Origin of the sequence: Aeromonas sp. CU5 (assembly GCF_002586745.1) — a bacterium.
Lineage (GTDB): Bacteria > Pseudomonadota > Gammaproteobacteria > Enterobacterales > Aeromonadaceae > Aeromonas > Aeromonas sobria.
In genome coordinates this window covers 1,611,119-1,726,461 of sequence record NZ_CP023817.1, presented here as the reverse complement: position 1 = coordinate 1,726,461, position 115,343 = coordinate 1,611,119, and the positions used below count along the sequence as shown (strand labels likewise).

The window sequence follows — 115,343 nt, the reverse complement described above, 5'->3', positions numbered from 1 at the left end:
AGTCAGGCCAGAACGCAGCATGAGGTGCGTCTGCTCTCGCCGGATGGCTGTCCTCTAGACATGCTCTATTTTCTCTCGGGGATCGAGCTTGCCGAGAGCGAGCGTAGCGGCGCGGTCGGCAGCCTGGTCGACATCACCCCGATCCGTGCCGCCGAGCAGGCCATGCGGGAGGCCCATGACCGGATTGCGGCAGATCGCCAGCGGTTGCATGAGAGCGAACAGCGGATCCAGTCTATGGTGCGCAACGTGCCGGGCATGGTCTATCGCTGCCTGCCTCATCACCCCTGGACCATGTTGTTCGTCAGCGACGAGGCGGAAAAATTGACCGGCTATCTCGCCAGCGATTTTGTCGGCGTTGGCAACAGCCTCGATTTTGGTGACTTGATCCATCCCGACGACCTCGAACTGAGCAACCGCAACACTATCGATGCCATTGCCGGGTACCGGCAATACATCAACGAGTACCGTATCTTCGATCGCTGGGGTCAGATCCGCTGGGTCTACTCCATCGGGCTTGCTACCTATGATGCCCAGGGCAAGGCCGCCTATCTGGACGGGATCATTTTCGACTTCAGCGACCGCAAGCAGGCGGAGGCCGCCATGCTCGAAGCCAGGCAGATCGCCGAAGATGCTACCCGAACCAAGAGCGAATTTTTGGCCAACATGAGCCATGAGATCCGCACACCGATGAATGCCATCATTGGCATGGCCCATCTGGCGCTGCAAACCAGCCTCTCCCCCGAGCAGCACAACTATGTGAGCAAGATAGACAGGGCGGCGAACAACCTGCTCGGGATCCTCAACGATATCCTCGACTTCTCCAAGATGGAGGCGGGCAAGCTGCAACTGGAACAGGCGGATTTCCGGCTCAACGAGGTATTTGAGTGGCTGACTGATCTGACGGCGTTTCGGGCGCGGGAAAAGCGGCTGGCGCTGTTGTTCGATCTGGCCGGTGATCTGCCTGAGCGTTTGCGCGGCGATCCCCTGCGGCTTGGCCAGATCCTGCTCAACCTGACCAGCAATGCCATCAAGTTTACCGAGCAGGGAGAGGTGATTGTCCGGCTGGTGCGAAGTGAGGAGGGGGATGACAAGATCTGGCTGCAGGGCTGTGTGCAGGATAGCGGTATCGGCATGACGGCCGAACAGTGCCAGCGTCTGTTTCACTCCTTTGAGCAGGCTGATAGCTCGACCACTCGCAAATATGGTGGCACCGGTCTTGGTTTGGCAATCACGCACAATCTGGTGCAACTGATGGACGGGGAGATCTGGGTGGAGAGCAAACCGGGACTGGGCAGCGAGTTCCACTTCCGTATCTGTCTCGCCACCGTGGCGGATCAGGGTAATGAGAAAGATCAACGTGTGGCCATGCCGTTGGCAGCGCAGCGTCTGCTGTTGCTGGAGCCGCACCCTGCTTCGCGAGCGGCCATTTTCCACCAGCTGTCGGCGCAGCCCGTTGAGCTTGTCTGCGCGGACTATCTCGCAGCGGCGCTGGCACTGCTGCATCAAGGCATCACGGCGGGCAAACCCTTTGATAGATTGATGCTGGGCTGGCAGGAGGGGGGGGGCTGGTTGTCAGAGGTGCTGCAGGAGGTTGCCACGCTGGCAGCGCCGCCCGCGATCTTGCTGATCACCTCGGGCGATCCCGCACAGCTTGCCAGCCATGCCTCTGTGCAGGGGTTGCCGCCGTGTAATGTGCTTGCCCATCCGTTTACTCCGCAAGCACTGTGCCAGGCGCTGGGGGGCGATGCCGGGGGACAGGAGGCATTATCGGATGCAAGCCTCCATCATCAGGTGGCGCTGCCCGGTCATGGGCTGGCGGGGGCTCGTCTGCTGCTGGTGGATGATAACGACATGAACCGGGAGGTGGCGTTGGCCCTGTTGGGCAAGGAGCAGATCACGCTGGTCTGTGCCTGTGATGGGGCGCAAGCACTCGCTCTGCTGGCGCAAGATCGCGGCTTTGACGGCATCCTGATGGATTGCCAGATGCCGGTGATGGACGGGTATACTGCGACCCGGTTGATCCGCGCCGATCCGGCGCTGGCCGGGATCCCTATTATCGCCATGACCGCCAGCACCATGGCCGGAGATAAAGAGAAGGCGCTGGCGGCAGGCATGAATGACCACATCGCCAAACCCTTGAATATGCCGCTGTTGCTGGCGACCCTCTCGCACTGGATCACACCCGCCAGACCACTGCCTGCCGCCAGCAACTCGCAGGTGCCAGACGATACGACCCCTTGGCAAGGTATGCCTGGCCTTGACGTGCAGCGGGGCATGGCCGTGATGGGGGGCGACAGCGCGCTCTACCGCAATATGTTGCAGCGCTTCTGGCAGGGACAGCAGGGTTTTGCAGCCAGTTTTCACTCGGCATGGGCGTCGGATGACAAGGTCACGGCCCGGCGTCTGGCTCATACCCTCAAGGGCAGTGCCAGCACCATAGGGGCTACCGGTGTGGCGACGCAGGCAACTCTGCTAGAGCGCGCCTGTGAAGCGGGGGATGGTGCCGGGGTTGCAACCCGCTTGCCAGCCCTGATGGCTGAGCTGACGCCCCTGCTGTCTGGTCTGGAAGCCGCGCTGGCATCATCCCCCGTGACGGTGGCTGCCCTCCGGAGCATCGATGCCGAGATGTTGGCGGCGCAACTGCAGCAGTTGGGGGTCTTGTTGGCACAGAGCGATGCCCAGGTGTTGGTGCTCTGTCAGCAGATAGAGGCTGATCTGGCTGGCAGTGCATCGCCGCAGCGGGCTGCGTTTCAAGAGGTGAGCCGTGCGGTTAACGAGTTCGAGTTCGATCAGGCGCTGCAGGTGCTTCAATCGTTGTTACTCAGTTATGTGATTGAATAATAACTATTTCATAAGGTTGTAGTGGTCAACTAAATCCGGACACTTGGTTAGGCCGAGCCTCGGCTTTTGTTGGCGGTATTCCATCATTGTGTTGATGTGGATGCCGCCAGTTGTAGTAATCCATAAGGTAATAACTGATATCCCGCTTCACTTCCCGCAGCCTCATGTATCCCGTTACCGGTAGCCACTCTGACTTCAGGCTTCTGAACAACCGCTCCATCGGGGCGTTATCCCAGCAGTTACCACGACGACTCATGCTTTGGGTCATGCGATAGCGCCACAGTCGTTGCCGAAATGCCCGACTGCCGTATTGGCTGCCCTGGTCGGAGTGAAACAGCACGCCTGATGGGCAGCCCCGCTGCTGATAAGCCATCTCCAGCGCTTTTATTGCCAATTCTGCATCAGGTTTGTCAGACATCGCCCAGCCCACGACCCGTCGGGTATGCAGGTCGAGTACTGCGGCCAGGTAATGCCAACGACCACCTGCCCAGACGTAGGTGATATCGCCACACCACACCTGATTGGGTTGCGGAGCATCAAATTTTCGGGCCAGCAGATTGGGAATGTCCGGTCGTTCAGACCGTGCCACCTTATAACGGTGTGCGCCCGGCTGTTTGGATGCCAGCCCGGCTTCCTTCATCAGGTTACGTACTTTGAATCGGCCAATTTGATACCCCAGCTCCCGCATCATCGACATCAAGGTGCGGCTGCCTGCCGAGCTCCTGCTCTCTTTGAACAACCGGCGCAACTCGCTGTGTTGCTGTATCCGCTCACGGTTAATCGTCCGCTTGCGAGCCAGATAGTCGTAAAAACAGGATGTTGGAACATTGAAAGCGCAGCAGACCAGGGTGATGGGGGCTTGCTCTCTTAATTGGTCTATCAGCGCGTACGTGTGAACTCGTCCGTCATCAAGAGAGCCGTAGCCTTTTTTAGAATGTCCTTTTCGCGTTCGAGCCGATTGATGCGGGCTTCCAGCTCCTGGATTTTTTGCTGCTCCGGAGTCAGCGCTTTACTGGTTGGGGTTGTGCCACTGCGTTCTGACTGAAGCTGCTGAACCCAGCGGCGAAGTACGGTTTCACCGACATCCAGTGAACGGCTGGCTTCGGTGACAGAATATCCCTGGTCGAGCACCAGGGATGCGGCTTCGAGTTTGAACTCGGCAGTAAATGAGCGACGCAATCTTGTCATTGAACACCTCAGGTCATGGTGGCGACTGTACCACCTAAAATGGTGTCCGGGATGATTAGACCACTACAGTCACAGGAGGTAAGGCATGACACTGCCATCCCTGAAAGTTGCCATATCCGATGGCTTTTTAACTTCATTTGCCAAGATCCCCAAAGCACAACAAAAAAAGGTGATGGAGTTTCTTGCCAAGTTTCGTAATGACCCCACCGGCAAGGGGCTTAACTACGAAAAAATTCACGATACCAGCAGCGCCAATGTGCATTCGGTGCGCATCGACCAGAACTACCGCGGCATTGTGCTCAAACCCGAGCAGGGCAATCTCTATATGCTGTTGTGGGTAGATAAGCATGATGATGCTTATTCTTGAGCTAAAAATCATAAGTGTGAAATTCACCCCGCTACAGGCGCGTTGCAGGTGATCGATACCAGCCTGGTTGTGCAGCCACCGCTGGACGATCCTGATCAGCCCATCGCATTCAAGCCAACCCCGTTATTTGCCGACTATTCGACCGAGCAGATCATGGCACTCGGGGTGCCGGCGCTGTTTTTGGATCGGGTGATGGCATTGACCAACTTGAGCGAGCTCTACCAGCTGGAGGGGGTGATGCCGGCCGATGCCTGGGAGCCGCTCTATTGGTTGGCCGAAGGGCTGGAGTATGACGAGGTATTGGCCGAGTTTAATGACGCCGCGGATGTGAAGGTTGATACCGACGATTTCGAACAGGCGATTAAGCGCAGCCAGCGGCACTTTTCCGTGGTGGAGAGCGAGCAGGAGCTGCTGCAAATGCTCAACGCCCCGCTGGAAAAATGGCGGGTATTTTTGCACCCCAGCCAGCGCAAGCTGGTGGAAGCGCACGCCAATGGTCCGGTGCGGGTGCTGGGCGGTGCTGGTACCGGTAAAACCGTGGTCGCCATGCACCGAGCCCGTTGGTTGGCGCAGCGTTTGTTAGCCGCGCCCGGCAAAAAGGTGCTGTTCACTACGTTCACCAAAAACCTAGCGGCCGATATTCGTGCCAACCTGCAGCGGCTATGCAGCCGTGAAGAGCTGGCCAAAATTGAGGTGATCCATATCGATGGCTGGCTGACCGATCAACTAAAGCGCCACGGTTATGATTTTCGGGTGGTGTATGACGGCGATCCGGCGCGCCGCAAATGCTGGGAGTATGCACTGCAGCAGCTGCCCACTGACCTCAATTTGCCAGAGAATTTCTATTTGGAAGAGTGGCATCGTGTGGTGCAGCCCAATGGGGTTCACAGCCGCGAGGATTACTTCAAGGTCAGCCGTTTAGGGCGAGGCACGGCCATTTCGCGCTTGCAGCGAGCCAAGATATGGCCGGTATTTGAAGAGTATCGGGCGCAAATGGCGCGTGCCAAGTTGCGCGAAATGCACGATGCCATGCTTGAGGCTGTGGTGCTGTTTAAAGAGAAACAGGTGCAACTGCCTTATCAATATCTGGTGGTCGATGAGGCGCAGGATATGGGCGCACCCACCTTTGTGTTGTTGCGCCATCTCATCCCCGAAGGCGAAAACGACATCTTCATCGTCGGTGATGGCCATCAGCGCATCTATCGCAACAAGGTGGTGCTCGGTCAGTGTGGTATCAATGTGCGCGGTCGGCGCAGCAAGAAACTCAAGATAAACTACCGCACCACCGAAGAGACCCGTAAATTCGCCGTGGCGCTGTTGAATGGGGTGCCGACCGATAACCTCGATGGCGAGTCTGATACCGATAAAGACTATTTGTCGCTGATGCATGGCGAGGCACCGCTGGTGACCCATCATGCCGACTTTAAGCAAGAGGCAGCCACCATCGCTGAGCAGATCAAAGCGTTGTTGCAAGAGGGCACCCCAGATACCGATATCTGTCTGACAGCCCGTACCAAGTATGCCTATGAGCGATATACCACTGAGCTCAACAACGCCGGCATTACTACCTTTGTGCTGGGCCAGGATAGTGCCGACAGTGTGGCGCACCCCGGGGTGCGCATCGCCACCATGCACCGCATCAAGGGACTAGAGTTTCAGTATGTGTTTCTTGCCGGCATCAACGATGGCGTAGTGCCAGAGCCCAGAGCCATTCAATCCGACGATCCGGTTGAGCAGCGTGATGCCCTGTTTAATGAGCGGGCACTGCTGCATGTGGCTGCCACCCGAGCGATCAAGGGCCTGTTTGTCAGTTCCAATGGTAAGCCCAGCCCACTGCTGTGCAACTGATAGCATTTAAATCATGCCGTGGTGTTAAGTCGCGCAATACTGCGGTGGTTGTTGTTCAACGTTACAGTATGGATTAATGATGAGTGGTTTTGTTTGGCATGATTTTGGGGTGTTGACTCGCTGTGTGATTGATAATGGGTATGTGATCATCACCAATAACGCAGATAAGTCACTAAAAATGAGTATGGGTAGATACAAGGAGAGCGCGATGCATGTTCATGACAAGGCGCTCCGGTTGATAAATTCTCCGGTCAGGGTCAGAACCAGCCAGAATACCAGTAACTGGAGTACCGGTGAGTGGTTTAGCGAAATTGAGAAGCGTTGAGCTGCGAGCCGGGGCGGCAAACTGGCTGATTGGTTTACCCCCAGACCAGAATGGCAATGCTCAGGCTGATCCCGGTAGGCGTCCCGACATAGGCTCTGTGGTGGCCCGGCAGAGGTCCGGTTGGCGTCCCATTGAGGCCGCACTGTCTGACGTCTATCAGGCGCTCTTGCTCAATGCCTGAGCCAGCCTGTTTTGGCTCAATGACTCAGGTCAACTCACAGCAAACACAATGGCGGTCACCTCGGTCGGCCGCCATTTATCTCACCGAGACTCCTGTCTGGTTTACCCCTCACGTTGTAGCAGGGCTACTGAGGGTAGAATTTTGGTCAAGGCGTATCACCTCTGTTGATTGAGATTCTTGCAGGAATCAATCAGCAGGATACGCCACTCATTTTATCCCCCGTACACCAGAAATCACCATAACTCTGAGATTATGAGGTCATCAGGTTTGCCGATAATACCGCCACGACTAAGGCTGATATTTCCTCGATAGGGGTCGTCGGTGGGCACCGGTGTATGATGAGTTGGCCCCTAATTTGGGCACCAGAATGCTGATCCTAGGCACAAGCAAATAAGATGACCCAAACAAGCCCCTTTTTGGGTTTATAAAAAGTAATAGATAGGGAAGGGCATAAAAGCAAAAATCCCGCTCATTTGAGCGAGGTTTTTTAAATTTGGTGCGTCCTAGTGGATTCGAACCACCGACCCCCACCATGTCAAGGTGATGCTCTAACCAACTGAGCTAAGGACGCATAAACAGTGTTCTGTGATGGTGCGTCCTAGTGGATTCGAACCACCGACCCCCACCATGTCAAGGTGGTGCTCTAACCAACTGAGCTAAGGACGCATCACAGATAAAGTGGTGGGTTTAATTGGATTCGAACCAACGACCCCTACCATGTCAAGGTAGTGCTCTAACCAACTGAGCTATAAACCCACTCGATGAACCGAGCAAATGCCCGTTTCATATTACCAGCATTGCTGGTGTGGTCGGCATACTACCCATGCCCCCCAAGGCTGTCAACAAGCCATATGCACAAAGGAGACTGTTTGCCCAGTTCTTGCGCAGCCTGTTGATTTTGCAGGCGAGTTGATGCTTGCCAAGCCCTGTTACTGGGCCCGTGACAGGGTTGTGCAGGCCTCCGGAGTGGCGAAGCGGCCATAGATATGGCGCAATCTCGCCCCCAGCATCAGGGCGGCACTGGTGAGGCCGACGATAAAGCCGATCCAGAAACCTTGTGGTCCCATTCGTGGTACCAGCCAGTCGGTCAGTCCCAGGATCATGCCGGCGGGCAGCCCCAGACCCCAGTAGGCGACGATGGTGACGTAGAAGATCGCCTGGGTATCCTTGTAACCGCGAAGCGCGGCGGCCGCGACCACCTGTACCGAATCGGAGATCTGATAGATGGCGGCGAAGAACAGCAAGATGGCCGCCAGGACGATCACCTGCTGATCATCGGTATAGATGGAGGCGATCTGTTCGCGCAGTAGTATGGTCAGTGCCGCAGTTCCGGTAGCAACAGCCATGCCCAGCATCAGCCCGGTGCGGGCAGCCACTCTGGCGTGATGGGGTTGACCTTCACCTATGCTGTGGCCGACACGGATGGTGACACCCACCCCGATAGAGAGCGGCAGCATAAACACCAGACTGGAGAAGTTCAGGGCAATCTGGTGGCTGGCCACGATTTCAGCGCCGAACGGTGCCAGCATCAGCGCCACCACGGTAAACAGGGTCACCTCGCAGAAGATCGCCATGGCGATGGGAAACCCCAAGCGAAACAGCCGCCAGATCCGGCTGCCATTGGGACGTGCCAGCTGGGAGAAGAGACGGATCTTGCTGAAGTGAGGGGAGAGTTTCACATAGAGGATCATCGCCAGCAGCATGGCCCACAGCACGATGGCCGTCGCCACACCACAACCCACCCCGCCCAGTTTCGGCATGCCGAAGTGGCCGTGAATGAAGATGTAGTTAGCAGGAATATTGACCGCCAACCCGACAAAACCGATCACCATGGTGGGCATGGTGTGGGAGAGCCCCTCGCTAAAGTTGCGCAGCACCTGGAACAGCACAAAGGCAGGCAGACCCCACAAGATGGCGTGCAAGTAGCCGGTGGTCTTGGCGGCCATGACCGGCTCCACATTCATATATTGCAGTGTCATTGGGCTGAAGTAGAGCGCCACCATGGCGATGGGGGTCACCATCAGCGCCAGCCAGAAGCCCTGATGTACAGCTGGGCGGATCTCTTCTCGCTTACGGGCGCCATTGAGCTGGGAGACGATGGGCGTCAGCGCCATGATGATCCCCTGCACCAGCAAGATGATCGGTAACCAGAAGCTGGACGCCACGGAGACGGCTGCCAGATCCACTGCGCTGACCTGACCTGCCATCACGGTGTCGACGAAGTTCATGGCGACCTGAGCCACTTGAGCGACCAGAATGGGGCTGGCTAAACGGACGAGCTGCTTCGCCTCGGACCAATAACGTTGCACTGACACCTCCGAGTGGATCAGATAAGAGTAAAAAAAGAGCGGAAATCGGGAAGATCCTTTGCACGTTCGAACGAAGGTGCAAAGGGGGGGAGGCATTCTAGCCTGAAATTCATCCAGGACGAAATAGTTGCCGCCCCCGAGGGCAGGATCAGGCGTCTTCGTGATCGCTGATCAGCAGGTTGGCAGCGGCATAGGCGGCTTGTTCACGGAGATCTGCGGGCACCCGCTCGTCGGCGGCAACCGCATTGAGGGCGCGGATGGTGGCGGCAATGGCATTAGGAACATAGCCCTGCTCACCGGAGCCAATCTGGTTATAGGCGATGCGGATCGCTTCGCAACATTGATATACCTGCATTTCTTTTTCCTTGTTAACCCTGATTTGAACGGCGTCACTATAACGATCGAGCGCAAGCTTGTCAGCCTGTACCCTTGTCTCACCCTCTGCCCGAGGTTAACCTGCCCTTTTTGCCGTAGCAGGAGACGAGAGATGTTCACTGGCATAGTGCAGGGGACCGCCGAACTGGTGGCCATCGAGGAGCAATCCAACTTCCGTACCCATGTGATCCGCATGCCTAACCCGGCGTGGGGGGAAGGGTTGGCCCTGGGTGCCTCGGTTGCCCACAACGGCTGCTGCTTGACCGTCACCCGGGTCGAGGGGGATCTGGTCAGCTTCGATCTGATGCAGGAGACCCTGCGCCTCACCAACCTTGGCTTGTTGCAGGTGGGGGACAAGGTCAATGTGGAGCGGGCTGCCCGCTTTGGCGACGAGATCGGCGGTCACGCCATGTCTGGCCATATCATCGGCATGGCAGAGGTCACTGGTATGATCGACACCCCCAACAACCGTCAGGTGTGGTATCGCCTTGCCCCCACGCTGATGAAATATGTGCTGACCAAGGGATACATCGGTATTGACGGTATCAGTCTGACTATCGGCGAGGTGCGCGAGGGTGAGTTTTGCGTTCACCTTATTCCCGAGACCCTGGCCCGCACCAACCTCGGTTGGGTCAAGGCTGGCTGGCAGACCAATATCGAGATCGATCCTCAGACCCAGGCCATTGTCGATACGGTAGAACGGGTGTTGGCGGCCCGAGCAGACGCATAACGCTCACTGCGATTGTGGTTATCACGCAAACAACAAGGGCCTGCACCATGCAGGCCCTTGTTGATTTTTAGGCTTGTTCAATTGCCTCTAACAGCCGCTCGGCGGGTTATGCCCACAACTAAACAGTTGCTCGGCTGGTTATGACTCGCAACTAAAACAGTTGCTCGTCGTCGGCATCCACAAACAGTTGCAGGCAGTCGCGGACTTCGTCGCGGTGAAGCCGCAGGTGGATGGGGTTGCAACAGGCCATGCAATCCTCATAGAACTCTTGATCACCCTGGCTGGCATCCAGCTCGACCCGGGTATGGTGGCCGCAGTGGGGGCAGACGATGCGCTTGCTGGTGTACTCGATCATGATAACCTCCTCGGGCCTTGGGGCCGCTTATCTACCCTGATTCTAGTCGGGCTGAAGAGAGTTAACCGCGAGCAAACGCACGTTTATGACAGAGATCAAACCAGAGCGATGGCAAGGCCCAACCGGTTGGGCGGGTCGTTCGCGAGAGGGGCCATCTGGTTGCGGAACTCGGGTGGCAAGAGGGGGATTGCCAACGGTTGCTTGGCAATAGCAGGGGGCTGGATGCCCCCCGCGAGTAGAAGAAAGCGTGCGTAACGGGGCGCCGAGAGGCGTTACTTGGCCCAGCTGGCCAGCATTTCAGCATTGAGTTCGGCAAGCGAGCCTAGCTGGTAGTTGGCGATGGCAAGGCGTGGGTCGCCGACTAAAGCAGGATCCGGCACGATCAGCGCTGTCATTGAGGCCGCCTTGGCCGCCAGCAGGCCGGTAAAGCTGTCTTCGATGGCCAGACAGTGCACCGGCTCAACCCCCAGCTTTTCGGCAGCATGGATATAGACATCCGGATGCGGCTTGCCGAAACGCTCGATTTCAGCGGAGTGGACCGCCATAAAGCGATCGCGGATGCCGAGTTTGCCGAGCACCGCCTCTACCATGGCAAACGGGGAGGAGGTCGCCAGACCCACTTTCAGCCCGCGCGCCTCGATAAGGTCGAGTGCCTCCAACACGCCTGCTTTGGCTTGACCTTCGGAGAGGATCAGGGCGTTGACCCGATCCAGAATGCGCTGCACCACCTCTTCCTGGGTCGGGCCGCTCCACGGGCGCAGCCGATACCAGTGGGCGACCAGCTGATCGATGCGCACGCCTATGGTCGATTCACAGTCCTCGACCGTGTGGGGGTGACCCAGCTCTGAGAAGACGGCGATCTGGGCCTGTTGCCAAAAGGGTTCCGAGTCGATCAGAACACCATCCATATCGAAGATCACGGCAGCTAACATCTTGTACTCCTGACAAATTTGAAGAGGGGATTATAAGCCTGACGGGCAAATGCAAAAGGGGCATTGCCATGCCCCTTGCGCCCGATCACATCGGCAAACGTTTGTTTTGCTGTGGCAAAAAAAGCCCTTAGAAAACAACCTCTACCTTGGCAGCGACCGCTTTGGCTTGTTCCACCGCATCCGGGCAATCCTGCGCGCGGGCCAGTGCCACGCCCAGACGACGGCGACCGGCGATCTCCGGTTTGCCAAACAGCCGCAGCTGGGCACCCGGTACCAGCGCCAATGCCTCGCCAATCCCCTGATAGCGGATATTCTGGCTGTGCCCTTCGCGCAGCACCACGGCAGAGGCACTCGGCCCGTACTGGGTGATGGTGCCGACCGGCAGCCCCAGAATGGCACGCACGTGCAGGGCGAACTCGGAGAGATCCTGGGAAATCAGGGTCACCATGCCGGTATCGTGGGGGCGGGGGGAGACTTCGCTGAACCACACCTCATCGCCCTTGATAAAGAGCTCGACCCCGAACAGGCCGTAACCACCGAGGGCCTCGACCACCTTGGCGGCCACCTCTTTGGATCGGGCCAGCGCCAGCTCGCTCATCACCTGCGGCTGCCAGGATTCGCGGTAGTCGCCATCTTCCTGACGGTGGCCGATCGGCTCGCAGAAGTGAATGCCATCGACGGCGCGTACCGTGAGCAGGGTGATCTCGTACTCGAAGGGGACGAAGCCTTCGACGATCACCTTGCCGCGACCGGCGCGGCCACCCTCTTGGGCGTAGGTCCAGCTGTCATCCAGCTTGGCGAGATCGCGCAACACGCTCTGCCCCTTGCCGGACGAGCTCATCACAGGTTTCACCACGCAGGGCAGGCCGATGGCCCCGACGGCGGCGACAAACTCCTCCTTGCTCTGGGCGAAGCGGTAGGGGGAGGTGGGCAGCCCCAGAGTCTCGGCGGCGAGGCGACGGATCCCTTCCCGGTTCATGGTGAGCTGGGTAGCGCGGGCGTTGGGCACTACCTTGACCCCTTCTTGCTCAAGGGCGGCCAGGGTATCGGTGGCGATCGCTTCAATCTCGGGGATGATAAGGTCGGGTTTGACCTCGGCAACCAGGGCACGTAGGGCGTTGCCATCGAGCATGTCCAGCACATGGGCTTTGTGCGCCACTTGCATGGCGGGGGCATTGGGGTAGCGGTCGGCGGCGATCACTTCGATGCCGAACCGTTGCAACTCGATGGCGACCTCCTTGCCAAGTTCGCCGGAGCCCAGCAGCAGGGCACGGGTGGCGCCGGGGCGGGTTGCGGTTCCAAACATACGATCTCTCCTGATGTCGATGGTCACTGTTGATGGCCGCTATTGCACAGGTGATTGCGGGAATAGCGGGCAAAAAAAGAGGCACGCATGGCGTACCTCAGGAAACGGATTTGTGAGCGCGCTGCTCCAGATGGGTCAGCAAGGTAATGGCGCCAATGATAATGGCGGCGCCCAGCCACAGACGGCCGGGGGGCGCCCAGCCAAATACCAGCCAGCCCGCCAGCACGTTCATTGGCAGCTTGGCAAAATCGAAAGGCTGCACGAAGGAGGCCTCCGCCACGCTGTAAGCGCGCGCGATGGACATCTGGGCCAGCGCCGTCAGCACGCCGGAGGCTGCCACCAGCAGCCATTGGCTCTCGCTCGGCCACTGCCATTCCGGCAGGGCCAGCATGACGTTGAATGGGGTACTGAAGATCAGCAGGTAGACCACTATGGTGTGGGATGATTCATTGGCCGCCTGATAGCGCACCATCAGGGAGTAACCGGCCCAGAACAGCGCCGCCGCTACCGGCAACAGGGAGGCCCAGTTGAACTCGTCGGTCCAGGGGGCGAGGATCACCATGGCGCCGGCAAAGCCCGCCAGAGTGGCCAGAATGCGGGCGCGGCTCACCTGCTCCTTGAGCAGCAGGGCAGAGCCCAAGGTGGCAAACAGCGGTGAGGTCATCAGCAGGGCGATCCCCTGCCAGATGGGGACGGGGAACGCCAGTGCCCAGAGCCAGAGCTGGATGCCGATCACCGCCAGCAGCACCCGCAACAGGTGCAACCGGAACTGATTGGTCATCAGGGATTGGCGCAAGCCATGACGAACCAGCCAGGGCAACAGGCAGATCAGGGCGATCAGGTATTGATGGAAGGCGACCTGGGTAGAGGCAAGGCCGAGTTTGAAGCTGACATACTGGCTCAGACTGTTGACGGCGGCGAAGCAGAGTCCTGCCACCATCATCCAGACTGCACCGGCCAAAGGAGAGTGCCTGCGCGAGGGTATCATGGGATCCTGGTCGCTGGAAAAAGTGCGGCGGATCATAACGGCAATCGTTTGTTCTGCCAAGGGTTGAAGCGCGGTCGCGGGGCTGGCTGGCGAGGAAGTGGCCTTGCATCAAAAATTTTGAACAAGTTGAGCATCTATTTTCGCTATCAGCAAATAAGCACAATGTTTAGAGTGACCTCCATCGACAGCCAAGCTGTTCAACCGACAACCAAATGGAGTTTCACCATGGCCAATATCCTCGTACTCAAATCCAGCATCCTGGGTCAATATTCCCAATCCAACGCCCTGATCGACGGTTTCCTCACCCAGCATCAGAGCGATACCGTGACCGTGCGGGATCTGGCCGCCCTCAACCTGCCGGTGCTGGATGGCGAGCTGGCCTCCGGCCTGCGCGGTGGTGACAACCTTAATGAGCGTCAACTGGCGGTGATCGCCCAGTCCGACGAGCTGATCGCCGAACTGAAAGCGAGCGACCTGGTGGTGATTGCGGCCCCCATGTACAACTTCAACATCCCGACCCAGCTAAAAAACTGGATCGATCTGGTGGCTCGCGCCGGTGTTACCTTCCGTTATACCGAGACGGGCCCAGTCGGCATGGTTGAACACACCCGCGCGCTGGTGATCAGTCCGCGCGGCGGCATGCACGTTGGCAGCGCCACCGATCTGGTGACTCCTTACATGCGTACCGTGTTGGGCTTTATTGGCATCAAAGAGGTGGATTTCATCTACGCCGAAGGGATGGGGATGGGGCCGGATGCCCAGAGCAAGGGGATGGAAGCGGCCAAGGCGCAGCTAGAAACCCTGGCTATCTAAGGGTTCTCTATCGAGCCAGGGGCTTTCTCTTCAGGGTTTGCCCCGCCAGATACCATAACGCAGCCTTCAGGCTGCGTTTGTTTTTTGGCTCGACGTTATTGCGACAGACGTTACTGCTCTAGAGTGTATCGCGGCAAGCAGGATCGTCTAAAAGAGGCTGGCGGAGTCATTACTCCATCATAAAGCGGCGACAACCGCGCAAGAGCAACAGCGCCACCGCGACCAGCAGGCCCAGCATCAGCGTAGTCAACCACTGTTCAGTACTTTGCGGCAAATGTGGCGTGAAGAGGCTGATCATCATCAGGGCGCAGAGCGTGATCAACAGGCTCTGGCGGGTCATCAATATCATGGGGTCATCCTTGCGTTGTTCACCTGAAATCAATCTAGCGCCCTCTTGTGACAGAGTGATGTATCCGTACATCACCTCTTGTTCGGGGCTTGTCAGACCATATCAGTTTTTTACCGCAGAGCCAGCGCCATGGTTGGCGCTGTGATCCCGATCCCGCAACCTACCCTTATCTGAACTGTTTCTGCGTTGGCTGGTAGTGAAAATCGCCGCTGGCGAGCCGCGCTTCCAGCGCAGCCTGATCTATCTCCTGCGCCTTGCAGAGATCATCCAGATCGTCATAGCGATCACGCAGCTGCATATTGACCAAGCTCAGCAGCATGTTGACGTCCATGGTGGCGAATTTTTTCAAATCCATGATTACTTCTCCCGATCCAGCGATTGAAGCTGCTCGATGGCAGCGCTGACGCTGTGCAGATGCTGGCGGATCGCCTCGCGGGATTCGCTCGGCAGATAGTCGGTCAGGGTATGTTGCCAGCTACCGGCTTCGCTCTTGAGCTGCAGGAAGAGGGCGAGACCGGCGTTGGTGAGGGAGACCAGACTGATCCGTTTGTCCTGCGCGCTGCTCTCGGTGAAGATGATCCCTTTTTCGACCAGCCGGCGGATCTCGCGGGAGATCCGCACCTTGTCCATGCCACTCGCCTCGACCAGCTCTTTCTGGCTGATGGGGTAGTTGGGGCCAAGCACCATCATCAGGCGCCACTGCGGTACGGTCAGCTGGTAACGCTGTTCATAAAACTGTTCGAAGGTATCCCGTAGCATCTCGGCGGCATGAACCAACTGATAGGGCGGGTAGTGAGCGAGTAACGCTATGATTTTTGACATATTACACCCTGCTGTGACGGCTGCATCAGATGCAGTTTCTTTTGATACTTTGACATTGATGATACGAAACTCAAGCTGATTTGTCTGACCCGGTTGCGATGAAATGTGCGGTGGCGCACGCCATCAAGGAAAAACCGGGTCTGACCGGCGGGTTTTTAAGCCATCACTGTTCAGCCTTTGCGCAACCAAATCAGGGCACTCTGGGTGAGCCAGGCCTCGCGGGTGTGCAGGGCGTAGAGCGCGGCCTCGTCGCGGCTGCCCGCTTGCCAGCTTTCGGGATCCTGTTTGGGTAGCTTGCGTTGGCCCAGCAGGCAGGCAGGAATGTGTGGATTAGCCTCGATGGCCGCCAGCAGATGGGGCTTGGCGGCCTCGGCTCCTTCGGTTGCAAAGACCATCAGCGCCTTGTTGTAGAGCAGCCAGCTGGAGGCTTCATCGAAGCGTACCAGCAGGGCGGCCAGTGCCAGCCAATCCCCTTGCAATGCGTAAAGGGAGGATAGGTTGTAGCGACAGCCCAGCTCATCGGCCACACAAAGGGCCAGCAGATCCAGATACTCCGCTTTGGCTTCACCCAGCTTGCCAAGGCGCAGCAGGCAGTCGGCGCGTCCGGCGCGGGCGGCCAGCAGAGGGCGCAGCTCGGGGGCACTCCAGCCGTGGCCAGCATTCTGCTGCCAGAAGGCCTGGTCAAACAGCGGTGTGGCATCGGCGATGATCTTCTCGAACCAGCCAAGGCGGGCTTGATGATCGCGGCAACGGTCGGCCAGTTCGAACCATTGCTGCCACTGCTGGGCCTGTTCGCTGCTCATCGCCACACTGGTGCTGGGGGCTGGCTGATACTGGTCGATATTAAGTAACTGATTAAGCGTGGTTTTCATATTCTGACGCTGGCGTTTGCAAAACTCGACAAAGGGGAGCTCGCTGGCGGCAGCGCTATAGAGCATCTGGGCCATGGGTTTATCACGAAACAGACAGAGCTCGGCGGCCAGGCTGAATCGGTATTGGGTAGTCAGGTCGTTCAAATCCTTCGGCTTGGGCCAGGTGGCAAAGCCCTGGCTGAAACCGTAGCACCACTGACCGAGGGGATGGCTCTGTTCGAACACCTGCTCCGGGTTGTCGCTGGGCAGTCGGCACTGGCTGGGCAGGGCCAGCTGGGCGTCATCAGCCTGCGCTTCCAGTTCGGCAATCAGGTGGCGCAGCGCCTCGGCACTTTTTTCATCCAGCTCGGCATCCTGTTCCAGCAAGCCAATCAGCGGATGTTGCCAGTCAGGGCTATGTGGCCCCACCAGACGGGCACAAAGAAAACCGTGCAGGGCCGGGTAGGTCATGTCCTGATCGCTATGGCTCTGGATCCATTGATTAAGCTGGCGGGTGCGAGTGGATGGGGTCATCGACAGTTCCTCTGAATTTGAACAGCCGCGAAGTCTACCTAAAAATGGGGTTATTTACAGTAAATGGGCACCTGGTTGGCGATTTAGTCACCACAAATGGCTGGCGTCGCGACGAAAAGGAGTGGATGCAGTGGCTGGGGGACTAGGCCAGATCACCGCTCTTGAGGTAACATGCGCGCCCATAGGGGCCATGTTCAATTGGTCCATCCGGGTAATGAAAAAAGAGAGCTCCATGATGCAGATTGGCAAGATGAACACCCTCACCGTCGTTGAACTTGAAGACCGTGGTGCCTGGCTGGCAGCCGGTGAGTACGGTGAACTGCTGCTGCCTAAACGCCAATTGCCAGAAGGGATCAAAGCAGAGGATACCGTACAGGTATTTCTCTATCTGGATGCCGATTGTGAACCGGTGATCACCACTGACAAGCCGTTTGCCATGGTGGACGAATTTGCTGGCCTGAAGGTGGTCAATGCCAACAAGATCGGGGCTTTCCTCGACTGGGGCATGAAAAAGGATCTGTTCGTGCCCAGCCGCGAGCAGAACAAACCGATGCAGGTGGGGCATGTCTATCTGGTGCGTCTGCAGCTTGATAACGAAGGGCGCATGGTGGGCACCAGCCGCATCGAGCGTTTCCTGACCCCGGCCGGCAGCAACTTCAAGGTCGGTGACGAAGTGACCGCGCTGCCGGGGGAGCACTCACCCCTTGGTATCAAGGTGATCGTCAACGGTCAATATCCCGGCATGCTGTTCAAGAATGAAGTGTTTGGCCGGGTGATGACAGGTCGCCCGCAAACTGCCTGGGTCAAGCAGGTGCGCGAAGATGGCAAGCTGGATCTGACCCTGCAAAAGCCGGGTCTGGCCCGGTTGGATGATGCTGGCGAGCGTATTCTGATCCGGATGAAAAAGCAGGGCGGCAGTTTGGCGGTGGGTGACAAGAGCGAGCCAGAACTCATCTACAAGCTGCTGGGCATCAGCAAGGGCACCTTCAAGAAGGCGATCGGCGGCCTCTACAAGCAGGGCAAGATTGTCATCGAAGATAATGCCATCACCCTCACCGACGCGGGTGCAGCGCAAGTGCAAGCAGGCGAACAGGCTCAGGACAGCGAATAAGATGCCAAGCCCCTGTGTTGGCCTCTGCAAGGCGAAGGATGGGCTTTGCCTTGGTTGTGGCCGCACCCTGACCGAGATCGGCCACTGGTCGGCAATGGATAGCAAGGCCCAGTTGGCAGTGATGGCCGAGCTGGGTGGCTCGAAAAGCACCCACCGCTGCCCGGGTTGTGGCGAACCGGCCTATTGCGCCGTCTCTGCCGGTCAGAGTATCGAACAGTGCTGGTGCAGTCACTTGTCAGCCCTGCCGATCAACGAAGCCAGCACCTGCTGGTGCCGTCGCTGCCTGGCCAAGGCTATTGCCGCTCAATCCTGAGCGGGAGAGGGCAATCTGAAACGAGAAAGGCGCCCGAGGCGCCTTTCTTATGGTTGCTGCTGGCGATGCCAGCGCACATGCACCTTATCTTCGGTTTGCAGCCGGGGCAGCAGGAAGGTGGCGAAGATCACCTCAAACTCATCCTGATGATCCAGCAAACCAACCCACACTTCGACCCAGCGCTCCATATCGACCGGCTCACCGAGATCTGCTGACCAGTCGGCATTGGGCAGGGTCGCTTCCACGGCGCCACGCTGCTCAAACTCCAGGGTGATATCGACTATTTGCTCAGGGGCCAGCATATCGGCGGCCTGCTCCAGAAACAGATCATAGGCCCATTCGACCAGCTGATCCGGGGTACGTTGTTCCATGAAATCACTCCAGATACATCGGGGTGCGCTACTGTAGCAATTATTGGCGATGGCAGCCAGACCAGTGCGTCAGCCTGTCAAAGTCGCTGTGGTCGGCGTATGGTTACTACTCGGTTCAGCGAAGGGGGCGAGGGGATGAAACAGCGGGTGCGGCGGCAGCAGATCAAACGGCGCAGGGAGACCTGGTGGTGGCACTATCTTCCACTCCATAGAGGGATGGTGGGAGGGCATTTGGGCCCACCAGGACGATCCGATGAGTCTGACGATTAATCGGCCTGATGCACCCGATTGAGGGTGATCTGGCCCAGTTGTCCCATCTGGCGGCGGATCCAGACCGAGCGCTTCTGCACATAGGGTGAAGGGGGCTTGATCCGATAGCGCCACGGATTGGGCAGTACCGCCGCCAGCAGCGATGATTCGTAACGGGTCAACCGGCTGGCCGGTTTGCCAAAGTAGGTGCGGGCGGCGGCTTCGGCGCCATAGATGCCGGGGCCGAACTCCACGATATTGAGATAGACCTCCAGAATACGGGCCTTGTCCCAGCCCAGCTCCATCAACAGGGTAAACCAGGCCTCCAGCCCCTTGCGCAGGAAGCTGCGATCACTCCACATAAAGAGATTTTTTGCCGTTTGCTGGCTGAGGGTGCTGGCACCGCGTACCCGTTCGCTGCGCTGGTTATGTTTGAATGCGGCGCTGATGGCATTCATATCAAAGCCGTTATGGTCGGCAAAACGCTGATCTTCTGCGGCGATCACCGCCAGCTGCAGCTCTTTGGATATGGACGCCAGATCGACCCACTCATGGCGAACCTGGGTGATTTTGGCGGGCGGAAACATTGCCCGCTCGATGCGCCAGCTCCACATCGGTGGATCGATAAAGCGCAGCAAGGCGACCGAACCGACCGAGCAGAGCAGCCCGGTCAGCGCAATTTTGCCTGCCCACCTCAGCACCCGACGGCCGAGCGATGCAGATGCGCGCACGGGGGCCACGGAGTCAGGGGCTGACCCCCACTGATAGTGGCTGGGATCATCGGGATCCGGAATTATTGGGGCAGCCATTCGATGTGGCAGAACTTTTCATCAACACGGCGGGAGAGCAGCATGCGGGCAAACAGGTGCTCGTACTCTTGTTCTTCATTGCCAAGGCCGACCCAGATCTCGGCATAGTCGGTGTCGCTCACCGCAAAACCCACGTCTGCTTCCCAGTCATCTGCCGGGTCTGTTTCAGCCAGCAGGCCGCGGTCGTTGAACTCCTGATTAAAACGGGCGATCTCCTGCTCTGGCAGATTATCGGAGGCCAGCTCCATAAAAAGTTCGAGAGCGGTGTCGAGCAGCTCTTCGACGCTGTGCATTTCGTCATTCAAAGGCATAAACGGTCGGTTCCAAAAAAGAGAAGAAGGTGCCTGCACTGACCCATGCCAGTGGGGGCGGCGCTATTCTAGCGATCACTGGCCACCTTGGCGAGGTGAGGTGAATCGCTGTGGCTGTTTGAGCAAATAAAAAACCGGATCCTGGTTAAGGATCCGGTCTTTATTGGGGAACTGGGTTACGCATAGGGCGTCAGCTTATCCCTTTTTGTCATCAGCGAAGGTGATATTAAGCTCCAGCACTGACAGCTCATCACTCTTCTGATCCAGTTGGACGGTGATCTTCTCCGGATCAATGTTGACGTATTTACGAATGACATCAAGGATGTCCTGCTTGAGCTGGGGCAGGTAATCCGGCCCCCCTCTGGATGAACGCTCGTGAGCAACAATGATCTGCAACCGCTCTTTGGCCATCTGTGCGGTATTCGGTTTCTTGCTGGAACGAAAATAATCCAATAATGACATGATTAACTCCCGAACAGTCGGCTAAAGAAGCCCTTCTTTTCTTCTTCCAGAAAACGAAATTCTTTGGCATCACCCAGCAAACGGGAAACCGCATCTTCGTATGCTTTGCCTGCGTCAGATTCCTTGTCCAGGATGACAGGCTCGCCAGAGTTGGAGGCCCGCAGTACCGCTTGGGACTCGGGGATCACCCCAAGTAACGGGATCGCCAAGATCTCCTGCACATCCTGCACGCTCAGCATATCACCACGGTTAACGCGGGTCGGGCAGTAACGGGTTAGCAGCAGGTGCTCCTTGATGGGATCCTCGCCACGTTCAGCGCGACGGGACTTGGAGGCCAAGATGCCAAGGATGCGGTCCGAGTCACGCACGGAAGAGACTTCCGGGTTGGTGGTCACGATCGCTTCGTCGGCAAAATAGAGCGCCATCAGCGCACCGGCCTCGATCCCTGCCGGGGAGTCACAGACGATGTAATCGAACTTCATCTCGGCCAGTTGATCCAGGATCTTTTCAACCCCTTCACGGGTGAGGGCATCTTTATCGCGGGTCTGGGAGGCGGGCAGGATAAACAGATTTTCCGAGCGTTTATCCTTGATCAGTGCCTGATTGAGGTTTGCTTCCCCGTTGATGACATTGACAAAGTCATACACCACGCGCCGTTCGCAGCCCATGATGAGATCCAGATTTCTCAGACCGATGTCAAAATCAATGACCACAGTCTTGTGACCGCGCTGGGCTAAACCGGTGCTCAGGGCCGCACTGGTTGTGGTCTTGCCAACGCCACCTTTACCCGATGTAACGACTATGATTCGCGCCATTCTCGCTTCCTTGTAACTCTATTTGATACGGTCTATTCGGAGTTGTTCGTTGTCCAGCCGGACGTGTACCGGTTGCTGGATCAGGCCTGCTGGCAGTGCATCGCTCAACTGGAACGTGCCTGCGATGGAAAGCAGCTCGGCCTGTAATTGCTGGCAATAGATCCGGGCCTGGGCGTTGCCCCGGGCACCGGCAATGGCTCTGCCACGCAGGGTGCCATAAATATGAATGCTGTCATCGGCGAGCACTTCCGCGCCCGGACTGACGGAGCCGAGCACCACCAGCGAGCTGCCAGCAGCATAAATCTGCTGGCCGGAACGCACCGGCCCCACATGTACCTTGGTCGGGATAACGGGGGCAGGCTCTGGCTCGGGTATTACCACGGGTGCAGCCGGTGCCAGTGTCGGTTCGGACTCGCTGCTGCGACTTTTTCCCGAGGCCATGACTGCCAGCCCAACCGCCTTGGCGGCGGTCTTCATCTCTTCTGTGCGCGCCCCTGTGATACCGACCAGCACAAACTCCTCAGACTCCACCAGCTCCTTGAGCTGTTCGAAATCGGGGATCTGTTCCAGCCGGGAAACATTGACCACCAGTGGCGCACAATTAAAAAAGTAGGGTGCCTGAGCCACTTTTTCGGCCAACAACTGACGGATCCGCTCAGGCTCGCCATCGCTGATATGCAACACAGAAATAGTGAAGGTGGTCCCTTTCAATTCGTTATCGCGATCAACCATGAATCTTCCCCGAGGCAGAGATGCTAATCCGTTATTGTTATTCAATTCCTGATGTTATAGTTTGCCCCCATCAGAGGCAATAAACTCGTCGGATTATATCAACTTCCATGTTATGTGCAGTCTATAAAAGTCGCAAAAAAGCCGAGACCTACCTTTTTGTTGAAAGAAGAGAGGATTTCTCCCGCGTTCCAGAACCATTATTGACCGCATTCGGGCGTCCCGAGCTGGTCTTGATGAGCAAGTTGGACCCGAGCAAGCCCTTGGGTATGGCCGATGTCAGCAAGGTGATGACCGCACTGACCACTCAGGGGTTCTACCTGCAGGTGCCGCCCCCTCCCGAGAATTTGCTGGAACAGCATAAATCCCATTTGAAAAAGTCATTCTGATAAATTATCTCCACTGCGCAGAGAACAGTGCCGTGGGTTTAATTTTTTAAGGTATGCCAGGCGCTCTTTCAGCAATATTGGGGGGCCTGATAATCAATGTCTGCCAGCCCAGATGAACAATGTTTGCCACTTTGCCGATGCTGTGGCTGTTTTTTAAAACCAGCCTCATTTTATCCTGCTCCGATAACCACTCCCCTTTGTCTCTTTACCCTCTGAGTGAGGGGCGGGATAAGAGCGCGCAAATGGATGGTTAGCGGTCAGGCGTCGCTGGTTGTTTTGACATCACCTTCTTTAATCCACATATAGCGGTTTCGCTTCTCGCCTTTATTATGCCGCAACTCTTTTATGTCGCAACTTTGCCGAGAGCTGGGTAATTGCGAGAGGCCAACTTGGAAGCACTCGGTTAACTGACAACGCTCGGCGAGTCAACTGAGTGGGCATTTTCAAGGAAGTTTGATCCCATCGCCCGTTATCCCCCCATCATTTTTGCCGTCTGGATCACCTCAATCAGCGCTGCACGGTTGCCTCGCTCCTTAGATAGTGCTGGCCAATGTGGTTGTACTGGGAGTGAGCTCGGTGCATCGCGGTTTCAAGGTGGATGAAGCTGTGGCCCACCATGAGCGAAGGGCTGAACGCCGGCATGTGGAGCGTGGGTTTGCCGGTTTCTGGCAACCAGTTTGGCACCACCTTGCCGGAGTTTACCGCTATACGTGAGACCGAGGTCTCAGCCGTGCGCGGTCAGCGGATATCGACCCGCATCAGGGGAGAGGGGGCATTGTCGACAAAATGGTGCCAGATATGGTCGTAGAGCGCCTGCTGGCCGGGGAAGCTCACCAGCGCCTTGGCCTCGGCCAGGGAACACCAGCGATAGTCGGTGTGTTCATCGTTGAGGGTCACCGCCTGATTGGGCGGGCAATAGACCACAAAGACCGGCACCATCTCTATCGTATTCAGGCTCGCCTCGTAAAACTGCTCCAGATACTGGCCGTTGTAGAGTTCGGTGACCCGGATCCCCGTCTCTTCGCCAAACTCCCGAATAATGGTCTGCCAGCCGGTTTCACCCGCCTCCACCGTGCCCGCCACATGACACCAGAAGCTCCCCTTGACCCGTTTCATCACCAGCAATTTTGTTTCGCCATCGACAGTGGTAAGGGCAACGCCCGAGACGGCCTTGCAGCGAATGGGGATCATGATCTTCTCTCCGGATTTGGGCTCTGTAATCGCCACGAAAAGTGTGAAGGCGTATTAATTGAAATATGCCTCGGCGGGTAGGCCCATGACCTCTATTTCATTCAGGCCGCTCTTGGCCAGATAGTTGGCCACCAGATTGAACCCCACCCAGTAACCGGCATATTTGGGAAATGGCCGGTTATCACGGCAGTAGAAAAAGTCTAAATAGTTGAACTGCTTGCTGGATAGATGGGGCGTCATCTCTGCCAGGATCGATTGCCAGTCATGGTGATGAGACGCCTTGAACAGCGAGGGGAGTGTGCCACCATTGAACCTTTGCTCAAAGTAGCAGGCCAGCCCTTCAAAAATCAGGGTTTCGGCCAGAGTATCTGCAGCCACCTTGTTCTTCTTTTGCACAATATGGTGGACTTCGTGGGCCAGCACGGCAGGCAATTCGGTGATGATCACCTCTTTGATATCAGGCCGTTCCAGATCAAGCTGGAGTTCTATTCGATACATGTTGATGGCCCAGCCACCGATACCCGAGTCGGGAGCATCCCCCTCGGCAAAAGGGCTGAAGGTGACATCCAGTTGGGAGAGATCGAACAAGGCATTTAATTTGTTCGCCGTCTCGGCAAAGACGTGCGTAATGGTGTCATCGAGCCCATCGAATTTGCCCGAGTCGTTTAACAGGGTGAGTTGCATCCAGACATCCTTGTCTATTGAAAGAGGGGGCTGAGCCACTTGCGTGGTCGCGGCGCCATATCACCACGATTACCTATTCTCAATCAAGGGGTTACCTACCCATTATGTTTGCCGTCTGGATCGCCTCAATCAGCGCCGCTCGGTTGATGCGAGGGCGCTCGCCATCGAGCAGTTGCTGCCACAGCGCGATGGCCTGGCTGTAACGGCCATGCAGGAAGTGATCGGAAGCGAGCAGCATCAGGGCGCTCACTTCCCCCGCATCCTGCTTGAGGGCGCTCTCCAGCAGGCGTGTTGCTTCGGGAGTAAGTCGCTGGCCCGCCTGATAGTAGATCACGGTGGCTTGCGCGGCCTGGGTTGCCGCGCTGGCGCCACCCTCCAGCAGAGCGAGACGCTGATAGGCGAGCAGGGCGTTGTCGTATTCGTTCCGATAGAGATAGAGCTGACCGAGCGCCGCCCAGCTGTCGAGATCGGCAGGGTTGCGCTGAAGCTTCTGATGCAGACTCCCCAGCTCCTTGTCTTGCAGATCCCGCTGGCTCAGCCCGGCCAGTGGATCGGGACGGTATGCATAAGCCTGCCATGCCTGATAACGGCCGCTGCTTATATACACAGCGGCAACGGCCGCGAATGCCATGATGCCAAGCAGCAACAAGGCGCGGGTGTGCCGGTTATTGCGACCGCGATTGTCATGCTGGTTGGTCAGTTGCGCGCGCAGGGTCAGCTCAGCTGCCGGGATGGCATTAGCCACGCGGGCGGCGCTTAGCTCCCTGTAGAGCGGCTGGTCGGGTGAGAGGCCTGCTTGCTCCCCATGCATGATCAGCAAATTCAATTCGCTGCGCGGATCGGCTGCGGGTTGATGGATTGACTCAACGATGGCCTTAACGACAGGGATGGCCTGCGCCTTTGTGCGTGTCAGGCGGCGAAACAGGGTCAACAGCGCCAGCCCCAACAACAGCAGGGGGCCGATCCACAACAGCAAGGTACTGGCCTTGAAGGGGGGATCGTAGCGGACGAAATCGCCGAAGCGCTCCGTCATGCGGGCGCTCACCTGCTCGTCGCTCTGCCCCTCATCCACCCAGCGATACACCTCGAGCCGCAAATCCCGGGCTATGGGGGAGTTGGACTCCACCAGATTCTGGTTCTGACACTGGGGGCAGCGCAGGGCGCGGGCCACTTCCTGAGCGCGGGTCTGCCGCTCGGGGTGGCGAAACTGGTAGGTATCGACCCCGCTGGCAAATGCCGCTGCACTCAACAGCATGCTGAGGGCCAGCAGGGTGCAGGCAAGAGAACGGCACATCATGGCTGTGTCCCCCGAGCTGATATTGCAATAGTTGGTGCAGTAGTGGCGGCCTTCATTTGCGCGTCCGTTCGCGCCTTGTCGAGCAGAGGGGCAAACTGACGTAGCCAGATCTCGTTGGTGAGCTCGCCGGTGTGGCGGGCAAGCAGGGCGCCATCGGCGGCAAACAGATAGGTCTCCGGCGTGCCGTAGACGCCAAGTTCCAGCGCCAGTTTCCCCTCGGGGTCGGCCAGCACGGCGCGATAGGGGTTGCCCGCCTGGATAAGCCAGGCGCGAGCCGCATCCCCCTTGTCCCGATAGTTGAGGCCGTAGAGGGGTACGGTACCCGCGAGCTCGCTGAGCAGCGGATGTTCGGCGCGGCAGTTGGCGCACCAGCTGGCCCAGACGTTAAGCACAAAGGGCTTACCCTTGAGGCTGGCGGTCTGGATCGGGCTTCCTCCCAACAGATTCTCGCTCTGCCACGCAGGCAGGGTGCGCCCAGCGACGGCCTCATCCTGGCTGTAGGGATTGTTGCCAAGGCCGAGCCAGAGCAGGGCGCCGAGGCCCAGGGTCAGCAGAAGGGGAAGAAAGAGGCGCAGGCGGGATCTCATAACACCTCCTGTTCGAGCCGGGGATGGGAGGCACCAACCGCAACGGGGCGGGAGGCAAGCAAGGGGCGACGGGCGAGCAGGCGCAGGGTGCCGCCCGCGATCATCAGCAGGCCACCGAGCCAGATCCAGCGTACCAGCGGCTTGTAGTGCAGCCGCATGGCATAGGCATCTGGCCCCATCTTCTCACCCAGCACCACGTAGAGATCGCCAAACATTCCCCACGCGATGCCCGGTTCGTTCATGTTCATGGTGCGCACGCTGTAGTGGCGCCGCTCCGGCGTCAGCCGCGCCACCTCTTTACCGTTTTTATGCACGCTAAGTGTGATGCGCTCGGCGGTATAGTTGGGGCCGATCACCGGCTCGCGCCCCTCATAACGAAACTCGAACGCGCCGAGCTGGTAGGGCTGGTTGGCACTTAGCACTGTGCCCCCCTCCTGACTGTGGTGGCTCACTTGGGCAATGCCGAGGGCGCACACCGCCACCCCGAGGTGGGCCAGCAGACTGCCTAGTCGATTTAGGGTCAGCTCGCGCCATGGGGTATTGAGTAGCAGGCTGGCCATCAGCCAGAGGCTCACCATATTGGCGATGATGCCGCTCCAGTTGCCGGAAAAAGATCCCTGTTCCAGATAGGCAAGGCTAAGCAGCCCGCCACCAAGCAGGCCAAACAGTGGCGGCAACAAAGTGTTGAGCTGGGAACCTGCGGCAAGCCGTTGCCAGCGTAGACGGGGCAGCTGGGTCATCAGCCCCATCAGCAGCAGGGCCAGCGGCACGAAGATGGTATTGAAGTAGGGGGCCCCCACCGAGAGCGACCCCAGATGGAGGGACTGGAACACCATGGGGTAGAAGGTGCCGAGCAGCACACTGGCGCAGGCCACGCAAAGCAGCAGGATGGCGCCGCCGAGCAGCCCCTCCTTTGACCAGAAGCCAAAGCGGGCATAGGGTGCGCGAATGTCCGCCCGCAGCGCAAACAGGGTGAGGGCGCAGGTTAACAGCAGCCCGAGCAGCAACAACAGGGTAAGCCCCCGATCGGGATCCACCGCAAAGGCGTGCACCGAGGTGAGCACCCCGGAGCGCACCACAAAGGTGCCGAGCAGGCTCAAGGCAAAGGTAAAGATGGAGAGCAACAGCACGGCGTGGCCGTAAGCGCCGCGCTTCTCGCAGACTACAAGTGCGTGCAGCAGGGCGGTGCCGAGCAGCCAGGGCAGCAGGGAGGCGTTTTCTACCGGATCCCAGAACCACCAGCCACCCCAGCCCAGCTCGTAATAGGCCCACCAGGAGCCGAGCACCATACCGGCGGTGAGAAACACCCAGGAGCCGAGCGCCCAGGGGCTGCTCCAGTGGGCAACGGCGCCATCCAGTCTGCCCGAATGGAGCGCTGCCATGGCGAAGGCGAAGTTGACCGCAAAGCCGACGTAGCCGAGATAGAGCAGGGGCGGGTGGATGATAAGGCCGATGTCCTGCAGCATGGGGTTGAGATCGCGCCCCTCCAGCGGCCCCGGGAACTGGCGGTCAAACGGGCTGGAGAAGATCAGAGTATAGAGGCCGAAGAGCCCGACGATCAGCCCCATGATGGCCAATACCCGGGTTGTAATAAGCGGATCGACCCGCTTGGAGCAAAGGGCCACCAGAGCTCCCCACAGCCCCAGCGCAAAGACGAAAAAGAGCATGGAGCCCTCGTGGCCGCCCCACACGGCCGCCAGCTTGAAGCCCAGCGGCAGGGCACTGTTGGCGTGCTGGGCCACATAGCTGACGGTAAAATCATCCCGGGCAAAGCAGCTGGCGAGCAGCAGCAGGGCCACCCCCAGCAGAATGGCATTGATCAGCGCCAGCGGCTTGGCGCAGCGCAACAGGGGCGGGGAGGCGAGCCGCAATCCCAGCCAGGGCAGGGTGCCCTGCAGCAAGGAGAGTGCCGCCGCCAGCAACAGTGAGAGATAGCCGAGCTCCGCCAGCACAAAACCTCCAGGTTCAATCTTTGATGTCATTCATGTCATGACACACAGGCCGCGTTGTCTCCCTTTGGCAGGGAGCGTCGCCAAGCAGCGTGTGTGGCATCACCAGAAATTTATCGGGCCACCAACAAACAAGCGCCAGTCACCCGAGGGTGGCTGGCGCTGGTGATCATACCTTTAAACTACCGTCATCTGACCGGCATAAAGCACGAAGTAGCGCAGCAGCAGGATCCCCACCAGGGTCAGGCTACAGACCAGCACCAGATGTCTGTTTCGCTCCCGCTGGGCCGCCGGGGTTAACAGGGCGAGCAGTTGGGGCAGCAGCATGCCGATGCCCACCACGCCGACCCAGAACACCTGAGCCCAGAAACCGCTGCCGATGGCGGCCCACATGGCCACCTCCTTCTGGCCGCCACCGAAGTAGAGACCGGTAAAGAAGCAGACCAGCAGCAGCACCTCCATCGCCAGCAGCGGCCGCTCGAAGCGGTGGACAAAGCTCACCCCTTGGCTGTGGTGGTTCTCCTTGAACAGGGTGACCGCCAGCAAGATGGTGGAGGCGATGCCGGAGCTGATGCCGGAGACCAGAAACAGTGCAGGCAGCACCGGGTTGTTCAACAGCGGATAGGTCTTGAGCGCCGAGAGCAGAAAGCCGGTGTAGGCCCCCAGCAGCACGGCGAGCAGCAGCAACAGCGGCGCCAGCAGCCGCTCGATGCGAGCGAGCCAGCCGATCAGGCCATCCACGAAGGCGAACTTCTCCTTGAACAGGTGCCCGCGCAGCCTCTCGAACTCGGTGCGAAATACCGCCGCCAGCCAGGCGAACAGCACCGCCATATAGAGCTGGAACAGCATGACCCCCATCGACATCACGGAGTCGAACTGGTAGTGGAACATCAGCTTCCAGAAGGTCCAGGGGCGGGCCAGATGGAAGATAAGGATGAGCAGCCCCAATATCACGCTTGCCGGCGCCAGAATGGCGGTCGCCTTGATGATGCCGCTTTCGCTGCCAGCCCCCTTGCGGCGCAGCAGCACCGAGAGGCTGGTGGCCCCGGCGGAGATGCCGAGCAGAAAGAGATAGATAGCGATCGGCCAGTCCCAGACAAGTGAAGGGAAGTGAAATGCGTCATGCAACATGATCCATTCCTCCTTCTGTTACTGCGGTAGATGGCGATCGGACAAATCCCCAGACAAGAGAGGGGAAGTGAAATGCCGCTTGTATGGTCATGACGTTATCTCCCCTTTGGGCACGCGGTACATCTTGGGCGAGGTGCCGAGAGCCTGCTTGTAGCGATAGGTGGTCTCCTTCACCAGCCGTTGGGCGATGGGGCTGTCCGGATCATCCAGATTACCGAACACCAGCGCCTTGGTGGGGCAGGATTCCACGCACGCCGGCTCCTTGCCCGCCGCCAGATTGGTCTTGCGGCAAAAATCGCACTTGTCCGCCACCCGGGTGACCGGGTTGATAAAGCGCACCTGATAGGGGCAGGCGGCCAGACAGTACATGCAGCCGACGCAGAGATCCGCGTCCACATCGACGATGCCATCCTCCTTGCGGATATGGGAGGCGCCGGTGGGGCAGACGTGGACGCAGGGGGCGTTGTCGCAGTGCTGGCAGGACTTGCGAAAGAAGTGGTACTCGGCATCGGGGAAGGTGCCTATGGGGCCGGAGCGAATGATCTCGAGCCGCGAGACCCCTTCCGGCACCTGATTCACCTCCCGGCAGGCATCCATGCAGGCGGTACAGCCAATGCAGGCCGTCTCGTCGTGGATCATGCCAAAGCGGACCCCGTCTATGGTCTGGCTGTGGGCGAGAGTGGTGGCAAGGGAGCGGGTGTTGGCACGAGCAGCCCCCGTCATCATGATGAGGGCCCCCGCGCTCATCCCCGCCATGAAGTGACGGCGAGAGCAGCTCATTGTGCCTCCTTGCCCGAGGTGGTGTTCGCCTTGGCCGCCTTGACGGTCTCATGCTGCTTGCTGTGGCAGTCGACGCAGAGCTTGATGCGGGACTTCTCCGGAATTTCCACCATGGGCTCCCTGGCCGGATGCAGCTGGTGACAGCTGGTGCAGGTGAGTCTGGTGGCGTGCACGTCGTGGGCCCAGAGCGCTTCGCGCAGCACTTTGGGCTCGTGGCAGCTCATGCAGACCCCGTTCTGCTCGGCGATGGGGTAGCTCTCGGTGCTCTGTTTGTCACTGAAGCTGTCGCTAAAGCGCATCACGTCCTTGACTCCTTCCCTGTGTTGGGGAGAGGGCTGGCCGTGACAGTTGGTGCAGGTGACCGTTTTAAGGTTGTTGGGATTGGTCGCCTGACCATGCTTGCCGTGCATCCCCTCGCTCTGCTCCTTGTGACAGTCGGTGCAGGCCTTGTCGGGATTGCGTAAAAATTCCACCTCATGTGTAGCTGGAACAGGGGCTGCTGTCGGCTCGGCCGCCTGACCCTGCAGGCTGGTGAGCAGCATGGCTGCCATCAGCATCAGTCGTAAGAAATCCATCGTTAAATCACCCATAGGAAGCCTCCATCCATTGCGGGCTAGGTCTGGCCGGGCCCGCAGGCGCCGTTACTGTGCCAGCCGTCCGGCCGCTTTGGCCTCGGCATCCCAGGCGGGAACCGTGGTCTTGAGGAACTGGGCCTTGTCGCTGTTCATCTGCTTCATGTCCATGCCAAGGGCGGCTTGCGCTTTCTCCTTGGTGGAGATGTCGGGGATGGCGATCTCGTGGCTGATCCCCTTGGCGGCCAACAGGCGCGCCAGCTTGGTGCGGGCGTCAGCGGCTTTGTCCAGCGCGCTGCCAAGTACCTTGAGCGCCACTTCGGGGGCGTGCATCTGTACCCCGTGGGAGGCGATGGCGTAGTCCCAGCGCCACTGGGCGTGACGGATGTCCTGCAGAATATCCTTCATCTCGGCGTCGGTGGCACCGGCATCCCAGGCCGCCTTGGCTTCAAAGTGGGCGTGTACCAGCTGCTTCTCGACCTTCAGCTTGGTTTCGATCACCGCCTCTTTGCGCTGCTTGACGATCCCTTGCAGCATCTCCTTGCTCTGGGTGTGGCAGTTGCGGCAGGTCTGCTCGAAGCGATCAAAGGGGTTGCCCACCTTGTGATCGGTGTAGACCTTGCCCTGCTCGTTCTGCACCTTGGGCATGTGGCAGTCGACGCAGGCGACGTTGTTCTGGCCGTGAATACCGGCGCGCCAGGTTTCGTACTCGGGGTGCTGGGCTTTGAGCATGGGAGTCCTGGAGAGGGCATGGGTCCAGTCGGCGAAGCCAATTTCGTCATAGTAGGCCTCCATCTGCTCAACCGTGGTGCCTTTGTCCCAGGGGAATTTGACCGCCTTGGTGGGACCGCTGAAGTAGTACTCCACGTGGCACTGACCGCACACCTGGGACTGCTGATCGAAGCGTCCCTGTTCCTTGAACGGTTTGCCGATGGCGGTCATGGCCCGATCGGCATAGGGACGGGAGAGGTGCAGGGCCGGCTTGCCCCCCTTGAACTCCTTCGAGGCGGTGTCGTGGCAGTCGGCGCAGCCGATGGTGTTGACTACTTCCGGCCCACCTTTTGCCCACATCCCTTTGAAGTAGCCATCTTCGCCTTTTTCATCGATAACGCGGGCCACATCCGGGCCTTTGCAGCTCCAGCAGGCCATCGGCAGCGGGCCATCTTCGGCAGTTTTCGGGGCGCCGGTGCGCAGGGTTTCCCGCACATCGGTCAGCGCATAAAAGTGACCGCGGGGCTTGTTGTAATCCTTGGCAAAGGGGTAACCGCCCCACAGCACCACCATGTTGGGATCTTCCGCCAGCGCATCGGTGCGCTCGCGGCTCTCGCTGGTGGCTTGCCAGCTGGTGAACTGATCGGCGTGCTCCTTGGCGAACAGCTCGCTGCGCGCCTCTATCTTGCCCTGGGTGGTTGCTTCATCAGCCTGTGCCCAGCCGCTGGCGCCAAGCCAGCTGGTCAGCAGCAGGGCGGCGAGCCCCAGTTTGGTATGCCTGTGTTGTGAACCCACGTGTATCACTCCCAGATAAATGTCTTGAGCTGGCCTGATCCGTGCCATCTCGTTGTGCGGGCTGGGCCTGCGCTGGATGGTTGTCAGGTTGATTAATTGTTATGTGTGCATAAATTTGGTGTTCTATGCGATATGCCAGCCAGATGCTACCAAATTGGTAAAGTAAATGATGATTTATCGTGGTGGTTTTTGCGCCAGATCAATTGACCAGAGCAGCAAAGTGTGGAAATGAGATCCTGGTTAACGTTTCTGATATCTCAGCCTGTTGTCCTGCTATGCAGCCGTTATTGCGTCAATGTGACCGGTTCACATCGTGAGATAGGGGGCAGGGTCTCGAACGGGATAAATAGCATCAAAATAAATGCATATTTTGTGTTGCTTGATCTTTGGCTTGCATAGGTATGCATATTTTGTTTGGTGGTGGCAGGCAGGCCTGGTAATGATGGCTGTTCGTTTAAATAGGTAGGCTAACAGCTCCCACTCTCATTCATGGGTCAATACTTGTCATATAGAGTATGGTTTTTCGGCCATTTCAGGCCATCGATTGGTCTCTTGTGAGGCGCTTTCCGCCTGAAAAAGAGGTCTATGCCGATAGGCCGCAAGGTTCGGGTTGTTTACTGCTGCTCTTGTCGAAAATATCGAACAGACCTGAATTGGCAATCGCTGTAAGATGAACAACATACAAAAGAAGTGCCTCAATTGTGCAGTGACAGGGGCTGGTTAAGTTTTTGCTGGAGGTTGTATGGCTGAGTTGCAAATTGAAAAGTCCACACTGATCACCCAACTCGAGGGCTCCGTGTTTGTTATCAGTGCAGATGGATCTGTCATACGAGCAACGGTGGGGATGGCGCTGCAGCCGGGGGACCGTCTGCAAACCGCTCAAGGGGGCCATTTTCAACTAGCCGAGCCGGGCAGTGATCCTGCAGGCGAGCAAGATATTGCCGCCAAACCTGAGCCCACCGCACCTGCTGCGGATGGACAACCGGCCGATCCGGAACTGGCCTCGTTGCAAGAGGCGATCCGTCAGGGTATCGACCCGACCGAGCTGTTCAAGGAGACCGCCGCCGGTAACGCAGCCGCCGCTGCGGGCAATATCGGTGGTGTTGCCGGTTCCAGCTCGGGTGGTTTTGTAGTGGTCGATCGTATCAATGATGCCACCCTGGCCGAGGCAGGTTTCGATACCGATTATGCCGTGCAACCTGTGGGCGATGAGCTGCTGTTTTCCGAAGAGCGTGATTTCTTTGCCGCCATCACCATCACTGAACCCCAAACCAGCGACAACATCATCAACGCCGATGAAGCGGCGGGCGTCATCATTCGTGGTGTGGTGGATGATGTGGAGGTGGGCCAGCCGGTCACCGTCACCCTTATCGATCAGGCGGGCAATTCACTGACGGTGACGACCGTGGTGCTGCCCGGCCTGGTGTGGGAAGCCAATTTTGGCGATGTGACCGGCAAACTGGTGGATGGCCCGTTGCAGATTGTGGCCAATACCCAGGATCAGGCGGGCAATAATGCCAGCGACACCGGCCAGACTCTGCTAGATACCATTACCACCATTACCCTCGATCTCGCCGATGAGAGCGACACCGGCGCCAGCCAGACCGATGATCTGACCCGCGACAATACCCCGCTGCTGCAAGGGAAGGGGGAGCCCGGTGCCACTGTGACCCTGAGCCTTGGCGGTAGCGTGCTCACCGTCCTGACGGTGGATGCCGCCGGTAACTGGCAATATCAGTTGCCGCAGACCCTGGCCGATGGCCAGTACCAGTTTCAGGTCACTTCAGTGGATATTGCCGGCAACCGTGCCAGCGATACCCTCGTTATCAATGTCGATACCCAAGCCTTCATAGATATCGATGATCTCGATACCGCTGTCCTGTTTGGCAACAGCAGTGCCACCCTGAGCGGCTCCACCAGCAATGTGGAAGCGGGTCAGCGCGTCACTATCGCTCTGGTCGACAGTAATGGCCAGCCGCTGCTGACCACCTCGGCACTGGTGGGGGCCGATGGCCGCTGGCAGGTGAGCGACCTGGATCTCTCCGGCATCAATCAATCTTTTGAAGTGCGTGCCAGCGTTACCGATCTGGCGGGCAACAGCGCCAACGATGGGGCGCCGCTGATCGGTCAGAGCGAGACTGTGACACTCTCCGAAGCCGGATTGGCCGATGGCCCGATCACCGCGACCGGCAGCCTCAATACCGGGGCCGGTCAGGATGGCAATCTGCAAGTCCAGTTCGCCGCTGACCAGAGTGCGTTGGAAGGGCTGGGGCTCGTCAGCCATGGCGCGCCCCTTGGCTACACCATCAACGGTCAGACCCTGACCGCTACCGCCGGTGGGGCGACTGTCTTCACACTGACCCTCAACAATGACGGCAGCTACCGCATCGTCTGGAGTCAAAGCCTGGATCACGGTCAGGACGCGTTGCGCCTGCCGTTCAACCTCGAATATCGCGATAGCGACGGCGATCTGGTGAAGGCGCCGCTGGTGATCAATCTGGTGGACAGCAATCCGCCCAGCTTCGAGATCCCGGCCATTCCCCTGACCGAAGATGCCTTTACCAACGGCGCCGCCGTGGTGGGCGAGAGCAGCTTTGTGGTCAAACACACCGCCGATCCCCTGCTGGTGGATTCGTTGGTGTTCAGTAACCAGAGTCAGACCCTGGCCACCCTCAACGGTGCCGGGCTGGGCAGTGATGGCCATCCGCTGACGTTCGAGTTTGCCGATGATCGCACCTTGGTGGGTTACTACCAGAATGGCAGTGGCCAACGGGTGGAGGTGCTGCGCGCCGAATTGAACGCGCAGCAGCAGGGCAGCGATCTGGCTGGTCGGGTAGTGGTCACCCTCACCGGCCCGCTCGATCATCAGGGCAGTGACAGCCTCTCCCTCGGCTTGCAGGTGATCGCCAAAGAGATCGATGGCGACAGCACCAGCGCCAACCTGACACTGACCGTCAATGATGGCAGTGATCCCGCATTGGGCATCGACAAGGGGGTCGCTCTGCAAGAGGGTGGCAACCAGAGCATCGATGGCCAGTTGCCGGTGACGGTGGGGAGCGATCGTCTGGTCTCCCTCAACTTTGAGGCCAACCAACCGGCGTTGGCGGGGCTTACCAGCCAAGGCAAGGCGACGACCTATGAGGTTCACGACAACCAGCTGATCGTTAAGGATTGGCAGGGCAAGGGGATCCTTACCGTCACCATCGGTCTGGATGGCAAATACAGTGTCTCCCTGACCGGCGTATTTGACGAGCCGGAGGCGACTAACAGCCTCAACCTTGGCTTGAAGGTACAAGGCAGCGATTTTGACGGGGACAAGAGCAACCTCGGTACCCTCAATATCACCATTACTGACGGTGCCTTGCCGCAGGTTAATCCTGTCTCCCTCACCTTGACCGAAGATAGCAATTGGCAAGAGGGTCAGACCCTTAGCGGTGATCTGGCCATCACCGCGGGCAGCGATCCGCTGGCCAGCATCACCTTCGATGCCAATCAGCCGAGGCTGCAAGGGTTCACCTCGGGCAAGCAGGCCGTGACCATCACGGTTGCCGATCACCTGATCGAGGGGCGCACCCCCGATGGCACGCTGGTGTTTGAGCTGACCCTCGGCAACGATGGCAAATACAGCTTCACCCTCCATCAGCCGCTGGATCAGGGCAGTGCCGACAGCCTGCTCAAGGCGGGCTTTACCCTGCTCGACAGCGATGGCGACAAGGTCTCCTCCACCATTACCGTAGCGGTAGGTGATGGTGCCAACCCGACCATCTCCGCCGTGACCGGCACCATGATCACCGAGATGGCGCAAGGGGAAGCGGCCGCCGTCAGCACCATGAGTTTCTCGGTGGCTCACGGCAGCGATGCCCTCGACCCTAACTCCCTTGGCTTTGATATCGCCTCCATTCAGGGCACCCTGACCGGCTTGACCAGTCATGGCAATCCGGTCACTTTCGCTGTTGACCCCGCAACCGGCCAGCTGGTTGGAACCGCCGGTGGGCAGGTGGTGTTGCGTGCCGAGCTGAGTCTGGTCGACAACAACGGCAACTGGAGCGTCACCGCCAAAGTCACCCTGACGGGCGAGCTGGATCACAAGGGCAGTGAATCCCTCAACCTGCCCCTTGCCGTCACCCTTGCCGACAAGGATGGCGATCGCATCGGGACCACGCTGCCGCTCACCATCGCCGATGGCACGGCTCCGAGCTTTATTGCTGGCACTGGGGTGACCCTGGATGAGGGGGACCTCACAGGCAACAACAGCCTGAGCCAAACCGGTCACTTTGATGTGCAAGCAGGATCAGATCGGGTGACCGAGGTGGCGTTTGCCGATGCCAACGAACAGCCTGCGCTGACCGCATTGGGTAAACCGGTGCAGTACGAGCTGGTTGATGGCAATAGCGCCATCCCCGGCAGTCAGTTGCTCAAGGGCTATGTGATGGTGGATGGCCTGCGGGTCGAGGTGTTCGAGGTCAAGCTGGTTGGCAGCCTCGATCAGGCTGGCAAGAACGGCTTTGACTATCAGGTCACCCTCTATCAGGGGCTTCATCAGGGCGGCAACGCCGTGACCGAGCTGCCCATCAAGGTGATCGTCAACGATTACGACAAGGCGGGCGGTAACAACGACAGCACCAGCGGCACCCTCAATATCCAGATTGGGGAAGGGGAGAAACCGACCCTCACCCTGACCGGCGTGACCCTCAATGAAGGGCGCTTCGATGGCGCCAACTCGGCCACCGATGACCAGCAAGCCAGCGGCAAGATCACCATCAAAGCCGACTCGGATCCGGTGACCGATGTGCGACTGACCCTCTCCAGTCTGGTCATGGATGCCAGCGGCAAGCCCATCACCCATAACGGCGAAACCCTGACCTGGAAAGCGGTTGGCACGGATGGTCACACCTTCCAGGCGGTGACCAGTGGTGGTCTGGTGGTGATGACGGTCTCCATCCCTACTGTGCCCGCCACCATCGCTGCTCACACCAGCGCAGAGATCGGTTATCAGGTGACGGTGCATACCAACCTGGATCACGGTGCAGACAACAAACTGGAACTGACCCTGCCGGTAGAAGCTACCGACAGCGATGGCAGCAAAAATCAGGGTGCTGCCACCATCACGGTAAGTGACAGTGCAGATCCTGTGCTCGGTTTGGATAAGGGGGTCGCCCTGCAAGAGGGGGGGAACCAGAGCATCGATGGCCAGTTGCCGGTGACGGTGGGGAGCGATCGTCTGGTCTCCCTCAACTTTGAGGCGAGCCAACCGGCGCTGGCGGGGCTCACCAGCCAGGGCAAGGCGACGACTTACGAGGTTCAGGACAACCAGCTGATCGTCAAGGATTGGCAGGGCAAGGGGATCCTTATCGTTACCATCGGTCTGGATGGCAAATACAGCATCTCCCTGACCGGTGTGTTTGACGAACCGGCGGCGACCAACAGCCTCAACCTTGGTCTGAAGGTACAGGGCTCAGATTTTGACGGCGACAAGAGCAATCTCGGCACCCTCAATATCACCATTACTGACGGTGCCTTGCCGCAGGTTAATCCTGTCTCCCTCACCTTGACCGAAGATAGCAACTGGCAGCAGGGCCAGACTCTTAACGGCGATCTGGCCATCACCGCAGGCAGCGATCCATTAGCCAGCATCACTTTCGATGCCAACCAGCCTGGGCTGCAAGGGTTCACCTCGGGCAAACAGGCCGTGACCATCACGGTGGCCGATCACCTGATCGAGGGGCGCACCCCCGATGGCACGCTGGTGTTTGAGCTGACCCTCGGCAACGATGGCAAATACAGCTTCACCCTTCATCAACCGCTGGATCAGGGCAGTGCCGACAGCCTGCTCAAGGCGGGCTTCACCCTGCTCGACAGCGATGGCGACAAGGTCTCCTCCACCATTACCGTAGCCGTTGGGGATGGTGCCAATCCGACCATCTCCGCCGTGAGCGGCACAATGATCACCGAAATGGCACAAGGGGAGGCGGCCGCCGTCAGCACCATGAGTTTCTCGGTGGCTCACGGCAGCGATGCCCTCGACCCCAACTCCCTTGGCTTTGATATCGCCTCCATTCAGGGCATCCTGACCGGCTTGACCAGTCATGGCAATCCGGTCACTTTCGCCGTTGATCCCACAACCGGCCAGTTGGTCGGGACCGCCGGTGGGCAGGTGGTGCTGCGCGCCGAGCTGAGTCTGGTCGACAACAACGGCAACTGGAGTGTCACCGCCAAGGTCACTTTGAGCGGCGAGCTGGATCACAAGGGCAGTGAATCCCTCAACCTGCCGCTGGCCGTCACCCTTGCCGACAAGGATGGCGACCGCGTGAGTACCACGCTGCCGCTCACCATCGCCGATGGCACGGCTCCGAGCTTTATTGCTGGCACTGGGGTGACCCTGGATGAGGGAAACCTCACCGGCAGCAACAGCCTGAGCCAGAGCGGTCACTTTGACGTGCAAGCCGGGTCGGATCGAGTGACCGAAGTGGCGTTTGCCGATGCCAGCCAGCAACCGGTCCTCACTGCCCTCGGCCAGCCCGTCAAATACGAGCTGGTTGATGGGGATCCCGCCATCCCCGGCAGTCAGTTGCTCAAGGGTTATGTGATGGTGGATGGTCAGCGGGTCGAGGTGTTCGAGGTTAAGCTGGTTGGCAGCCTCGATCAGGCCGGCAAGAACGGGTTTGACTATCAGGTGACCCTCTATCAGGGGCTTCATCAGGGCGGCAACGCCGTGACCGAGCTACCCATCAAGGTGATCGTCAACGACTATGACAAGGCGGGCGGTAACAACGACAGCACCAGCGGCACCCTCAATATCCAGATTGGGGAAGGGGAGAAACCGACCCTCACCCTGACCGGCGTGACCTTAAGCGAAGGGCGCTTCGATGGCGCCAACTCGGCCACCGATGACCAGCAGGCGAGCGGCAAGATCACCATCAAAGCTGACTCGGATCCGGTGACTGATGTACGACTGACCCTCTCCGGTCAGGTCATGGATGCCAGCGGCAAGCCCATCACCCATAACGGCGAAACCCTGACCTGGAAAGCGGTTGGCACGGATGGTCACACCTTCCAGGCGGTGACCAGTGGTGGTCTGGTGGTGATGACGGTCTCCATCCCTACTGTGCCCGCCACCATCGCTGCTCACACCAGCGCAGAGATCGGTTATCAGGTGACGGTGCATACCAACCTGGATCACGGTGCAGACAACAAACTGGAACTGACCCTGCCGGTAGAAGCTACCGACAGCGATGGCAGCAAAAATCAGGGTGCTGCCACCATCACGGTAAGTGACAGTGCAGATCCTGTGCTCGGTTTGGATAAGGGGGTCGCCCTGCAAGAGGGGGGGAACCAGAGCATCGATGGCCAGTTGCCGGTGACGGTGGGGAGCGATCGTCTGGTCTCCCTCAACTTTGAGGCGAGCCAACCGGCGCTGGCGGGGCTCACCAGCCAGGGCAAGGCGACGACTTACGAGGTTCAGGACAACCAGCTGATCGTCAAGGATTGGCTGGGCAAGGCGATCCTCACCGTTACCATCGGGCTGGATGGCAAATACAGTGTCTCCCTGACCGGGGTGTTTGACGAACCGGTGGCGACCAACAGCCTCAACCTTGGCTTGAAGGTACAGGGTTCAGATTTTGACGGGGACAAGAGTAACCTCGGCACCCTCAATATCACCATTATCGATGGTGCCTTGCCGCAGGTTAATCCTGTCTCCCTCACGCTCACCGAAGATAGCAACTGGCAGCAAGGCCAGACCCTTAACGGCGATCTGACTATCACTGCGGGCAGCGATCCGCTGGCCAGCATCACCTTCGATGCCAACCAGCCGGGGCTGCAAGGGTTCACCTCGGGCAAGCAGGCCGTGACCATCGCGGTGGACGATCATCGTATCGAGGGGCGTACCCCAGATGGCAAGCTGGTGTTTGAACTGACCCTCGGTAACGATGGCAAGTACAGTTTTACCCTCCATCAACCGCTGGATCAGGGCAGTGCCGACAGCCTGCTCAAGGCGGGCTTTACACTGCTCGACAGCGATGGCGATAAGGTTGCCTCCACCATTACCGTAGCGGTAGGTGATGGCGCCAATCCGACCATCTCCGCCGTGACCGGCACCACTATCACCGAGATGGCGCAAGGTGAGGCGGCCGCCATCAGCTCCATGAGTTTCTCGGTCGCGCACGGCAGCGATGCCCTCGACCCCAACTCCCTTGGCTTTGATATCGCCACTATTCAGAGCACCCTGACTGGACTCACCAGCCACGGTAACCCGGTCACCTTTGCCCTCGACCCCGCAACCGGCCAGTTGGTCGGGACCGCCGGTGGGCAGGTGGTGCTGCGCGCCGAGCTGACTCTGGTCGACAACAACGGCAACTGGAGCGTCACCGCCAAGGTCACTTTGAGTGGCGAACTGGATCACAAGGGCAGTGAATCCCTCAATCTGCCCCTTGCCATTACTCTCGCCGACAAGGATGGCGACCGCATCGGTACCACGCTGCCGCTCACCATTGCGGACGGCAAGGCGCCGAGCTTTATTGCTGGCACCGAGGTGACCCTAGATGAGGGGGACCTCACCGGCAACAACAGCCTGAGCCAAACCGGCCACTTTGACGTGCAGGCAGGATCAGATCGGGTGACCGAGGTGGCGTTTGCCGATGCCAACGAACAGCCTGCGCTGACCGCATTGGGTAAACCGGTGCAGTACGAGCTGGTTGATGGCAATAGCGCCATCCCCGGCAGTCAGTTGCTCAAGGGCTATGTGATGGTGGATGGCCTGCGGGTCGAGGTGTTCGAGGTCAAGCTGGTTGGCAGCCTCGATCAGGCTGGCAAGAACGGCTTTGACTATCAGGTCACCCTCTATCAGGGGCTTCATCAGGGCGGCAACGCCGTGACCGAGCTGCCCATCAAGGTGATCGTCAACGATTACGACAAGGCGGGCGGTAACAACGACAGCACCAGCGGCACCCTCAATATCCAGATTGGGGAAGGGGAGAAACCGACCCTCACCCTGACCGGCGTGACCCTCAATGAAGGGCGCTTCGATGGCGCCAACTCGGCCACCGATGACCAGCAAGCCAGCGGCAAGATCACCATCAAAGCCGACTCGGATCCGGTGACCGATGTGCGACTGACCCTCTCCAGTCTGGTCATGGATGCCAGCGGCAAGCCCATCACCCATAACGGCGAAACCCTGACCTGGAAAGCGGTTGGCACGGATGGTCACACCTTCCAGGCGGTGACCAGTGGTGGTCTGGTGGTGATGACGGTCTCCATCCCTACTGTGCCCGCCACCATCGCTGCTCACACCAGCGCAGAAATTGGTTATCAGGTGACGGTGCACACCAACCTGGATCACGGCACTGACAACAAGCTGACGCTGACCCTGCCGGTCAAGGTCACTGATAGTGATGGCAGCGTGACCACCGGCAGTACCACTGCGGTGATCAATGATGCGGCCAATTCAGTGATCACCAACGTCGAGGGGGGGGCAGTCAAGGAGTCGGATCTCAATGGTGGCAGTGGCCAGCATGGGGGCACCAGCCCCTCAGGCACGGGAGAAGTTGCAATCGGCCAGGTGACGATTGCCGCCGGGAGTGACCGGGTGGTCTCTCTGCAACTGGATGTGGCCCGTTTCAACGCCCTCAACACCCTAACCTCGGGGGGCAAGGTCGTCACCATTGGCGCCGATAGCCAGCCGGGTGTCTACCTTGGCAAGGACAGTGCAGGCAAGCTCATCTTCAAGCTGACTCTGGATGTCTCCGGTCGTTATACCTTCAAGTTGATCGGCAATCTGGATCACAGCGCCCAAGGCAAGGATCTGCTGGACATTAAGTTGCCGCTACAGGCATTGGACCGTGACGGAGACCTCAGTGCCGAAGTGATTGGCCATGTGAGCGTGCAGGATGATGTGCCCCTTGCGGTTGATGCGAGCCAGGCCCTGGATGAAGGTGCGAACGTGACCGGCGATCTGCTGGCCACTGCCAGCGAGGGAGCGGACGATGCGGCAGTGAAATCGGTGACCATCAATGGCACCGAGCACCCCATCGCCGCCAAGGGCGACACCACCATTGCGGTCACAGACAGCACTGGGCAGACCATAGGCACCCTGGTGATCAATGCTGAGGGTAATTACAGCTTTACTGCCAAACCCGGTATCGATCACAGCAATACTACGCTGGTACAGCAGATAGAGTTTCATCTGGTGGACGGGGACCGAGATACTGATGATGGGGTCCTGACCCTGACCATCCGGGATGAGGCAGGCCAACTTACCGTGATCGCGGCCACCGGCCAAGAGGATGCGGGGGCGACCAATCCCGGCCAGGGGATCCCCATCACCATGAGCCTGGATGTGGGGGATTTCGATCGGGGCGAGCATGTGGAGCAGTTGCTTATCCAGGCGCCTGCCAATGCCCAGGGCACCTTCTATTTCAACGGTGTCGCACTGACCACCATCACCCAGGGTGGCAAGACCTGGTATCAGGTGCCGCCAGAGGCCATGGTGGCGGTGGCCAATACCAACGACAAGTTCCAGCTGACCGGCGTCACCTTCGTACCAAATCACGACTACTCGAGCTACAACAACGGGGGCAGCGCGCTGCGCTTCCCGGTGCAATTACAGGTGGGCGTCACCGAGGGGGACAAGCCACCGGTGTTGACCGGCAATCTGGACATTACGGTAGAGGGCATTGCCGACAAGCCGCTCTGGGATGGGGCGAGCACGAATCAGCACTACAACACCAATGAGGACAGCACTGGCATCGCGCTCAACGTGAAGGCTGCGCTCACCGACACCGATGGCTCCGAAACCCTGAGCTACCAGATTAAGTGGGAGTCGGGCAAGGGCGCGCTCATGCTCAACGGGGTTGAACTCAAGCCAAACGCCAGCGGACTCTACACCGTCTCTGCCAGTGACATTAACAAGGTGACCGTGGTTCCGGGCAAGGATTTCAGTGGTGACATCAAGCTGTCGGTGACCCCGATCAGCACGGAGCAGAACCCGATCGCTCTGGGTCAGGGTACGGCGCAGGGAGACAAGATTGAGCTGGTGATCAACGTCAATCCGGTGGCGGATGACGCCAAGCTGACAGTGCGCGAGATCCAGGGCAAGGAAGATACCCTGCTCGATCTGGGCAACAAGATCTCTCTGGCCCATCTGGGTGACAAACTCGATGGCTCCGAGCAGATGTTTGTCCGCATCAGTGGCCTGCCCGCCGGTGCAACCTTGTTGTTGGGGGGCGTCGCCGTGGCGTGGAACGCGGCGGGTTACTATGAGGTTCCCTACAATCGCATTGGCGAACTCAAGCTGCAGCCGCCGAAAAACAGCAACGTCGATTTTGACCTCACCATCAAAGGGGTGGTGAAAGACACCGCCACCTTGACCGATGCCAATGGTCAACCCCATACCGTGGTCAGCGAGAAAGAGGCAGGTCGTCAGACACTTCATGTGGATCTGGTGGGGGTGGTCGATAGACCGGACTTTATCCTCAATGGTACCCACTGGACCCATGATGGCATTGGTCAAGGCTACAGCATCACAGTGGCCGAAGATGGCAAAGCGCCGCTCAACTTCAAGCTGGTTTCCGGTGAACTGGCGGCGACCCCGTTAGATACCTCGGAAAGCCTTAACCTGGTGCTGAGTGGTCTGCCGGAAGGGGCCAAGGTATTCGATGCCAGCGGTAAGGCGCTGACGCTTACCTTTGCCGGACTCGATGCCCATGGCAAGCCGACCTATCAGGTTAATGTCTCGGATCTTGGTAATCTGGTGATCCAGCCGCCCCATAACAGCACGGCGGATTTGAACCTGATCGCCAAGGTGGTGGTGACCGAGAACGATGGTGATCACAAGAGCTTTGAGGTGCCCCTGCATATCAAGGTTGAGCCGGAGATCGATGCCACCAACTACAGCAATACCAGCCATGGCCTTGAAGATCAGTTTGTGGTGCTGGACTGGCATCCGGTGCTGAGCGATGGCGCCGAGAAGGTGACACACCTCACTCTCTCAGGCATCGAGCCCGGTTACGAAATCTGGATCCGGGGGGGCGGGGTCGAGACCAAGCTCACCGTGAACAGCGGTACGGTGGACTTGAGTGACACAGATCTGCAGCGCCTGTTAAACGGTGGCCAGCTGCTGGTGAAAGCGCCAGAAGATAGCGACCGGGATACCACCATCCAGAGTCATGTCACCGTGACCCAGCAGGACGTGGATTCCAATGTGGTGGTTAACAAGGTGATTGATGGTCAGCTGCATGTGGATATCCAGGCTGTGGTAGAGCCTGATGGCGAATTGCAGATAGACAACCCAATCTTGATTGGTTTCCTCGATCAACCAGTGGATCTGGTGGGTGCATTCAGTTTTGACGACCGCGATCCCAGCAGCAGTGAACGGATCGACTATCTGGTGATCAGCGATTTGCCTCCTGGATTTGTCGTCAATGGCGGTATCAGCGATGGTAAGGGCAACTGGACTGTTCCGGCTGGCAATCTGGGCCATTACAGCTTGCATGCGCCAGATGGCTTTACCGGCCGGGTTAATTTCAAGGTAAGTGCTCGGATTCTGGACTATAGCGATGACGGAGATATCAGTGCCCCCGTGATTCGCGAAATGCCCGTGTCGGCAATCTTCATCTTTGCCAACGCGACCGATGAAAAGGCAGCCCAGATCATATTCCAACCTGCTGCCGTAGTCGGGGTTGAGGATCATGTTGTCGATCTCGGGGCTCAGCTCAAATCGCAGATTGTGATTGCGAGCAAGGATAGTAATCACGATGAAGTGAGCATTGTCATCACAGGGCTCCCACCGGGAGTCACTTTGCAGGGGCTTAATTATGACTTCGTCAATGGCGAATACCTGATCAAACTGCCGACCAGCCTGAGTGGTCTGGAGAATTTGACGCTGGGGTTACCCACTGATTACGCCGGTACACTCAATCTGAACGTGCGAGTCGTTAATACCGATACCACCAGCGGCGATACCAAGATAGTCGAGAAGCAAGTCACTCTCTCCATCATCCCGGAAGTGGATATCAACGGTGGCCAGGATGGTCAGCCGGAGTTGACGCTGCAGGTCAAGGATGTGAATGGGGATGGCCAGCCTGACAATCAGGAAGACACCCACATCCACCTCGATCTGTCGGTCAAACTGGCTGATATCAGCCCGAGCGTGGCTGACGGAGGTCTCGAGAAGGTGAAAGCGGTGACCATTACCGTCGATCCCAAGTTTGGCTATTTCCTGGTCGGCAACCAGCAACTGACCATCCTGGTGGTCAGCGATGTGGCGGCGCTTAAAGATCTGGTGTTTGTGCCCAAAGAGCACTTTAGCGGCAAGGTGCCGCTCGATATCCAGGTCGATATTCTGGATACCGCCACCACCGGCACGGCGCAAGCCAGCTGGAACGGGCATGCAGATTTTGAGATCAAACCGGTCAACGATCCGGCCCAGCTCACGGTGCACAGTGTCACGGGGAGTGAGGATGGCACGGTCAACCTTGCCGGATTTGGCGCATCCCTTATCGACAACGATGGCTCGGAGCAGATCGTCGCGCTGCAGATCAAGGGGGTACCGGATGGTTTCACCCTGTCGGCTCCGGCGGTCAACAATGGCGGCGGCGTCTGGCAGATCCCGGTGGGGACCGATTTCTCCAAGCTGACCCTGATCCCGCCAGCGGACTTCAGCGGCACCGTGGAGCTGTCGCTGAGCGCCTTTACTCTGGACAAGGGTCTCACCATTCCGCTCGAAACCAGTGGCAGCTTTACCGTTACTGTCAATCCGGTGGGGGATGCCATCATCGCCGATATTCAGGGTCAGGCGAGTGGTACCGAGGGGGATGTGATCACCCTGGATCTGGGGCTCGAGACCCGGGATACCCAACCAACCGGCGGCAATGCGGGTAATGTGCATGAGAACAAGCCCGAGCTGGTGCGGGTCACCATCGAAGGGGTCCCTGATGGTGCCCAGATCCGCTTGCCAAACGGCGTAGTGGGGACGGTTGTTGATCTGGGTGGCGGTCGCTGGCAGGTCAACACCGAGGGTGGCAAGCTTGGCGCGGTCGAGTTGGTGACCAATGATGCCAACGGTGCACTGGATCTCAAGATCACCGCCCAGAGCCTCGATAATGGCGCCCTTGGCCCCGAGGTCAATGGCACCATCCATGTGGATGTGAGCCCGGTCAACGATGCGCCAATCAACGTATTACCAACGACCTCTCAAGTCGCGCAGGAAGATCAGCCTTTCGTCATCCAGGGTTTGCAGGTGAAAGATGTGGATGCGGGCAGCAGCCCCATCAAGATCACCCTGTCGGTGGAACATGGCTCCCTGACGCTGCCTGCTGGCAGCGGCGTGACAGTGGTCGGCAACGGCACTGGTTCTTTGGTGCTGACCGGCACGCTGGCCGATCTCAATGCCTTGCTCTCTGGTGGGGTGACCTATCAGGGCAACAGTGATTTCCACGGCAGTGACGCCCTGACCATGGTCACCAACGATCAGGGGAACACAGGTAGCGGCGGGGCACTCAGCGATACCGATGTGCTGCCCATCGAGGTGCAGCCGGTCAACGATGCGCCGGTCAATCAGCTGCCAACTGCGCCGCTGGTGGCGCAGGAAGATCAGCCGTACACCATCCACGGTCTGCAGGTGAAGGATGTGGATGCGGGTAGCAGTCCCATCGAGGTTCGCCTCTCGGTCGAGCATGGCACTCTCAATCTGGTGGCGGGCAGCGGGGTGACGGTGACCGGCAACGGTAGCGGGATGCTGGTGCTCAGCGGGTCGCTGGATGCCATCAATGCGCTGCTGTCCGGTGGGGTGACCTATCAGGGTGAGCAGGACTTCAATGGTCAGGATCAGCTCACCATGGTGACCAATGATCTTGGCAATAGCGGCAGCGGCGGCGCGTTGAGCGATACCGACGTGGTAGCCATCGAAGTGCAGCCGGTCAACGATGCCCCGGTCAATCAGCTGCCTGGCAGCATGACGGTGAAGGAGGATGGCTCCCTGTCACTCTCCGGCGTCAGCGTGAAGGATGTGGATGCAGGCAGTGCGCCTGTCTCCATGGTGCTGCGAGTCGAGCATGGTGTGCTGACCCTGCTGGGGGCGACTGGCGCTGTGGTTGTGCAGGGGGCGGGGACCAGCGAGATCTCCCTGGTGGGGTCGCTGACCGATCTCAACCAGTTGCTGGCAAGCAGCCTTCACTATGAACCGGCCAAAGATTTCTGGGGGCAGGACACGCTCACAGTCACTACCTCTGATCAAGACAACAGCGGCGCAGGCGGGGCGAAGAGTGATACCGATCAGGTGGCCATCACGGTCACGGCCGAGCCAGATATGCCGAGTCTGACGGTGGATCAGCAGGTGTTCCATGCCTTGCAGGGGGCCGTTATCCCCCTTGGCATCAACGCCAGCGTGGTCAATCCGGCAACCGGCGAGCTCTCCATCCGCATCAGTGGGCTGGGTGGGGCGCAGGTGCAGGACGAGCATGGCCAGAGCGTCGGTCATGCCGATGGCAATGGCGACTGGCTGATCCCGGCCGATCACTCGGCTCCGCTCTTCTTCAGCGGTTTTGGCGCGGGTGATCATGTGCTGGGGATTACTGCCGAGTCGAGTGTTGGCGGTTCAACCGTTAGCACGCCCCTTGAGACCATCACGGTGCACGGCCAGAGTGGTCATGAGCTGGTCGGTTCGGATCAGGGGGATTGGTTGTTTGGCTCCGCCGATGATGATCGTCTGCTGGGGGGGCATGGCAACGACATCCTCACCGGCGGGGCTGGCAGCGATCTCTTCGTCTGGCAGCTCGGGGACGAGGGGAGTCAGGGGCAGCCCGCGATCGATACCATCACCGACTTCCACCCGGAGCAGGGGGACAAGATCGATCTGGCCGACATGCTGCAGGGGGGCCCGGGAGCCAGCGTCGAAAGTCTGCTGAATAACCTCTCGGCGTCAGTGACGACCGGCAGCAATGGTCTGAGTGATGTGAGTCTCTCGGTGGCACCGGCAGGGGATGGGCAGGTAACCCAGCAGATCACCCTGAAGGATGTGGACTTGAGCAGCTGGCATCTGGCCACTACCTCGTCTCACGATGTGCTGCAGAGCATGCTGGATAACCACAGTCTGATCATTCAGCATCCCTGATAGTGTGGTGGCCTTTTTGAGGCCGACTTTACGTGGTGTGTTGCATGGGGCGCTTCGGTGCCCCATGCACATACTGTCTGATCGCAAAACCCTTCCGTGAGTTGATGGCTGATTGCCACGGCGCCGCAAACAGGTCGTCGCTGTGTTATCCATAGCGTCAATGAGGGGGATATGAATGCGCCTAAAGCTGCTCAAGGTGGATCAAATGGTGTTCTGCGCTGGCCAATATGGCTTGTTGTTGTGGCTCGGGTTGCCCATCCCAATTGGCATAGGGCAGGGCGAGGCGGGGATTGCTGCCAAGTTTATCCCGATTGCGCCATAAAAAGTGCCAGTAGAGGCTGTTGAACGGGCAACTCCCCTCACCGCTGCGGGCCTTGACCTGATAGTGACACCCTTTGCAGTAGTGGCCCATCCGCTCGAGATAAGCGCCGCTGCTGACGTAGGGTTTGCTGCCCATCAGGCCGCCATCGGCAAACTGGCTCATGCCGCGGGTGTTGGGCAGCTCCACCCACTCGATGGCATCCACATAGATGCCAAGATACCAGGCATCCACCTCGTCAGGATGGATCCCCGCCAGCAGGGCAAAGTTGCCGGTCACCATCAGCCGCTGGATATGGTGGGCGTAACCGTGCTCAAGAGACTGGCGAATGGCGTGGCGCACGCAGGCCATCCTGGTTTCGCCGCTCCAGAAGAAACCGGGCAGCGGCCGGTTGGCCTCGAGAAAATTGGCCTGCTTGTAGTCGGGCATCTTCTCCCAGTAGAGGGCGCGGACAAACTCGCGCCAGCCGAGGATCTGGCGAATAAACCCCTCTACCTGCGCCAATGTGATGGTGGCCTGATTGGCCTGCCAGTGGGATTCGGCGGTCCGAATCACCTCAAGCGGATGAAGCATCTTGCTGTTGAGGGAAAACGACAGACGGCTGTGAAACAAGCTCCAGCCCCGCTCGCTCAGGGCATCCTGATAGCGGCCAAAGTGCGGCAGGCAGTGCGCCAGAAAGTGCTCCAGCAAGTCGCGGCTCTGGCGCCGGCTGATGGGCCACGGCAGTTTGCTGGCATCGGCGCTCCCCAGCGTCTTGACCCCGTGACGGGTCAGCATGGCGTCAATGTCTTGTACCTCGTTGGCAAAAAGCAGGGGGGCGGGAATGGGCTGACGCTCCGGCAGTTTGGCGCGATTCTCATCATCAAAATTCCAGCGCCCGCCAAGGGGTTTGCCGTCCTCATCCAGCAACACCTTGTATTGCTTGCGCAGGGCGCGGTAGAAAAACTCCATCCGGCTGTGGGGGTAGCGCTGCCAACCATCGCGGGGAGTGAGAAAATGTTCGCTCTCCACCTCAGTGGTTGGCATGGCCAGGCCCGCTGCCCAGCTTTTCAACTGGCTGGCAAGACGCCACTCATCTGGGCTCTGCCAGGCAAAGCTGCTGGCCTGATGGGCGATAAGCTGGGCCTCCAGCAAAGTGGGCAAGTCGGGCCAGCGGGCGCTCTCATCAAGGGTCAAGTAACAGACGTTATGGCCCGCCTTGGTGAGGGCGGCGGCGAAGGCGCGCATGGCGGCAAAGAAGGCCAGCACCTTCTGACGATGGTGACGGCAGTAGTCGGTCTCCTGACGCAGCTCCGCCATCACATAGCAGACTGCCGGAACCGGGGTGCTAAACCAGCTGTGACCGGCGTTCAGCTGATCGCCGAGCACAAGGCGCAGCTCCATCAGGCTTGCTCCCCATTATGTTGATGGCTGCGGTGACGAGCGTGGCGACAACGCTCGCTGCAGTAGCGAACCTCCTCCCAGCAGTGTGCCCATTTACTCCGCCAGCTGAAGGGGCGCTGGCAGACGGGGCAGGTCTTCTCGGGCAGATGAGGTTTGCGATGCATGATGGCTTCCGGCCTTGGGTAAGATAACGAACAGGAGGCGCGGGCGGATCAACATCACTGCCGGTTTGCCGCGCAGATGTGTACTTTGTGAGCAGGCGCACAGCTAGCCGGTATGCCCCTTGTGTCGCCGAACCACCACCGTTAACGTGGCGAAGCTGCCAGTTGGCAGCGCAATCATTTTTTTGGTAACCAACTTCTTTTTACAACCGACATGGAGGGGAGTGATGCCAATTATGACAGCTACGCCCCGGGCAGCTTGCCTGCTCGCCCACTGGTATACCCGAGATCCCATTCTCACCTTCGACTTTCCTCACCGCTGAAAGGCGGCATCCGCCACTCGAGAAAACCAGCCGGACGACCCTGATCGCCCCGGTCCCGTTACCTGTCCATTTTTCACGAGCACTGGCCCTGCGCCGGTGAGGAGTCTTATATGCGTCGTATACCCGAGCCGTTTCGTATCAAGATGGTTGAACCCATCAAACAGACTACTGGCGCCGAGCGCCGCGTCGCCCTTGAGGCCGCGGGCTGGAACCCCTTCCTGCTGCTGGCCGAAGATGTCTATATCGATCTGCTGACCGACAGCGGCACCGGTGCCATGTCCGATCGGCAGTGGGCCGGCATCATGATGGGGGATGAGGCCTATGCGGGCAGCCGCAACTTCGTCGAGCTGGAGCGCGCAGTGCGTGAGATTTTCGGCTATCAGCATGTGATGCCCACCCACCAGGGGCGCGGGGCCGAGCAGATCCTCTTCCCCGAGCTGGTCAAGCGCTGCAAGGGCAAGGCGCCGGTCTTTATCTCCAACTACCACTTCGACACCACCAAGGCCCATGTGGAGTTGGCCGGGGCGCGGGCCATCAACCTGCTTACCCCGAAGGCCCTCGATACCACCGCCCCTTATGCCTGGAAGGGGGATTTTGATCTCGGCCGCCTGACCGACACCATCGAGACCCTGGGGGCCGACAACGTGGCCGGTGTCATTATCACGATTACCTGCAACAGCGCCGGTGGCCAGCCGGTCTCCATGGCCAATATGCAGGCGGTCTCCGAGCTGGCTCGTCGCCACCATATTCCGGTGGTGATCGATGCCGCCCGCTTTGCCGAGAACGCCTGGTTTATCAAGGCGCGGGACCTGGCTTATGCCAAGCACAGCATCGGGGAGATAGTGCGCCAAATGTTTGCGCTGGGGGACATCTTCACCATGTCGGCCAAGAAGGATGGGCTGGTCAATATCGGCGGTCTTTGCTGTTTCAAGGAAGATCTCGACCTGTTCCGCGCGGTGCAGGTGCGCTGCGTGGCGATGGAAGGGTTCGTCACCTATGGCGGCCTAGCCGGGCGGGACATGGCGGCGCTCGCCATCGGCCTGCGGGAGGGGATGGACGAGGAGTATCTGACCTATCGCATCAGTCAGGTGGCTTATCTCGGCGAGCGGCTGGCCGAGGCTGGTATCCCCATCCAGACCCCCACTGGCGGCCATGCGGTCTTTGTCGATGCCAAAAAGCTGCTGCCCCATATTCCTGCCGAGCAGTTTCCGGCCCATGCGCTGGCCTGCGAACTCTATCTGGAAGGGGGCGTGCGCGGGGTGGAGATCGGCTCCCTGCTGCTGGGGCGCGATCCCGCCACCGGCAAGCAGGAGGCGGCGGACTTTGAGCTGCTGCGCCTCACCATTCCGCGCCGGGTCTACACCCGGGATCACATGGACTACGTGGCCGACTGCCTGATCGCGGTGAAAGCGCGTGCCAGCGACATTCGCGGGCTTACCTTTGACTACGAGCCGCCGCTACTGCGCCACTTCACCGCACGGCTCAAGCCGGTTTGATCAGCAACTGGTTTGAAGGGGTGATCAACCGCGCCAAGCCGTGAAGATCAAGGGCCGCTCCCGGTTAAACCGCCCAGTAAAAAAGCCCCCGCACCAAGGTGCGGGGGCTTTTTGTTTATCGAGGCGGAGCAGGGGTTAGACCGCCTGATACTCCAGCTCGACGGAGCCCAGCGCCTTGAGGGTGGACTGGGCGGAGTCACGCTGGCTGATCTGGCCGTTTTTGCTCTCCAGCAGCACTGCGCGGTTGATGGTGGCGAGATCTTCACCGCCCAATACCGCGTGGGCACAGGCCATCTGCATCGGCGGCAGGCTGGGGTTGAAGGCGGCGTTCTCGGCGTAGCGACCCGAGAAGATACGGCCATCGGCAAACTGCAGCGCCACAGCGGCATAGTCCTGGCTGTAAGGGGCATAGCTTTGACGGGCGGCAGCCAGCGCGGCTTGCCACAGCGGGTCTTCGCTTTCAAGCGTTAGCTCGACGTGATCCTGCGGGCTCATCAGCGCATCTGTGATGTCGAGATCCGCCGGGCCGAACGAGTGGGGCAGGAAAGAGTGCAGGGTGCTCAAGTCATCGGGCAGAGAAACTTTGAGGATCTTGGCGGTGCTCAGCTCATTCATAAACTGACGGCAGTGGCCACAGGGGGTGTAGTTGACGGTGATCTCACTGATCCCGGTCTCGCCGCCCAGCCAGGCGTTGGAGATGGCAGACTGCTCGGCATGGACCGAGTGGAACAGCCCTTGCCCCGCAAATTCCATGTTGGCGCCGAAGTACCAGCTGCCGCTCAGGCCGCAGGCGATGGCACCGACATAAAATTTGGAGATGGGCGCCACCGAGCAGGCGGCAGCCAGCGGCAACAGGGCGAGGCGCAGAGCGCGCTCATCGAGGCCTGTGGCGGCTTTCAGGGTGGCGACTTGCTCCGGGGTGAAGCGGGCGTTGAAGTCGGCACTATCCAGCATGGGCTGCACGGCTGCTTTGAGCGGAGCAGAGAGGGTATCGAATGGCTTGGCAAAACGGGGATGCATAGTGTGTCCTCAAAGGCCAATTGGGCGGCCATTGTAGGGAGCAAGCTCGGGTAAATATGTGAGCAGGCTCACGCCCTGACGGGCAAACGGAGGCTGATGGTAATGGAAACGTTTGTCTTGTGCAAATTGTGCGGCAGGTCGCACCCCGAGAGGCCTGCAGGCCTCTCGGGGTGGTCAATAGGTGGTCAATGGGTAGTCAGATCAGCCAGTGATAGATGGCAAACAGCAGGGGGGCGACGGCAGCGGTGAGGATCCCGCACACCACCATGGCCAGCGATGCAAAGGCCCCCTGGGTGATCCCCTTCTCGGCGGAGGTGGCGGTGCCGATGGCGTGGGCACAGGCCCCCATGGCGAGCCCTTGGGCTTCCGGATCGGTCACTTTCAGCAGTTTGAGCAGCGGGTAGCCGATCAGGGCACCGACAATCCCCACCACCACCACCACGGCGGCCGCGATGGCGGGAATGCCGCCGATGGACTGGCTGACGCTCATGGCGAGCGGGGTGGTGATGGATTTGGTGGCGAGTGATGCCAGCAGCGCCGGATCTGTGCCCATAAAATGACCGATCAGCAGGGTTGTGCACACCGAGATCAAGACGGAGGCGAGGGTACAGATTAGGATGGGCTTGAGTTTGGCCTGGATCTGGCGTGCCTGCTGATAGAGCGGCAGCGCCAGCGCCACTACGGCGGGCTCCAGCAGCATGGTAATGGGGCTGCTGCCGCGCTCGTACTGCTCAAGGGGCAGAGCAAACCAGAGCAGCAGGCCGATGATCACCGCGGTCGGCACCAGCACCGGATTGATGATGGGCCAGGGCAGGCGGCGATAGAGGGCGCGGGTGGCGAAATAGAGCGCCAGGGTCAGAGGGATCGCTAGCCAGAAGATCATTTGTTCATCCTCTGGTAGAGCCGACCGACGGTGGCGAGGATCAGTACGATCCCGAGCACGATGCAGAGCATGATGACGCCGAAGGATTGGCGCAGGGGCTCAAGCCAGGCCACCAGTCCGACCGCAACCGGAACGAACAAAACGCCCATGTGGCGCAGCAGCAAGCCTGCTCCCTGCTCGACCCAGTGCAGCTTTATCAGTTGCAGCGAGAGCAGCACAAACAGCAGCAGCATGCCGATGATGCTGCCGGGAAAGGCAAACGGCAGGATGGCTGCCACGGTTTTGCCTGCCAGCAGGCAGGCGACGATGACCATAAAGTCACGAAGGAACAGCAAGGCACGTTGCGCGATCACGTGAGCCCCATCGACTGTGAAGAAAAATGCAGTTTACCAGAGAGGCCGGGTCGCGGCATTAAAACAATAACAACTGAAATCAGTTCGTTTGAAGCTGATTTGTATGGCGATGATCTGTTGAACAATCTTTTGAACATTGTCTGATAGCACCCTTTTCGAACTACAAGGAGTAGTAATGACATCCCTCTTGTCCCGAGTTCGCCAGCTGGCGAACGATAATGCGTTGCCATCCCATCTGCTGCAAACCCGTCAGTGGGAAGGGCCTCTGTGCCGGGTGCGGCTCGACAACACCAGCGAAGATGCCACCTCGGTTGACCGCTGGGTGCTGTTTGACGGCAAGCTTGGCCTGCCGGTCGAGAGCGCCATCTATGGCGAAGGATTCCAGATGCTGGCCCAGACCATGGGTAGCTGGCAATCACCGCAACATGTCGGCCGTTGCCCCGATGCCAGCGTCTATCGCATCACCGATGACAATGGCTACCACACCATTCACAACCTGTTGCTGGTGGAGCATGGCAAGGGGTGGCTGCTGCTCGCCTTTGCCAGCTGCCACCGTTTTGGCGGGGAGTTTCGCCTCTACCCCGATGGTCGCTTGCAGATCCTGATGAATTGCGAAGGGCGGGAACTCGCGGCCGGTGAGCACTGGCAGAGCGAGGCGCTGATCTGCCTCGAAGGGGCGGAGCGCGAGGATCTGCTGGCCGAGCTGGCACGGCTGATCGAGGCCGAGCATGGCTCGCTGATCGGTAAGGTGAGTGATCGCCCGAGCGGCTGGTGCTCCTGGTATCACTACTACGCCGAGGTAAGTGCCGCCGATATTCGCGAAAATCTGCAGGTGCGTGCCGAGCGCTTCCCGGCCTTGCACTATGTGCAGATCGACGACGGCTATCAGGCCAAAATGGGCGACTGGCTTACCCCGTCGGCCAAGTTCGAGCAAGGTGTTGCTTCATTGGCTGCGGAGATCAAACAGGCTGGCTGCGAGCCCGCTCTCTGGGTCGCCCCTTTTATTGCCGAACCCGGTTCACAGGTGTTTCAGGAGCACCCCGACTGGTTTGTGAAGGGGGATGACGGACTGCCGCTCCCCTCCGAGCGGGTGACCTATGGCGGCTGGCGCTGTACCCCCTGGTATGTGCTGGACGGTACCCACCCCGAGGTGCAAGCGCACCTCGAGCGGGTGTTCCGTACCCTGCGCGAGCAGTGGGGCATCCACTACTTCAAGCTTGATGCCAACTTCTGGGGCGCCATCCACGGTGGTCGTTTCCACGATCCGGCAGCCACCCGGGTTGAGGCCTATCGACGCGGCATGGCTGCCATCTTGCGCGGCGCAGGGGAGGGCGGTTTCCTGCTCGGTTGCAACGCCCCCATCTGGCCAAGCCTTGGCCTGGTGCACGGCATGCGGGTGAGTGATGATGTGGAGCGCAACGGCCACCGCTATCGCCAGATTGCTCGCGAAGCCTTCTGCCGCGCCTGGCAAAACGACAAGCTCTGGGCCCTCGACCCCGACTGCATCTGCCTGCGGGATCTACCGAGCCAGCAGGCAAGTAAAGCTGAATACAGTTTCCATCTGGCTGCACTGGTGGCGAGCGGTGGCATGATGCTGACCGGTGATCGGCTGCAAGATCTCGATGAGGAGCAGGCGGCGCAACTGCGCAAGTTGCTGGCGCTCTGCGCCGCCCGGGCACCCTCTGCCCGTTTCGAGTCGATGGACTTTGCCTGCGGCGAAGTAAGCCTGCCCGAGGGCGGCACTCTGCTCTGCCTGTTCAACTGGGAGGGGCAACCACAGGAGTTTCTGCTGCCGGAAGGGGGAACCGATTTTTGGCAGGGGCAGGCAGTCGGCACAACCGTGACCCTGCAAGGGGGCGAGGGGCGGGTGATCCGCTACACCTGATCACAGCCTCACCACATACAATTCAGGCTCCATCACGGAGCCTGAATTGTTTCAATTAGCGGTTATCAGTCACGTTTTTCAGTAACGCCACTCAAAACCAACGGCGTATTTGGCAGAGCCATAGCCCGGGATATCACTGCCGGAGGCGATCGCCTTGAGGGTTAGCAACGGGGTGATGGGCACCCCCAGACCAAAACCGATAGCTAGCTGATCATTGGGGTTCCCCATTAGATCGACCCGCATCACCCGATAGAGGGACATATCCTCGCTCAGGTGCATATAGGCTTGCGAAGCGCGGTTATAGACCTGACCAAACACCTCCAGCTGGAAACCTGACTGGGCGCTGATGGCCAGCGGTACCCCGACAAACTTGTAGAGATGGGAGCCGTTGAAGTAGCTGTTGGTGATCAGGGGAGTGAAATCAGTCTGCTGATAAAGGGAATTGAAGTTCTGTTCTACGATGCGATAGGTCTGCTCGGGCAGGCGAGCAAGATAATCCGGCACATCGAACCGGTATGCGGCGTTGGCTGCCAGCGGCAGCAGGGCCAGTAATCCGAGCAGTGCGTGGTGACGAGGCATCAGCAAATGGCTTCCGTTCGGCCAAAGAGATCTCTTGCTTGGGAGACATCCGCTCAGGATGTTGCAAGATATTGGTTTTTGGGGAAATCCCCTTCTTCATTATGACCTGAAGAAGGGGATGGGCGGGAAGGATTTATTGTGAAACTACTCACAACTCATAAATCTTCCAGATAGTGGTAGAGACTCTTTAGAATCGCAAAGTTCCGTTCGTTACTCTGGTTCTGCTCGGCCAGTGCCTCGAGACGGGGCACGTAGTCCGGCAGACGGCGGCTGAAGTAGTCGCTGCAGTGCAGGCGCCAGCGCTTCTGCTCTGCTTCGCTCATGGTGTGTGGCCAGTTGCGGGCGCGGTAGCGGAACAGCATCTCCGGCAGCCGGGCGTCGGTAAAGGCGAACTCCCGTTCACCCAGCAGATCCGCGGGGGTGGCACGCACCAGATCCATGGTGGACTTGTCGCCGTGGCCAAAGAATCCGGCGTAGAGCTGGGTATCGGGGTCGCCGTCATTGCTGCCGGCAAACTCCTGATTGAACACCTCTACCAGTTTTTCCCGCACCTCTGGATGGGCGCGCAGCAGATCCAGGCTCTTACGGCACTGCTCCCTATCGATGCCAAGCTGGTCGGCCCGCTCCGGCGTCAGGGTGGCGGCTGGCGCCAGCACCGGACACTTGTTGATGTGCACCAGTTTGACCGGAATGCCCGCCAGCTCCCCCAGATCCTCTTTTTTGGTATAGAGACGCTCGCGGATCTCCTCGCTGGTGAGCTCGATAAGCGGGGTGGGGTCACGGGTCAGATCCACCATGATCACCGCATTCTGGTTGGTGGGATGCCAGGCGAGCGGCGATACCCAACTCACGCACCCCTGCCACGGGGAGAACATGCCGGAGACGTGTACCAGCGGCTTCATGGTCACCACGTCGATGAGCGCCTTCACCTTGTTTTTGTTGCGCAGATCAAAGAGATAACCAAACAGCTTGGGCTGGGCTTTTTTCACCAGCTTGGCCATTTCGATGGTGGCCAGCACGTCTGAGAGCGCATCGTGGGCATTGGCGTGGGCCACACCGTTGGCGACCGTCAGTTTCTCCAGTCGGAAACTTGGCTTGCCCTCCTCATCAAATGCCCACTCTATTCCTTCCGGGCGCAGGGCGTAGCAGGCTCGCAGCATGTCGAGAATGTCCCAGCGGGAGTTGCCATTCTGCCAGCTGTAAGCATAGGGGTCATAGAAGTTGCGATAGAGGGTATAGCGGGTCACTTCATCATCGAAGCGGATGCTGTTATAGCCCAGCACGCAGGTATTCGCCGTGGCGAACTGCTCGTGGATCTGGCGAATGAAATCCGCCTCGCACAGCCCGTCCTTCATCGCCTTTTGTGGCGTGATGCCGGTAATGAGGCACGCCTCCGGGTCCGGCAGATAGTCCGCTGGCGGCTTGCAATAGACAACTAACGGCTCGCCAATGATGTTGAAATCCGCATCGGTACGAATACCGGCAAACTGCGACGGCCTGTCTTTGGCGGGACTGATGCCGAAGGTTTCGTAATCGTGGAAGAAAAAAGTTGGCTCGCTGCCCGCGTGTGCTGTTTTGCTCATGTTGCTCGAGAGGGGGTCCGATGACGGCGGCACTATGCGCCTGGGTGGGCGGTGCCATGCACCACAATTGTTCGCATGGTAAACCATAGCGCAGGCAGAACGAAGGGCGAGCCGTGCAGGTGGTGGTTTATTGGGCGGAAAGAGTCGTGTGGTGGTGGGCGACAGTCTGGTTTGCGCTGACTTCTGCCTGAAAATGTGACATGTGGTTTTATTGTAGTGGTCAACTAAATCCGGACACTTGGTTAGGCCGTTCTTCGACTTTTGCTGGCGGTATCCCGTCATTGTGTTGATGTGGACGCTGCCAGTTGTAGTAATCCATCAGGTAATAACTGATATCCTGCTTTGCTTCCCGTAGCCTCATGTATCCCGTCGCCGGGAGCCACTCTGACTTCAGGCTTCTGAACACCCGCTCCATCGGGGCGTTATCTCAGCAGTTCCCACGCCGACTCATACTCTGGGTCATGCGATAACGCCACAGTCGTTGCCGAAATGCCCGACTGCCGTATTGGCTGCCCTGGTCGGAGTGAAACAGCACACCGGATGGGCAGCCCCGCTGCTGATAGGCCATATCCAGTGCTTTGATTGCCAATTCTGCATCAGGTTTGTCAGACATCGCCCAGCCCACGACCCGTCGGGTATGCAGGTCGAGTACTGCGGCCAGGTAATGCCAACGACCACCGACCCAGACGTAGGTGATATCGCCACACCACACCTGATTGGGTTGCGGAACATCAAATTCACGGGCTAGCAGATTGGGAATATCCGGTCGTTCAGACCGTGCCACCTTATAACGGTGTGCGCCCGGCTGCTTGGATGCCAGCCCGGCTTCCTTCATCAGGTTACGTACTTTGAATCGGCCAATTTGATACCCCAGCTCCCGCATCATCGACATCAAGGTGCGGCTGCCTGCCGAGCTCCTGCTCTCTTTGAACAACCGGCGCAACTCGCTGTGTTGCTGTATCCGCTCACGGTTAATCGTCCGCTTGCGAGCCAGATAGTCGTAAAAACAGGATGTTGGAACATCGAAAGCGCAGCAGACCAGGGTGATGGGGGCTTGCTCTCTTAATCGGTCTATCAGCGCGTACGTGTGAACTCGTCCGTCATCAAGAGAGCCGTAGCCTTTTTTAGATGTCACCGCCGATTTTTAGATGTCACCGCCGATGTAACAATGACCCACTAACGCCGGAGTAAAGTTGACCCACCTGGGCCAAGATCGTGGCTTTTGAGCCACGCCCATGTTGACCCAGGTGTTATCAGTGGAAATCAGAGTGTTGGCCCGTCAGGGCATGAGCATCCGGGCTATCGCCCAGCAATTGTGGGTGTCCCAGCTCAAGGCCTGGTTATCTCCTCTGCGCCATGACGCCTCTGGCACCGTCGTCCGTTTTGAAACGGCCCCCGGTAAACAGATGCAGGTCGATTTCACCATTATCCGCCGCGGCAATCGGCCTCTAAAGGCCTTTGTTGCTACCCTGGGATTTAGCCGCGCCAGCTATGTCCGTTTCTTCGATCACGAACGTAATGATGCCTGGTTGACCGGACTGCGTGAGGCTTGTCATTTCTTCGGTGGGGTCCCGCAGGAGGTGCTATTTGATAATGCCAGCACCATCATCCGCGAGCGGGATGCCTATGGTGAAGGTGACCATCGTTGGCACCCGGCCCTGCTCGCCTTGGCCGAAGAGTACGGTTTTCGCCCTCGCGTCTGCCGTCCCTACCGGGCCCAGACCAAAGGCCAGGTCGAGCGCTTCAACGGCTACCTCAAGCGCAGTTTTGTCACACCACTGGCAGCCATCCTCAAGCAGGCAGGACTGGCGCTAGATGTGTCAACCGCCAATGCCCATATCGGCCCCTGGTTGCAAGATATCGCCAACCAGCGTAGCCATGGCACTACCGGTGAAGTCCCGGCTATCCGATTGCAACAAGAGCTGCCTCATTTTCTACCCCTGCCACAGGCGCTACCCGTTGGTCCCGGCACCACGGCCACTGCGCGCCCCATGCCGCTGGAGAGCTTGCAGCATCCGCTATCGGTATACCAAGACCTGCTGGAGGTGAACGTATGAACTTGCAGCATGAACGCCTGATAGCCCTGAGTCAGGCGCTGCGCTTGAAAGGGATTGCTGCCCAGTGGTCAGCACTAGCTCAGAAGGCGGCCAACGAGGAGGCGAGCTTCGCCGATTATCTGGAGTGGTTGCTGCACGCAGAGCAGACCTTGAGGACCGAGCGCACCCGCCAGACCTTGCTCAAACTGGCCACTTTACCCGTGGTCAAAACGCTGGAGCAGTACGACTTCGGCTTTGCCAGTGGCGCACCTCGCAGCCAGTTGCAGGAGTTGGCCAGTCTGGCCTTTATCGAGCGTAGCGAAAACATAGTACTGCTGGGCCCAAGCGGAGTGGGCAAGACGCATCTTGCCATCGCACTGGCCTATCGGGCTCTGATGGCTGGCATCAAGACCAGATTTATCAGCGCAGCAGACCTGATGTTGCAGCTGCAAGCAGCTCAACGACAGGAGCGGCTTAATGCCTACTTCAGCCGTGTCGTGATGGGGCCGCGTTTACTGGTGATCGATGAGATAGGCTACTTGCCGTTTGGGCGTGAGGAAGCAAACCTGTTTTTCAATGTGATCGCCAAACGTTATGAGAAAGGGAGCCTGATCTTGACGAGCAATCTGCCCTTTAGCCAGTGGGCCAGCACCTTTGCCGATGATCAGACACTGACGGCAGCTATGCTCGATAGGCTGTTACATCATGCACACATCGTTCAGATCAGCGGTGAAAGCTATCGTTTGAAAGAGAAACGCAAAGCGGGGGCCACACCCAAAACCAATTAATCCCATGTCCGGGTGGATCACTTTTCAATCGGCGAAATTAGCCAGAGTGGATCAGTTTTCGGTCGGCGTTGACAGGTGATATCGCCACACCACACCTGATTGGGTTGCGGAACATCAAATTCGCGGGCCAGCAGATTGAGAATATCCGGTCGTTCAGATTGGACAACCTTATAACGGTGTGCGCCCAGCTGTTTGGATGCCAGCTCGGCTTCCTTCATCAGGTTACGTACTTTGAATCGGCCAATTTGATACTCCAACTCCCGCATCATCGACATCAAGGTGCGGCTGCCTGCCGCGCCGCGGCTCGCTTTGAACAACCGGTGCAACTCACTGCGCTGTTGCATGCGCTCACGGTTAATCACTTGCCTGCGAGCCAGATAATCGTAAAAACAGGAAGTGGGAACATCGGGTGCGCTGGATGTGGCTGGCTTTTACTGGACTTAATTCAGGCGGTCTCCCCTCACCGCCATATTGAAAGTGAAAGCCCCATGAACTTCATGGGGCTTTTTCTTTTTACCGCAAAAAGGCCAGTGCCAGGATGTGGTGTCACCATCATGCCTAGTTCATCATGTCTGGCTCACGGCCCACATCGGTACGATAACGCCCTTTCGCGCGTTGATGTCGACGCCAATATAAGAGCCCCTCTTGTGCAAAGAGGGGCTCTTATATTATCTGTGTCCCGTCCTGAATATGGTTTACACCTTTCCCCCCAATAAATGGAGAACCCGATGGGACAAGGTGTGAAACGGACACTGCGCGATTACTCGCTGACTTTTAAACTGGCACTGGTCGAGCAGATTGAAAAAGGCGAGCTCACCTACAAACAGGCTCAGGTGCGTTATGGCATTCAGGGCCGCTCCACCGTTCTGGCATGGTTGCGTAAACATGGTCGGCAAGATTGGAGCCAGGGGGCTTCTGTACGTGCCGGCAGGAGCATCACCATGCCTGACCCCGACAACCAGACGCCCGAACAGCGCATCAAGGAATTCGAGCAACAGCTGGCGCTGATGAGCCAGAAGGCCCAGTTCTTTGAGGCCGTCGTCGATGTACTGAAGAATGACTACGGCGTCTCCATCGTAAAAAAGCGACCCGGCAAGTCCTCTCGCAGCGGCAAGTCGAGAGGCTGACCATTGTCAGGGCTTGCCTGTTTCTGGGGATAAGCCGGCAGGCTTACTACAAGCGCAATTGGGTCGCCGATGAGCGCCATGCACAGGGATTGCAGGTGGTGCGCTTTGTGCGTCAGGTTCGACTACGACAACCTCGGGTAGGCACTCGCAAGCTGCATTATCTGCTGCAGGGTCAGGATGATGGTGGGCTCAAGGTAGGGCGTGACAGACTGTTTCGGATATTGGCCGAGCACCGCCTGCTGGTGCCGCCCAGACGGGCGTATCACAAGACCACCCACAGTTTTCACCGTTTCTACCGTCATCCGAACTTGCTCAAGGCGGGGCCAGAGCAGGTCACGCCGGTGGCCCCGGAGCAGGTCTGGGTCGCTGATATCACCTATCTGCCAGCCAGGAGCGGGCCGCTGTACCTGAGCCTGGTGACGGATGCCTACTCACGCAAGATAGTAGGCCATCACGTACACGAAGGAATGCATGCCGAGTCGGTGGCGATGGCGTTCAAGAAAGCACTGAAGCAACGGCGTGGCGACGGTGAACTCATCCATCACTCGGACCGCGGCGTGCAGTATTGCTCTGGGCTGTATCAGCCATTACATGAACGGTACGGGGTGAAATGTTCGATGACGGATGGGTATGACTGTTACCAGAATGCGTTGGCGGAGCGGGTGAACGGGATTTTGAAAGGAGAGTTATTGTTGCAAAGCCCGCAGGATTTGACGCAAGCGCGGGAAATGGTGCGTGAAGCGGTGGATATTTACAACGCGGAGCGGCCGCATCATGCGTTGAAATACAGAACCCCCGATGCGGTACATAGGGGGTTCTGAGTAGAGAAATGCTAGTTGAAAATGTGTAAACCTATTTCAGGACTAGACACTGTGCAGGCCATAGGCCACAACGCTGTTATGACGGTGTTTCCTTGCGCCATTGCGCAAGGTACTCATATCTCACGCGAGCGCTTGGGCCAGCAGGTGGATGGGATGTTCGCAGCGAAATGCCGTGCTCATCTCGATCTGCCATTTGCAGGTCTCGCAATCGGTGATCACCAGATCGGGGGAGAGGCGGTTGATTTGATCAAACAGCCCTTCGCCGATGGTCTGGCTGGTTTCGTAGTTTTCGGACTTGAAGCCGTAGGTGCCGGCGATGCCGCAGCACTGGGACTCCAGCACGGTCACCTTGACCCCGGGAATGGCGCGCAGCAATTCGAGGGTGTAGATGACGCCGCCCATCTTCTCCATGTGGCAGGGGGTGTGGTAGGCGATGTGCAGATTGAGCGGTTTCATGGCCGGTTTGTTGCCCTTGTAGAACTCGTTCCACAGGAAGCGGGTCACCAGCGAGATGCGATCCCGCACCTTGTGGTTGTCCTGCTCCAGCAGGTGGGGGTACTCGTCGCGCAGGGTAAAGCCGCAGGTGGAGGAGGTGGCCAGCAGCGGCATCTCGTTGCCGAGTAGGGTGTTCTCCAGCTGCTTGATATTGAACGCCGCCTGCTGTTTGGCCTTGTCCATGAAGCCGTTGGCAATCAGCGGCACGCCGCAGCATTTTTCCCGCTCCAGCAACTGCACGCCGATGTTCATGGCGTTGAGCACCTGTACCAGCTCCTTGCCAAGCAGCGGGTGGTTGTAGTTGACGTAGCAGCCGTGGAAGTAGGCTATTTGGCGCTCATAACTGGCCTGGGTGGCCTTCTGCTTTTTGTACCAGCCGCGGAAGGTGCCCTGGGAGTATTTGGGCAGGTCGCGGTGGGAGGAGACCCCCAGCGCCTTGTCCAGCACCAGCTTCATCGGCTTGAGGCCGGTGGTGAAGTTGACCACCGGGGCCATCAGGGTAGACATGCTGCCCATCAGATCGGTGTGGGATAGCACGAATTCGCGGATCCCCGGTTTGAAGCCGCTGTATTTGTCTTTGGCTTTGGCGATGATGTCGCCGATGCGCACCCCGCTCGGGCAGGCCACTTCACAGCGCTTGCAGTTGGTACAGTGCTTGAGGGCGCTGTCAAACAGCTCCGGGCTCTTGATCCGCAGCCGCTCTCCATCCGGGCCCGCCTGTTTGGGGCCGGGGTAGGCGGGGTTGGCCTTGGCCACCGGGCAGTAGGCGGTACAGACGGTGCATTTGATGCACTGATCGAAAGTTTGGTTGGCGTGATCCAGTAGCATGATTTACTCCTCCCGGGCCGGATTGAAAGCAACAGGGATGCGGCAATGGGATTGTCGAGCGGGCAGCGCTCTGCCCGCAGTCAGAAAACAGAGGGTTGGCATCTCAGACTCCAGCCAGAATATGGCCAGCGGCCTGCCAGCCGGTGGCAACCGCAACACCGGATCCTGAACCCTCTTTGATGGGGTCGTAATGGGCCAAGACACTGCCCGCACCATAGAGGTTGGTCAGCGGCTTGCCGCCGCGCAGTACCCGCAGCTTGTCGTCGGTTTTGACCCCGAAGCCCATGAAGGGGTGGTGGTCGAACAGGCGGCGACCGGCCCAGGCGTCACGCTCCTCCAGACTCAGCACATCGGCATTGAAGATGGGTTCGCGAATGCCACGCAGACGGGATTCCAGCCCGCGACTGAAGAAGCTGCCGGAGGCGAGCACGAAGTTGTCCGCCTCAAACAGCTGGTCGTCGCCATTCTGGCTGTGTACGCCGATGACTTTATCTCCCTCATAGCGGGCGCCCAGCACCCGTTCGCTGGTGAGGAAGGTACCGCCAAGGGCCATGAAACGGCGCTTGAGTGCCTCTTGCATCCGCATGCCGATCAGAGACGGCGGCATGGTTGCCACCTCCTTGATGGTGCAACCGGTGCGTTGCTCCAGCTCCGCCAGACGGGGGCCGACCAGACCCAGCGACAGGCAGGCGGGCAGCACGATATGGCGGCAATCGGGCACGCCGCTCTCTTGCACCATGCGGCTGATCTCGCGGGCCAGTTCGGCCACCAGCGGGTGTTTGCCCCCGCTCTGTTTATCAAACAAACGGGCGATATCGGCGGAGCGAAACTCGTGGGGATTGCGGCTGAACTCTGCCAGCTGTGGCAGGCGTATTTCGCCAGTCAGGACGCGGCAGTGGGCGAAGCGGGGATGGGTCGCCAGATTGGCTGCGGCCAGCGCCGGATGGAAGTCGCGAAAGCCTTCCATGGTGGCGAGCAGCAGGGCATCCGGGATCGGGGCATCGGTGACGCAGGCGCAGGTATCGGGGGAGAGCCAGGTGCGCTTGAGGGTGCCGATGGGGGTCAGGCGCTGGTGGTTGGTCTCGTTGTGCACCAGCGGCAATCCCTGCTCGGCGCAGTGGCGCTGCAGATCGGCGAGGCTCGCCTCGATATTGTCCATCCCTACTTTGCTGTAGGGGTGATCCGGATGTGCTGCCATAAAGGCGGGCAGCATGGTGCGGGGATCTCCCTCGCTTTCGAGCAGATCGACCGAGCCGGAGGAGAAGTGCAGGGCGCTCTGGCCGGAGGCCATCAGCAGGGTCTTCTGGCCCGCCTCCACCAGCCGCAGGGCGGCAGAGAGCCCGGCCATGCCGCCGCCGATAACGATATTGTCGAACTTCATGACGGCTCTCCTTGTGAGTGGTCTCGGCTTGCAGCGGCGCGAGGGGGTTCGGCAACCAGTTGTGGCGCCGTCCACTCCCCCAGGCCAAACAGCCCTTCGTAGATCCAGTAGGTAAACTCGGCCTCGCGCAGGGCATCGCCCCACAGTACCGGGCGGGTCCCCTTGTAACGCTCCTCGAGGAACTGGCGCAGCATGACGCAAGCCTGACGACCGTCAGCCTTGCCATACTCCTGCATCAGACCGGCGGCGCGATAGGCGCACAGCTCCCCCTGACAGGGGCCCATTCCCAGACGGGTGCGGCGGCGCAGGTCGATGAGGTTGTCCACATCCAGCTCGCGCAGGGCATATTCGATTTCGCCTGCGGTGACCATTTCGCATTCGCAGATGAGGGCATTGGCTTTGGGGTTATCGCGGAAGAAGGCGATGACCCGCTCGCCATGGCGGTATTGGGCAGAACCTTCAGCGGGGGCCGAGAGCCCGGGGGCCGAGACTTTCTCCGGGTCCCGCGAGCCGGGCAGGTTCAGTTCGGCGGTCTGGCAGGGTTTGCTGTTGCCGAGTTTCTTGGCCAGCAGATCGGTGGCCCACTCGGCCATCAGGCGGTAGGTCATCAGCTTGCCGCCGGTGATGGTGTTGAAGCCCTTGAGGCCGTCGCGTTCGGCGTGATCCAGCAGCACGATACCGCGACTGATGTTGCGGCCGGTTTCGTCACCGTCTACCGCCACCAGCGGGCGCACCCCGGCGTAGGCACGCAGCAGACGGGTACGGGCCATGATGGGGGCGAGCTTGATCCCCTCGCGCAGCAGCACCTCCACCTCTTCTGGATCGACGGTGAGCTGGTCAATCTTGTTGTAATCAATCCGGCTGGAGGTGGTACCGATGAGGGAGATGGTATCGCCCGGCACCAGAATGTCCGCGTCCGCCGGTTTGCGGGCGCGGTTGAGCACCAGCTGGTTGATGCGGTAATCCATGATGAGCAGGGAGCCCTTGGCCGGGAACATGCGGATGCCGAGATCGGCGTATTCGCAAATTTGCTGGCCCCAGATGCCGGCGGCGTTGATCACCTCCTGACACTCCACCTCGAACGCTTCGCCGGTGCGGGTGTTGATGGCCTTGACCCCGTGTACCCGATCCTGACTGCGCAGCAGCCCCAGCACCTTGCTGTGGGTGAAGATGCGGGCGCCATGTTCTTTCGCATCCAAGACGTTTGCGGCGGCGAGGCGGAACGGATCGACCGTGCCATCCGGCACATGAATGGCACCGATCATCGCCGGGTTGGCGTTGGGTTCGAGCAGCAGCGCTTCGCGGGGATCAAGCTGGCGGGTGTCGATACCGGCCAGGGCGCAGGCATCCATAAAGGTACTTTGGAAATTGATGTCATCTTCCGGCAGGGTGAGGAAGAGGCCGCCGGTATCCTCGACACAGTGGCTGGCAATTCGCTTGAGGATGCGGTTTTCCTGGATGCATTCGCGGGCGGACTCCTGATCCGTCACCGCGTAGCGGGCACCGGAGTGGAGCAGGCCGTGGTTGCGGCCGGTGGTGCCTGCGGCGATATCATCGCGCTCGAGCAGGATGCAGTCGATGCCGCGCAGTGCGCAATCGCGCATGATGCCGGCTCCTGTGGCCCCGCCGCCTATGATGACGACTTGTGTGGTTATTCTTTTCATTGTTGCCCGTCTCATCTCTTCCAGATGAGGCCAGTGTGGCCTACTTCTGAGTGGAAATGTTTGATATGGGCCAAATTTGCGTTCGCAAACGCGCATTTGTTCGCGCGTTAATGAGCATTCTGTGACATTTGTCACGCTGCTATCGCGTCGGTGACTTGGCTGGTGGCGGATGGCAGGCACAAAAAAGGGGCATCGGATGCCCCTGTTCGTTTGTGTTTGACGCGTCAGCCGCAGCACTTCTTGTGCTTTTTGCCGCTGCCACAGGGGCAGGGATCGTTACGACCCGCCTTGAGGGGGGCTGGATCCTGCTCCCCCTCGGTGTAGACCCAGCGCCCCTGATAGCGCGCGAAGCGAGAGCGCTCGTGCAGACAGTGGCGCTCATCCCCTTCCAGAAACCAGGCTTTGAACTCCACCATACCGGTTTCATCCTCCGGGCTGCCCTGGCTGGCGATGATCTCGAGACCATCCCACTGAGTGTCGATGCGAGAGAGCTCTGCGGCGGTGAGGCCGCCGAGGTGGGCCGGATGCCAGCTATGGACCAGATACTCCCCCAAACCGAGCACGAACGCGCTGTAGCGCGAGCGCATCAGCTGCTCCGGGGTGTCAGCCACAGCGCCACTGTGAAGTGAGCCACAGCACAATTCGAGAGAAAGGGTTGAGCCGCAAGGACAAAGATTCATGATTTTCACATTCTGGCCGATTTGTTTAAGGGAATTGTAACGAAAGCTGGCCTCGCCCTGCCAGCACCTATACTGATGAGTAGGCTAGGAATTCCAATAAAAACAGCTGCAAGGATGTGAAAGATGACGCTAAAACAGAAAATCCTGTTACTGGGTGCAGTACCCGTGCTGCTGATGGCCCTGGTGGTCAACCTCAGTAACTACATGGTCTCCAAAAGCGCTCTGGAGTCAGAGCTGGTGGTGGCGAGGGAAGATGCCATCAAGGAGCGCAAGGCGCTGCTCAGCAGTTACATCATGATGGCCAAAACCGCCGTCGATGCCGTATATGCACTGCCGGATTCACCGGAAAATCGTCAGAAGGTCAAAGAGTTGCTCAGGCCGCTGCGTTACAGCAGTGACGGCTACTTCTTTGTCTATGACTTTGAGGGCAACACAGTGCTGCTGCCGACCCGTGCCGAACTGGAGGGAAAAAACCGCTGGAACGACAAGGATGCCAAGGGCAAGTTGCTGATCCAGGACATTCTAAAGGTGGCCCGTCAGGGGGATGGATTCTCCGAGTACTGGACGGCCAAACCTTCCATCGGTCGCGATGCCCCCAAGCTGGCGTTCAACATGGTGCTGGACAAGTATCAGTGGGTGATCGGTACCGGCTTCTATATCGATGATATAGACAACGATCTGGCTACCCTGCGCGCAGAGCGCGAGAGCAACATGCATGCGTCGCTGCAGAGCAGCGTGTTGGTGATCCTGCTGATCCTCGGTATCACCCTGGTAGTGACGGTGATCGTGGGTAACCGGGTTACCAAACCACTGGCGGATGCGGTGCTGGCATTGAACGATATTGCTAACGGTGAGGGGGACCTGACCCAGCGCCTCAAGGTGCAGAGCCAAGATGAAATTGGCCAGCTGGCCAGTGCCTTCAACCGCTTTGTCGAGCGGATCCAGTCGGTGGTGAGTCAGGTAGGAGAGACCAGTAATCACCTGCTTGGCGCTGTCGACAAGCTGCACCATCTGAGCGAACACTACGATCATCAGATGCAGGGTCACAGTCGCGAGACCGATCAGGTGGTCACCGCGGTGACCGAGATGAGCTCTACCGCGCAGGAGGTGGCAGCCAGTGCCTCCAATGCGGCGACAGCGACCAGCGATGCCGCTCGTGAATCTGACGCCGCCCGTGGTGTGGTCAGCGGGGCCATCAACAGTATCAACCGGTTGGTGGGGGAGGTGCATACCGCCTCCGGTGTCATCGAGCAGTTGGCACAAGAGACCGCCAAGATTGGTTCGGTGGTCGAGGTTATTCGTGGCATTGCCGATCAGACCAACCTGCTGGCATTGAACGCGGCCATCGAAGCGGCGCGGGCCGGTGAGCAGGGACGGGGTTTTGCGGTGGTGGCAGACGAAGTGCGTTCGCTCGCCGGTCGTACCCAGCAGAGCACCAAGGAGATCAATCAGATGCTGCAGCGTCTGCAGGGGGGCGTCAAACAGGCGGTGGATGTGATGCAGGCGAGCGAGGAACGCAGCCAGGAGACGGTGCAGGAGGCGAGTCACATTGCCAGCTCCCTCGACAGCATGGTGATGGCGGTCAGTACCATCAACGACATGAATATCCAGATTGCAACGGCTGCCGAGGAGCAACATGCGGTGTCGGAGGAGATCAACAAGAACCTGGTGGCCATTCAGCAGATTGTCAGTGAGCTGACCGATGCCGCGCTGGAGTCCAACAGTACCACCCGCGATCTGGCCAATACCGGTGACAAGTTGCGCAAACTGGTGTCGCAATTCCGTTACTGATCCTGTGATGGTTCGTGACACTAGCCACAAGATGCGGTCTGAATCCTGGTTCAGACCGCTCTTTATTTGGGTATTGACCAATAATGTGTGAAAATTGGCGGCCTCTTTTTTTCAGCCTTTGCCCCATACCCTATGAATGAGATCGTGAAAGGTAGTATCGATTTGATCCGGCAGCTCAACTACGGCCTGGTCTATGCCAGCCTGGAAGAGCACAAGGAGCTGTCGCGCACTGATCTCTCCCGTTTGACCGGCCTCTCGCCTGCCAGCATCACCAAGATCACCCGTGAACTGCTTGATGGCGGTCTGGTGGTGACCTGTGGTGAAAGCTCGGTGGGGCGCGGTCGTCGTCAAACCCTGTTACGTATCAACGAGCGCCGCTTCCAGTTTCTCTCGATGCGCCTTGGTCGCGGTTATGTAGATATGGCACTGTTTGACTTCTCCGGCCGCTCGCTGGCCCGCCAGCGCCACCTATTTACCGAGGAAGAGCGCGCCGATCTGTTGGCTAGTCTGGTGCATGCCATCCAGGTGTTTCTGCCGAAAAAGGCCCTCAGTCTGGCTTGTATTGCCCTCTGTCTGCCCGGCCAGGTGGAACGCCACTCCGGCATGGTCAAGCATTTTCCTTTCTACGATCTGCGCAACTGGCCCCTTGGCCCCACTCTGCAACAAGCGTTCGATGTACCTGTGTTGGTGAGCGGCGATGTGCGGACCTGGATCCAGGCCGAGCGTGAATGGGGGGCGGCCAAAAACTGCGCAGATGCGGTGCTGGTGTTTGTTCACAACGACATCGGGGTGGGCATGGTGGTCAATGGCCAGCTGATTGAGAGCGAGAATTCACTGCTGGGGGATCTTAGCCATCTGCAGCTCGAGCCCTACGGCCAGCGTTGCTACTGCGGTGGCTTTGGCTGTGCCTGCACCCTGGTGACCAATCAGGCGCTGGAGGCGCAATACCGGGATCTGCGTGAGCGGATGCAGGAGCATGATCTGCCACCCAGCGTCACCATCCGCGAGCTGTGCGAGCTGGCGCTGGCGGGTAACAGCCTCTGTCAGGATATTCTCCATCAGGCGGCGGGGCGCCTCTCCAAGGTGCTCTCCAACCTCATCTGCCTGCTCAATCCGGGCAAGTTGCTGCTCGGGGGCGAGATCACCCGCGCCGATCGCTTGCTCTTTCCCATGCTGCACCAGTCGCTGGCCAGCCAGTTGCCTGCCGAATATCTGGTGCGGCTGCAGATCGAATCCACTCACTTCTACGAAGATCCCACCAAGCCCACCTCGGTGCAGGTGCACAAGGCGCTGCGTGATGGCAGCCTGTTGCTGGAGCTGCTGCGCGGCTGTCAGGAGTCGTAAGGCAAGGGTGTGTGGCCCTGTGTCTGACGAAAGGGGCAGGGATTGCTGTTCCGCCAGCGTGTAACTCGGTACAATCTTGCGCTTTTCTGGCGGCACCCCTGTTATTGGGCTCCTTGGAGCCATGGCAGTTGGCATTGTTGCCGTTTTGGCCCCTGTTTTGACTTCAGTTGTGAACCTAGATGAAGCCTGTTCCTGATCACGCCGTCAACCGCCTGCGGGCCTGGCGCAAGAGTATCTCTACCCGACCGTTCCTCGCCCGTGGCGGCACCCTGGCACGCTGTCCTGCCTGTCAGCTGCGGGAGGATTGGTGCGCCTGCGAGTGGCGCCCCGAGCTCAAAGCCGAGGCCGGTTTCTGCCTGCTGATGTATGACAGTGAGCCGATGAAGCCCTCCAACACCGGCCGTCTGATTGCCGATGTGTTGCCGGATACCACCTGGGCCTTTCTCTGGTCGCGCACCCAGCCCCATCCCGAGTTGCTGGCCTTGCTGGCTGACCCGGTCTGGCAGCCTTATGTGGTGTTTCCCGCCTGCGAGAAGGAGCCTACCCGCCTGACTTGCGAGGTGACGCTGGCGCCCGGCAAAAAGCCGCTCTTTATCCTGCTCGACGGCACCTGGCCCGAGGCGCGCAAGATGTTTAACATGAGCCCCTATCTGGATGGCTTCCCGGTGCTTGCCATCAAGCCTGATGCGCTCTCCACCTACGGCATGCGGGTGGCCAACTGTGACGAGCACCTTTGCACTGCCGAAGTGGCTGCCTGCGTGCTGGAAGTGGCGGGGGAGTTGCAGGCCGGACAGGCGTTGCAGCTCTGGTTCAATCTTTTTAGTCGCCGTTATATGGCAGGTCGGGTCAGTCGTAGCCCCGGTGACGATGAACGCCACTTGCAGCAGGCGCTGGCCTTTATCAAACAGGGTGGTCAGGACGATCTGACGGATAGCGCTGATTAATCGTGCTGGCAGTTGGTGCTGGCAGGAACGTTACAGGGTTGATTGATGAGAATGTGGAATCAATTGGCTGCCATTGTTTCGTTAGTCTCATCAACTGTTGCTCAGTAGGATAGCGGTTCTCAGCTGCAGCACCTTGTAAACGCTGTTTTTATGATCCCGGTTGCCTGACCCTTTCGGGCAACTCAATCCCGTGAGGTCTATGGATGGAATTGGAACTGGTTACCCTGTTTGCCCTGTTCGGTGTGGCGCTTGTCGCCGGTTTTATCGATGCCATCGCCGGTGGCGGTGGCCTGCTGACGGTGCCAGCCCTGCTCGCCACCGGCATGCCGCCCGCGCTGGTGCTCGGCACCAACAAGTTGCAGAGCAGTTTCGGCTCCTTCTCCGCCACCTGGTTCTATGCCCGCAAGGGGTTGCTGGAGTGGGCCATGATCTGGCCTGCGGTGATCTGCACCTTTATCGGTGCGGCCATCGGCACGCTGGCGGTACAGACCATCGACGCCGCCATTCTCGAGCGCCTGCTCCCTTTCCTGCTGATGGCCTTTGCCTGCTACTTCTACTTCTCGCCGCGGGTGAGCGATGCCGAGAGCTCTCGCCGTCTTACACCCATGCTGTTTGCGTTGCTGGTGGGGGGCGGGGTCGGCTTTTATGACGGCTTCTTCGGGCCGGGCACAGGATCGTTTTTCGCCATCGGTTTCGTGGCGCTTGCAGGCTTTGGCATGGCGCGTGCCACCGCTCACACCAAGTTGCTCAACTTCACCTCGAATATTGCCTCCCTGCTGTTCTTTGCCCTCGGTGGCAAGGTGGTGTGGAGTGTCGGCTTCTGCATGGCGCTGGGGCAGTTTATCGGCGCCCGTTTCGGCTCCAAGATGGTGCTCAAGCAAGGAGTGAAGCTGATCAAGCCACTGTTGGTGACCGTCTCCTTGCTGATGTCTGCCAAGCTGGTCTGGAGTCAGTACCCCGAGCTGTTTGCCTGGATTTGATGCGCGCTTGTTCGCGACAACGCGGACTTTAACGGGGCCTTTGGGCCCCGTTGTCACCTCTGGCGGGTTTACACAACTAGCGCGGCGTGTCGTTGTAGTGGCGAAAGTGTTGGTGCAGGGCGCTGACCAGCCGGGCGATCCGCTCGCGCTTGAGACTGTTCTGTCGATAAACCAGATAGAGCGGGCGCCCCAATCCAGGCAGCAGGCATGCCATCTCTCCCTGTTCTCCCACCAACGCCAGCAGGCCTGCGGGTAACAGCACGGGTCCCATCCCGGCCTTGGCAAGCTCGATCAACGCCAAGTAGGAGTCGAGCTCCATGGCGGGCTCCAGTCCCCTCTCCGCCAGTGGCTCGCGCAGGTAGCGGTTGGCCGGGTTCTCCAGATCCATGGTGAGGATCTTGCGCATTGCCCCCGCAGTGGTTGGCCGCTTTGGATTCGGTTCGTTACCCACCAGATAGAATGGCTCCTCCAGCAGCAGTTCGGCATCGAGTCCGTGGCCCGGTGGCAGGCGACCGGCACAGATCCCGAGCAGGGCTTCGCCACTGCGCACCTTGGCCAGGATCACCGGCGTGTGGTGGGTGGAGAGGGCCAGATGGGGATCCTGAGCCAGATAGTCGTGCATAAAGCGGGCAAGGTAGCCTGCCAGCAGGGTTTCGGAGCAGGCGATGGGAAGAGGGGTCTGATCGAACAGGGTCTGGCTGTCCGCCAGCACCCCCTTCATCTCGGCAAGGCTGGGCGCGAGCCGTTCCAACAGCTCCTGCGCCTGCGGGGTGAGCCGGATCTGGCGCCCATCCGGTTCGATCAGTTTTTTGCCAAGGCGAAGCTCCAGCTGGGCAATACGCTTGCTCACCGCCGACTGGCTGATATAGAGACGGCTGGCTACCTTGGCCATGGTCCCTTCGCTCGCCAGCAAGCTGAGCGTCTCCAGTCCTTCCAGTAACATAGAGTCCCTTTGCCATCGTTACTTATTGAATGTGCGCTACCTTAGGGGCTGCCTGCCTCAGGAGCAAGGGTCATTTGCTGCCTTGGGCGGGTGAAATCGCCACCGTTTGAGGGGCAACGCCAAGATCACCAAGTTACCGAAAATGCTGATCACCAGCCACACCAAGTGGCTTGCCAGACCGATGGTGCATTAAAGCGCAGGCTATGATGAGCAACCGGCTTGCGCGCGTCATCCCACCTCTTGCTAGCAACCGTTTTCGCGCCGCCGTTGCTATTACGCCGGGACAGTGGTGTTCGCCATTGTCATCTTTCTGTCACAGATAACCCTGAGACTTTGAGCAAAAGAGGTGTACTCTTGACCACTTATATTTTGAAAGGAATGCCCATTGAATTATCGCAAACGTCAAATTCGTACCCGCCATCTCTGGTTTAGCCATTGGAATGCCCCCCAAGATCGCACCGCTGTCGTCACCCCGCCCGAACCTGCAGTGCCTCACAGTTCACGTTGAAAAAGCCCAGCATCCGATAGGATTTTTCCGGTAACTTTGCCACTATTGCCCCATCACAATGATGTGGACATGGCTGGATGTTTCTGGAACGTATTGAAGTAAAAGGTTTTCGCGGGATTAATCGCCTGTCGCTCGGGCTCGATCTGACAACGGTGCTGATTGGTGAAAATACCTGGGGCAAATCAAGCCTGTTGCGCGCCCTCTGGTGCCTGCTGGGGCAAAATGCCGAGCCCTATCAATTTACCGCCGAGGATTTCCATCAGCCGGAAGATCCCGAGCTAGCGCCGACACGCCACTTGCAACTGGTGCTCACCTTCAGTGAGCACAGACCCCAGGTGTGTCAGCACTCCCATCGTTTGGCCCGCCTTCGCCCCTCCTGGGTGCTGCATAAAGATAAATTCCACCGTATTCACTATCGCGCCAGCGCGGAGTTGCAAGCCGATGGCTCCATTCTGACGCTCCATGATTTTCTCGACGGAACAGGTAAAATCCTGCCCATCGCCAATGCGGATGAGCTGGTCACTCTGCTGATCACCATGAACCCGGTCTTTCGTCTGCGCGATGCGCGCAGTACGCGCAACGGAGTGGAGACGGTGGCGTGGGGAGATCTGTCGGAGCAACGGTTAAGCGAGTTGGCCGACAAGCTGATTGACGAGCCCCAGCGGATCGGTGAACCCGAGCTGAAGGAGGCTCTGCAGGCGGTGCGCCAGCTGATGGATCACTACTTTAATGCGCTGGCGCCGATGAAAAATAAGCCACGAAGCCAACGCGATATTGTCAATCGTCCTATGACCCTGCGTAATCCGGGTAACCTGCACACTCTGCTGCGCCATGCAGATAATCGTGCTTTGCAACTGGCCATGGCCGGGATGGCGGCGACCTTGCTGCAGGCGCGGGGCAACCGCGAGCTGGAGGAGGGGGCCCGGCCGATCCTGATCCTGGAAGATCCCGAAAGTCGGCTGCACCCGACCATGCTGGCATTGGCGTGGGGCTTGCTGGATCAATTGCCGGGCCAGAAGCTGCTCACCACCAACTCGGGGGATCTGCTCTCCTCTTTGCCGCTTAATCAGGTACGCCGGCTGGTGCGGCGCCAGCAAGATATTCTCTGCCAGCAACTGGGGGGAGAGCGCTATAGCAGCGATGACTTGCGCAAAATCGCCTTCCATGTACGGATCAATCGCCCTATGTCGCTGTTTGCCCGCTGCTGGCTGCTGGTGGAGGGAGAGACCGAGATCTGGTTGCTCTCGGAGTTGGCCCAGATCTGTGGTTACAGCTTGCGGGCCGAGGGGGTGCGGGTCATCGAGTTTGCCCAGTGTGGCCAGTCGCCACTGATCAAAGTTGCGCGGGATTTTGGTATCGAATGGCATCTTCTGACTGATGGTGATGAAGCCGGGCTCAAGTATGCGGCGTCGGCCCGTTCCTTGTTAAAAGGTGATCGGGAGCGGGACAGACTGACCCAGCTACCGGCGGCAGACATCGAACATTACCTTTATCACAATGGTTTCGAGGCGGTATTTCGCCGTGAGGCGGGGGTGGGGGGGCGCACTATGTGGAGTGCCCGTCACATCATTAACAAGGCGATCCATAAACGCAGCAAGCCGGGTATGGCGCTGGCCGTCGTTGAAGAAGCCGAGCGTCTCGGTGGCGAGCATATTCCACCGGTGATCCGTCAGATGTTTGCCAAGGTGGTTGCGCTGGCGCGAGGCCAGGGCTAAACGGACGTTAGTCCGTGCTGTCTTGTTGTTGCGTCAGGTCACAGTGAAAGTGCGGGTGGCCTGGGCGTTACATGCTTCCAGTATTGCTTGCAGAGATTGGGGATAGCGGCGGGGTTGGGTATACTCCGCCTCTCTTTGGCGCCGCGTTGGCGCATTTCGAAACACTCTGCTGGAGGCGTCATGTTCGTCCAACTCCCTTTTTGGCTTTTCCCCCTGACTGGGCTGATGGCGCTGGGCGCCCTGATCGCCCTCGGTATCGTGTTGTGGCGCGGTGATATTTGCCCGGGACAACGGGCCAGAGTCAACCAGCAACTCTTCTCTGTTTGGGTCATTACTGCCCTGTCGCTGATGCTGGCGATTGAAGCAAAGGCGGCCAGCTGGCTTATCTGGAGTGGCGGCGCCAGTCTGGTGCTCGGGGTGGCATTGTCGCTGCTCCAGTCGCGGTTGGAAGGCAAGCGATCTATCCCTTCGGCCCTGCTCTGGTTACCGGGCATGCCGCTGGCGCTGTATGGTGTGGGGTTGTTGCAGGTGCAGGGCTGGATCAGTGGCTTGCTGCAGATGACCATGCTGGGGGCGGCCTTTGCCCACTTGATGTTGCTGCGAGCCCGGCATCGCCTCACCGCATTTAACACCTTATTGCCTCTGACGGGTTTGGCGGGTGCCATTATCAGCCTGATCTGGTTGGCGGTGTTGGTGGCATGGCAAGGCGGGGCGGCCAACCTTGATGCACTGATCCCGGCGGTACTCACTCAGGCTGGCTTGTTGGTGGCCTCTCTGTTGCTCTGGTTCAGTCCGCTCTATCTGCAGCGGGAGACAGCCCCGGTGGTGGTATCGACCGCTCTGTGCGGTCTGTTAATCGCCCAGATCGCCGCCACCAGTGTGTGGCACCAACTGGTCTGACACCTGCGCTGAAAAGAGAAAGCCCCGAGCCAACACTCGGGGCTTTTGCATATCTGGCTCTCGGTATTGCAGGTATCAATAGAAGTCGTCAGCCCCACAGATAAAGAGGCAACTGCTGCGCGGCTGGGCCAGATACTCCCGGGTCAACCCTTCAAGCGGCATGCCGAAGGTGCAGATGTCCTGTGGCGAGGGCAGGGCGGTATCGAGGATCCGCCGCCAATAGCCACCCACACCTTTGGGTGGGCTGGGCAGGTTGAAGGTCAGGGGCTCCCAGTAAGCGTTAAACAGCACATAGAGTGCCAGCTTGGTTTCGCTCGAGAGAGCCGACATGGCGATAGCATGGGAGTGGGGGCCAAAATCGGGCTGTCCTGCGTTGACCCCGTGCCAGCAGAGCTCGCTATGGCGCAGGATCTCGGTGAGCGATAACGGCATGCTCTCCTGTTCCGGGCGCTGGAACAGATGCTTGCGGTACTGGATCAGCTCTTTCATAAAGCGGAACATCTCCTGACCGCGAGCGTTGGGCTGCCAGTCCATCCAGCAGGTGGCGTTATCCTGACAGTAGCCATTATTGTTGCCGTGCTGGGTTCGCAACAGCTCATCCCCCATCAGCAGCATGGGGGATCCCACCGAGAGCAGGGTCGCCACCATCATGTTTTTGGATTGGCGCATCCGCAGGGCATTGATCTGCGGATCCACGCTCACCCCTTCATGGCCATGATTCCAGCTGAAATTGTGATCGCAACCATCACGGTTATCCTCGCCATTCGCCTCATTGTGCTTACCGTTGTAACTGGCCCAGTCCCACAGGGTAAAGCCGTCGTGGCAGGTGACGAAGTTGATGCTTTTTTCGGGATCTGCGTGGTGATAGTGGTAGATATCGGGGCTGCCGCACAGCCGCTCGACAAAGGTGGTGACACTGTTCTCATCGCCGCGCAAAAAGCAGCGCACATCATCGCGGAACTGCCCATTCCACTCACGCCAGCGGGCGCCGGCGAGCGACCCCACCTGATAGAGCCCCCCTGCATCCCAAGCTTCGGCAATCAGTTTAATGTCAGCGATATTGGGGTCGGTGTCGATGGTGCGCAAAGTGGGCGCATTGGCCTGGGGTTGACCTGATTCATCCCGTGACAAGATCGCGGCCAGATCAAAACGGAAGCCGTCGACGTGCATCTCCTGACGCCAGAAGTGGAGGCTGTCCATGATCATCCGCAGCACCACCGGGTGGGCGCCGTTAAAGGTGTTGCCGCAGCCGGAGTAGTTAGTGTCTTTCTGGTTGTTGTCGAGGATGTAGTAGGCCTCGTTGTCGATACCGCGAAACGAAAAGATAGGGCCATCATCCCCCCCTTCGGCGGTATGGTTATAAACCACATCCAGGATCACCTCGATATTAGCCCGGTGCAGCGCCTTTACCATGTCGCGAAATTCGGTGAGAGGATCATCGCCGCAGGCGTATTGCGCGTGCGGGGCGAAAAAGGACATCGGGCTATAGCCCCAATAGTTGGAGAGTCCCTTGGGCGCATCTTGGGGGTCAAACTGGAAGATGGGGAGTAGCTCAACGGCGGTGATACCCAGCGACTGCAGATAGGGGATCTTCTCGATAAGCCCCAGATAGGTGCCGCGCAGTGCCGGGTCCACTCCCGAGCTTGGTGAATTGGTAAATCCCCCCAGATGAAGCTCATAGATCACCGAGCGGGAGAGTGAGTGGGCGGGTAATTTATCCTCTTCCCAATCGTAATCACGGGTATCGACCACTCGATTTTTGGCACAGCAGCCGATATTGCTGCCTGGGCGTGCCGCAGCCCACCGATCGTAATTGGGGCCAAGTTCAATGCGGCGGGCATAGGGGTCAAGCAGCACTTTCTCCGCATCAAAGCGGGTGCCACAGTAGGGGCGCCACGGTCCCTGGATACGATAGGCGTAACGCTGACCTATCGGCAGCCCCTCAATATAGACATGCCAATAGTAGGCGGTCCGATTGCGGCGGGGGGATAGCAGGATCACCTCGGGGTTACTGTCATCCTCGCTGGCGAACAGCAGTAACTCAACCCGGCTGGCCAACCGGGCCCAGATCGCGAAGTTGACGCCGTGGCTGTCGGGTGTGGCCCCCAACTGACGGCAATGACCGGCGGAGATGCGCATATTTTACCTACCCAGAATGAAGGAGTGATCACCTTACTGAGTGTAGTGCCGGATGCGTCGCGCAGACGCTATTGCCTGAAAAAACAGCATGATGCTGATAATGACCGCACAGTCTGTCCGATTAAGCGGCGATTAAACTTATTTTGATATAATTACTTGCATTCTGTGCGCTGGCGCCTATTATTGGCCACCTCAGACGCGGGGTGGAGCAGCCCGGTAGCTCGTCGGGCTCATAACCCGAAGGTCGTCAGTTCAAATCTGGCCCCCGCAACCATCTGAGTTTCTTACTTTTTTAAACCAGTTAATGGGGATGAGAAAGAGAAAAATCGAACTGGCTACTGCTCGGCCACTTCGAGAAAATTTCGGACGCGGGGTGGAGCAGCTCGGTAGCTCGTCGGGCTCATAACCCGAAGGTCGTCAGTTCAAATCTGGCCCCCGCAACCAACTTTTTAGTCCGCATGTTGTTGTGTAAACAACAGGATGCAGACAAACGCACTCAAGCTACTGCTCGGCTTGAGGGTGACAATTCGGACGCGGGGTGGAGCAGCTCGGTAGCTCGTCGGGCTCATAACCCGAAGGTCGTCAGTTCAAATCTGGCCCCCGCAACCAACTTTTTAGTCAGCATGCGATTGTGTAAACAATCGAAAGCGGACAAACGCACTCAAGCCGCTGCTCAGCTTGAGGGTGACAATTCGGACGCGGGGTGGAGCAGCTCGGTAGCTCGTCGGGCTCATAACCCGAAGGTCGTCAGTTCAAATCTGGCCCCCGCAACCAACTTTTTAGTCCGCATGGTGTTGTGTAAACAACAGGATGCAGACAAATGCACTCAAGCTACTGCTCAGCTTGAGGGTGACAATTCGGACGCGGGGTGGAGCAGCTCGGTAGCTCGTCGGGCTCATAACCCGAAGGTCGTCAGTTCAAATCTGGCCCCCGCAACCAACTTTTTAGTCCGCATGGTGTTGTGTAAACAACAGGATGCAGACAAACGCACTCAAGCTACTGCTCGGCTTGAGGGTGACAATTCGGACGCGGGGTGGAGCAGCTCGGTAGCTCGTCGGGCTCATAACCCGAAGGTCGTCAGTTCAAATCTGGCCCCCGCAACCAACTTTTTAGTCCGCATGGTGTTGTGTAAACAACAGGATGCAGACAAACGCACTCAAGCTACTGCTCGGCTTGAGGGTGACAATTCGGACGCGGGGTGGAGCAGCTCGGTAGCTCGTCGGGCTCATAACCCGAAGGTCGTCAGTTCAAATCTGGCCCCCGCAACCAACTTTTTAGTCCGCATGGTGTTGTGTAAACAACAGGATGCAGACAAACGCACTCAAGCTACTGCTCGGCTTGAGGGTGACAATTCGGACGCGGGGTGGAGCAGCTCGGTAGCTCGTCGGGCTCATAACCCGAAGGTCGTCAGTTCAAATCTGGCCCCCGCAACCAACTTTTTAGTCCGCATGCGATTGTGTAAACAACAGGATGCAGACAAACGCACTCAAGCTACTGCTCAGCTTGAGGGTGACAATTCGGACGCGGGGTGGAGCAGCTCGGTAGCTCGTCGGGCTCATAACCCGAAGGTCGTCAGTTCAAATCTGGCCCCCGCAACCAACTTTTTAGTCCGCATGGTGTTGTGTAAACAACAGGATGCAGACAAACGCACTCAAGCTACTGCTCGGCTTGAGGGTGACAATTCGGACGCGGGGTGGAGCAGCTCGGTAGCTCGTCGGGCTCATAACCCGAAGGTCGTCAGTTCAAATCTGGCCCCCGCAACCAACTTTCAGATAATTCCCTCCTTGTATTGCCACTCCCCTGTTATTGAACAATCATCCGCAAGCCTTTCGCTCTGTGGTGATTACTGCTATTTCTGACGCTTTTTCAAGACCAAAACTGGTCGTATCGGCCATTTGTTGGGTATCATCAGGTATCTCTTCATGGATGAGGCGCGCTCCTGTGATCACACCTTTCACCTATCTTCCTCCTGCTATTGAAAGCCAGGATGCCACGCTGGCCGAAGCCCTTGCCCAGGGGCTACCGTTGCAGTTGTTGCTGATCGCCGAAGAGCAAAAAGAGGCATTATTGACGCTGCCGGTGTTTGCCGGTGTCAAAATCCAGCTTGCCCTCGGGCAAAAGGCACCCTTTTCCCTGATGCACGGCGCCACGCTGTTGCTGGTGGTATTTGTGGCAGGCAGCGTGACGCGAGACCACCGTCTCTACAAACAGGTCAAAAGCTGGATAGCTCCTCTGTCAGGGCTCAATGTGGAGCGGCTCGGGCTGCATCTGGAAGGTTTTCCCCCTTCTGAACGGGTGATACTGGCCGAATTGCTGTTGTCTGCCTTGCTGGCCGCCAATATTCCGTTGCCGACCAGCAAGCGTCGTAGCGAAAGCAGCTGGAGCTATCAGCAGATCCGGGTCTCCCCGGCGGTGGTGCTGGATCTGGCGCGCCTCTACAGTGAAGCCGGGGGCAATGGCTTGGCTCGCCATCTGGCGGTGTTACCGGCTTCCGAGCTGACCACCGCCAGCTATCGCGAGTTTGTTACTCAGCTGGCGCAGGATGAGGGGTGGCAGTGTCACCACTATGATCAGGCCCAGCTGGCCGAGTTGGGGGCGGGGGCCTTTCTGGCAGTGTCTCGTGGCTCGGAAGACAATCAGGCCGCCATGGTCAAGCTCAGTTACTACCCGCCCAAACCGGTGCGCCGGATTGCGCTGGTGGGCAAGGGGATCTGCCATGACTCTGGCGGTTATAACCTCAAGGTGGCTGGCAGTATGTATGGCATGCATCTGGACATGGGGGGCAGCGCGGTGGCGCTGGGCACTCTCTATGCCATCAGCCGTGCCCAGCTACCTTACGAGGTGCACTGCTGGCTGGCCATTGCCGAGAACCATATCGGTCCTCATGCCTATCGGCCCGGTGAGGTAGTCACAGCCCTCAATGGCACCACCATTGAGGTGGTTGATACTGATGCCGAAGGCCGGATGGTGTTGGCAGACGCATTGGCGATGGCGGTTCAGGATACCCCGGATTTGTTGCTCGATTACGCCACCCTCACCGGTGCCTGCAAGCGGGCACTGGGCAGCCGTTACAGCGGCGTCTTTACCAACCGAATCGAGTGGTTGCCTTCGCTGGTCAAGCTGGGACAGCGCAGTGGCGAGCGGATCTGGCCCTTCCCGCTCGATGATGATTATGACGACAACATCGAGAGTGAATGGGCCGATTTGCTGCAGTGCGCGCCTAGCAGTTCGCCGGATCATATCGATGCGGCCCGTTTCCTCGCTCACTTCGTGCCCGAGCAGACCCCCTGGCTGCATTTTGACCTAAGTGGTTTTCGCAACAAGGGGGGCAATGGGGTGGTGTCCAGTGAAGTGACCGGTTTTGGCGTGCGCCTCACGCTAGATCTGCTGGCCGGCCCGCTCGGTAGAGTCGGGCACCATATCTCCGATCTATCTGACTGATAACAAGGACTGCTGTGAAACAACCAAGCTATGACTGGGTGCTGTTCGATTTGGATGAAACCCTGCTCGATTTCCCGGTCGCCGCCGCGCTGACACGTACCCTTCTGCATTACGGTGTGCAAGCCGATGACGCCAGCATGGCGCAGTACCATGCACTCAACCACGGGCTCTGGCAGCAATACAACGATGGGGAGATCGATGCCACTGCATTGCAGCAGACCCGTTTCGCCCTGTTTGCCAAACAGGTCGCTGCCGACCCCATGGCGATGAACAATACCTTTCTGGAACAGATAGTCACGCTGAGCATGCCCCTTGAGGGGGTTATCGAGACTCTGCAACAGCTGCGCCGCAAGGTGCGGATGGGGATCATCACCAATGGTTTCAGCGTTCCTCAGCGGGGGCGCCTCGGCAAACTTGGCTGGAGCGAATGGTTTGAGCCGCTGGTGATCTCGGATGAGATCCGGGTGACCAAGCCAGATCCGGCCATTTTCCAGCACACCCTCTCCCTGATGGGGCAACCTGATCCGGCTCGTGTGCTGATGGTGGGTGACAACCCGAAAACTGATATCGCCGGTGCGGCGGCGCAGGGGCTGGCGACCTGCTGGTACAACCCCGAGCGGCAAGCAGGCGAGTGCGATGCAACCCATGAGATCCATCACTTCGCCCATCTTGCTGACATTGTGCTGGGGCGCTGACAGGCACAGGCTACGCATGCAAGTCGTAGTAAGAGGTTGCTTGAGTAAGTAAGGGGAGCAGACGCTCCCCTTACTTATGGTTATGGGCATGTTCTTATGGGTGTAGGGATTTGAACTGGTAACGATCGAGGATCTGCTGATAGTCGGGGCTCTGTTTCAACTGTTCGATGGCCAGGTTGATCTGTTGCAGTTGCGTCTCTGTGGTGCTTTTTTTACTCAGCATCAGGTGAACCGGTGTCAGCTCGATACGCAGCAGAATATGCAGATCATCCTGCAACTCATCCTTATGACGCCACTCCTGCAGGCCGTGGGGATCCAGAATAAATCCCTGGATCCGCCCCCCTTGCAACATCTTCAACAGCTGCTCCAGCCGCAGGCGCATTTGAAGGCGGGACTGCAGCTCGGGCCGAGCCATCAACTGGCGGAAGGTATTGCCGTAATCAAAGCCCTTGAGTACCCCGATATGAAAGTCGGGGGTGTTGATCAGCTGCTCGAGGGTGGTGATCCCGCGCCAGCGTTCGACATCTTGCCGACGGATGACGATGGCCGTCTCCTCTTCCCGATAGGGGTGGCTGAAGCGGGCATATTGCTGCCGCTCGGTGGTGATATTGGCGGACATCGCCAGTTGAACCGTGCCGAATTTCAGCTCGTGCAGCACGCGAGCCCAGGGCATTTCACTGAATTTGGCCTGATAGTTGGCCCGCTGGAAGATGGCGTTGAGCAGCTCCACATCCAGTCCGCTGATCTGCTGTTGTTCATTGCGATAACTGAAGGGCTGCCAGTTGACCCAGCCGACGACCAATGACTCCTGTGCCGTAGCCTGGCAACACAAACACCATAACAACAAGAGTCTGTACACAACGCATCCCTCGAACCTGCTGATGCTGTTTAGTATCGGACAGGAACGATGGAGTAACCAGTGTTGAGGAGTAACGGTTGAGGGTTGAGCACAGACACAGACTTGCAGCCCTTACAGAGCGTGGGTGTGAAATCAGCCGCTGGTTATGTCAGAGATTTATCTCTTCCCGGTGAGGGCTGGACCGGAGCAAGCAAAGATGAATCAAGGGAATAAAAACAATGCCAGTCAGGGTTACCTGACTGGCATTGGCTTGATGGCTCGTTCACTCACTTGCTAGCAAGATGTGACTGCAACTGTCATGGATGCAGTGGCATCACACCGGCTCAGGCAGTGGCCAGCCAGTTAAGCCAGGCATCCATCCCTTCACCTGTGGTGGCGCTGACCTGGATCACCTGGATATAGGGGTTGACCCGTTTGGCGTTCTCGATACAGCGGGCCACGTCAAAGCTGACGTAGGGCAGCAGATCGATCTTGTTGATCACCATCAGCTGGGCGGCGGCGAACATGTCCGGGTACTTGAGGGGTTTCTCTTCCCCCTCGGTGACCGAGAGGATCGCCACCTTGTACTTCTCGCCGAGATCGAAGCTGGCGGGGCAGACCAGATTGCCCACGTTCTCGATAAAGAGGATGCCCCCTTCATTGGCGGGCAGCTGGTGGCAGGCGTCGTGGACCATTTTGGCGTCCAGATGGCAGCCCTTGCCGGTGTTGATCTGCACGGCAGGGACGCCGGTGGCACGAATGCGATCCGCATCGGCGCTGGTCTGCTGATCCCCTTCGATCACCGCGCAGGGGCGCTGGTCAGCCAGCTGGCGCAGGGTTTCGCACAGCAGGGTAGTCTTGCCTGAACCCGGGCTCGACACCAGATTGAGTACCAGCTGGGCCGCCTCATCGAAGTGTTCGCGGTTGTGGGCGGCGAGCGCGTTGTTCTTGGCCAGTACGTCCATCTCGATGGCGATCAGCTGGCGCTGCCCCATGCCGGGGACCGACAATCCCGCTTCCCCTTTGCCGTAGTGCAGATCAGCCTGCAGATGCTCATGCTCATGCTCATGCTCATGCTCATGCTCATGCTCATGCTCATGGCTGTGGTCATGTGGATGAGCGTGGGAATGCCCGTGGTCATGGGAATGGCCATGATGATGCGGGTGGGCATGATCATGATGATGGTCATGGGGGTGATCATGGTGGTGCTCATGCGGCTGATCATGACCCTCGTGGCTCATCGGTGCCCGTACACCATGGTAGTGGTGATGGACATCCCCCTGATGGTGGTAGTGGTGGTGAACGATCAGAGTACGTGGTGCACTCTGCTCGTGGTCATGATGGTGATGCGCGTCATGAGCATGATGATGGTCGTGCTCATGACCATGTTCATGGTGATGTTCATGTTCGTGATGATGCTCATGATCGTGCTCATGGCCGGCGATCCGCGCCTGGCCGCATCCGCATACGCTACACATATCAACTTACCTCGATGTCGGTGATGCGCAGGCTATCGCCCTGCGCGACTCGTAATTTGTATCCGCCACACTCGGGGCATGCTTGCCCGCGCTCGGTGAGGGTGACCGTCTTGTTGCAGTCGTAACACCATGCTTCTGCCGCCTGGTGCAGGAAGTGAAGTTGGGCCCCTTCGACGGCGGTGCCCTTGGCGGCGGCCTCGAAACAGAAGGCAATGGTGTCCGGGTCGACGCAGGAGAAGCTGCCGACCTCGAGCCAGAGGGCGGTCACCTTGTTAAAGCCCCGCTGGGTGGCCTGTTCGGCCGCCAGATCGATGGCGGCCATGGCCAGAGACATTTCGTGCATGATGACTCCTTAACCGATATGGGGAGGAGCAGTGACTCCTCCCCTAATTGGGAAAACGGCATATGGGTGAGCGACATGGCCGATCAGCAGATCCGCGGGAGGAGTTCCCCCTGCGGCAGCTCCAGATAACGGCGGCTGCCCCAGGGGTTATTGAGGATCACCTTGTGGCGATCGCTTGCCTGCACCACGCCGATCTGGCTGGCGGCGGGGTTGAATTGCCGCAAGATGCCCAGCGCGTCCTGCGCCTGTTCGGCAGGTAGGGCCAGCACCATGGTCCCCTCGTTGGCGAGATCATGGGGCTCGAAACCGTAGAGTTCGCACAGGCCGCGCACTGGATCGCACACCGGAATGGCGGACTCCTCCAGCTCGATGGCCACCTGGGAGGCGCTGCTCCACTCGTTGAGTACGGCAGCGAGGCCACCGCGGGTGGCATCGCGCAGGGCGTGAGGGGTAATGTCTGCCTTCAGCAGCTCTTCTACCTGCGGCCAGAGGGTGGTGCAGTCACTCTTGAGTGTCGATCCCAGTTGCAGGGCGTCACGGGCCATCAGGATACAGGCGCCGTGGCTGCCGATATCCCGCGACACCAGAATGGCGTCACCGGCTTTAAGGTTGCGTACCGAGATGCCCCGGCTCTGTTCGGGCAGCGGGAAAGTGCCGACCCCGCTGGTGTTGATGAAGATCTTGTCGGCCGCCCCCTTGGGCACCACCTTGGTGTCGCCGCAGACGATGCGGGCGCCGCTTTTGGCAAGCTCAGCGGCCATCGACTCGACGATGCGGGCGAGATCGGCGTAGGGGAAGCCCTCTTCGATGATAAAGCTGGCGCTCAGATACTCGGGTTTGGCCCCCATCATGGCGAGATCATTGACCGTGCCGGCGATGGCCAGCTTGCCGATATCGCCACCCTCGAAGAACAGCGGCGAGACGGTAAAGCTGTCGGTGGTGAAGGCGATGGGCCCGCTTACCGGCAGCAGAGCGGCATCTTCACCGCGCAGCAGGATCTCGTTGCCAAAGTGGCGAAAGAAGAGCTGGTTGATCAGCTGGTTCATCTCCACGCCGCCGCCGCCGTGGCTAAGTTGGATTTCTCTCATTGCTCCTGGATCCCCATATATCGGTAGTAGGCATTGCAGGCCCCTTCGGAGCTGACCATGCAGCTGCCCATGGGCTGGGTCGGGGTGCAGCCCCGGCCAAAGACTTTGCACTGGTTGGGTTTGGCCAAGCCGCGCAGGATATCGGCGCACTGGCACGCCTTGTGGTCATCGATGGGAGTCTGATCAAGCACGAAGTGACGCTCCGCATCGCGCTTGGCAAACGCATCGCGCAGGCGCAGGGCGGAGGCGTTGATATCCCCCAGACCCCGCCAGCGAAAGTGATCGCGGGTCTCGAAAAAGCGCTCGACCAGCCGCTGGGCGGTTTTATTGCCGCTGGCAGTCACGGCGCGGGTGTACTGCACCTCCAGCGCGTAGCGACCCTCCACCTTCTGGCGCACCATCATCAGCAGCGCCTCCATCACATCCACTGGCTCGAAGCCGCTCACCACCACCGGCACCTGATAGCGATCAACGATAGGCAGGTAGATATCGGCGCCGGTGATGACGCTGACGTGGGAGGGGCCGATAAAGGCGTTCACCTTGGCAACCCCGTCGGCCATCACAGCGTGAATGGCGGGCGGCACCAGCACATGGTTGATATGAAACAGGAGGTTCTCAATCCCCTCAGCTTCGGCTGCTGCCAAGAGCGCCGCAGTCATCGGGGTGGAGGTTTCGAAACCGATGGCGAAGAAGACCACGGTTTTGTCCGGATTCTCTTTGGCGATACGCAGGGCGTCGAGGGGGTCATAGACCGGGCGGATATCGCTCCCCTTGGCCCGTTGCTGGGCCAGCGTGCCCTTGGAGCCCGGCACCCGGATCATATCCCCCAGGGTGACCAGAATGACGTTCGGTTGGCGGGCTAGCTCGATGGCCTGATCGATGCGCTCTTTCGGCATGATGCAGACCGGGCAGCCGGGACCGTGGACAAACTCGATGCTGGCTGGCAGCAGCTGGTGCAGGCCGTACTTCATGATGGTGTGGGTATGGCCGCCGCACACCTCCATCACCCGCAGCGGTTCGGGCAGATCCTTGGCCAGTTCGGTGATCTGGGCGGCGAGGGCGCGAATGACGTCGGGCTGACGAAAGCCCTGAAACAGGTCGTTCAAGGTCAGCATGGCAAGATATCCTGATCGGGCATCAGCGCCACTATTTGGCGGAAGCTCTCGAGGCTGGCCTGCGCCTCCTCTTCATCAATCTTGCTCATCACAAAGCCGATATGGAGCAGCACATAGTCGCCGAGGTTGAGGGGGTCTTCGAGCAGCATGCAGCTGACGCGCCGCTGCACCCCCAGGGTGTCGACGGTGACGCAGTTATCTTCGGGGTGCAGCTGCACCACCTGAGAGGGGATGGATAGACACATGGATTTCAGGACTCCGACAAGGTGGTACAACCGGCTGTGGCAGGTTGGTGCGTGGCAAGATGGTGGATGGCAAACCAGAGCTGACCGGCGGCGATGCCACCGTCATTGAGCGGCAGGGTTTCGCTGGTCAATACCTGCCGACCGGCTGCTTCGAGAGCGGGCGCCAGCTGGTCCATCAGCACCCGGTTTTGAAATACGCCGCCCCCCAGTGCCACCAGATAGCCGGGGAAGCGCTCGGCCAGGGCAACGATCAAATCGCTGATGGCGCGGATAAAACCGGCAGCTAGGCTGGCGATGGAGGTGCCTTGGCGCCGCTCGCTGACAAGGGTATTGATGAGCTCGGCCCATTCGATCTGCAGCGGCCCTTCCGCTGATTGGCTTAGGCCAAAGGCGAGGGAGAAGGGCTGCTCATCGGGGTGCAGCTGCAAGGCAGCCGCCTCCAGCAGGAGTCCCGCTTCGCCCTCGTAATCGGGGGTATCGATCACCCCCAGCAGCGCCGCCACCGCATCGAACAGCCGACCGATGGAGCTGGTGTAAGGGGCGTTGCGACCAAGATGCCAGAGTTGGTGCAGATTGCTGATCCGCTCGATAGGTAGCTGGCTTACCAACGGAATATCAAGGGCGCTGATCTGCTCCACGCCATAGGATTCGAACAGTAGCCCCAGCAGCTGGCGCACCGGCTCGCGAATGGCCGCCTCGCCGCCGATCAGCTTGAAGGGAGTGAGGTGCGCAACCCGCGTAAAGCCTTTCACATCGGCCAGCAGCAGCTCGCCGCCCCAGAGGGTGCCGTCATCCCCAAGGCCGGTGCCATCAAAGGCAACCCCCAGCACCGGGCTTGTGATCTCATGCTCGGCCATCACTGCCAGCAGGTGGGCGTGATGGTGCTGCACCTCGATATGGGTGGCGTTGTGCTCGCGGCAATAGCCCTTGGCCCACTGGTGGCTGAGGTAGCCCGGGTGGCAGTCCGAGACCAGCAGTTCGGGCTTGAGATCGTAGAGATCGCGAAAGGTAGCGAGGGTCTGCTCGAAGTGCCCCTGCATCGGCAGGCTGTGCAGATCGCCGATATAGGGGCTGTAGATGCGTTGGCGGCCGAAGGCGAGCGCCAGCTGGTTCTTCTGCTGCGCCCCGACCGCCAGCAGCGGCACCTTGACCGCCGCTTTCAGGCTGGGGGTGCAGGGGGCATAGCCCCGTGCCAGCCGCAGGGTCTGGCGCCGCCCGCCTGCCCACTGCACCAGACTGTCGTCGCAGGGGTGCAGGATGGGGCGGTTGTGATCCAGGATGCCGTCAATCTCGCCCCCGAGCTCCCTGACCACCGCCTCGCACTCGACAAGGATCGGGCTGCCGCGACCATTGGCGCTGGTGGCCACCAGCGGCATGGCACAGGCGTCTAGCAGCAGCTGGTGCAGCGGGGTATAGGGGAGCATGACGCCAAGGTAGGGGATGCCGGGGGCGATCCCCTCGGCCAGCGGCGCGGTTGTCAGTTGGGGTTCTGAGAGCCGATCATCGTTTTTGCGTTTGTGCAGCAAGGTGATGGGTCTGGCCTGAGAGGCGAGCAGCTGCCACTCTTCTTCGCTGCCGGTGACATGGAGTTTGGCCTCGGCAAGGGAGCCCATCATCACCGCCAGCGGCTTGCGCGCACGCCGCTTGAGCGTTCGCAATCTGGCAACACTCTGTTCATTGAGGGCATCGCATATCAGGTGATAACCCCCCATCCCCTTGACCGCAATCAGTGCCCCCGCTTGCAAGGCGCGGGCAGCAATTTGCAGGGCATCCTCGCGCTCGGCCAGCGCATCGCCGTGGCCGGAACGCCAGCTGAGATGGGGCCCGCACTCGGGGCAGCTTACCGGCTGGGCGTGGTAGCGTCTGTCCAGCGGGTTTTCATAGGCCGCCGCGCAGCGCGGGCACATGGCAAAGCCCGCCATGGCGGTGTGGGGCCTGTCGTAGGGGAGGCGGCGGATGATGGTGTAGCGCGGGCCGCAGTGGGTGCAGTTGGTAAAGGGGTAGTGATGGTGGCGATCCGCGGGGTTGGCCACGTCCGTGGCGCACGCCTCGCACATCCCCTGATCCGGCGAGATGGCGACCGTAGCGGCACTCTGCTGCTGGCTTGCCTTGATATGAAAGGCGCCGTCGTAGTCGGCATCCGGATCTTGGGGCAGTTCCTGTTCGCTGAAATGATCGATTCGGCTAAGCGGCGGCGCCAATTCCCGCAGTTCGCGGGCAAAGGCGGCCAGCTGCTCGGGGGAACCCTCGGCGCCAATAGTGACGCCATTGGCATCGTTCAGCACATAGCCGGTAAGGCCGAGGCGCAGTGCCAGTCCATAGACGAAAGGGCGAAAACCGACTCCCTGCACTATGCCGTCCATATGAAATTCGCGGCGCAGCCGGTTGGCCGCAGGATTGGAAGAGATAGAGAGGGCGATGGTGGCGCTCATGCCGGCTCCATTTCATCTTGAGTTTGTGGCAAACGCAGCACCCGGCGCTCGTTCTCCTCGCGCCGTACCCAGCCATCCATCTCCATGCGCAGGCAGAACGGAATGGCGTATTTACGCGACAAGCCGGTGATCTCCTTGAGGGATGCCATGTCGATCAGATCTCCCACCTGCTGGCCCGCCAGCACGGCGGCGACCATCTGGTTGTAAAGCACGGCGTCGTAGTAGATGGGGCCATCGAGCTGCACCAGATACTTGAGTCGCGCCAGATTGCGCAGCTGCTTTTGCAACGCGCCTTTTTGTTGCAAGCCCTGCTGCAGGGCCGCGGGCAGCTTGCGAGTGATAAAGGGATCCAGTTCCACGCCGCCGGGGCCCAGTTTACCGGGCTCGTACCCCTCCTTGCCTTGATCTCGCACCACCTTGAGCACCAGCAGCGCCTCTTCCCCCAAATCATCTTCCGACTCGCCACTGCCCGGTTGCCACTTGTCATGGTGCAGGCGAATGTGCTGCTCGCTTTTGAGCTGCTGGAGCAGGGCCTGAGTGACCGGCAGGGCGATGCCAAAGCGGGTCGCAAGCTCTGCGGCACTCAGCGGTTCGCTGGCCAGGGTGGCGAGCAGCTGGTCGCGGCTTTGGGCCAGCCAGTGGTTGTCCAGCAGCCACTCACCGAGGGGGGTGACCTGCTCTGGCTGCTGGTCAAAGCGGCTGGCCAGCACATAGCCGTTGAGCCCCAGTTGCAGGGTGGCCGGGTTGTAGTGCTCCAAGTCATCCGGTAGCTCGCCCAGCAGGGTGTGCAGCGTCTTGCGTCTGGCGGGATGGATGTCACCGCACCAGACGATACGGGCGCCGTGCAGCAGTTCGCTGCTGCCGTGGCGAATGATGGCGAGCGGCTGGCCGAAGAAGCAGGGGATGGGGCTGCTAAAGATCAGCCGTGCCAGCCGGGTGTCTTTTATTGGTACAAAGCGCGCTCGGCCATGCCAGCTGCCGAGGGCCACTTCCACCTCCTGCGTGCGTAGCGCCTTGCCGCTCAGGCTCTCGGCGTTGAGTCGCACGATAAGGTGGGTCGCCGCCTCGCACTGGCCCGTAGCGCTGGTAAGGCAGTGGCCGCGAGCCACCTCCTTGTGGGGCACTTTTTTCAGGCCCACCGCCACCCGACAGACGGCGCCAATCTCGTCGACACTCTGGTGATAGGCCTGCAGGGAGCGCACCTGCACCTCCCGATCGGCGGGGTAGAGGCGCAGCTTGTCCCCCACCTTGAGGCTGCCCTGCTGCAGGGTGCCGGTGAGCACTGTGCCGGTGCCGTTGGCGGTAAAGACCCGGTCTACATACAGTCGCGGGGCGGCCTGTTCGCGGGGAGCATGATGCTCGGCCATATCCCCCAGCTGGCGCACGATAGCGGCGTGTAGGGCAGCCATATTCTCGCCGGTTTTGGCGCTGACGCTGACGATATCGGGCACCATGCCGCTCTCGTCCATCACCCGCTCCAGCAGGCTCTCCTCAAGGAGCTCCAGCTCGTCGGGGGAGACCAGATCGCACTTGTTGATGCAGACCAGCAGGCGCGGCACCCCCATCGCCTTGAGCAGGCGCAGGTGATCGCCGGTCATCGGCATCCACCCCTCATCGGCGGCAATCACCAGCAGCACCAGATCCAGACTCCAGAGCCCCGCCACCATGTTGCGGATATAGCGCTCGTGGCCGGGCACATCGATGACGCCTATGGTGTTGCCCTGACCGTCGTCAAAGTGGGCAAAGCCGAGATCCTGGGTCATGCCGATGGCCTGCTCGTGGGCACGGGCGGTGGTGATGCCGGTGAGGGCCTTGATCAGCAGGGTCTTGCCGTGATCCACGTGGCCAGCCAGACCGATAACTGCGCGATAGGGGGTCATGGGATCAAGGCTCCTCGGTCGCACTTGTTGAGCTGGGCAACAGTAGCTCGTTAAGCTGGGCGATCAGCAGTTCCATCTCGGTCGGCAGCAGGGTGGCCATATTGAGCAGCACTTTCTGCTGGCGCACGGTGGCAATCACCGGGACGGGAAGTTCGCGCAGGGCATCGAGCAGCTGCTGGGCTGGGCGCGGGTCGGTGCACTCCAGCGCAGGCGCCGGATAAAACTCATCCGGCAGGGTGCCGCCGCCCACCACCAGCTGGGCGGGGACCGGCACAAAGCAGCCGGGCAGGGCGGCCATCAGCTGATCAGCTCTCGCCTGCATGGCAGTCGGGTTGCTTAAGGTGCGCTGGGCGATGCCTTCGCCGATGGGAGATTTGTTGAGCTTGTGGATGAGCAGGCGTTCGAGCAGGGAGTAGATGATGCGGCTCGGGCGGAAGGTGCGCATCATGGGGTGTTTTTCCAGCCGCTTGATGAGATCGCTGCGGCCGCTGATGATGCCCGATTGCGGGCCCCCCAGCAGCTTGTCGCCGGAGTAGCAGACCAGATCTGCCCCCGCCTTGATGTACTGGCGCACCGAGGTTTCATCCGGTGCAAACTCTTCGGTGGTCAACCCCGAGCCCTGATCCACCGCCAGCACCACGTGCTCGGGCAGGGCGCGGGCCACCTCGCCAATATCGGGGGATTCGGTAAAGCCGCGAATGGCGAAATTGGATTTGTGCACCATCAGCACCAGCGCGGTCTGATCGGTGATGGCATCGAGGTAATCCTTGGCGGTAGTGATATTGGTGGTGCCCACCTCCACCAGCTTGGCGCCGGAGAGCGCCAGAATGTCGGGAATGCGAAAGCCGCCGCCAATCTGGATCTGCTCGCCCCGCGAAACGATCACCTCGCGCCCCTTGGCCACCTCCTGCAGCAGCAAGAAGAGGGAGGCGGCGTTGTTGTTGACCACCAGTGAATCTTCGGCCTGGGTGAGGCAACGGAGCAGGGGAGCGATCAGCCCCTTGCGCCCGCCGCGTTTGCCGGTGGCGAGATCCAGCTCCAGATTGTTGTAGCCGGTGTTGAGGTCACGCACCTCGTCCCACAGCTCGTGGCTGAGCGGCGAGCGCCCCAGATTGGTATGCACCAGGGTGCCGGTGGCGTTGATCACCCGGGTCTGACGCTGGCGCAGCTGCTGTTGGCAACGCTTGGCAATCAGCGCCTCGATCTGCTCGTGGGCAACTCCATGCTGGCGAAATGCCTCGCTCTGGCGCAGTTCGCTCAGGGTGTCGCGCACCGCCTGAGTCACCAGCGGGCGGCTCAGCGCCTCGATAAACCCGGCGAGAAAAGGTTGCTGCAGCAGCTGTTCTACTTGGGGCAGACGGCGCGTGTGTTGCTGGCTGGGCTGTTGCTCTGAATCTGGCAGTGAATCGTCGGCAGCCTGACCTGATGCGGGCTGGCGATGGGGGATGGCTGGCGCGTGAGACGGGTTCGGCATGGGATTACCAGTGCAGTGCGTGGGTTTGATATGCGCACCGGTTTGCCGATAGAGAGGCCGAGCTGACGGGTTATGGCACTGCTGGCAGTTTGCAGATTGCGCAAACAGGGAGCATAAATGAGCGCGTATAAAATTAATGCTTCATCGATGCTGATAAATTAATTTTTGGCCAGCGAGATAACCTGAGTTCGGATTATATTGGCAAGCGGTAAGCACCTTTTACTAAGGTATTCTTTCAAATATATTGAACAAGCGATAAAACATAAATGCCAGACCGATAAAGATCGGCTAAATGGTATTTGCTCAATAGATAAATTTGGCGGAAGAGGCAGGAATCGAACCTGCCAAAGCCTTCTCGGCTCACATCGGTTTTGAAGACCGAGGAGGCCACCAGACCCCATCAACTTCCGTAACGGCCGCTATTTTGTGGCAAATTTCTGTGACTGGCAACGCTTTTTTTATCATAAAAAAGCGAGGGTTAGCGATTTTTTGAAAAATTCAAAGAACCTTGTTTTATATCAAGTTCAGCACAATTAGCCCGATGTTTTTAATTTAACATCGGGCCTCGATCACATTGCCAAAAGCGTCAGTCAATAACGGTCGTTAACAACTCGATAAATAGTTATCGCTCGGCGTTGGCAATATTCCACTGCGCCAGATGTTTTATTAACAAACTGCTATCTTTGGCATCCTCCAGATGGCCATAGAGATAATCCATGGCCCCGCTCACCATCTCGGTCATCGGGAAGGAGAACGCCACTATGGCCGGTTGCACCCCGACAAAGATCACCTCTGGGACAAAGGTCTTGAGCTCGTCGATCAGGAAATTGAGCGGCATATTGTGGGTCGAGAAGATAAACATCTCGGCGATGGTCTCGGGGGGGATCACCTGCAGGGTGCCCGCCTTTTCGCCGATCTCGGCGGCATCCACCAGCACCACCCGCGCCGGTTGCAGCTCCCGTACCTTGTAGACCACATTTTCCGGCGCGATGCCGCCGTCGATATGGATCCAGCCGGGCAGGGGGGCGGCTTGCAGTTTGTCCGCCAGATAAGGGCCGGCACCGTCGTCCCCCATCATGGCATTGCCCACGGTCAACACAAGATTGCAGCCCATCAGCGGCTCCTTACCATCAGGTACATATGGGGATCGTTAAAGAGGGCGGTGAGCTGATCCATAAAAATGTTGGTCCAGCCCAGCTGCTGCTCATCAAGCACATTGTCGGCTTTGCGCAGCCGGTCGAAGGCACAGGCCAGCATGTGGCAGTGTTCGCGATAGATGGTGATCTCGCCAAAGGTGAGAAACCCCTCCATCTTGCGGCGCGCCTCGCTCCCTTCGGGCAGCTTGGCCACCCAGTTGCGATAGCCATCCTGCGAGCAGACCAGATCTGCCCGCAGGCAATCGACGATGCCGAGGTGGTGGCCAATGGCGAGGCTGTAGTACATCACCTCTTTGGCTTCTTCCGGCACGTCGAACTGCTCGTCGACGAACTTGCGCGAGAGGCGATAGAAGAAAACTTCGTCAGCCATGCACCGCCTCTCCCTTGCCTGCCGCCCGGTTGAGGCAGGCGTTGGCCAGGTTGTTGACGATCTCCGACAGGCGAGGGTCGCTATGCTGATCGAGATAGCTCTGGATGCGCAGATCCACATCCTGCTGGGTCGCCCCTTCGAGCAGCGCCATAAACTCGTCGGCGATGATCTGTCCCTGACGGTAACCGGCCATGCGGCGCGCTTCGCGCTCGATCATCACCCGAATTTCATTGGGGATGCCGGTGTGGCGCAGCTCGACCCGCACTCCAGGTTGCACTTCGTGGCTGGTGGCGGTCAGTTTCTGCTCAAGCAGACCGAGCGCCACCGCAAAGCCGTAGATGGTGGCGGCAGGTGTGGGCGGGCAGCCGGGGATATAGACATCCACCGGCACGATTTTGTCGGTGCCGCCCCAGACGCAGTAGAGATCGTGGAAGATGCCGCCGTCACAGCCGCAGGCGCCGTAGGCGATGCAGATCTTGGGATCGGGGGCTGCTTCATAGGCGCGCAGGGCCGGTACCCGCATCGCCCGGGTCACAGCGCCGGTAAAGAGCAGGATGTCGGCGTGACGGGGGGAGGCGACCACCTTGATGCCGAAGCGCTCGGCATCGAACAGCGGGGTGATGGTGGCGAAGATCTCGATCTCGCAGGCGTTGCAGCCGCCGCAATCGACCCGATAGACATAGGCCGAGCGGCGAATGTCTTTGAGCAGGGTCTTCTTGAGTTTGGTGATCTCGGGATCCTGTGCCAGCGGCACGGCGCGGGTATGGGCATGGCCGACAACCGGTTCTATGCCTTTGATCTTGCTCATCACATCCACTCCTGTTGTGTGGTCATCGGTGTGGCAATCGGTGTGGTCATGGCCGAGTCAGGCTGGCTCAGCATGCTCTGTTTTCGTTTGCAGTCGGGGCAGTGGTGCAGCCGCTCCGGGGTCGCCAGCGGGGTGCCTGCCTGCTTGAGGGTATCCTCCACCAGTGCCACCAGTTTGCTCGGGGCAAAGTAGGTGCCGCACAGGGTGCAGGGGGCCAGCGCGAAGCGGGCCTCCTCATACAAGTCAGCCTTGTTGGTCACCGCCAGCTCGAACTCGGGAGAGAGGGCGATGGCGCGGGTCGGGCAGACCTCTTCGCAGCGGCCGCAGAAGATGCAGCGCGCCATGGAGATCTCCCAGCGTCGCTCGCCGGTCTCCATATCCACTTCCATCACCAGCGCGTTGGCCGGGCAGGCCTTGGTGCAGGCGGCGCAGGCGATGCACTGATCCGCCTGATATTTCGGTTTGCCGCGAAAATCCCGGTTCACCTCGTAAGGGGCGAAGGGGTACTTGGCGGTCGGTGTGCCAGCCTTGAGGATGGTCTTGAACAGCTTGATCATGATGACCCCTTACTTGAGCGGAGAGTTTTTGCGGTCGATACCGTAGCGCTCGATCTCCTTGTAGGAGACCACGGTGGACTTGCCCTTCTTGGGGTCGACCAGGGTGACCCGATCGGTACAGGAGTAGCAGGGATCCAGACTGCCGATGATCAGTGGCGCATCGGCGACGGTATTGCCACGCAGCATGTAGCGCAGGGCGGGCCAGTTGGCGTAGGTGGCGGCGCGGCAGCGCCAGCGGAACAGCTTCTGGTTATCGCCGGTCATGCTCCAGTGGACGTTTTCGCCACGGGGCGCTTCGGTAAAGCCCAGCGCAAACTTGCCTGGCTGATAGGTGAACCCTTCGGTCAGCAGCGGCCCCTCCGGCAGGTGCTCGAGACCGAACTCAATCATGTCGAGGGAGTCGTAGAGCTCGTGGATGCGCACCAGCACCCGTGATTGCACATCGCAACCCGCCAGGGTCTGGATCTCCATCGGCAATTCGCGATAGGCGGCAAAGTCGTGGACCCGGCGCACGTCGCGCTTGAAGCCGCTGGCCCGCACCATGGGGCCGACGCAGCTGAAATCGCGGGCGATTTGCGGATCGAGGCGGCCTATCCCCACCAGACGGGAGGTGATGTTGGCGGTGTCGAGCAGCATGGCAACCAGGGGTTTGAGCTCATCACGGAGTTCCCGTACCAGCTGGGCGCCCTTGATGCGATCTTCCTTGAAGATATCGCGGCGCACCCCGCCAATCAGGTTGAGGCCGTAGGTCTTGCGGGCACCGGTCAGCAGCTCGGCCAGGGTCATGGATTTCTCCCGCACCCGGAAGAACTGCATAAAGCCGGTGTCGAAACCGGTGAAGTGGCTGGACAGGCCGATGTTGAGGATATGGCTGTGCAGGCGCTCTACTTCCAGCAGCACGGCGCGGATCATCTTGGCCCGCTCGGGCACCTTAATGCCCATGGCGTTCTCCACCGAGGTGGTGTAGGCGACGCTGTGGGTGAAGCCGCAGATGCCGCAGACCCGGTCGGTCAGAAACGCCACTTCGTTGTAGCCCATGCGGGTTTCCGCCAGCTTCTCCATGCCGCGATGGACATAGAAGAGGCGGTAGTCGGCGTCGATGATGTCTTCCCCATCGACGAACAGGCGAAAGTGACCCGGCTCGTCCGAGGTGATGTGCAGCGGGCCCACCGGCACGATGCGGTTGGCCTCATTGCCCAGCTCATTGACGAAGGGGTAGGTCTCGGTGTCGGTGGTGGGCATCGGGCGCTGGCGGTAATCCATGGCGTCCTTGCGCAGGGGGTGGATATCCTCCGGCCAGTCGTCCGGCAGCACCAGACGGCGTTCGTCCGGCAGGCCGACGGCGCGCAGGCCGTACATGTCGCGGATCTCCCGCTCGCCCCACACCGCCGCCGGAATGGTCGGGGTGATGGAGGGGTACTCCTGCTCGATGGCATTGACCAGCACCTTGACGGTGATCCAGCTCTTGGTGTCGCCCTCCATGGAGAAGACGTGGTAGACGGCGAAGTGGCCGTTGAGGCTGCGCTCGTCATTGGCAAACGAAACCGAGAGCCAACCCCCCTGCTTGTGGAAGATCAGGCTGGTGAGGGCCACCAGATCGGTGGGCTTGACGGTCAGGGTGGCCTGATCGGCGGTCTGCCACTGCTCGTCGATAATGGCGTGGGGCAGTTGCTGTCGCAGTTGCTGGATATAGTCGCAACCGATGCGATCCTGGATGGCGATGGTCATGCAGTTCTCACTTTAAATTCGCAAATGATGAAATCGAAAAAAGCAGCGGTGATGGCACTCATGAGTTATACCCCGACCAGATAGGCGAGCAGCGCCAGCAGGGCCAGCCCCAAACCGTAGCGGGTGAGCTTGTGGGTGCGCACGAACTGGGTGCGGGCCATGGAATTCTCGATAATGCCCGCGAGTGAAAAGGCCACCAGCAGCTTGCAGAGCAGGATCAGGGCAGCCAGCGCCAGTGCGGGCAGGCTCCAGTTCGCCGCCTTGCCGAAGGGGAGGAAGATCACCAAAAAGAGCTGCACCACCACCAGCTGCTTGAGGCCGATGGAGAGCTTGAGCAGGGCCAGCCCCGCACCGGAGTACTCGGTGAGCGGCCCCTCTTGCAGCTCCTGCTCGGCTTCGGCGCAGTCAAAGGGCAGCTTGCCCATCTCCACAAACACCGCGAAGGCGCAGGCGGCACCGGCCAACAGGGTGGCGATGGGCGCGGCCAGTGGCTGGTTGGCCACATAGCTGCTGATATTGCCCAGATCCGAGCTGCCCACCATCATCGCCATGATGAAGCAGGAGAGCACCAGAATGGGCTCCACCAGAATGCCCAGTGTCAGCTCGCGGCGGGCACCGATCCCGGCAAACATGCTGCCGCTGTCCAGACCCGCCAGCGAAAAGAAGAAGCGGAAGATGGCGAACAGGTAGATGTCGGTGATGAGATCCCCGGCGATGGGAAAGGGGGACTCGTGGGTCAGGGTCGGCAGCGCCATAGCCACCAGCAACAGGGCCGAGATCAGCAGCGCAGGCATCAGGTTGAAGATGATGCCGGCAGGCTCGGGGGTCACCTCTTGGCGGCGCAGGAGCTTCCCGATATCCCGGTAATCCTGCAGCAGGCCCGGCCCTTGGCGGGAGTGCATTTTGGCCCGCAGCACCCGGTTGAAACCGGTGGCCAGCGGCGCCAGCGCCAGCATGGCGATGGCCTGGGTCAGGGCGAGGGCAACCATGCCCCAGCTCGGCATTTCAAGAACAGGCATATCAGACTCCTACAGCCATCAGGATAAAGAGCGCCAGCACCAGGCCGTGCAACAGCCAGCCAGCGGCAGAGGGGGATGCGCTCACCCCGTGCAGGGCGGTAGCCAGATCGAGCTGGGGCTGTTTGCGATAGAGCGGGGCACAGAGTTGGCGCAGGGTATGAGTGACACCACCGGAGGTGAGGCTCATGCGCTCCTCGTAGGCGTAACCGCAGGCCCAAGGCGTGCCAGCGTGACGACGACCCAGCTTGGGCCCCTTGAAGATGGCCACGACCAGCAGCGGGATGAGGAACAGCCCCAGCAGAGTGATGGCAATCACCGGCGGGGAAAGGATCGCCTGTGAGCTGTCGAGTGGCAGCAGGGTTGCGCCAGTGGCCACGCTCATCTGGCCCATGAGGTGAGTAGAGACGAGGGCCTGACCGTAGCCGCTGACAAATGGGGCAATCCAGGGCGCACCCAGACCCAGCACCAGACAGACCGCCGCCAGCAGCAGGGTGCCTGCCACCATGGCATTGGGTACTTCGCGGGCCTGACTCGCCTTCTCGCTGCGCGGTGCGCCGCAGAAGCAGATGCCATACACCTTGACGAAACACATCACCGCCATGGCGCCGGTCACTGCCAGCATCACTACCGCCAGCGGGGCAACGACAGAGGTGCCGAGCTTGGTCATGGAAAGCAGCGCCTGATAGATAAACCACTCGCTGACAAAGCCGTTGAGGGGCGGCAGCGCCGAGATGGCCATGGCGCCGATAAGGAACGCCAGCGCAGTCCAGGGCATCAGCTTGGCGAGGCCTCCCATCTTGTCCATGTCGCGGGTGTGCAGGCGGAACATCACTGAGCCGGTACCCATAAAGAGCAGGCTCTTGAAGATGGCGTGGTTGAGCAGGTGATAAAGCGCACCGAGCAGCCCCAGCACCACCAGTGCTGGTTGCTGGTTGGCGATGCCGATCATGCCGATCCCCATCCCCATCAGGATGATGCCGATGTTCTCTACCGTGTGGTAGGCGAGCAGCCGCTTGAGATCGTGCTCGGCCAGCGCAAACAGCACCCCGAGCACTGCCGAGCAGGCACCGAAGATCAGCACCATGTAGCCCCACCAGAGCTGGCTGGCGCCGAGAAAATCGATGCTGACTCGCAAAATGCCGAACAGACCGAGCTTCACCATCACCCCAGACATCAGCGCCGAAATATGGGAGGGGGCGACGGGCTCGGCTACTGGCAGCCAGCCGTGCAGCGGCACGAAACCGGCGCGCAGGCCAAAGCCGCAGAAGCTGAGCAGGAACACCAAAGAGGCCAAGCCGCCCGCCAGATGGTGCTCACGCAGCGCGGCGAACTCCAGCGAGCTGCTTTCGCGGCAGAGTAGCCAGAAGGCAACCAGCACCAGCGCCATGCCGATATGGTTCATCACCAGATAAAGGCGGCTCTGTTTGGCGGCATCCGGATTGGTCTTGACCAGCCAGTAGGTGGTGAGGGTCACCAGCTCGTAGCAGAGCAAAAAGCCCAATGCGTTGTCGGCCAGCACCATGCCTACCATGGCGAACAGGAAGAGGTTCATCAGCACGCCAATGGCTACATCCCCCTTGCCCTGATATTCGCGAATATAGGCAAAGGAGTAGAGGGAGACGGCGACGCCCACCAGGGTGATCACCAGCAGCATCAGGGCAGAGAGCATATCCAGATGAACTGAGCCCAACAGCCAGAGCTGGCCGTCGATGGGGGCGCCTTGGGCCAGCGCCTTGATGGCGGCAACAAAACCGGCGAGCGAGCCCAGCAGGGCAAAGCCGCTATTGAGACGGTTAGCCAGAGCGGGCAGCTTTTGCAGCAGCAGACCGGCGGCAGCGCCCAGCAAAAAGAGCAGGAGCGTGCCCATAACAAGGGGGGACAACATCAGCAGGATCCCTCAGTGGTTGAAGCGTCGGGTGAAACAGGCGCAGTCGTGACGGCCGAGCAAGCAGAGGCCGAGAATGCGGGGGCACCTTGCGGGTGAGCATTGGCCGCTTGCAGGCGGCGATCGCGGGCGGCGTTGGCGCAGGCCGTGTCGTTGACGATGCTCAGTGACTGGGAGGGGCAGGCCTCGATGCAGGCGGGGCCTTCGGCCCGAAACTCGCAGAGGTCACATTTGACCGCAATGCTGCGCACCCCGGGCTCCCAGCTCAGCAGATCCTCGCCAAAGCAGCGCAGACCGGCGGAGGTGGAGGGATTGCTGGAGCGGATGGAGCAGGGAATATAGGTGTCGTAACTGTTGGCCATGGCCACCGGACGGCTGCCACCGCTCTGGATGGCACCGAACGGGCAGGCCACGGCGCAGAGGTTGCAGCCGATGCAGAGCGACTCGTTGAGTTGCACGCAATCGCCGGTCTGGGCAATCGCCTCGACCGGGCACACCTTGATGCAGGGGGCATCGTCACAGTGACGGCACTGAACCGGCATGGTCGCCTGCTCGTGTCGCATAACGGTTAAACGGGGGGCTTGCTGCAAACCTTGCGCCTTGTGAACCGTACTGCAGGCCGCCATACAGGTGCCACAGCCAATACAAAGCTTGGGGTCAGCGATAACGAAGCGGTTCATAGCCTACCTTGTCGTGTCGCGAACGGAGAGAATAGGGGCAGGTTGGCAAAATACGGGCCAGATTGATCATAGGCGAGAAAATGGATTTAAAATTTTGTTTTAAAAGGGATTTAATTTTCTTGTCGCGCCGTGACGAAGAGGCCGAACGGTGTCGAAATGTGACGTTCGTCACTTGTGACGAAGGGCGGGGGAGGGATCGTCACATAGGTAGTAAACGAGTTGTCTATAGGTTTTGCGGCGATGCCAATCGGTTTGATGAAGGGCTGCGAGAATAGCGCTAGATGGCTGAAAGATACTGTTTTTGCATCGCCAGCCAGCGGCCGTTGTTGATCAACACCAGCTGCACCTTGAGCAGGGCCGCAATATCCGCGCGGTGCTTTTTATCGAGGTAGAGAAAGACCTGCTCTTTGGCGATCTTCTGCCAGGGGGCCGCCAGCGCAGGTTGATAGGCGGCGCGCATCTTGATGACCCAGTCCACTTTGCCCCTGTGCAGTTGGGCAAGGCCCTGCTTCTCATCGTTTAACCAGATGACCTGATAGCTGCCGAGGTTGCGTTCACACCACTGATTGCCACGCAGGCAGCCAATCACGGCCCCTTTGGCTGGGGGCCAGTTCGGGTTATCCCGTGGCTTGCCATAAATCGCCGCTTCCGAGAGGGGGGCGCCGACCTGCAGCAAGTGGGGATGGGTCTGATCAAAGCCCTTGATCCGGGCCATGTCGCCATCGACTGCATTCACCGACTCAATCAGCTTCTCGCAGCGGGCGTAAGTGCAGGGGATCAACTGAAAGTCGATACCCGCCCTGCCAAACCAGTCATGAATAAAAGGGCGTAATATCGCGGTGTGCTCGACCGCTGCCGCCAGCTTTAGCGGGGTTGCGTGGGCTACGGAGGTCAGCCCGACAAGCAGTAACCAGCCAATCCACTTCATATCGCACTCCTGAACCGGGCTTATGTTAAGCAGATGTGTTGCGACGACTGCCAAGAAGAATAGGGCAGCCCGACCGTGCCACCGTTTATCCGTGACGGCTGAGTCAGGGTAGCAGCGCCGTGATCAGGATATGGGCCGCGCTCACCAGGATCACCGTGAAGGTCAGCCCCATTCCCGCTACCCGATAACGAAAGTTTTCCGGCGTGCGGCTCATGCCAAAAGCGTGACAGAAGCGGCCAAGCAATAGGGCACACCCCAGTAGATGGATAAGCCAGGGGGACTGGCTGGTGGCTTCGACAAAATAGATCAGCAGCAGGGCGAGGGGGACATACTCGGCAAAATTGGCATGCACCCGCATGGCTCGCAACATGGCGGGATCATCCCCGTGCCCCAGCGCCACCTTGCGGCTATGGCGGGTACGAATGGTGCGGATGCTCAGCAACACAAACAGCAGGGCGAGCAGGGCCGCGTAAACAGGCAGTATGGTCATGTTATCTGGCTCTCGGTGTGATGATGGCGAGTGGCAGGCCTTAAGTGATGCAATATTGCTTGGCGTCTCAATGGCTTGCCTCTGAGGGTAGCAGCAAACTGCCGCAGCACGTCCGCCATCTATTCGCTCGCCATCGACTGTGCACAAAATGACTGCATATATTATCTCCATGCGCCTATTGAAGCTGATCTTTATCAAAAAAAGATTGAAATAAGCGCGATAGATAACTGTTTTTTCACTAATGTAGTTTTATTTTGGTATCATGCTCATTTGGCTGCGATCGTTATATTTGTATTTTTGTGTCCGATGGTTATGTCGTTTGTTAAGGTGGTAACTTCATATTAAACTTTGTGAAGTGGAATGTTTTTATCATTTATGCAAGTTTTTTGATTGCTGATATGCATTTAATTGAGGGTTTATAAAAATGAAATATTTTTTACGTGCATCACTTCGTACGGCGACTTCAATTTTTTTGGCTTTTCTAGGATTGATAGCTGTTGTGTCAATTTTTTATTTTGCAAAAAACCATTACGAAAAGCAGCAAGCAAAACCGTTTGAAGAAATAAAATACTGGACGGTTAGTTTAAAAGAGCCGATTGGAGTTGAGGTGCAGGCAAAAACTAAGGTTTTATCAGATAAATTACTGGTTTCTATCGACGTGATTGGATATCCAAAATATTTTTCAGATTCAAGAAATACAAATGCATCTCTCTTTTTTACATTTTTAGATAAAGATGAGTTTAAAATTATTTCTAGACCGGTGAGTTTGTCAGATTTTACAAAATTGGTTGGTGATAGTGGAGAAAAAAATGGTTTATCAATTCAATTTGAAGAGTATTTAACTCTAGATGAGTACAAGCGCTTTAGTCAGATGCAAGTTGGTTGGAACCTGATAACAACAGAAGAAGTTAAAGTATCTACTAAACTTGTTTTACTCGACCATTGTGCACCCAACATCTCAAAATCTGAAAGGTTAAAGCGACTGGGGCAATATGGAACAGTACGTGAAAAAGGTCGGGGGTTTTTCACTGCAGCAGAGCATTCGGTAAACTTTTTTTATGATGGTTCATTACTTACTTGTGAGTGATTATGTCTTTAAGGTACGTTGCAAATGAAGGTGTTTATGGATTTCGATACTATATTTAATTATGTACCCACAAGGATTCATAACCCACATGGACAAATCAGTGAAATTATAAATTTTAGATTGAGTAAGTAAATTCGAGTGAGCGCAGATGTCAGCGGAATGAAACTGACGATTCACGTTAAAAATATTATCAGTGATTGGGTGAGATCCTTTAGCGATATAAATAACTGCGTAGAAATATAATTCTAGAGTCATGTTTTGATTACATACCTGCTTATAAAGTAACGCTACTTGGTATGGCCTGATAAAAACACATTCTTGAGTAATGCTACGAGTAAAAAATTGAAATAGATCTATGGATATTTTTCTAAAGTTGGCAACTGGCTCATAGTCATGTTACCAAAAAGCCCCACCAATCTGATTGGCGGGGCTTTTGCTCTTTTGCTATTTGGAGTGGAGCATTGAATCGCGGCAAGGATCAGAGTGCGGGCAGCATTCCGAGGCTGACGCTGACCTGCACCCCGACGATCAGCACCCCCATGGCGGCGGCAAGACCCAGCGCCACTACGCCACCCGGGGCGCGGTAGTGGTGGGCGGGCGCCTGCTTTCGGCTCTGCCACACCAGTGCCACCGGCAGCAGCACCGCGAGGATCGCCAGCGCGATGGCGGCGTAGCCGAGTGCCATGATAAAGCCCTGCGGGAAGTAGAGGGCAAACAGCAATGGCGGCACAAAGGTGATCAGGCCAGTCTGGCTGCGGCCCTGCCAGTTGTCCTTGCGGCGGGTTACCTTGGCCATAAAGTCGAACAGTCCCAGCGTCACCCCGAGGAAGGAGGTGGCGAGCGCCAGATCGGCAAACAGGTGCATCGCCTGATTAAACGCAGGCCAGCTCACCAGCTTGCCGATGTTGGCCAGCAGGCTGTCCAGCGCCCCGCCGGTTTGCAGCAGCGCTTGCTGGCCGAGCAGACCGAGGATCGCCACCTGCCACAGCACGTAGAGGATCAGCGGCAGGGCAGAGCCCCAGACAAAGACCCGACGCAGCTGTTTGGGGCAGTCGCCGAGGTAGAGCATCACGCTCGGAATGGAGCCGTGAAAGCCGAACGAGGTGAAGATCACCGGCAGGCCCGCCAGCAACAAGCCCTGACCCAGCGGCATCGAGAGCAAGTGCTGCCCTTCGGCGCGGGGCAGCAGCAGTGCCAGCACCACCACCATGATCACCAGTTTCACGGTGAACATCAGCCGGTTGAGGTAATCCACCTGCTTGGTGCCGACGCAGACCATGCCGCCAAACAGCAGGGTAAAGGCCCAGGCCGCCTGCTCCTGACTGAGGGTCATGCCTGCATCCGCCAGCGCTTGGGCCAGCAGGCTGCTGCCGCCGCTGATGTAGGCGGAGGCCAGCGAGTAGAACAGCATCAGGATGCAGAAGGAGGCGATGCGCTTGCCCCAGGGGCCGAGCAGATGATCCGCCAGCTGGTGCAGGTACCACTTGCCGGTGTTGAGGCTTGCTTCTACTTGCAACATGGCGGTGAAAGCCATCAGGGCCCAGAGGCCAACCATCAGCAGCAGGGTGGCGGGGCCACCAAGGGAGGAGGAGGCCAGCGGCAGGGCCAGCATTCCGGCGCCTATGGTGGTGCCGGCAATCAACAGGGTACAACCCAGGGTTTTGGTATTCATGTTATCCATCCGAACGTAGCGGTGTCAGTGCAAACAGGCGGTGTCAGCAGTGACGTCAACAAGAGGGGGCCAATTGGCGTTATCAGCAGGCGCCTCCGGGGATAGGGCCGGAGGCTAGCAATATCGGAACGGGAACATCTGTACCTAAAACCTGTCACTTGTAAAAGATGGTTGCCAAGTTAGCGGATCAAAATAGCGGAAACAACCCCTTTTACACGGATCTTGTGCTGGTATGTGGCGTTAAGTGGAAATAAATGATGACGGTGGTGGCTAATTGCAGAAAAAAGCACCGAAAAAAACGACTGGCAGAGGGGGCTTATAGATACAGATCAGCCAAGTGGCAGCAGCGCAGATAGGGGAGCGGGGAGGGCGTTGTATGAACGCTGGCGTGGCGTTGAGGGGCAACAGGGGTGTGGCGGCCGGTTGTTTAGTCGGTCAAACCTGTAGAGAAAGCAGAGCGCGGCAGGGTTGTGGGGAGAAACATAAGGCTGCCGATCCTGGCAGCCTTATGTTCGCACTGTTTTTACTAACGGTTTTCACGAACAGTTGTCACGCACTGTTTTTCGCATGGATTGACAGCAAACCGAGTCTGCTGCGAAGCGGGTTAGCGGCGGCGCTTGAGGGTGCGGCTTACATAGTGCAGGCCGCTCTGGTATTCGCCGTTCACCGCCTTGAGTGCCAGCTCCAGCGCCTGGCTGGCCAGTGCATCGTGCTGCTGGGGCAGAGAGTTGATGCCAAAGGGGAGGAAGTCGAGCAGCCGATCATCCCCGAAGGTGGCCATGGCGAGCTGGCTCATATCGATCTCTTGTTCCAGCTCTAACTCCAGCAAGTAATCGAGCACCCCCTCCATCAGGATATAGGAGGTGGTGATCAGCGCCTCGGGCAGTTGGCCCAGCTGTTGGTGCAGATCCTTGATCAGGCGATACCCCTCAAGGCGGGAGAAGTGATCCCCCTCGCACAGGTGGCGCGCCGTGCTATGACTGGCGACCGCCTGTTCGAAACCGGCTTTACGCTGCGCACTGATCGTCAACAACGGCAGCGCGGTGATCAAGGCGATATGGCGCAGGGTCGGGGTGAGCAGGGAGCTGGTGAGATCAAAACTCGCCTTCTCGTTTTCACTGGCGACGGTGACAAACTTGTCGGCGGCCATGGCCCGGTCGATGGCGAGGATCTGGCACCCTTGCGCCTGCAACTTGCCATAGAAGGGGTCGTCAGGGGGCAGGCAGCTGGCCACCAGCAGGGCGTCCACATGGCGGCTCACCAGCATCTGAGCCAGCTCTTTTTCGGTGGCGGGATCATCTTCCGAGCAGACGATCAGCAGCTGATAGCCCTGCGCCCGCGCTCCCTGTTCGAGGCGCTTGGCCAGCTTGGCGTAACTGGCGTTTTCCAGGTCGGGCAGGATAAAGCCCAGGGTCTTGGTCTGGCCGCCACGCAGGGAGGCGGCACGACTGTCCGGCTGGTAGTTGTGGGCGGTGACCACTGCCATCACCTTGTCGCGGGTCGCCTGGCTGATGCGGTATTGGTCGGCCTTGCCATTGATCACATAGCTGGCCGTGGTGCGCGAGACACCGGCGAGGGCGGCGATTTCATCCAGTTTCATCATATTGGCTCTGTTTGAGTTGCAAGGCCCACGGTCACTGCCGGGTGAGGGCACCGAAAAGTGTGCGCGGGATCATATCATTGAAAAGCACTGGATACGGGCACTTGATCAATTCGCTGAAACGATTCAGTCTGAGTGTAAGTGAAACGATTCAGCCTGTCAGCAGCGGATAGATAGCCAGGCCTCAAAAGCCAACCTTGATCACAGTTAATCGCGATCATGCCTATTGTCAGCTGGCGAGTTACCCGAATGTTCAATTGTGATGTACCGGCGCGGCCGGAACCTGATGGAGAGTCTCTATGTTGAAGTTGGCGCGAGAGCAGATCTTGCTGGGACAGTCGGTGGCAACCAAGTCGGAAGCCATTGCCCTGCTGGCAGGCAAACTGACCGAAGCCGGTCTGGTGGAAGCGGGCTATGTAGATGGAATGCTGGCCCGTGAAGCGCAGCATGCCACCTACCTTGGCAGCGGCATCGCCATTCCCCACGGCACTACCGACACCCGCCATCTGGTGAAGAGCACCGGCGTCATGGTGGCCCAGTTCCCCCAGGGCATCGAGTGGGACGAGGGGCAGATCGCCTATGTCGCCATCGGCATAGCTGCCAAGTCTGACGAGCATCTGGGCATTTTGCGCCAGCTCACCCATGTGCTGGGTGACGAGCAGGCGGCCGCGCAATTGAGAGAGGCCACTGACGCCGACACCATCATCAATATCCTGACCGGTGCTACTGCCGCCAAAGAGGTGCAATACCTGACCCTGGCCGACTTCCCGGCCGATGATCGCGACCAGCTGCTGCTGGGTGCGGCCGCTCGCGCCAAGTCTGCAGGTTGGGGCGATGCCGCTATGGTGACAGCGCTGCTGGCAAGCGATCCCGCCTATCTGGGCGAGGGAGTCTGGCTGGCACGGGCCAATGTTCAGCAAACAGCATCCGCCCAGACCGGTTGGGTACTGGCGACCCCGAGCAACGCACTCACCGCAGGTGAACTGCCGGTCAGCGCCATGCTGCTGCTGTGTGCCGCCGATGCAGGTCATCTGCCGCAACTTGAGAATCTGGCCAAACTGGCCGCCGCAGGTCAGCTCGCCACTCTTGCCGGCAGCGACGGGCTGGCCATGTTGCAGGCGGGGCCAGCGAGCGGTCTTGCCGAGACCTTCACCATCATCAACCCCCACGGCCTGCATGCTCGTCCGGGCGCCATGCTGGTCAAGGTGGCCAAAGAGTTTGCATCCGACATCCGGGTTGCCAATCTGGATGGCAGCGGCGAGGCGGTCTCCGCCAAGAGCCTGATGAAGGTGATTGGTCTTGGGGTCAAGTGCGGGCACCGTCTGGCATTTCGCGCCGAAGGGGCCGACGCCGAAGCGGCCCTCAAGGGGATCGGTGAGGCCATCGCCGCCGGTCTGGGCGAGGGGGCTCATTGATGAAGATTGTCACCATTACCCTCAACCCGGCCCTTGATCTCACCACCCGTCTCGAGGCGATGAGCCTTGGCGAGGTCAATCTGGTGAGCGAGGCCAACCTGCGTGCGGCGGGCAAGGGGATCAACGTCGCCATGGTGCTCAAAGATCTGGGCCGCGAGGTTGGCGTGACCGGCTGGCTTGGCGCTGACAATGCGCAGAGTTTTGTCTCCCTGTTTACCGAGCGGAAGCTTGCGGATCACTTTGTGCGCGTGGCGGGCAGCACCCGCATCAACGTCAAGATCTCCGAGCAGTCCGGTCGGGTCACCGATCTCAATCTGCCGGGGCTCACCATTCACCAAGGGGAAGTGAGCGCGCTGGAGCAGGCGATTGACGAATTGGCACTGCAAGCAGAGTGGTTCGTGTTGGCGGGCAGCCTGCCCAAAGGGGTGGCCCCCGATTACTGCGCCCATCTAATCCGCCTGCTCAAGGCCAAAGGCAAACAGGTGATCTTCGATTGCAGCGGCGCGGCCTTAAGCGAAGGGATCAAGGCGGCGCCGACTCTGGTCAAACCCAATCTGGAAGAGCTTGAGCAATGGGCTGGCCGCCCCATCAAGACCCTGAGCGAGCAGGCCGAATGTGCCCGCGCGCTGCAGGCAAGCGGGATCCCCAATGTGGTGATCTCCAACGGCGCCGATGGCCTGATCTGGTTTGCCCCGGATGCCGTCTGGCAAGCCATTCCGCCGCGGATGCAGGTGGTCAGCACGGTCGGTGCTGGCGACTCGCTGGTTGCCTGTCTCGCCCACGGTCTGAGCCTTGGCTGGGGGCCGGAGCAGACCCTGCGTCTGGCCACCGCCGTCTCGGCGCTTGCGGTCAGTCAGGTAGCGGTCGGTTTTAGCGATATTGCTGTGCTCAACCCCTTACTTGAGCAGGTGCGCGTACAGCGTCTGGCTGAGCTGGCACCGGCTCAATGCAATACCCCCTCAATGGACAACTCAGGAGATGCCCAATGAAAGCAATTTTGGTTACGGCTTGCCCGGCGGGCATTGCCACCAGCTTTCTCGCTGCAAAACGGATAGAACAGCAGGCCAAACTGGCAGGCTGGGAGCTCACCCTCGACGTCGGCTCCAGCGTGCAACCCCGTCAGGTGCCGAACAAGGAGCAGATTGCCGCCGCCGACCTGGTGCTGGTTGTCGCCAGCGCCCCGGTGGATCTCGCTGCCTATGATGGCAAACAGCTCTATCAGGGGAGCATGGATCTGGCCCTGCAAGATCCGGCAGCTTTGCTGGAGGCCGCAACCAGCGGTGCCAGCGTCTATCGCCATCAAGCCGCCCCCGCCGTTGCCAATGCTGCCGCCAAACCGGCCACCGCTGGCAAGCTCATCGTGGCGGTGACCGCCTGCCCAACTGGCGTGGCCCACACCTTTATGTCAGCAGAAGCGCTGGAGACCATGGCCAAGCAGCTGGGTTATCAGATCCGCGTCGAAACCCAAGGCTCGGTCGGTGCCCAGAATGCCCTGACCGCCGAGGAGATTGCCGCCGCTGATCTGGTGTTCCTCGCCACCGATATCGAAGTGGACATGGCGCGCTTTGACGGCAAGCAGGTCTATCGCACCAGCACAGGTGCGGCGCTGAAGAAAACCCGCGCCGAGCTCGACAAGGCGTGGAACGAGGCGACACTCTATCGCCACAGCGGTGCCAGCCAGCCCAAGAAAGAGGAAAAAGCAGGCCCCTACAAGCATCTGCTGACCGGCGTCTCCTTTATGTTGCCGATGGTGGTGGCGGGTGGTCTGATCATCGCGCTCTCGTTTGTGTTCGGGATCGAAGCGTTCAAGGTAGAAGGCACCCTGGCTGCCGCCCTGATGCAGATCGGCGGCGCGTCGGCCTTTGCCCTGATGATCCCGGTGCTGGCCGGTTACATTGCCTACTCCATCGCTGATCGCCCGGGCCTCGCCCCCGGCATGATCGGCGGTATGCTGGCAAGCTCGCTGGGCGCCGGTTTCCTCGGTGGCATCATGGCCGGTTTTCTGGCCGGTTACAGCGCCAAATACCTGAGCGACAAGGTGCGCCTGCCGACCACCCTGGAAGCGCTCAAGCCGATCCTGATCATTCCGTTGGTAGCCAGCCTGTTTACCGGTCTGGTGATGATCTACGTGGTGGGTGGCCCGGTGGCTGGCATCATGAGTGCCATGACCACCTTCCTCAACAACATGGGTTCTACCAATGCGGTACTGCTGGGGGTCATCATCGGCGCCATGATGTGCTTCGACATGGGTGGCCCGGTAAACAAAGCTGCCTATGCCTTCGGGGTGGGTCTGCTGGCATCCAAAACCTACGCCCCGATGGCGGCGGTGATGGCGGCCGGTATGGTACCGGCACTGGGGATGGGCATCGCCACCTTCCTGGCGCGCACCAAGTTCATCAAGACTGAACAAGAGGCGGGTAAAGCCTCCTTCGTTCTGGGTCTGTGCTTTATCTCCGAGGGGGCCATTCCGTTTGCTGCCAAGGATCCGATGCGCGTCATCCCGGCCTGCATGGCGGGTGGCGCTCTTACAGGTGCGCTCTCCATGCTGTTCGGCTGTGAGCTGATGGCCCCACACGGCGGTCTGTTCGTACTGTTCATTCCCCACGCCATCAGCAATGTGCTGATGTATATCGTGGCGATTGCGGCGGGTTCGCTGTTGACCGGCGTCTCCTACGCCATGCTCAAGCGCAGCGAAGAGCAGGCCAAGCTGGCAACCGCCTGAGTGGTGAAGCGCAGTGACATGAATCAATGAGCAAGCGGCCTTCGGGCCGCTTTTTTGTGTGGGGTAGGGACGTTTTTAGTGTGGGTAGGCCATTGGCGAGAGGTTGCAGGGCTGGTAAGCGCAGCTTAAAAATCCCATCCCGGTTGTTCCTGTTGTTCCGCGTCTGCTCCTTCCTGTGCCTTGCGGCGGGCGGCGTCGACCCGGGCTTTGCGGTTGCGGCACAGGCGCATCACGTCCTGCTGCTGGGTCGGGGTCATGGTGAGCCAGTTGAAACGCTCGTCGCGATTGCGCAGGCACCCCTTGCAGTAGCCCTTATTGTTCACTTCGCAGACCCCGATGCAGGGGCTCTGCAGCGGGAATATTTCGAGCTGTTCCATCCATCACCTCGCACATCCTGTCACCTTGTTATAACCCAGCAGATCCCCTTTGGAGAAATCCTGCTTCAAGTGATTGATGTCGTTTGCTTTCCCCCTACAAATTTGGCATCTTCCCCGCCGAGCATGGCTCTTGGCGTTATATGAGGACATATGAACAAACACGCGTACTGGCTGACCGCCGCAGTGCTGGGACTGGCCGGTTGTGCGGGCAACTCTGATAAAGCAGATGTGCCTAAAAAACAGACCGATAACAGATGTTTTCTTAACTGCGAGGTGCCGGTCAATCTGGGCAAGCAGTATCTGGACGGGACCCTGCCAGAGGATCTGGTGAGGGTGGAGCGGGTTAACAGTCAGGCCAGCCGGAATTACCAAAGTTTCGCCCAGCAAAGCCAGGTGGTGATGGCCCGCTCTGGTCGGATGGCAAGCCGCTATGGCGAGCTCTATGGTCAGCTTTCCCGCTGGGTGGCCAATGGCGGCGATCCGGCGCAGCTCACTCGCTATGGCGTCAGTCTGGCGCAGTTTGGGGGCTCTGACCGGATGGGCAACGTGCTCTTTACCGGTTACTACTCGCCGGTGCTGGAGGTGCGTCACCGCCCCGATCCCGAGTACAAGTACCCGCTTTATGCCATGCCTAAATGTGGCGGTCGCTGCCCGAGCCGGGCCGAGATCCATCAGGGGGCGCTGGCTAACCGGGGGCTGGAGCTCGGTTACAGCAAATCCCTTATCGACAACTTCCTGATGGATGTGCAGGGTTCCGGCTTTGTTCACTACGGGGATGACGATCGGCTGCAATATCTGGGTTACAGCGGCAAGAATGGCCACGGCTATGTAAGCATCGGCCGGGTGCTGATCGACCGGGGCGAAGTGGCTAAAGAGCAGATGTCGATGAAGGCCATTAAAGAGTGGGCCAATCGCCAGCCGGAAGAGAGTGTCATGGAGCTGGTGGAGCAGAACCCCTCCTATGTCTTCTTCGAGCGTCGCCCCACCAATGATGTGGTCGGCGCCGCAGGCATCCCCTTACTGCCGTTGGCCGCGGTCGCTGCCGACAAGACCCTGTTGCCGATGGGCACGCCGATCCTGGCAGAAGTGCCTTTGCTCGACAAAGAGGGCAACTGGACTGGCAAGCACCAGCTGCGGCTGCTGATTGCGCTGGATGTGGGCGGTGCGGTGAAGAAAGGTCATCTTGACCTCTATCACGGCATGGGGGAGGAGGCTGGCGTGGCCGCAGGTCACTACAAGCACTTTGGCCGGGTCTGGAAGCTGGGCCTGCACCACGGGCCGACCGCGGCTCCCTGGTTGTAACCCTCTGAAGGTTCTGGCGTCTGCACAGGGCGCTCTCAAGTAGATGAAGAGACAAAAAAGCCGCCGGATTGCTCCGGCGGCTTTTTATTGTGCGCGAGTTGCCAGCGTGTGGCAGCGTCAGCCCTTCTGGATATCCAGTCGGATGGCGCCAACCGGTTTACAGCAGCAGGGCAGGCACTCGCCTTGAGAGACAAAGGCGAGCGGCACCGCAGGGTAGTGTACCTTGCCGGCAATCAGCGGCGTGCGGCAGGCGCCGCAGTAGCCGCTGCGGCACTGGAACTCCACATGATGGCCGTGGCGTTCCAGGGTTTCCAACACGCTTTCGCCAGGATGGGCGTGCAGCACCCCATCCCGGGTATGTACCCGCGGCACCGGTAGTGCGTGCTGTTCAGCCGCCCCGTGCAGGGCCGAGGTCAGCGTGTGGGTGGCGTCACTCACAGCTCGAAGTCACCCAAATCATCGGCATGCATTTCGCTGTCAATCTGACCGACCAGCATATCAGGTAGCTGACTCACAGCTCGAAGTCACCGAGATCATCGGCATGCATTTCGCTGTCAATCTGGCCGACCAGATAGGAGCTTACTTCCACTTCCTGCGGTGCGACCTGGACGTTGTCGGATGACAGCCAGGTGTTGATCCAGGGGATCGGGTTTTGCTTGGCCCCGGCAAAGGCCGGTTGCAGGCTGACGGCGGCCATGCGCAAGTTCGTGATGTACTCCACGTACTGACAGAGAATGTCTTTGTTCAGGCCGATCATGGAGCCGTCCTGGAACAGGTACTCGGCCCACTCTTTCTCCTGGATCGCCGCTTCCTTGAAGATCTCGAAGCAAGCCTGCTCACATTCAGCCGCAATCTCGGCCATCTCGGGGTCATCCTGACCGGTGCGCATCAGGTTCAGCATGTGCTGGGTGCCAGTGAGGTGCAGGGCTTCGTCGCGGGCGATCATCTTGATGATCTTGGCGTTGCCTTCCAT

At 59.2% G+C, this 115,343-nt stretch carries 92 protein-coding genes, 14 tRNA genes and 2 pseudogenes (2 of these 108 running past the window's edge); 38 read left to right on the top strand and 70 right to left on the bottom strand.

From position 1 onward, the window contains the following. A protein-coding gene (locus CK911_RS07670) for an ATP-binding protein (RefSeq protein ID WP_098969526.1) crosses the window boundary here: on the top strand, positions 1-2,841 show its 3' portion. It extends 1,197 nt beyond the left edge of the window; 2,841 of the gene's 4,038 nt are visible here — the last part of the coding sequence; its start codon lies beyond the left edge, outside the window; its stop codon occupies positions 2,839-2,841. A gap of 25 nt (positions 2,842-2,866) precedes the next feature. Here the strand turns inward: CK911_RS07670 and CK911_RS07665 are convergent. Continuing rightward, positions 2,867-4,029 (bottom strand): IS3 family transposase gene (locus CK911_RS07665; protein WP_098969525.1). Its coding sequence is split into 2 segments (ribosomal slippage): positions 2,867-3,774 and positions 3,774-4,029, totalling 1,164 coding nucleotides; the frame shifts between segments, so codons are not numbered across the junction. An 85-nt stretch (positions 4,030-4,114) separates the two neighbouring features. Here CK911_RS07665 and CK911_RS21415 point away from each other — a divergent pair. After that, complete coding sequence (locus CK911_RS21415) at positions 4,115-4,396, top strand: type II toxin-antitoxin system RelE/ParE family toxin (RefSeq protein WP_216640701.1); 282 nt, start codon at positions 4,115-4,117, stop codon at positions 4,394-4,396. Between the two features lie 48 nt (positions 4,397-4,444). Further along, a complete protein-coding gene (locus tag CK911_RS07660; protein ID WP_216640700.1) occupies positions 4,445-6,244 on the top strand; it encodes a DEAD/DEAH box helicase in 1,800 nt (599 codons plus the stop codon). Between the two features lie 1,000 nt (positions 6,245-7,244). On the opposite strand, the gene CK911_RS07650 is transcribed toward CK911_RS07660, so the two are convergent. The 5 genes from CK911_RS07650 to CK911_RS07630 all read right to left on the bottom strand — a co-directional run bounded on the left by CK911_RS07650 (position 7,245) and on the right by CK911_RS07630 (position 9,414). Then, positions 7,245-7,321: transfer RNA gene (locus CK911_RS07650), tRNA-Val, on the bottom strand. 18 nt (positions 7,322-7,339) lie between these two features. Continuing rightward, positions 7,340-7,416: transfer RNA gene (locus tag CK911_RS07645), tRNA-Val, on the bottom strand. A gap of 13 nt (positions 7,417-7,429) precedes the next feature. Then, positions 7,430-7,506 (bottom strand) — tRNA-Val (locus tag CK911_RS07640). A 173-nt stretch (positions 7,507-7,679) separates the two neighbouring features. Then, positions 7,680-9,059, bottom strand: a complete 1,380-nt coding sequence (locus CK911_RS07635; RefSeq protein ID WP_098969523.1) for an MATE family efflux transporter — start codon at positions 9,057-9,059, stop codon at positions 7,680-7,682. Between the two features lie 148 nt (positions 9,060-9,207). After that, on the bottom strand, positions 9,208-9,414 hold the full coding sequence (locus CK911_RS07630) for a YaeP family protein (RefSeq protein WP_042023783.1): 207 nt from the start codon (positions 9,412-9,414) through the stop codon (positions 9,208-9,210). A gap of 132 nt (positions 9,415-9,546) precedes the next feature. Here CK911_RS07630 and CK911_RS07625 point away from each other — a divergent pair, with 132 nt between their 5' ends. Further along, positions 9,547-10,164 carry a riboflavin synthase subunit alpha gene (locus tag CK911_RS07625; protein ID WP_098969522.1) on the top strand — a complete coding sequence of 206 codons (618 nt, stop codon included), beginning with the start codon at positions 9,547-9,549 and terminating at the stop codon, positions 10,162-10,164. Positions 10,165-10,315: 151 nt separating this feature from the next. Here the strand turns inward: CK911_RS07625 and CK911_RS07620 are convergent, their stop codons facing one another. The 4 genes from CK911_RS07620 to CK911_RS07605 all read right to left on the bottom strand — a co-directional run bounded on the left by CK911_RS07620 (position 10,316) and on the right by CK911_RS07605 (position 13,745). After that, positions 10,316-10,519, bottom strand: a complete 204-nt coding sequence (locus CK911_RS07620; RefSeq protein WP_042023780.1) for a CPXCG motif-containing cysteine-rich protein — start codon at positions 10,517-10,519, stop codon at positions 10,316-10,318. A gap of 272 nt (positions 10,520-10,791) precedes the next feature. Further along, positions 10,792-11,451 (bottom strand): hexitol phosphatase HxpB, encoded by a 660-nt coding sequence (gene hxpB, locus CK911_RS07615; RefSeq protein ID WP_098969521.1) that lies wholly within the window; start codon positions 11,449-11,451, stop codon positions 10,792-10,794. 127 nt (positions 11,452-11,578) lie between these two features. Next, complete coding sequence (gene purT, locus CK911_RS07610) at positions 11,579-12,757, bottom strand: formate-dependent phosphoribosylglycinamide formyltransferase (protein ID WP_098969520.1); 1,179 nt, start codon at positions 12,755-12,757, stop codon at positions 11,579-11,581. Positions 12,758-12,854: 97 nt separating this feature from the next. Next, the gene (locus CK911_RS07605; protein ID WP_172953982.1) at positions 12,855-13,745 is read right to left on the bottom strand and encodes a DMT family transporter; all 891 of its coding nucleotides are present in this window, start codon (positions 13,743-13,745) and stop codon (positions 12,855-12,857) included. A 225-nt stretch (positions 13,746-13,970) separates the two neighbouring features. Here CK911_RS07605 and CK911_RS07600 point away from each other — a divergent pair, with 225 nt between their 5' ends. After that, positions 13,971-14,558, top strand: a complete 588-nt coding sequence (locus CK911_RS07600) for an FMN-dependent NADH-azoreductase (RefSeq protein WP_042023770.1) — start codon at positions 13,971-13,973, stop codon at positions 14,556-14,558. 169 nt (positions 14,559-14,727) lie between these two features. On the opposite strand, the gene CK911_RS07595 is transcribed toward CK911_RS07600, so the two are convergent. The 4 genes from CK911_RS07595 to CK911_RS07580 all read right to left on the bottom strand — a co-directional run bounded on the left by CK911_RS07595 (position 14,728) and on the right by CK911_RS07580 (position 17,114). Beyond that, positions 14,728-14,907 carry a hypothetical protein gene (locus CK911_RS07595; protein WP_098969517.1) on the bottom strand — a complete coding sequence of 60 codons (180 nt, stop codon included), beginning with the start codon at positions 14,905-14,907 and terminating at the stop codon, positions 14,728-14,730. 166 nt (positions 14,908-15,073) lie between these two features. Next, entirely contained in the window at positions 15,074-15,262 is a 189-nt protein-coding gene (locus tag CK911_RS07590) for a DUF4250 domain-containing protein (RefSeq protein ID WP_042023764.1), read from the bottom strand. A gap of 2 nt (positions 15,263-15,264) precedes the next feature. After that, entirely contained in the window at positions 15,265-15,729 is a 465-nt protein-coding gene (locus tag CK911_RS07585; protein WP_042023762.1) for a MarR family winged helix-turn-helix transcriptional regulator, read from the bottom strand. 170 nt (positions 15,730-15,899) lie between these two features. Further along, a complete protein-coding gene (locus tag CK911_RS07580; protein WP_098969515.1) occupies positions 15,900-17,114 on the bottom strand; it encodes a UPF0149 family protein in 1,215 nt (404 codons plus the stop codon). 214 nt (positions 17,115-17,328) lie between these two features. Between CK911_RS07580 and CK911_RS07575 the strand changes: the two genes are divergently transcribed. Together CK911_RS07575 and CK911_RS07570 are read left to right on the top strand one after the other, a co-directional pair. Next, entirely contained in the window at positions 17,329-18,225 is an 897-nt protein-coding gene (locus tag CK911_RS07575) for a S1 RNA-binding domain-containing protein (RefSeq protein ID WP_098972530.1), read from the top strand. Between the two features lies 1 nt (position 18,226). Next, positions 18,227-18,538 carry a DUF1289 domain-containing protein gene (locus tag CK911_RS07570; protein ID WP_098969514.1) on the top strand — a complete coding sequence of 104 codons (312 nt, stop codon included), beginning with the start codon at positions 18,227-18,229 and terminating at the stop codon, positions 18,536-18,538. Between the two features lie 47 nt (positions 18,539-18,585). On the opposite strand, the gene CK911_RS07565 is transcribed toward CK911_RS07570, so the two are convergent. From CK911_RS07565 to minC, 6 genes are all read right to left on the bottom strand, one after another. Beyond that, positions 18,586-18,909 carry an HI1450 family dsDNA-mimic protein gene (locus tag CK911_RS07565; RefSeq protein WP_098969513.1) on the bottom strand — a complete coding sequence of 108 codons (324 nt, stop codon included), beginning with the start codon at positions 18,907-18,909 and terminating at the stop codon, positions 18,586-18,588. A gap of 266 nt (positions 18,910-19,175) precedes the next feature. Then, positions 19,176-19,967, bottom strand: coding sequence for a monofunctional biosynthetic peptidoglycan transglycosylase (gene mtgA, locus CK911_RS07560; protein ID WP_172953981.1), 792 nt, complete (start codon positions 19,965-19,967; stop codon positions 19,176-19,178). Further along, positions 19,952-20,278 (bottom strand): HI1450 family dsDNA-mimic protein, encoded by a 327-nt coding sequence (locus tag CK911_RS07555; protein ID WP_172953980.1) that lies wholly within the window; start codon positions 20,276-20,278, stop codon positions 19,952-19,954. Before CK911_RS07555 ends, mtgA begins: the two co-directional genes overlap by 16 nt. 195 nt (positions 20,279-20,473) lie before the next feature. Then, positions 20,474-20,740, bottom strand: coding sequence for a cell division topological specificity factor MinE (gene minE, locus CK911_RS07550; protein WP_042023747.1), 267 nt, complete (start codon positions 20,738-20,740; stop codon positions 20,474-20,476). A gap of 2 nt (positions 20,741-20,742) precedes the next feature. Further along, positions 20,743-21,555 (bottom strand): septum site-determining protein MinD, encoded by an 813-nt coding sequence (gene minD, locus CK911_RS07545; RefSeq protein WP_042023745.1) that lies wholly within the window; start codon positions 21,553-21,555, stop codon positions 20,743-20,745. An 18-nt stretch (positions 21,556-21,573) separates the two neighbouring features. Next, positions 21,574-22,287, bottom strand: a complete 714-nt coding sequence (gene minC / locus CK911_RS07540; protein ID WP_098969512.1) for a septum site-determining protein MinC — start codon at positions 22,285-22,287, stop codon at positions 21,574-21,576. A 107-nt stretch (positions 22,288-22,394) separates the two neighbouring features. Here minC and CK911_RS07535 point away from each other — a divergent pair, with 107 nt between their 5' ends. Beyond that, on the top strand, positions 22,395-22,673 hold the full coding sequence (locus CK911_RS07535) for a YcgL domain-containing protein (RefSeq protein WP_042023742.1): 279 nt from the start codon (positions 22,395-22,397) through the stop codon (positions 22,671-22,673). 738 nt (positions 22,674-23,411) lie between these two features. Here CK911_RS07535 and CK911_RS07530 read toward each other — a convergent pair. The 9 genes from CK911_RS07530 to nrfA all read right to left on the bottom strand — a co-directional run bounded on the left by CK911_RS07530 (position 23,412) and on the right by nrfA (position 32,376). Continuing rightward, entirely contained in the window at positions 23,412-23,864 is a 453-nt protein-coding gene (locus CK911_RS07530; protein WP_098969511.1) for an NUDIX pyrophosphatase, read from the bottom strand. A 54-nt stretch (positions 23,865-23,918) separates the two neighbouring features. Then, the gene (locus CK911_RS07525) at positions 23,919-24,548 is read right to left on the bottom strand and encodes a DUF2268 domain-containing putative Zn-dependent protease (protein WP_098969510.1); all 630 of its coding nucleotides are present in this window, start codon (positions 24,546-24,548) and stop codon (positions 23,919-23,921) included. Between the two features lie 91 nt (positions 24,549-24,639). Further along, entirely contained in the window at positions 24,640-25,845 is a 1,206-nt protein-coding gene (nrfF, locus tag CK911_RS07520; RefSeq protein ID WP_098969509.1) for a heme lyase NrfEFG subunit NrfF, read from the bottom strand. Then, on the bottom strand, positions 25,842-26,432 hold the full coding sequence (locus tag CK911_RS07515) for a DsbE family thiol:disulfide interchange protein (RefSeq protein ID WP_098969508.1): 591 nt from the start codon (positions 26,430-26,432) through the stop codon (positions 25,842-25,844). Before CK911_RS07515 ends, nrfF begins: the two co-directional genes overlap by 4 nt. Further along, positions 26,429-28,384, bottom strand: a complete 1,956-nt coding sequence (gene nrfE, locus CK911_RS07510; protein WP_098969507.1) for a heme lyase NrfEFG subunit NrfE — start codon at positions 28,382-28,384, stop codon at positions 26,429-26,431. The genes CK911_RS07515 and nrfE overlap by 4 nt, the downstream gene beginning before the upstream one ends. 174 nt (positions 28,385-28,558) lie before the next feature. Beyond that, a complete protein-coding gene (gene nrfD / locus CK911_RS07505) occupies positions 28,559-29,512 on the bottom strand; it encodes a cytochrome c nitrite reductase subunit NrfD (RefSeq protein WP_172953979.1) in 954 nt (317 codons plus the stop codon). 87 nt (positions 29,513-29,599) lie between these two features. Beyond that, on the bottom strand, positions 29,600-30,292 hold the full coding sequence (locus CK911_RS07500) for a 4Fe-4S dicluster domain-containing protein (RefSeq protein ID WP_098969505.1): 693 nt from the start codon (positions 30,290-30,292) through the stop codon (positions 29,600-29,602). Continuing rightward, complete coding sequence (gene nrfB / locus CK911_RS07495) at positions 30,289-30,882, bottom strand: cytochrome c nitrite reductase pentaheme subunit (RefSeq protein ID WP_098969504.1); 594 nt, start codon at positions 30,880-30,882, stop codon at positions 30,289-30,291. Before nrfB ends, CK911_RS07500 begins: the two co-directional genes overlap by 4 nt. 51 nt (positions 30,883-30,933) lie before the next feature. Beyond that, positions 30,934-32,376, bottom strand: a complete 1,443-nt coding sequence (gene nrfA, locus CK911_RS07490) for an ammonia-forming nitrite reductase cytochrome c552 subunit (RefSeq protein ID WP_098972525.1) — start codon at positions 32,374-32,376, stop codon at positions 30,934-30,936. A gap of 736 nt (positions 32,377-33,112) precedes the next feature. Here nrfA and CK911_RS07480 point away from each other — a divergent pair. Next, positions 33,113-48,475, top strand: coding sequence for a retention module-containing protein (locus CK911_RS07480; RefSeq protein ID WP_253860394.1), 15,363 nt, complete (start codon positions 33,113-33,115; stop codon positions 48,473-48,475). 181 nt (positions 48,476-48,656) lie between these two features. Here CK911_RS07480 and CK911_RS07475 read toward each other — a convergent pair whose 3' ends face one another. Both CK911_RS07475 and CK911_RS07470 read right to left on the bottom strand, forming a co-directional pair. After that, on the bottom strand, positions 48,657-50,177 hold the full coding sequence (locus CK911_RS07475; protein ID WP_098969503.1) for a cryptochrome/photolyase family protein: 1,521 nt from the start codon (positions 50,175-50,177) through the stop codon (positions 48,657-48,659). After that, positions 50,177-50,341 carry a DUF2256 domain-containing protein gene (locus CK911_RS07470; protein WP_082186846.1) on the bottom strand — a complete coding sequence of 55 codons (165 nt, stop codon included), beginning with the start codon at positions 50,339-50,341 and terminating at the stop codon, positions 50,177-50,179. The genes CK911_RS07475 and CK911_RS07470 overlap by 1 nt, the downstream gene beginning before the upstream one ends. Before the next feature lie 430 nt (positions 50,342-50,771). Here CK911_RS07470 and CK911_RS07465 point away from each other — a divergent pair, with 430 nt between their 5' ends. Then, a complete protein-coding gene (locus CK911_RS07465) occupies positions 50,772-52,157 on the top strand; it encodes a tryptophanase (protein WP_098969502.1) in 1,386 nt (461 codons plus the stop codon). Between the two features lie 135 nt (positions 52,158-52,292). Here the strand turns inward: CK911_RS07465 and cdd are convergent, their stop codons facing one another. The 3 genes from cdd to CK911_RS07450 all read right to left on the bottom strand — a co-directional run bounded on the left by cdd (position 52,293) and on the right by CK911_RS07450 (position 54,413). Beyond that, the gene (gene cdd, locus CK911_RS07460; protein ID WP_098969501.1) at positions 52,293-53,177 is read right to left on the bottom strand and encodes a cytidine deaminase; all 885 of its coding nucleotides are present in this window, start codon (positions 53,175-53,177) and stop codon (positions 52,293-52,295) included. A gap of 196 nt (positions 53,178-53,373) precedes the next feature. Beyond that, positions 53,374-54,060, bottom strand: coding sequence for an LrgB family protein (locus CK911_RS07455; protein ID WP_098969500.1), 687 nt, complete (start codon positions 54,058-54,060; stop codon positions 53,374-53,376). After that, positions 54,057-54,413: a CidA/LrgA family protein gene (locus tag CK911_RS07450; protein ID WP_098969499.1), complete on the bottom strand. Its 357-nt coding sequence runs from the start codon at positions 54,411-54,413 to the stop codon at positions 54,057-54,059. Before CK911_RS07450 ends, CK911_RS07455 begins: the two co-directional genes overlap by 4 nt. 175 nt (positions 54,414-54,588) lie before the next feature. On the opposite strand from CK911_RS07450, the gene CK911_RS07445 reads away from it, so the two are divergent. Next, positions 54,589-56,298, top strand: coding sequence for an alpha-galactosidase (locus CK911_RS07445; RefSeq protein ID WP_098969498.1), 1,710 nt, complete (start codon positions 54,589-54,591; stop codon positions 56,296-56,298). Positions 56,299-56,376: 78 nt separating this feature from the next. Here the strand turns inward: CK911_RS07445 and CK911_RS07440 are convergent, their stop codons facing one another. From CK911_RS07440 to CK911_RS07430, 3 genes and pseudogenes are all read right to left on the bottom strand, one after another. Then, positions 56,377-56,877 carry a hypothetical protein gene (locus CK911_RS07440; RefSeq protein ID WP_005333277.1) on the bottom strand — a complete coding sequence of 167 codons (501 nt, stop codon included), beginning with the start codon at positions 56,875-56,877 and terminating at the stop codon, positions 56,377-56,379. Between the two features lie 155 nt (positions 56,878-57,032). Then, entirely contained in the window at positions 57,033-58,460 is a 1,428-nt protein-coding gene (sbcB, locus tag CK911_RS07435; RefSeq protein ID WP_098969497.1) for an exodeoxyribonuclease I, read from the bottom strand. Positions 58,461-58,680: 220 nt separating this feature from the next. Next, positions 58,681-59,586, bottom strand: a pseudogene (locus CK911_RS07430) (IS3 family transposase); the annotation flags it as partial. 109 nt (positions 59,587-59,695) lie between these two features. Here CK911_RS07430 and istA point away from each other — a divergent pair. Then, the gene (istA, locus tag CK911_RS07425) at positions 59,696-60,517 is read left to right on the top strand and encodes an IS21 family transposase (protein WP_098969496.1); all 822 of its coding nucleotides are present in this window, start codon (positions 59,696-59,698) and stop codon (positions 60,515-60,517) included. Continuing rightward, positions 60,514-61,284, top strand: a complete 771-nt coding sequence (gene istB / locus CK911_RS07420; RefSeq protein WP_098969495.1) for an IS21-like element ISAeme17 family helper ATPase IstB — start codon at positions 60,514-60,516, stop codon at positions 61,282-61,284. Before istA ends, istB begins: the two co-directional genes overlap by 4 nt. A gap of 74 nt (positions 61,285-61,358) precedes the next feature. Here the strand turns inward: istB and CK911_RS07415 are convergent. Then, positions 61,359-61,697 (bottom strand): annotated as a pseudogene (locus CK911_RS07415) (IS3 family transposase); the annotation flags it as partial. 315 nt (positions 61,698-62,012) lie between these two features. On the opposite strand from CK911_RS07415, the gene CK911_RS07410 reads away from it, so the two are divergent. Further along, a protein-coding gene (locus CK911_RS07410) for an IS3 family transposase (RefSeq protein WP_098969494.1) occupies positions 62,013-63,232 on the top strand; the annotation gives its coding sequence in 2 pieces (ribosomal slippage) (positions 62,013-62,361 and positions 62,361-63,232; 1,221 coding nt in all). Between the two features lie 120 nt (positions 63,233-63,352). Here the strand turns inward: CK911_RS07410 and glpC are convergent. The 4 genes from glpC to CK911_RS07390 all read right to left on the bottom strand — a co-directional run bounded on the left by glpC (position 63,353) and on the right by CK911_RS07390 (position 68,280). After that, positions 63,353-64,555 carry an anaerobic glycerol-3-phosphate dehydrogenase subunit GlpC gene (gene glpC, locus CK911_RS07405; RefSeq protein WP_098969493.1) on the bottom strand — a complete coding sequence of 401 codons (1,203 nt, stop codon included), beginning with the start codon at positions 64,553-64,555 and terminating at the stop codon, positions 63,353-63,355. Between the two features lie 103 nt (positions 64,556-64,658). After that, positions 64,659-65,936: a glycerol-3-phosphate dehydrogenase subunit GlpB gene (gene glpB / locus CK911_RS07400; protein WP_098969492.1), complete on the bottom strand. Its 1,278-nt coding sequence runs from the start codon at positions 65,934-65,936 to the stop codon at positions 64,659-64,661. Then, positions 65,933-67,600: an anaerobic glycerol-3-phosphate dehydrogenase subunit A gene (gene glpA / locus CK911_RS07395; RefSeq protein ID WP_098969491.1), complete on the bottom strand. Its 1,668-nt coding sequence runs from the start codon at positions 67,598-67,600 to the stop codon at positions 65,933-65,935. The genes glpB and glpA overlap by 4 nt, the downstream gene beginning before the upstream one ends. Before the next feature lie 224 nt (positions 67,601-67,824). Next, complete coding sequence (locus CK911_RS07390; RefSeq protein WP_098969490.1) at positions 67,825-68,280, bottom strand: YchJ family protein; 456 nt, start codon at positions 68,278-68,280, stop codon at positions 67,825-67,827. A gap of 123 nt (positions 68,281-68,403) precedes the next feature. Here CK911_RS07390 and CK911_RS07385 point away from each other — a divergent pair, with 123 nt between their 5' ends. The 4 genes from CK911_RS07385 to CK911_RS07370 all read left to right on the top strand — a co-directional run bounded on the left by CK911_RS07385 (position 68,404) and on the right by CK911_RS07370 (position 73,339). After that, complete coding sequence (locus tag CK911_RS07385; RefSeq protein WP_098969489.1) at positions 68,404-70,071, top strand: methyl-accepting chemotaxis protein; 1,668 nt, start codon at positions 68,404-68,406, stop codon at positions 70,069-70,071. A gap of 132 nt (positions 70,072-70,203) precedes the next feature. Further along, positions 70,204-71,415 carry an ROK family transcriptional regulator gene (locus CK911_RS07380; RefSeq protein ID WP_042023669.1) on the top strand — a complete coding sequence of 404 codons (1,212 nt, stop codon included), beginning with the start codon at positions 70,204-70,206 and terminating at the stop codon, positions 71,413-71,415. 179 nt (positions 71,416-71,594) lie between these two features. Then, the gene (locus CK911_RS07375) at positions 71,595-72,359 is read left to right on the top strand and encodes a tRNA-uridine aminocarboxypropyltransferase (RefSeq protein ID WP_042023671.1); all 765 of its coding nucleotides are present in this window, start codon (positions 71,595-71,597) and stop codon (positions 72,357-72,359) included. A 203-nt stretch (positions 72,360-72,562) separates the two neighbouring features. Next, positions 72,563-73,339 carry a TSUP family transporter gene (locus tag CK911_RS07370; protein ID WP_021231324.1) on the top strand — a complete coding sequence of 259 codons (777 nt, stop codon included), beginning with the start codon at positions 72,563-72,565 and terminating at the stop codon, positions 73,337-73,339. Between the two features lie 76 nt (positions 73,340-73,415). On the opposite strand, the gene CK911_RS07365 is transcribed toward CK911_RS07370, so the two are convergent. Next, positions 73,416-74,282, bottom strand: a complete 867-nt coding sequence (locus CK911_RS07365) for a LysR family transcriptional regulator (RefSeq protein WP_098969488.1) — start codon at positions 74,280-74,282, stop codon at positions 73,416-73,418. 585 nt (positions 74,283-74,867) lie between these two features. Here CK911_RS07365 and CK911_RS07360 point away from each other — a divergent pair. Together CK911_RS07360 and CK911_RS07355 are read left to right on the top strand one after the other, a co-directional pair. Then, positions 74,868-76,505: an ATP-dependent endonuclease gene (locus CK911_RS07360; protein ID WP_098969487.1), complete on the top strand. Its 1,638-nt coding sequence runs from the start codon at positions 74,868-74,870 to the stop codon at positions 76,503-76,505. Between the two features lie 180 nt (positions 76,506-76,685). Continuing rightward, entirely contained in the window at positions 76,686-77,405 is a 720-nt protein-coding gene (locus CK911_RS07355) for a hypothetical protein (RefSeq protein ID WP_098969486.1), read from the top strand. A 75-nt stretch (positions 77,406-77,480) separates the two neighbouring features. On the opposite strand, the gene glgX is transcribed toward CK911_RS07355, so the two are convergent. After that, positions 77,481-79,544 carry a glycogen debranching protein GlgX gene (gene glgX / locus CK911_RS07350; RefSeq protein ID WP_098969485.1) on the bottom strand — a complete coding sequence of 688 codons (2,064 nt, stop codon included), beginning with the start codon at positions 79,542-79,544 and terminating at the stop codon, positions 77,481-77,483. Between the two features lie 197 nt (positions 79,545-79,741). Between glgX and CK911_RS07345 the strand changes: the two genes are divergently transcribed. From CK911_RS07345 to CK911_RS07300, 10 genes are all read left to right on the top strand, one after another. Then, positions 79,742-79,818: transfer RNA gene (locus CK911_RS07345), tRNA-Met, on the top strand. Positions 79,819-79,911: 93 nt separating this feature from the next. Then, positions 79,912-79,988: transfer RNA gene (locus tag CK911_RS07340), tRNA-Met, on the top strand. Positions 79,989-80,076: 88 nt separating this feature from the next. Then, positions 80,077-80,153, top strand: a tRNA-Met gene (locus CK911_RS07335). Positions 80,154-80,241: 88 nt separating this feature from the next. After that, positions 80,242-80,318: transfer RNA gene (locus tag CK911_RS07330), tRNA-Met, on the top strand. A gap of 88 nt (positions 80,319-80,406) precedes the next feature. Further along, a tRNA-Met gene (locus CK911_RS07325) sits at positions 80,407-80,483 on the top strand. Between the two features lie 88 nt (positions 80,484-80,571). Then, positions 80,572-80,648, top strand: a tRNA-Met gene (locus CK911_RS07320). 88 nt (positions 80,649-80,736) lie between these two features. After that, positions 80,737-80,813: transfer RNA gene (locus CK911_RS07315), tRNA-Met, on the top strand. An 88-nt stretch (positions 80,814-80,901) separates the two neighbouring features. Then, positions 80,902-80,978, top strand: a tRNA-Met gene (locus tag CK911_RS07310). A gap of 88 nt (positions 80,979-81,066) precedes the next feature. Next, positions 81,067-81,143: transfer RNA gene (locus CK911_RS07305), tRNA-Met, on the top strand. Between the two features lie 88 nt (positions 81,144-81,231). After that, positions 81,232-81,308: transfer RNA gene (locus CK911_RS07300), tRNA-Met, on the top strand. Positions 81,309-81,358: 50 nt separating this feature from the next. On the opposite strand, the gene CK911_RS21145 is transcribed toward CK911_RS07300, so the two are convergent. Then, complete coding sequence (locus CK911_RS21145; RefSeq protein WP_157774541.1) at positions 81,359-81,502, bottom strand: hypothetical protein; 144 nt, start codon at positions 81,500-81,502, stop codon at positions 81,359-81,361. Here CK911_RS21145 and CK911_RS07295 point away from each other — a divergent pair. Together CK911_RS07295 and yjjG are read left to right on the top strand one after the other, a co-directional pair. Further along, a complete protein-coding gene (locus CK911_RS07295) occupies positions 81,486-82,985 on the top strand; it encodes a leucyl aminopeptidase family protein (protein ID WP_098969484.1) in 1,500 nt (499 codons plus the stop codon). The genes CK911_RS21145 and CK911_RS07295 overlap by 17 nt on opposite strands. Positions 82,986-82,999: 14 nt before the next feature. Then, complete coding sequence (gene yjjG / locus CK911_RS07290; RefSeq protein WP_042021651.1) at positions 83,000-83,680, top strand: pyrimidine 5'-nucleotidase; 681 nt, start codon at positions 83,000-83,002, stop codon at positions 83,678-83,680. Between the two features lie 94 nt (positions 83,681-83,774). Here the strand turns inward: yjjG and CK911_RS07285 are convergent, their stop codons facing one another. Both CK911_RS07285 and hypB read right to left on the bottom strand, forming a co-directional pair. Further along, positions 83,775-84,482: an ABC transporter substrate-binding protein gene (locus CK911_RS07285; protein ID WP_253860393.1), complete on the bottom strand. Its 708-nt coding sequence runs from the start codon at positions 84,480-84,482 to the stop codon at positions 83,775-83,777. A gap of 380 nt (positions 84,483-84,862) precedes the next feature. Beyond that, positions 84,863-85,759 carry a hydrogenase nickel incorporation protein HypB gene (gene hypB / locus CK911_RS07280; protein WP_253860392.1) on the bottom strand — a complete coding sequence of 299 codons (897 nt, stop codon included), beginning with the start codon at positions 85,757-85,759 and terminating at the stop codon, positions 84,863-84,865. Between hypB and CK911_RS21505 the strand changes: the two genes are divergently transcribed. Then, positions 85,646-86,020: a hypothetical protein gene (locus CK911_RS21505; RefSeq protein WP_253860391.1), complete on the top strand. Its 375-nt coding sequence runs from the start codon at positions 85,646-85,648 to the stop codon at positions 86,018-86,020. The genes hypB and CK911_RS21505 overlap by 114 nt on opposite strands. Here the strand turns inward: CK911_RS21505 and hypA are convergent. The 18 genes from hypA to CK911_RS07195 form a co-directional block, all read right to left on the bottom strand. Continuing rightward, positions 85,998-86,339 (bottom strand): hydrogenase maturation nickel metallochaperone HypA, encoded by a 342-nt coding sequence (gene hypA, locus CK911_RS07275; RefSeq protein ID WP_098969481.1) that lies wholly within the window; start codon positions 86,337-86,339, stop codon positions 85,998-86,000. The two genes, CK911_RS21505 and hypA, sit on opposite strands and share 23 nt — an antisense overlap. Before the next feature lie 83 nt (positions 86,340-86,422). Next, positions 86,423-87,427 (bottom strand): hydrogenase expression/formation protein HypE, encoded by a 1,005-nt coding sequence (gene hypE / locus CK911_RS07270; protein ID WP_098969480.1) that lies wholly within the window; start codon positions 87,425-87,427, stop codon positions 86,423-86,425. Then, positions 87,424-88,542, bottom strand: a complete 1,119-nt coding sequence (gene hypD / locus CK911_RS07265) for a hydrogenase formation protein HypD (RefSeq protein WP_098969479.1) — start codon at positions 88,540-88,542, stop codon at positions 87,424-87,426. Before hypD ends, hypE begins: the two co-directional genes overlap by 4 nt. Further along, complete coding sequence (locus tag CK911_RS07260; protein ID WP_098969478.1) at positions 88,536-88,787, bottom strand: HypC/HybG/HupF family hydrogenase formation chaperone; 252 nt, start codon at positions 88,785-88,787, stop codon at positions 88,536-88,538. Before CK911_RS07260 ends, hypD begins: the two co-directional genes overlap by 7 nt. 5 nt (positions 88,788-88,792) lie before the next feature. Then, positions 88,793-91,219: a carbamoyltransferase HypF gene (gene hypF, locus CK911_RS07255; protein ID WP_098969477.1), complete on the bottom strand. Its 2,427-nt coding sequence runs from the start codon at positions 91,217-91,219 to the stop codon at positions 88,793-88,795. Further along, positions 91,216-93,099: a selenocysteine-specific translation elongation factor gene (selB, locus tag CK911_RS07250; RefSeq protein WP_098969476.1), complete on the bottom strand. Its 1,884-nt coding sequence runs from the start codon at positions 93,097-93,099 to the stop codon at positions 91,216-91,218. Before selB ends, hypF begins: the two co-directional genes overlap by 4 nt. A 4-nt stretch (positions 93,100-93,103) precedes the next feature. Continuing rightward, entirely contained in the window at positions 93,104-94,573 is a 1,470-nt protein-coding gene (gene selA, locus CK911_RS07245; protein ID WP_172953978.1) for an L-seryl-tRNA(Sec) selenium transferase, read from the bottom strand. Positions 94,574-94,890: 317 nt separating this feature from the next. Then, a tRNA-Sec gene (locus CK911_RS21140) sits at positions 94,891-94,982 on the bottom strand. 213 nt (positions 94,983-95,195) lie between these two features. After that, on the bottom strand, positions 95,196-95,687 hold the full coding sequence (gene hycI, locus CK911_RS07240) for a hydrogenase maturation peptidase HycI (protein ID WP_111806812.1): 492 nt from the start codon (positions 95,685-95,687) through the stop codon (positions 95,196-95,198). Further along, positions 95,687-96,100, bottom strand: a complete 414-nt coding sequence (locus CK911_RS07235) for a formate hydrogenlyase maturation HycH family protein (RefSeq protein WP_098969475.1) — start codon at positions 96,098-96,100, stop codon at positions 95,687-95,689. The genes hycI and CK911_RS07235 overlap by 1 nt, the downstream gene beginning before the upstream one ends. After that, positions 96,093-96,908 (bottom strand): NADH-quinone oxidoreductase subunit B family protein, encoded by an 816-nt coding sequence (locus tag CK911_RS07230; protein WP_098969474.1) that lies wholly within the window; start codon positions 96,906-96,908, stop codon positions 96,093-96,095. Before CK911_RS07230 ends, CK911_RS07235 begins: the two co-directional genes overlap by 8 nt. Continuing rightward, the gene (locus tag CK911_RS07225; protein WP_068979488.1) at positions 96,908-97,465 is read right to left on the bottom strand and encodes a formate hydrogenlyase complex iron-sulfur subunit; all 558 of its coding nucleotides are present in this window, start codon (positions 97,463-97,465) and stop codon (positions 96,908-96,910) included. Before CK911_RS07225 ends, CK911_RS07230 begins: the two co-directional genes overlap by 1 nt. Before the next feature lie 9 nt (positions 97,466-97,474). Next, positions 97,475-99,193 (bottom strand): NADH-quinone oxidoreductase subunit C, encoded by a 1,719-nt coding sequence (locus CK911_RS07220; RefSeq protein WP_098969473.1) that lies wholly within the window; start codon positions 99,191-99,193, stop codon positions 97,475-97,477. 65 nt (positions 99,194-99,258) lie between these two features. Continuing rightward, positions 99,259-100,212: a respiratory chain complex I subunit 1 family protein gene (locus CK911_RS07215; RefSeq protein ID WP_098969472.1), complete on the bottom strand. Its 954-nt coding sequence runs from the start codon at positions 100,210-100,212 to the stop codon at positions 99,259-99,261. 1 nt (position 100,213) lies between these two features. After that, a complete protein-coding gene (gene hyfB / locus CK911_RS07210) occupies positions 100,214-102,097 on the bottom strand; it encodes a hydrogenase 4 subunit B (protein ID WP_098969471.1) in 1,884 nt (627 codons plus the stop codon). Continuing rightward, positions 102,097-102,777, bottom strand: coding sequence for a 4Fe-4S dicluster domain-containing protein (locus CK911_RS07205; protein ID WP_098969470.1), 681 nt, complete (start codon positions 102,775-102,777; stop codon positions 102,097-102,099). Before CK911_RS07205 ends, hyfB begins: the two co-directional genes overlap by 1 nt. A 277-nt stretch (positions 102,778-103,054) precedes the next feature. Further along, positions 103,055-103,705, bottom strand: coding sequence for a hypothetical protein (locus CK911_RS07200; RefSeq protein ID WP_098969469.1), 651 nt, complete (start codon positions 103,703-103,705; stop codon positions 103,055-103,057). Positions 103,706-103,808: 103 nt separating this feature from the next. Continuing rightward, a complete protein-coding gene (locus CK911_RS07195; RefSeq protein ID WP_042021615.1) occupies positions 103,809-104,195 on the bottom strand; it encodes an MAPEG family protein in 387 nt (128 codons plus the stop codon). Positions 104,196-104,619: 424 nt separating this feature from the next. Here CK911_RS07195 and CK911_RS21135 point away from each other — a divergent pair, with 424 nt between their 5' ends. Next, positions 104,620-105,282: a hypothetical protein gene (locus CK911_RS21135; protein WP_157774540.1), complete on the top strand. Its 663-nt coding sequence runs from the start codon at positions 104,620-104,622 to the stop codon at positions 105,280-105,282. A 478-nt stretch (positions 105,283-105,760) separates the two neighbouring features. Here CK911_RS21135 and CK911_RS07190 read toward each other — a convergent pair whose 3' ends face one another. Both CK911_RS07190 and cra read right to left on the bottom strand, forming a co-directional pair. Continuing rightward, positions 105,761-106,954, bottom strand: coding sequence for an aromatic amino acid transport family protein (locus tag CK911_RS07190; protein ID WP_042021971.1), 1,194 nt, complete (start codon positions 106,952-106,954; stop codon positions 105,761-105,763). Positions 106,955-107,558: 604 nt separating this feature from the next. Further along, positions 107,559-108,557, bottom strand: a complete 999-nt coding sequence (cra, locus tag CK911_RS07185) for a catabolite repressor/activator (RefSeq protein ID WP_172953977.1) — start codon at positions 108,555-108,557, stop codon at positions 107,559-107,561. A gap of 296 nt (positions 108,558-108,853) precedes the next feature. On the opposite strand from cra, the gene fruB reads away from it, so the two are divergent. The 3 genes from fruB to fruA are packed head-to-tail and all read left to right on the top strand — an operon-like array spanning position 108,854 to position 112,691. Continuing rightward, positions 108,854-109,969 (top strand): fused PTS fructose transporter subunit IIA/HPr protein, encoded by a 1,116-nt coding sequence (gene fruB, locus CK911_RS07180; RefSeq protein WP_098969468.1) that lies wholly within the window; start codon positions 108,854-108,856, stop codon positions 109,967-109,969. After that, the gene (gene pfkB, locus CK911_RS07175; protein ID WP_098969467.1) at positions 109,969-110,958 is read left to right on the top strand and encodes a 1-phosphofructokinase; all 990 of its coding nucleotides are present in this window, start codon (positions 109,969-109,971) and stop codon (positions 110,956-110,958) included. The genes fruB and pfkB overlap by 1 nt, the downstream gene beginning before the upstream one ends. Continuing rightward, complete coding sequence (gene fruA / locus CK911_RS07170; RefSeq protein WP_098969466.1) at positions 110,955-112,691, top strand: PTS fructose transporter subunit IIBC; 1,737 nt, start codon at positions 110,955-110,957, stop codon at positions 112,689-112,691. The genes pfkB and fruA overlap by 4 nt, the downstream gene beginning before the upstream one ends. 125 nt (positions 112,692-112,816) lie before the next feature. On the opposite strand, the gene CK911_RS07165 is transcribed toward fruA, so the two are convergent. Beyond that, positions 112,817-113,068, bottom strand: a complete 252-nt coding sequence (locus CK911_RS07165; protein ID WP_042021977.1) for a DUF1289 domain-containing protein — start codon at positions 113,066-113,068, stop codon at positions 112,817-112,819. A gap of 150 nt (positions 113,069-113,218) precedes the next feature. Between CK911_RS07165 and mltA the strand changes: the two genes are divergently transcribed. Next, positions 113,219-114,370 carry a murein transglycosylase A gene (gene mltA / locus CK911_RS07160; protein WP_098969465.1) on the top strand — a complete coding sequence of 384 codons (1,152 nt, stop codon included), beginning with the start codon at positions 113,219-113,221 and terminating at the stop codon, positions 114,368-114,370. Between the two features lie 117 nt (positions 114,371-114,487). Here mltA and yfaE read toward each other — a convergent pair whose 3' ends face one another. Both yfaE and nrdB read right to left on the bottom strand, forming a co-directional pair. Then, complete coding sequence (gene yfaE, locus CK911_RS07155; RefSeq protein WP_172953976.1) at positions 114,488-114,808, bottom strand: class I ribonucleotide reductase maintenance protein YfaE; 321 nt, start codon at positions 114,806-114,808, stop codon at positions 114,488-114,490. Positions 114,809-114,881: 73 nt separating this feature from the next. Beyond that, positions 114,882-115,343, bottom strand: partial view of a class Ia ribonucleoside-diphosphate reductase subunit beta gene (nrdB, locus tag CK911_RS07150; protein WP_042023182.1) — the final stretch only. Its footprint extends 672 nt past the window's final position; only the last 462 of its 1,134 coding nucleotides appear in the window; its start codon lies off the right edge, out of view; its stop codon occupies positions 114,882-114,884.

Coding starts and splice junctions, on each gene's coding strand:
- sbcB (WP_098969497.1), bottom strand. CDS start 58,460: ATGAGCAAAACAGCACACGCGGGCAGCGAGCCAACTTTTTTCTTCCAC.
- CK911_RS07360 (WP_098969487.1), top strand. CDS start 74,868: ATGTTTCTGGAACGTATTGAAGTAAAAGGTTTTCGCGGGATTAATCGC.
- CK911_RS07600 (WP_042023770.1), top strand. CDS start 13,971: ATGGCCAATATCCTCGTACTCAAATCCAGCATCCTGGGTCAATATTCC.
- CK911_RS07475 (WP_098969503.1), bottom strand. CDS start 50,177: ATGGAGCTGCGCCTTGTGCTCGGCGATCAGCTGAACGCCGGTCACAGC.
- hycI (WP_111806812.1), bottom strand. CDS start 95,687: ATGGGCTGCAATCTTGTGTTGACCGTGGGCAATGCCATGATGGGGGAC.
- fruB (WP_098969468.1), top strand. CDS start 108,854: ATGTTGAAGTTGGCGCGAGAGCAGATCTTGCTGGGACAGTCGGTGGCA.
- CK911_RS07625 (WP_098969522.1), top strand. CDS start 9,547: ATGTTCACTGGCATAGTGCAGGGGACCGCCGAACTGGTGGCCATCGAG.
- CK911_RS07385 (WP_098969489.1), top strand. CDS start 68,404: ATGACGCTAAAACAGAAAATCCTGTTACTGGGTGCAGTACCCGTGCTG.
- CK911_RS07440 (WP_005333277.1), bottom strand. CDS start 56,877: ATGCCTCGTCACCACGCACTGCTCGGATTACTGGCCCTGCTGCCGCTG.
- CK911_RS07225 (WP_068979488.1), bottom strand. CDS start 97,465: ATGATCAAGCTGTTCAAGACCATCCTCAAGGCTGGCACACCGACCGCC.
- mltA (WP_098969465.1), top strand. CDS start 113,219: ATGAACAAACACGCGTACTGGCTGACCGCCGCAGTGCTGGGACTGGCC.
- fruA (WP_098969466.1), top strand. CDS start 110,955: ATGAAAGCAATTTTGGTTACGGCTTGCCCGGCGGGCATTGCCACCAGC.
- selB (WP_098969476.1), bottom strand. CDS start 93,099: ATGACCCCCTATCGCGCAGTTATCGGTCTGGCTGGCCACGTGGATCAC.
- CK911_RS07500 (WP_098969505.1), bottom strand. CDS start 30,292: ATGAGCTGCTCTCGCCGTCACTTCATGGCGGGGATGAGCGCGGGGGCC.
- CK911_RS07580 (WP_098969515.1), bottom strand. CDS start 17,114: ATGACCCCATCCACTCGCACCCGCCAGCTTAATCAATGGATCCAGAGC.
- purT (WP_098969520.1), bottom strand. CDS start 12,757: ATGTTTGGAACCGCAACCCGCCCCGGCGCCACCCGTGCCCTGCTGCTG.
- CK911_RS07370 (WP_021231324.1), top strand. CDS start 72,563: ATGGAATTGGAACTGGTTACCCTGTTTGCCCTGTTCGGTGTGGCGCTT.
- CK911_RS07515 (WP_098969508.1), bottom strand. CDS start 26,432: ATGAGATCCCGCCTGCGCCTCTTTCTTCCCCTTCTGCTGACCCTGGGC.
- CK911_RS07585 (WP_042023762.1), bottom strand. CDS start 15,729: ATGTCAAAAATCATAGCGTTACTCGCTCACTACCCGCCCTATCAGTTG.
- glpB (WP_098969492.1), bottom strand. CDS start 65,936: ATGAAGTTCGACAATATCGTTATCGGCGGCGGCATGGCCGGGCTCTCT.
- pfkB (WP_098969467.1), top strand. CDS start 109,969: ATGAAGATTGTCACCATTACCCTCAACCCGGCCCTTGATCTCACCACC.
- CK911_RS07390 (WP_098969490.1), bottom strand. CDS start 68,280: ATGAATCTTTGTCCTTGCGGCTCAACCCTTTCTCTCGAATTGTGCTGT.
- glgX (WP_098969485.1), bottom strand. CDS start 79,544: ATGCGCATCTCCGCCGGTCATTGCCGTCAGTTGGGGGCCACACCCGAC.
- CK911_RS07530 (WP_098969511.1), bottom strand. CDS start 23,864: ATGATCCCCATTCGCTGCAAGGCCGTCTCGGGCGTTGCCCTTACCACT.
- CK911_RS21505 (WP_253860391.1), top strand. CDS start 85,646: ATGCCCGTGGTCATGGGAATGGCCATGATGATGCGGGTGGGCATGATC.
- CK911_RS07565 (WP_098969513.1), bottom strand. CDS start 18,909: ATGGAACAACGTACCCCGGATCAGCTGGTCGAATGGGCCTATGATCTG.
- CK911_RS07380 (WP_042023669.1), top strand. CDS start 70,204: ATGAATGAGATCGTGAAAGGTAGTATCGATTTGATCCGGCAGCTCAAC.
- CK911_RS07590 (WP_042023764.1), bottom strand. CDS start 15,262: ATGGATTTGAAAAAATTCGCCACCATGGACGTCAACATGCTGCTGAGC.
- hypF (WP_098969477.1), bottom strand. CDS start 91,219: ATGAGCGCCACCATCGCCCTCTCTATCTCTTCCAATCCTGCGGCCAAC.
- CK911_RS07605 (WP_172953982.1), bottom strand. CDS start 13,745: ATGATACCCTCGCGCAGGCACTCTCCTTTGGCCGGTGCAGTCTGGATG.
- CK911_RS07445 (WP_098969498.1), top strand. CDS start 54,589: ATGACATCCCTCTTGTCCCGAGTTCGCCAGCTGGCGAACGATAATGCG.
- cra (WP_172953977.1), bottom strand. CDS start 108,557: ATGATGAAACTGGATGAAATCGCCGCCCTCGCCGGTGTCTCGCGCACC.
- CK911_RS07190 (WP_042021971.1), bottom strand. CDS start 106,954: ATGAATACCAAAACCCTGGGTTGTACCCTGTTGATTGCCGGCACCACC.
- CK911_RS07595 (WP_098969517.1), bottom strand. CDS start 14,907: ATGATATTGATGACCCGCCAGAGCCTGTTGATCACGCTCTGCGCCCTG.
- hypB (WP_253860392.1), bottom strand. CDS start 85,759: ATGAGCCACGAGGGTCATGATCAGCCGCATGAGCACCACCATGATCAC.
- CK911_RS07555 (WP_172953980.1), bottom strand. CDS start 20,278: ATGCCTTTGAATGACGAAATGCACAGCGTCGAAGAGCTGCTCGACACC.
- CK911_RS07535 (WP_042023742.1), top strand. CDS start 22,395: ATGTTATGTGCAGTCTATAAAAGTCGCAAAAAAGCCGAGACCTACCTT.
- hypE (WP_098969480.1), bottom strand. CDS start 87,427: ATGAGAGAAATCCAACTTAGCCACGGCGGCGGCGGCGTGGAGATGAAC.
- selA (WP_172953978.1), bottom strand. CDS start 94,573: ATGCCGAACCCGTCTCACGCGCCAGCCATCCCCCATCGCCAGCCCGCA.
- CK911_RS07525 (WP_098969510.1), bottom strand. CDS start 24,548: ATGCAACTCACCCTGTTAAACGACTCGGGCAAATTCGATGGGCTCGAT.
- CK911_RS07165 (WP_042021977.1), bottom strand. CDS start 113,068: ATGGAACAGCTCGAAATATTCCCGCTGCAGAGCCCCTGCATCGGGGTC.
- istA (WP_098969496.1), top strand. CDS start 59,696: ATGTTGACCCAGGTGTTATCAGTGGAAATCAGAGTGTTGGCCCGTCAG.
- CK911_RS07205 (WP_098969470.1), bottom strand. CDS start 102,777: ATGAACCGCTTCGTTATCGCTGACCCCAAGCTTTGTATTGGCTGTGGC.
- CK911_RS07570 (WP_098969514.1), top strand. CDS start 18,227: ATGCCAAGCCCCTGTGTTGGCCTCTGCAAGGCGAAGGATGGGCTTTGC.
- CK911_RS21415 (WP_216640701.1), top strand. CDS start 4,115: ATGACACTGCCATCCCTGAAAGTTGCCATATCCGATGGCTTTTTAACT.
- istB (WP_098969495.1), top strand. CDS start 60,514: ATGAACTTGCAGCATGAACGCCTGATAGCCCTGAGTCAGGCGCTGCGC.
- CK911_RS07220 (WP_098969473.1), bottom strand. CDS start 99,193: ATGACCATCGCCATCCAGGATCGCATCGGTTGCGACTATATCCAGCAA.
- CK911_RS07365 (WP_098969488.1), bottom strand. CDS start 74,282: ATGTTACTGGAAGGACTGGAGACGCTCAGCTTGCTGGCGAGCGAAGGG.
- CK911_RS07620 (WP_042023780.1), bottom strand. CDS start 10,519: ATGATCGAGTACACCAGCAAGCGCATCGTCTGCCCCCACTGCGGCCAC.
- minE (WP_042023747.1), bottom strand. CDS start 20,740: ATGTCATTATTGGATTATTTTCGTTCCAGCAAGAAACCGAATACCGCA.
- hxpB (WP_098969521.1), bottom strand. CDS start 11,451: ATGTTAGCTGCCGTGATCTTCGATATGGATGGTGTTCTGATCGACTCG.
- CK911_RS07480 (WP_253860394.1), top strand. CDS start 33,113: ATGGCTGAGTTGCAAATTGAAAAGTCCACACTGATCACCCAACTCGAG.
- CK911_RS07230 (WP_098969474.1), bottom strand. CDS start 96,908: ATGAGCAAGATCAAAGGCATAGAACCGGTTGTCGGCCATGCCCATACC.
- CK911_RS07465 (WP_098969502.1), top strand. CDS start 50,772: ATGCGTCGTATACCCGAGCCGTTTCGTATCAAGATGGTTGAACCCATC.
- glpA (WP_098969491.1), bottom strand. CDS start 67,600: ATGAAAAGAATAACCACACAAGTCGTCATCATAGGCGGCGGGGCCACA.
- CK911_RS07455 (WP_098969500.1), bottom strand. CDS start 54,060: ATGATCTTCTGGCTAGCGATCCCTCTGACCCTGGCGCTCTATTTCGCC.
- CK911_RS07355 (WP_098969486.1), top strand. CDS start 76,686: ATGTTCGTCCAACTCCCTTTTTGGCTTTTCCCCCTGACTGGGCTGATG.
- minD (WP_042023745.1), bottom strand. CDS start 21,555: ATGGCGCGAATCATAGTCGTTACATCGGGTAAAGGTGGCGTTGGCAAG.
- cdd (WP_098969501.1), bottom strand. CDS start 53,177: ATGCATCCCCGTTTTGCCAAGCCATTCGATACCCTCTCTGCTCCGCTC.
- hypA (WP_098969481.1), bottom strand. CDS start 86,339: ATGCACGAAATGTCTCTGGCCATGGCCGCCATCGATCTGGCGGCCGAA.
- nrfF (WP_098969509.1), bottom strand. CDS start 25,845: ATGATGTGCCGTTCTCTTGCCTGCACCCTGCTGGCCCTCAGCATGCTG.
- glpC (WP_098969493.1), bottom strand. CDS start 64,555: ATGCTACTGGATCACGCCAACCAAACTTTCGATCAGTGCATCAAATGC.
- CK911_RS07630 (WP_042023783.1), bottom strand. CDS start 9,414: ATGCAGGTATATCAATGTTGCGAAGCGATCCGCATCGCCTATAACCAG.
- CK911_RS07200 (WP_098969469.1), bottom strand. CDS start 103,705: ATGAAGTGGATTGGCTGGTTACTGCTTGTCGGGCTGACCTCCGTAGCC.
- CK911_RS21135 (WP_157774540.1), top strand. CDS start 104,620: ATGAAATATTTTTTACGTGCATCACTTCGTACGGCGACTTCAATTTTT.
- nrfB (WP_098969504.1), bottom strand. CDS start 30,882: ATGGGTGATTTAACGATGGATTTCTTACGACTGATGCTGATGGCAGCC.
- CK911_RS07575 (WP_098972530.1), top strand. CDS start 17,329: ATGAAAAAAGAGAGCTCCATGATGCAGATTGGCAAGATGAACACCCTC.
- CK911_RS07235 (WP_098969475.1), bottom strand. CDS start 96,100: ATGGCTGACGAAGTTTTCTTCTATCGCCTCTCGCGCAAGTTCGTCGAC.
- CK911_RS07195 (WP_042021615.1), bottom strand. CDS start 104,195: ATGACCATACTGCCTGTTTACGCGGCCCTGCTCGCCCTGCTGTTTGTG.
- mtgA (WP_172953981.1), bottom strand. CDS start 19,967: ATGGCTGCCCCAATAATTCCGGATCCCGATGATCCCAGCCACTATCAG.
- hyfB (WP_098969471.1), bottom strand. CDS start 102,097: ATGTTGTCCCCCCTTGTTATGGGCACGCTCCTGCTCTTTTTGCTGGGC.
- CK911_RS07470 (WP_082186846.1), bottom strand. CDS start 50,341: ATGCATCGCAAACCTCATCTGCCCGAGAAGACCTGCCCCGTCTGCCAG.
- CK911_RS07215 (WP_098969472.1), bottom strand. CDS start 100,212: ATGCCTGTTCTTGAAATGCCGAGCTGGGGCATGGTTGCCCTCGCCCTG.
- hypD (WP_098969479.1), bottom strand. CDS start 88,542: ATGCTGACCTTGAACGACCTGTTTCAGGGCTTTCGTCAGCCCGACGTC.
- CK911_RS07375 (WP_042023671.1), top strand. CDS start 71,595: ATGAAGCCTGTTCCTGATCACGCCGTCAACCGCCTGCGGGCCTGGCGC.
- minC (WP_098969512.1), bottom strand. CDS start 22,287: ATGGTTGATCGCGATAACGAATTGAAAGGGACCACCTTCACTATTTCT.
- nrfD (WP_172953979.1), bottom strand. CDS start 29,512: ATGTTGCATGACGCATTTCACTTCCCTTCACTTGTCTGGGACTGGCCG.
- CK911_RS07260 (WP_098969478.1), bottom strand. CDS start 88,787: ATGTGTCTATCCATCCCCTCTCAGGTGGTGCAGCTGCACCCCGAAGAT.